This window comes from Jeotgalibacillus sp. 10bf12, assembly GCF_055597105.1.
On sequence record NZ_CP200276.1, the window covers coordinates 1,898,014 to 2,012,352 of the forward strand.

The 114,339-nt window shown below is 42.7% G+C and carries 109 protein-coding genes, 16 tRNA genes and 2 rRNA genes (2 of these 127 cut by a window edge); 82 read left to right on the top strand and 45 right to left on the bottom strand.

The genetic code is table 11. The features are described from left to right. The 18 genes from DH10bf12_RS09850 to DH10bf12_RS09935 form a co-directional block, all read left to right on the top strand. Positions 1-270: ribosomal RNA gene (locus DH10bf12_RS09850) — 23S ribosomal RNA — on the top strand; it begins 2,653 nt to the left of the window's first position. A gap of 244 nt (positions 271-514) precedes the next feature. Then, a 5S ribosomal RNA gene (gene rrf / locus DH10bf12_RS09855) occupies positions 515-630 on the top strand. Between the two features lie 5 nt (positions 631-635). Next, a tRNA-Asn gene (locus DH10bf12_RS09860) sits at positions 636-710 on the top strand. Position 711: 1 nt separating this feature from the next. Beyond that, positions 712-803, top strand: a tRNA-Ser gene (locus tag DH10bf12_RS09865). 9 nt (positions 804-812) lie between these two features. Continuing rightward, positions 813-887: transfer RNA gene (locus tag DH10bf12_RS09870), tRNA-Glu, on the top strand. 18 nt (positions 888-905) lie between these two features. Next, positions 906-981 (top strand) — tRNA-Val (locus tag DH10bf12_RS09875). Between the two features lie 21 nt (positions 982-1,002). Beyond that, positions 1,003-1,076: transfer RNA gene (locus DH10bf12_RS09880), tRNA-Met, on the top strand. Positions 1,077-1,084: 8 nt separating this feature from the next. Next, a tRNA-Asp gene (locus DH10bf12_RS09885) sits at positions 1,085-1,160 on the top strand. 62 nt (positions 1,161-1,222) lie between these two features. Continuing rightward, positions 1,223-1,298, top strand: a tRNA-Phe gene (locus DH10bf12_RS09890). Positions 1,299-1,304: 6 nt separating this feature from the next. Beyond that, positions 1,305-1,380, top strand: a tRNA-Thr gene (locus DH10bf12_RS09895). Positions 1,381-1,395: 15 nt separating this feature from the next. After that, positions 1,396-1,479: transfer RNA gene (locus DH10bf12_RS09900), tRNA-Tyr, on the top strand. Between the two features lie 5 nt (positions 1,480-1,484). Further along, positions 1,485-1,558 (top strand) — tRNA-Trp (locus DH10bf12_RS09905). Positions 1,559-1,578: 20 nt separating this feature from the next. Further along, a tRNA-His gene (locus DH10bf12_RS09910) sits at positions 1,579-1,654 on the top strand. Positions 1,655-1,659: 5 nt separating this feature from the next. Continuing rightward, positions 1,660-1,734 (top strand) — tRNA-Gln (locus DH10bf12_RS09915). 6 nt (positions 1,735-1,740) lie between these two features. Next, a tRNA-Gly gene (locus DH10bf12_RS09920) sits at positions 1,741-1,815 on the top strand. A gap of 11 nt (positions 1,816-1,826) precedes the next feature. Further along, a tRNA-Cys gene (locus DH10bf12_RS09925) sits at positions 1,827-1,900 on the top strand. A 62-nt stretch (positions 1,901-1,962) separates the two neighbouring features. Further along, positions 1,963-2,047: transfer RNA gene (locus tag DH10bf12_RS09930), tRNA-Leu, on the top strand. Between the two features lie 6 nt (positions 2,048-2,053). Then, positions 2,054-2,127, top strand: a tRNA-Gly gene (locus DH10bf12_RS09935). A 271-nt stretch (positions 2,128-2,398) separates the two neighbouring features. Here DH10bf12_RS09935 and DH10bf12_RS09940 read toward each other — a convergent pair. Next, positions 2,399-3,049 carry a B3/B4 domain-containing protein gene (locus DH10bf12_RS09940; protein WP_471735150.1) on the bottom strand — a complete coding sequence of 217 codons (651 nt, stop codon included), beginning with the start codon at positions 3,047-3,049 and terminating at the stop codon, positions 2,399-2,401. Positions 3,050-3,112: 63 nt separating this feature from the next. Here DH10bf12_RS09940 and queG point away from each other — a divergent pair, with 63 nt between their 5' ends. The 9 genes from queG to yhbH all read left to right on the top strand — a co-directional run bounded on the left by queG (position 3,113) and on the right by yhbH (position 10,828). Beyond that, complete coding sequence (gene queG / locus DH10bf12_RS09945; protein ID WP_471735151.1) at positions 3,113-4,243, top strand: tRNA epoxyqueuosine(34) reductase QueG; 1,131 nt, start codon at positions 3,113-3,115, stop codon at positions 4,241-4,243. Between the two features lie 13 nt (positions 4,244-4,256). Continuing rightward, positions 4,257-4,715 (top strand): amidase domain-containing protein, encoded by a 459-nt coding sequence (locus DH10bf12_RS09950; RefSeq protein WP_471735152.1) that lies wholly within the window; start codon positions 4,257-4,259, stop codon positions 4,713-4,715. Between the two features lie 46 nt (positions 4,716-4,761). Further along, entirely contained in the window at positions 4,762-5,235 is a 474-nt protein-coding gene (gene trmL / locus DH10bf12_RS09955) for a tRNA (uridine(34)/cytosine(34)/5-carboxymethylaminomethyluridine(34)-2'-O)-methyltransferase TrmL (RefSeq protein ID WP_471735153.1), read from the top strand. Positions 5,236-5,420: 185 nt separating this feature from the next. After that, the gene (nfsA, locus tag DH10bf12_RS09960) at positions 5,421-6,170 is read left to right on the top strand and encodes an oxygen-insensitive NADPH nitroreductase (RefSeq protein WP_471735154.1); all 750 of its coding nucleotides are present in this window, start codon (positions 5,421-5,423) and stop codon (positions 6,168-6,170) included. 304 nt (positions 6,171-6,474) lie between these two features. After that, positions 6,475-8,370: a PrkA family serine protein kinase gene (locus DH10bf12_RS09965; protein WP_471735155.1), complete on the top strand. Its 1,896-nt coding sequence runs from the start codon at positions 6,475-6,477 to the stop codon at positions 8,368-8,370. A 50-nt stretch (positions 8,371-8,420) separates the two neighbouring features. After that, positions 8,421-8,591 carry a hypothetical protein gene (locus tag DH10bf12_RS09970; RefSeq protein ID WP_471735156.1) on the top strand — a complete coding sequence of 57 codons (171 nt, stop codon included), beginning with the start codon at positions 8,421-8,423 and terminating at the stop codon, positions 8,589-8,591. Positions 8,592-8,982: 391 nt separating this feature from the next. Then, positions 8,983-9,153 (top strand): hypothetical protein, encoded by a 171-nt coding sequence (locus DH10bf12_RS09975; protein ID WP_156129535.1) that lies wholly within the window; start codon positions 8,983-8,985, stop codon positions 9,151-9,153. Between the two features lie 130 nt (positions 9,154-9,283). Further along, positions 9,284-9,589: a hypothetical protein gene (locus DH10bf12_RS09980; protein WP_471735157.1), complete on the top strand. Its 306-nt coding sequence runs from the start codon at positions 9,284-9,286 to the stop codon at positions 9,587-9,589. 81 nt (positions 9,590-9,670) lie between these two features. Further along, positions 9,671-10,828: a sporulation protein YhbH gene (yhbH, locus tag DH10bf12_RS09985; protein ID WP_471735158.1), complete on the top strand. Its 1,158-nt coding sequence runs from the start codon at positions 9,671-9,673 to the stop codon at positions 10,826-10,828. A gap of 49 nt (positions 10,829-10,877) precedes the next feature. On the opposite strand, the gene DH10bf12_RS09990 is transcribed toward yhbH, so the two are convergent. Then, positions 10,878-12,182, bottom strand: coding sequence for an NCS2 family permease (locus tag DH10bf12_RS09990; protein ID WP_471735159.1), 1,305 nt, complete (start codon positions 12,180-12,182; stop codon positions 10,878-10,880). 204 nt (positions 12,183-12,386) lie between these two features. On the opposite strand from DH10bf12_RS09990, the gene DH10bf12_RS09995 reads away from it, so the two are divergent. Further along, the gene (locus tag DH10bf12_RS09995) at positions 12,387-14,027 is read left to right on the top strand and encodes a M20/M25/M40 family metallo-hydrolase (protein WP_471735160.1); all 1,641 of its coding nucleotides are present in this window, start codon (positions 12,387-12,389) and stop codon (positions 14,025-14,027) included. A gap of 303 nt (positions 14,028-14,330) precedes the next feature. Here the strand turns inward: DH10bf12_RS09995 and DH10bf12_RS10000 are convergent, their stop codons facing one another. Beyond that, positions 14,331-14,957 carry a nitroreductase family protein gene (locus DH10bf12_RS10000; RefSeq protein ID WP_471735161.1) on the bottom strand — a complete coding sequence of 209 codons (627 nt, stop codon included), beginning with the start codon at positions 14,955-14,957 and terminating at the stop codon, positions 14,331-14,333. A gap of 158 nt (positions 14,958-15,115) precedes the next feature. Beyond that, positions 15,116-15,646, bottom strand: coding sequence for a flavodoxin family protein (locus DH10bf12_RS10005; RefSeq protein WP_471735162.1), 531 nt, complete (start codon positions 15,644-15,646; stop codon positions 15,116-15,118). A gap of 180 nt (positions 15,647-15,826) precedes the next feature. On the opposite strand from DH10bf12_RS10005, the gene wrbA reads away from it, so the two are divergent. Continuing rightward, positions 15,827-16,438, top strand: a complete 612-nt coding sequence (gene wrbA / locus DH10bf12_RS10010) for an NAD(P)H:quinone oxidoreductase type IV (protein WP_471735163.1) — start codon at positions 15,827-15,829, stop codon at positions 16,436-16,438. Between the two features lie 43 nt (positions 16,439-16,481). Here the strand turns inward: wrbA and DH10bf12_RS10015 are convergent, their stop codons facing one another. The 3 genes from DH10bf12_RS10015 to DH10bf12_RS10025 form a co-directional block, all read right to left on the bottom strand. After that, a complete protein-coding gene (locus DH10bf12_RS10015; protein WP_471735164.1) occupies positions 16,482-17,348 on the bottom strand; it encodes an RluA family pseudouridine synthase in 867 nt (288 codons plus the stop codon). Positions 17,349-17,427: 79 nt separating this feature from the next. After that, the gene (locus tag DH10bf12_RS10020; RefSeq protein ID WP_471735165.1) at positions 17,428-17,901 is read right to left on the bottom strand and encodes a thioredoxin family protein; all 474 of its coding nucleotides are present in this window, start codon (positions 17,899-17,901) and stop codon (positions 17,428-17,430) included. Continuing rightward, entirely contained in the window at positions 17,898-18,329 is a 432-nt protein-coding gene (locus tag DH10bf12_RS10025) for a disulfide oxidoreductase (RefSeq protein ID WP_471735166.1), read from the bottom strand. Before DH10bf12_RS10025 ends, DH10bf12_RS10020 begins: the two co-directional genes overlap by 4 nt. A gap of 200 nt (positions 18,330-18,529) precedes the next feature. Here DH10bf12_RS10025 and DH10bf12_RS10030 point away from each other — a divergent pair, with 200 nt between their 5' ends. The 5 genes from DH10bf12_RS10030 (at position 18,530) to DH10bf12_RS10050 (ending at position 25,196) form a co-directional block, all read left to right on the top strand. Next, entirely contained in the window at positions 18,530-20,071 is a 1,542-nt protein-coding gene (locus DH10bf12_RS10030; RefSeq protein ID WP_471735167.1) for a GNAT family N-acetyltransferase, read from the top strand. Between the two features lie 209 nt (positions 20,072-20,280). Further along, positions 20,281-22,011: a phospho-sugar mutase gene (locus DH10bf12_RS10035; protein ID WP_471735168.1), complete on the top strand. Its 1,731-nt coding sequence runs from the start codon at positions 20,281-20,283 to the stop codon at positions 22,009-22,011. A 321-nt stretch (positions 22,012-22,332) separates the two neighbouring features. Continuing rightward, positions 22,333-23,442, top strand: a complete 1,110-nt coding sequence (locus DH10bf12_RS10040; protein ID WP_471735169.1) for a GAF domain-containing sensor histidine kinase — start codon at positions 22,333-22,335, stop codon at positions 23,440-23,442. Between the two features lie 11 nt (positions 23,443-23,453). Beyond that, on the top strand, positions 23,454-24,107 hold the full coding sequence (locus DH10bf12_RS10045; RefSeq protein ID WP_471735170.1) for a response regulator: 654 nt from the start codon (positions 23,454-23,456) through the stop codon (positions 24,105-24,107). A 108-nt stretch (positions 24,108-24,215) separates the two neighbouring features. Beyond that, on the top strand, positions 24,216-25,196 hold the full coding sequence (locus DH10bf12_RS10050; protein ID WP_471735171.1) for a zinc-binding dehydrogenase: 981 nt from the start codon (positions 24,216-24,218) through the stop codon (positions 25,194-25,196). A gap of 40 nt (positions 25,197-25,236) precedes the next feature. Here DH10bf12_RS10050 and DH10bf12_RS10055 read toward each other — a convergent pair whose 3' ends face one another. Then, entirely contained in the window at positions 25,237-25,845 is a 609-nt protein-coding gene (locus tag DH10bf12_RS10055; RefSeq protein ID WP_471735172.1) for a PepSY domain-containing protein, read from the bottom strand. 134 nt (positions 25,846-25,979) lie between these two features. On the opposite strand from DH10bf12_RS10055, the gene DH10bf12_RS10060 reads away from it, so the two are divergent. The 3 genes from DH10bf12_RS10060 to DH10bf12_RS10070 all read left to right on the top strand — a co-directional run bounded on the left by DH10bf12_RS10060 (position 25,980) and on the right by DH10bf12_RS10070 (position 28,648). Beyond that, positions 25,980-27,335 carry a SpoVR family protein gene (locus tag DH10bf12_RS10060; RefSeq protein WP_471735173.1) on the top strand — a complete coding sequence of 452 codons (1,356 nt, stop codon included), beginning with the start codon at positions 25,980-25,982 and terminating at the stop codon, positions 27,333-27,335. 112 nt (positions 27,336-27,447) lie between these two features. Next, the gene (locus DH10bf12_RS10065; protein ID WP_471738219.1) at positions 27,448-28,089 is read left to right on the top strand and encodes an FMN-dependent NADH-azoreductase; all 642 of its coding nucleotides are present in this window, start codon (positions 27,448-27,450) and stop codon (positions 28,087-28,089) included. 88 nt (positions 28,090-28,177) lie between these two features. Further along, positions 28,178-28,648: an NUDIX hydrolase gene (locus DH10bf12_RS10070; RefSeq protein ID WP_471735174.1), complete on the top strand. Its 471-nt coding sequence runs from the start codon at positions 28,178-28,180 to the stop codon at positions 28,646-28,648. Positions 28,649-28,681: 33 nt separating this feature from the next. On the opposite strand, the gene DH10bf12_RS10075 is transcribed toward DH10bf12_RS10070, so the two are convergent. The 6 genes from DH10bf12_RS10075 to DH10bf12_RS10100 form a co-directional block, all read right to left on the bottom strand. Continuing rightward, entirely contained in the window at positions 28,682-28,810 is a 129-nt protein-coding gene (locus DH10bf12_RS10075) for a hypothetical protein (RefSeq protein ID WP_471735175.1), read from the bottom strand. Between the two features lie 123 nt (positions 28,811-28,933). Continuing rightward, positions 28,934-30,355, bottom strand: a complete 1,422-nt coding sequence (locus DH10bf12_RS10080; protein ID WP_471738220.1) for a SulP family inorganic anion transporter — start codon at positions 30,353-30,355, stop codon at positions 28,934-28,936. Positions 30,356-30,659: 304 nt separating this feature from the next. Next, a complete protein-coding gene (locus tag DH10bf12_RS10085; RefSeq protein WP_471735176.1) occupies positions 30,660-32,342 on the bottom strand; it encodes a glycoside hydrolase family 13 protein in 1,683 nt (560 codons plus the stop codon). A 375-nt stretch (positions 32,343-32,717) separates the two neighbouring features. Further along, a complete protein-coding gene (locus tag DH10bf12_RS10090; RefSeq protein ID WP_471735177.1) occupies positions 32,718-34,073 on the bottom strand; it encodes a hemolysin family protein in 1,356 nt (451 codons plus the stop codon). Between the two features lie 245 nt (positions 34,074-34,318). Continuing rightward, a complete protein-coding gene (locus DH10bf12_RS10095; protein ID WP_471735178.1) occupies positions 34,319-35,221 on the bottom strand; it encodes an aldo/keto reductase in 903 nt (300 codons plus the stop codon). Position 35,222: 1 nt separating this feature from the next. Further along, complete coding sequence (locus tag DH10bf12_RS10100) at positions 35,223-35,504, bottom strand: hypothetical protein (protein ID WP_471735179.1); 282 nt, start codon at positions 35,502-35,504, stop codon at positions 35,223-35,225. A 95-nt stretch (positions 35,505-35,599) separates the two neighbouring features. On the opposite strand from DH10bf12_RS10100, the gene kynU reads away from it, so the two are divergent. Together kynU and kynB are read left to right on the top strand one after the other, a co-directional pair. Continuing rightward, the gene (gene kynU, locus DH10bf12_RS10105) at positions 35,600-36,877 is read left to right on the top strand and encodes a kynureninase (RefSeq protein WP_471735180.1); all 1,278 of its coding nucleotides are present in this window, start codon (positions 35,600-35,602) and stop codon (positions 36,875-36,877) included. Positions 36,878-36,892: 15 nt separating this feature from the next. Further along, a complete protein-coding gene (gene kynB, locus DH10bf12_RS10110; protein ID WP_471735181.1) occupies positions 36,893-37,510 on the top strand; it encodes an arylformamidase in 618 nt (205 codons plus the stop codon). Positions 37,511-37,540: 30 nt separating this feature from the next. Here the strand turns inward: kynB and DH10bf12_RS10115 are convergent, their stop codons facing one another. Beyond that, positions 37,541-37,975, bottom strand: a complete 435-nt coding sequence (locus DH10bf12_RS10115) for an arsenate reductase/protein-tyrosine-phosphatase family protein (protein ID WP_471735182.1) — start codon at positions 37,973-37,975, stop codon at positions 37,541-37,543. A gap of 177 nt (positions 37,976-38,152) precedes the next feature. Here DH10bf12_RS10115 and DH10bf12_RS10120 point away from each other — a divergent pair, with 177 nt between their 5' ends. Then, the gene (locus tag DH10bf12_RS10120) at positions 38,153-39,403 is read left to right on the top strand and encodes a dicarboxylate/amino acid:cation symporter (RefSeq protein WP_471735183.1); all 1,251 of its coding nucleotides are present in this window, start codon (positions 38,153-38,155) and stop codon (positions 39,401-39,403) included. 76 nt (positions 39,404-39,479) lie between these two features. Next, entirely contained in the window at positions 39,480-39,653 is a 174-nt protein-coding gene (locus DH10bf12_RS10125; protein WP_082029009.1) for a twin-arginine translocase TatA/TatE family subunit, read from the top strand. 58 nt (positions 39,654-39,711) lie between these two features. Here the strand turns inward: DH10bf12_RS10125 and DH10bf12_RS10130 are convergent, their stop codons facing one another. Beyond that, complete coding sequence (locus tag DH10bf12_RS10130; protein WP_471735184.1) at positions 39,712-41,109, bottom strand: cryptochrome/photolyase family protein; 1,398 nt, start codon at positions 41,107-41,109, stop codon at positions 39,712-39,714. Positions 41,110-41,121: 12 nt separating this feature from the next. Further along, positions 41,122-41,694 carry a TetR/AcrR family transcriptional regulator gene (locus tag DH10bf12_RS10135; protein ID WP_471735185.1) on the bottom strand — a complete coding sequence of 191 codons (573 nt, stop codon included), beginning with the start codon at positions 41,692-41,694 and terminating at the stop codon, positions 41,122-41,124. 1,116 nt (positions 41,695-42,810) lie between these two features. On the opposite strand from DH10bf12_RS10135, the gene DH10bf12_RS10140 reads away from it, so the two are divergent. Both DH10bf12_RS10140 and DH10bf12_RS10145 read left to right on the top strand, forming a co-directional pair. Beyond that, positions 42,811-44,568: an ABC transporter ATP-binding protein gene (locus DH10bf12_RS10140; protein WP_471735186.1), complete on the top strand. Its 1,758-nt coding sequence runs from the start codon at positions 42,811-42,813 to the stop codon at positions 44,566-44,568. Beyond that, complete coding sequence (locus DH10bf12_RS10145) at positions 44,565-46,577, top strand: ABC transporter ATP-binding protein (RefSeq protein WP_471735187.1); 2,013 nt, start codon at positions 44,565-44,567, stop codon at positions 46,575-46,577. The genes DH10bf12_RS10140 and DH10bf12_RS10145 overlap by 4 nt, the downstream gene beginning before the upstream one ends. Before the next feature lie 456 nt (positions 46,578-47,033). Here DH10bf12_RS10145 and DH10bf12_RS10150 read toward each other — a convergent pair whose 3' ends face one another. After that, positions 47,034-47,651: an NAD(P)-dependent oxidoreductase gene (locus DH10bf12_RS10150; protein ID WP_471735188.1), complete on the bottom strand. Its 618-nt coding sequence runs from the start codon at positions 47,649-47,651 to the stop codon at positions 47,034-47,036. A 146-nt stretch (positions 47,652-47,797) separates the two neighbouring features. On the opposite strand from DH10bf12_RS10150, the gene fumC reads away from it, so the two are divergent. Beyond that, positions 47,798-49,186 carry a class II fumarate hydratase gene (gene fumC, locus DH10bf12_RS10155; protein WP_471735189.1) on the top strand — a complete coding sequence of 463 codons (1,389 nt, stop codon included), beginning with the start codon at positions 47,798-47,800 and terminating at the stop codon, positions 49,184-49,186. Between the two features lie 67 nt (positions 49,187-49,253). Here the strand turns inward: fumC and DH10bf12_RS10160 are convergent, their stop codons facing one another. The 4 genes from DH10bf12_RS10160 to DH10bf12_RS10175 all read right to left on the bottom strand — a co-directional run bounded on the left by DH10bf12_RS10160 (position 49,254) and on the right by DH10bf12_RS10175 (position 51,917). Next, positions 49,254-50,351, bottom strand: a complete 1,098-nt coding sequence (locus DH10bf12_RS10160) for an ABC transporter ATP-binding protein (protein WP_471735190.1) — start codon at positions 50,349-50,351, stop codon at positions 49,254-49,256. A gap of 109 nt (positions 50,352-50,460) precedes the next feature. Then, positions 50,461-51,378: a helix-turn-helix domain-containing protein gene (locus DH10bf12_RS10165; RefSeq protein WP_471735191.1), complete on the bottom strand. Its 918-nt coding sequence runs from the start codon at positions 51,376-51,378 to the stop codon at positions 50,461-50,463. Positions 51,379-51,476: 98 nt separating this feature from the next. Then, complete coding sequence (locus DH10bf12_RS10170) at positions 51,477-51,656, bottom strand: hypothetical protein (RefSeq protein WP_471735192.1); 180 nt, start codon at positions 51,654-51,656, stop codon at positions 51,477-51,479. A gap of 54 nt (positions 51,657-51,710) precedes the next feature. Then, positions 51,711-51,917 (bottom strand): DUF5342 family protein, encoded by a 207-nt coding sequence (locus tag DH10bf12_RS10175; RefSeq protein ID WP_471735193.1) that lies wholly within the window; start codon positions 51,915-51,917, stop codon positions 51,711-51,713. A 174-nt stretch (positions 51,918-52,091) separates the two neighbouring features. Here DH10bf12_RS10175 and DH10bf12_RS10180 point away from each other — a divergent pair, with 174 nt between their 5' ends. Both DH10bf12_RS10180 and DH10bf12_RS10185 read left to right on the top strand, forming a co-directional pair. After that, entirely contained in the window at positions 52,092-53,231 is a 1,140-nt protein-coding gene (locus DH10bf12_RS10180) for a DUF445 domain-containing protein (RefSeq protein WP_471735194.1), read from the top strand. A gap of 69 nt (positions 53,232-53,300) precedes the next feature. After that, positions 53,301-53,663 carry a YlbF/YmcA family competence regulator gene (locus DH10bf12_RS10185; RefSeq protein WP_471735195.1) on the top strand — a complete coding sequence of 121 codons (363 nt, stop codon included), beginning with the start codon at positions 53,301-53,303 and terminating at the stop codon, positions 53,661-53,663. A gap of 44 nt (positions 53,664-53,707) precedes the next feature. Here the strand turns inward: DH10bf12_RS10185 and DH10bf12_RS10190 are convergent, their stop codons facing one another. Continuing rightward, a complete protein-coding gene (locus tag DH10bf12_RS10190; RefSeq protein ID WP_471735196.1) occupies positions 53,708-55,000 on the bottom strand; it encodes a protoglobin domain-containing protein in 1,293 nt (430 codons plus the stop codon). Between the two features lie 256 nt (positions 55,001-55,256). On the opposite strand from DH10bf12_RS10190, the gene DH10bf12_RS10195 reads away from it, so the two are divergent. Continuing rightward, positions 55,257-56,045, top strand: coding sequence for an enoyl-CoA hydratase (locus DH10bf12_RS10195; RefSeq protein ID WP_471735197.1), 789 nt, complete (start codon positions 55,257-55,259; stop codon positions 56,043-56,045). Between the two features lie 34 nt (positions 56,046-56,079). On the opposite strand, the gene DH10bf12_RS10200 is transcribed toward DH10bf12_RS10195, so the two are convergent. Then, positions 56,080-56,265, bottom strand: a complete 186-nt coding sequence (locus tag DH10bf12_RS10200; protein WP_471735198.1) for a YhzD family protein — start codon at positions 56,263-56,265, stop codon at positions 56,080-56,082. A 140-nt stretch (positions 56,266-56,405) separates the two neighbouring features. Here DH10bf12_RS10200 and DH10bf12_RS10205 point away from each other — a divergent pair, with 140 nt between their 5' ends. From DH10bf12_RS10205 to DH10bf12_RS10220, 4 genes are all read left to right on the top strand, one after another. Continuing rightward, positions 56,406-57,302, top strand: coding sequence for an ABC transporter ATP-binding protein (locus DH10bf12_RS10205; protein ID WP_471735199.1), 897 nt, complete (start codon positions 56,406-56,408; stop codon positions 57,300-57,302). Then, entirely contained in the window at positions 57,295-58,560 is a 1,266-nt protein-coding gene (locus DH10bf12_RS10210) for an ABC transporter permease (RefSeq protein ID WP_471735200.1), read from the top strand. The genes DH10bf12_RS10205 and DH10bf12_RS10210 overlap by 8 nt, the downstream gene beginning before the upstream one ends. A 206-nt stretch (positions 58,561-58,766) precedes the next feature. Then, positions 58,767-59,714 (top strand): 3'-5' exoribonuclease YhaM, encoded by a 948-nt coding sequence (gene yhaM / locus DH10bf12_RS10215; protein ID WP_471735201.1) that lies wholly within the window; start codon positions 58,767-58,769, stop codon positions 59,712-59,714. Positions 59,715-59,774: 60 nt separating this feature from the next. Then, the gene (locus DH10bf12_RS10220; RefSeq protein ID WP_471735202.1) at positions 59,775-59,957 is read left to right on the top strand and encodes a sporulation YhaL family protein; all 183 of its coding nucleotides are present in this window, start codon (positions 59,775-59,777) and stop codon (positions 59,955-59,957) included. Positions 59,958-60,367: 410 nt separating this feature from the next. Here DH10bf12_RS10220 and DH10bf12_RS10225 read toward each other — a convergent pair whose 3' ends face one another. Continuing rightward, positions 60,368-61,294, bottom strand: coding sequence for a peptidylprolyl isomerase (locus DH10bf12_RS10225; protein ID WP_471735203.1), 927 nt, complete (start codon positions 61,292-61,294; stop codon positions 60,368-60,370). 178 nt (positions 61,295-61,472) lie between these two features. Here DH10bf12_RS10225 and DH10bf12_RS10230 point away from each other — a divergent pair, with 178 nt between their 5' ends. Then, positions 61,473-61,559, top strand: a complete 87-nt coding sequence (locus tag DH10bf12_RS10230) for a YjcZ family sporulation protein (RefSeq protein ID WP_039808298.1) — start codon at positions 61,473-61,475, stop codon at positions 61,557-61,559. A 30-nt stretch (positions 61,560-61,589) separates the two neighbouring features. Then, complete coding sequence (locus DH10bf12_RS10235; RefSeq protein ID WP_404408562.1) at positions 61,590-61,688, top strand: YjcZ family sporulation protein; 99 nt, start codon at positions 61,590-61,592, stop codon at positions 61,686-61,688. A gap of 573 nt (positions 61,689-62,261) precedes the next feature. Here the strand turns inward: DH10bf12_RS10235 and DH10bf12_RS10240 are convergent. From DH10bf12_RS10240 to DH10bf12_RS10265, 6 genes are all read right to left on the bottom strand, one after another. Then, the gene (locus tag DH10bf12_RS10240; protein WP_471735204.1) at positions 62,262-62,450 is read right to left on the bottom strand and encodes a hypothetical protein; all 189 of its coding nucleotides are present in this window, start codon (positions 62,448-62,450) and stop codon (positions 62,262-62,264) included. Between the two features lie 91 nt (positions 62,451-62,541). Further along, positions 62,542-63,105 (bottom strand): DUF3267 domain-containing protein, encoded by a 564-nt coding sequence (locus DH10bf12_RS10245; protein WP_471735205.1) that lies wholly within the window; start codon positions 63,103-63,105, stop codon positions 62,542-62,544. A 166-nt stretch (positions 63,106-63,271) separates the two neighbouring features. Beyond that, a complete protein-coding gene (locus DH10bf12_RS10250; protein WP_471735206.1) occupies positions 63,272-63,859 on the bottom strand; it encodes an HTH-type transcriptional regulator Hpr in 588 nt (195 codons plus the stop codon). Between the two features lie 211 nt (positions 63,860-64,070). After that, positions 64,071-64,451 carry a YtxH domain-containing protein gene (locus tag DH10bf12_RS10255; RefSeq protein WP_471735207.1) on the bottom strand — a complete coding sequence of 127 codons (381 nt, stop codon included), beginning with the start codon at positions 64,449-64,451 and terminating at the stop codon, positions 64,071-64,073. Between the two features lie 365 nt (positions 64,452-64,816). Further along, positions 64,817-65,335: a tryptophan transporter gene (locus DH10bf12_RS10260; protein ID WP_471735208.1), complete on the bottom strand. Its 519-nt coding sequence runs from the start codon at positions 65,333-65,335 to the stop codon at positions 64,817-64,819. Between the two features lie 101 nt (positions 65,336-65,436). Then, entirely contained in the window at positions 65,437-65,859 is a 423-nt protein-coding gene (locus DH10bf12_RS10265; protein WP_471735209.1) for an HIT family protein, read from the bottom strand. A gap of 318 nt (positions 65,860-66,177) precedes the next feature. On the opposite strand from DH10bf12_RS10265, the gene DH10bf12_RS10270 reads away from it, so the two are divergent. Continuing rightward, a complete protein-coding gene (locus DH10bf12_RS10270) occupies positions 66,178-66,927 on the top strand; it encodes an ABC transporter ATP-binding protein (protein ID WP_471735210.1) in 750 nt (249 codons plus the stop codon). Next, complete coding sequence (locus tag DH10bf12_RS10275) at positions 66,911-68,134, top strand: ABC transporter permease (protein ID WP_471735211.1); 1,224 nt, start codon at positions 66,911-66,913, stop codon at positions 68,132-68,134. The genes DH10bf12_RS10270 and DH10bf12_RS10275 overlap by 17 nt, the downstream gene beginning before the upstream one ends. Before the next feature lie 40 nt (positions 68,135-68,174). On the opposite strand, the gene DH10bf12_RS10280 is transcribed toward DH10bf12_RS10275, so the two are convergent. Further along, positions 68,175-69,350 carry a M20 family metallopeptidase gene (locus tag DH10bf12_RS10280; RefSeq protein WP_471735212.1) on the bottom strand — a complete coding sequence of 392 codons (1,176 nt, stop codon included), beginning with the start codon at positions 69,348-69,350 and terminating at the stop codon, positions 68,175-68,177. Between the two features lie 129 nt (positions 69,351-69,479). Between DH10bf12_RS10280 and DH10bf12_RS10285 the strand changes: the two genes are divergently transcribed. Further along, positions 69,480-70,088 carry a phosphatase PAP2 family protein gene (locus DH10bf12_RS10285; RefSeq protein ID WP_471735213.1) on the top strand — a complete coding sequence of 203 codons (609 nt, stop codon included), beginning with the start codon at positions 69,480-69,482 and terminating at the stop codon, positions 70,086-70,088. Positions 70,089-70,135: 47 nt separating this feature from the next. On the opposite strand, the gene DH10bf12_RS10290 is transcribed toward DH10bf12_RS10285, so the two are convergent. Next, positions 70,136-70,648 carry an antibiotic biosynthesis monooxygenase family protein gene (locus tag DH10bf12_RS10290; RefSeq protein WP_471735214.1) on the bottom strand — a complete coding sequence of 171 codons (513 nt, stop codon included), beginning with the start codon at positions 70,646-70,648 and terminating at the stop codon, positions 70,136-70,138. Between the two features lie 271 nt (positions 70,649-70,919). Here DH10bf12_RS10290 and hemE point away from each other — a divergent pair, with 271 nt between their 5' ends. The 3 genes from hemE (at position 70,920) to hemY (ending at position 74,420) form a co-directional block, all read left to right on the top strand. Then, positions 70,920-71,951: a uroporphyrinogen decarboxylase gene (gene hemE / locus DH10bf12_RS10295; protein WP_471735215.1), complete on the top strand. Its 1,032-nt coding sequence runs from the start codon at positions 70,920-70,922 to the stop codon at positions 71,949-71,951. A 91-nt stretch (positions 71,952-72,042) separates the two neighbouring features. Continuing rightward, positions 72,043-72,972 (top strand): ferrochelatase, encoded by a 930-nt coding sequence (gene hemH / locus DH10bf12_RS10300; protein WP_471735216.1) that lies wholly within the window; start codon positions 72,043-72,045, stop codon positions 72,970-72,972. Between the two features lie 41 nt (positions 72,973-73,013). Next, positions 73,014-74,420 carry a protoporphyrinogen oxidase gene (hemY, locus tag DH10bf12_RS10305; RefSeq protein WP_471735217.1) on the top strand — a complete coding sequence of 469 codons (1,407 nt, stop codon included), beginning with the start codon at positions 73,014-73,016 and terminating at the stop codon, positions 74,418-74,420. A 27-nt stretch (positions 74,421-74,447) separates the two neighbouring features. On the opposite strand, the gene yhfH is transcribed toward hemY, so the two are convergent. Continuing rightward, positions 74,448-74,576 (bottom strand): protein YhfH, encoded by a 129-nt coding sequence (gene yhfH / locus DH10bf12_RS10310; protein WP_082029158.1) that lies wholly within the window; start codon positions 74,574-74,576, stop codon positions 74,448-74,450. Positions 74,577-74,750: 174 nt separating this feature from the next. Between yhfH and DH10bf12_RS10315 the strand changes: the two genes are divergently transcribed. The 3 genes from DH10bf12_RS10315 (at position 74,751) to DH10bf12_RS10325 (ending at position 78,235) form a co-directional block, all read left to right on the top strand. Further along, a complete protein-coding gene (locus DH10bf12_RS10315; RefSeq protein WP_471735218.1) occupies positions 74,751-75,515 on the top strand; it encodes an MBL fold metallo-hydrolase in 765 nt (254 codons plus the stop codon). Further along, the gene (locus DH10bf12_RS10320) at positions 75,499-76,491 is read left to right on the top strand and encodes a lipoate--protein ligase (protein ID WP_471735219.1); all 993 of its coding nucleotides are present in this window, start codon (positions 75,499-75,501) and stop codon (positions 76,489-76,491) included. Before DH10bf12_RS10315 ends, DH10bf12_RS10320 begins: the two co-directional genes overlap by 17 nt. Before the next feature lie 190 nt (positions 76,492-76,681). Next, positions 76,682-78,235 carry a fatty acid--CoA ligase family protein gene (locus DH10bf12_RS10325; protein WP_471735220.1) on the top strand — a complete coding sequence of 518 codons (1,554 nt, stop codon included), beginning with the start codon at positions 76,682-76,684 and terminating at the stop codon, positions 78,233-78,235. Positions 78,236-78,553: 318 nt separating this feature from the next. Here DH10bf12_RS10325 and DH10bf12_RS10330 read toward each other — a convergent pair whose 3' ends face one another. Then, positions 78,554-78,805 (bottom strand): hypothetical protein, encoded by a 252-nt coding sequence (locus DH10bf12_RS10330; protein WP_471735221.1) that lies wholly within the window; start codon positions 78,803-78,805, stop codon positions 78,554-78,556. A 5-nt stretch (positions 78,806-78,810) separates the two neighbouring features. Beyond that, positions 78,811-80,439 carry an ABC1 kinase family protein gene (locus DH10bf12_RS10335; RefSeq protein WP_471735222.1) on the bottom strand — a complete coding sequence of 543 codons (1,629 nt, stop codon included), beginning with the start codon at positions 80,437-80,439 and terminating at the stop codon, positions 78,811-78,813. Between the two features lie 145 nt (positions 80,440-80,584). Here DH10bf12_RS10335 and DH10bf12_RS10340 point away from each other — a divergent pair, with 145 nt between their 5' ends. From DH10bf12_RS10340 to DH10bf12_RS10360, 5 genes are all read left to right on the top strand, one after another. Then, complete coding sequence (locus tag DH10bf12_RS10340; protein WP_471735223.1) at positions 80,585-81,361, top strand: enoyl-CoA hydratase-related protein; 777 nt, start codon at positions 80,585-80,587, stop codon at positions 81,359-81,361. A gap of 144 nt (positions 81,362-81,505) precedes the next feature. After that, entirely contained in the window at positions 81,506-82,225 is a 720-nt protein-coding gene (locus DH10bf12_RS10345) for an AzlC family ABC transporter permease (protein WP_471735224.1), read from the top strand. After that, on the top strand, positions 82,222-82,524 hold the full coding sequence (locus tag DH10bf12_RS10350) for an AzlD domain-containing protein (protein ID WP_471735225.1): 303 nt from the start codon (positions 82,222-82,224) through the stop codon (positions 82,522-82,524). The genes DH10bf12_RS10345 and DH10bf12_RS10350 overlap by 4 nt, the downstream gene beginning before the upstream one ends. A gap of 76 nt (positions 82,525-82,600) precedes the next feature. Next, positions 82,601-83,419 carry a YihY/virulence factor BrkB family protein gene (locus tag DH10bf12_RS10355; protein WP_471735226.1) on the top strand — a complete coding sequence of 273 codons (819 nt, stop codon included), beginning with the start codon at positions 82,601-82,603 and terminating at the stop codon, positions 83,417-83,419. Further along, the gene (locus DH10bf12_RS10360) at positions 83,419-83,811 is read left to right on the top strand and encodes a thiol-disulfide oxidoreductase DCC family protein (protein WP_471735227.1); all 393 of its coding nucleotides are present in this window, start codon (positions 83,419-83,421) and stop codon (positions 83,809-83,811) included. Before DH10bf12_RS10355 ends, DH10bf12_RS10360 begins: the two co-directional genes overlap by 1 nt. Before the next feature lie 170 nt (positions 83,812-83,981). On the opposite strand, the gene DH10bf12_RS10365 is transcribed toward DH10bf12_RS10360, so the two are convergent. From DH10bf12_RS10365 to DH10bf12_RS10375, 3 genes are all read right to left on the bottom strand, one after another. Next, positions 83,982-84,485: a hypothetical protein gene (locus DH10bf12_RS10365; RefSeq protein WP_471735228.1), complete on the bottom strand. Its 504-nt coding sequence runs from the start codon at positions 84,483-84,485 to the stop codon at positions 83,982-83,984. 76 nt (positions 84,486-84,561) lie between these two features. After that, entirely contained in the window at positions 84,562-84,936 is a 375-nt protein-coding gene (locus DH10bf12_RS10370) for a hypothetical protein (RefSeq protein WP_404408624.1), read from the bottom strand. Positions 84,937-85,078: 142 nt separating this feature from the next. Beyond that, positions 85,079-85,318 (bottom strand): IDEAL domain-containing protein, encoded by a 240-nt coding sequence (locus DH10bf12_RS10375; protein WP_039808385.1) that lies wholly within the window; start codon positions 85,316-85,318, stop codon positions 85,079-85,081. A gap of 208 nt (positions 85,319-85,526) precedes the next feature. Between DH10bf12_RS10375 and DH10bf12_RS10380 the strand changes: the two genes are divergently transcribed. After that, complete coding sequence (locus DH10bf12_RS10380) at positions 85,527-86,165, top strand: competence protein ComK (RefSeq protein ID WP_471735229.1); 639 nt, start codon at positions 85,527-85,529, stop codon at positions 86,163-86,165. Here the strand turns inward: DH10bf12_RS10380 and DH10bf12_RS10385 are convergent. Then, entirely contained in the window at positions 86,105-86,500 is a 396-nt protein-coding gene (locus tag DH10bf12_RS10385; RefSeq protein WP_471735230.1) for a YhjD family protein, read from the bottom strand. The two genes, DH10bf12_RS10380 and DH10bf12_RS10385, sit on opposite strands and share 61 nt — an antisense overlap. Positions 86,501-86,662: 162 nt before the next feature. On the opposite strand from DH10bf12_RS10385, the gene DH10bf12_RS10390 reads away from it, so the two are divergent. Beyond that, positions 86,663-88,642, top strand: coding sequence for a S9 family peptidase (locus tag DH10bf12_RS10390; protein ID WP_471735231.1), 1,980 nt, complete (start codon positions 86,663-86,665; stop codon positions 88,640-88,642). A 241-nt stretch (positions 88,643-88,883) separates the two neighbouring features. Here the strand turns inward: DH10bf12_RS10390 and DH10bf12_RS10395 are convergent, their stop codons facing one another. Further along, positions 88,884-89,198 carry a hypothetical protein gene (locus DH10bf12_RS10395; protein ID WP_471735232.1) on the bottom strand — a complete coding sequence of 105 codons (315 nt, stop codon included), beginning with the start codon at positions 89,196-89,198 and terminating at the stop codon, positions 88,884-88,886. 527 nt (positions 89,199-89,725) lie between these two features. On the opposite strand from DH10bf12_RS10395, the gene DH10bf12_RS10400 reads away from it, so the two are divergent. The 10 genes from DH10bf12_RS10400 (at position 89,726) to DH10bf12_RS10445 (ending at position 105,216) form a co-directional block, all read left to right on the top strand. Then, positions 89,726-90,430, top strand: coding sequence for a TVP38/TMEM64 family protein (locus DH10bf12_RS10400; RefSeq protein WP_471735233.1), 705 nt, complete (start codon positions 89,726-89,728; stop codon positions 90,428-90,430). Next, positions 90,385-90,936, top strand: coding sequence for a signal peptidase I (gene lepB, locus DH10bf12_RS10405; protein WP_404408634.1), 552 nt, complete (start codon positions 90,385-90,387; stop codon positions 90,934-90,936). Before DH10bf12_RS10400 ends, lepB begins: the two co-directional genes overlap by 46 nt. A gap of 283 nt (positions 90,937-91,219) precedes the next feature. Next, positions 91,220-94,663, top strand: coding sequence for a helicase-exonuclease AddAB subunit AddB (gene addB / locus DH10bf12_RS10410; RefSeq protein ID WP_471735234.1), 3,444 nt, complete (start codon positions 91,220-91,222; stop codon positions 94,661-94,663). Then, complete coding sequence (addA, locus tag DH10bf12_RS10415) at positions 94,660-98,331, top strand: helicase-exonuclease AddAB subunit AddA (protein ID WP_471735235.1); 3,672 nt, start codon at positions 94,660-94,662, stop codon at positions 98,329-98,331. The genes addB and addA overlap by 4 nt, the downstream gene beginning before the upstream one ends. Before the next feature lie 31 nt (positions 98,332-98,362). Next, on the top strand, positions 98,363-99,523 hold the full coding sequence (locus DH10bf12_RS10420; protein ID WP_471735236.1) for a DUF418 domain-containing protein: 1,161 nt from the start codon (positions 98,363-98,365) through the stop codon (positions 99,521-99,523). 67 nt (positions 99,524-99,590) lie between these two features. Continuing rightward, on the top strand, positions 99,591-100,499 hold the full coding sequence (locus DH10bf12_RS10425; protein ID WP_471735237.1) for a fumarylacetoacetate hydrolase family protein: 909 nt from the start codon (positions 99,591-99,593) through the stop codon (positions 100,497-100,499). A 391-nt stretch (positions 100,500-100,890) separates the two neighbouring features. Then, a complete protein-coding gene (locus tag DH10bf12_RS10430; RefSeq protein WP_471735238.1) occupies positions 100,891-101,262 on the top strand; it encodes a YisL family protein in 372 nt (123 codons plus the stop codon). A 156-nt stretch (positions 101,263-101,418) separates the two neighbouring features. Then, a complete protein-coding gene (locus tag DH10bf12_RS10435) occupies positions 101,419-102,933 on the top strand; it encodes a phytoene desaturase family protein (RefSeq protein WP_471735239.1) in 1,515 nt (504 codons plus the stop codon). Continuing rightward, a complete protein-coding gene (locus tag DH10bf12_RS10440; protein WP_471735240.1) occupies positions 102,930-104,408 on the top strand; it encodes a phytoene desaturase family protein in 1,479 nt (492 codons plus the stop codon). Before DH10bf12_RS10435 ends, DH10bf12_RS10440 begins: the two co-directional genes overlap by 4 nt. Then, positions 104,386-105,216 (top strand): phytoene/squalene synthase family protein, encoded by an 831-nt coding sequence (locus DH10bf12_RS10445; protein ID WP_471735241.1) that lies wholly within the window; start codon positions 104,386-104,388, stop codon positions 105,214-105,216. The genes DH10bf12_RS10440 and DH10bf12_RS10445 overlap by 23 nt, the downstream gene beginning before the upstream one ends. Before the next feature lie 293 nt (positions 105,217-105,509). On the opposite strand, the gene DH10bf12_RS10450 is transcribed toward DH10bf12_RS10445, so the two are convergent. The 4 genes from DH10bf12_RS10450 to DH10bf12_RS10465 all read right to left on the bottom strand — a co-directional run bounded on the left by DH10bf12_RS10450 (position 105,510) and on the right by DH10bf12_RS10465 (position 110,606). Continuing rightward, positions 105,510-106,892, bottom strand: a complete 1,383-nt coding sequence (locus tag DH10bf12_RS10450) for an ammonium transporter (protein ID WP_471735242.1) — start codon at positions 106,890-106,892, stop codon at positions 105,510-105,512. Positions 106,893-106,914: 22 nt separating this feature from the next. Next, the gene (locus tag DH10bf12_RS10455) at positions 106,915-107,256 is read right to left on the bottom strand and encodes a P-II family nitrogen regulator (RefSeq protein WP_471735243.1); all 342 of its coding nucleotides are present in this window, start codon (positions 107,254-107,256) and stop codon (positions 106,915-106,917) included. A gap of 200 nt (positions 107,257-107,456) precedes the next feature. Beyond that, the gene (locus DH10bf12_RS10460; RefSeq protein WP_471735244.1) at positions 107,457-108,797 is read right to left on the bottom strand and encodes an MATE family efflux transporter; all 1,341 of its coding nucleotides are present in this window, start codon (positions 108,795-108,797) and stop codon (positions 107,457-107,459) included. A 60-nt stretch (positions 108,798-108,857) separates the two neighbouring features. Further along, complete coding sequence (locus DH10bf12_RS10465) at positions 108,858-110,606, bottom strand: glycoside hydrolase family 13 protein (protein WP_471735245.1); 1,749 nt, start codon at positions 110,604-110,606, stop codon at positions 108,858-108,860. A 266-nt stretch (positions 110,607-110,872) separates the two neighbouring features. Between DH10bf12_RS10465 and DH10bf12_RS10470 the strand changes: the two genes are divergently transcribed. The 3 genes from DH10bf12_RS10470 to DH10bf12_RS10480 form a co-directional block, all read left to right on the top strand. Beyond that, positions 110,873-112,147: a sugar ABC transporter substrate-binding protein gene (locus DH10bf12_RS10470; RefSeq protein ID WP_471735246.1), complete on the top strand. Its 1,275-nt coding sequence runs from the start codon at positions 110,873-110,875 to the stop codon at positions 112,145-112,147. Positions 112,148-112,240: 93 nt separating this feature from the next. Then, positions 112,241-113,551, top strand: a complete 1,311-nt coding sequence (locus DH10bf12_RS10475) for a carbohydrate ABC transporter permease (protein WP_471735247.1) — start codon at positions 112,241-112,243, stop codon at positions 113,549-113,551. Then, positions 113,551-114,339, top strand: partial view of a sugar ABC transporter permease gene (locus DH10bf12_RS10480; RefSeq protein ID WP_471735248.1) — the 5' portion only. It continues 54 nt past the right edge of the window; only the first 789 of its 843 coding nucleotides appear in the window; it begins with the start codon at positions 113,551-113,553; the stop codon falls past the right edge of the window. Before DH10bf12_RS10475 ends, DH10bf12_RS10480 begins: the two co-directional genes overlap by 1 nt.

Consider the following 114,339-nt stretch of genomic DNA (forward strand, 5'->3'; position numbering starts at 1 on the left):
CAGGAAATTTGAGAGGAGCTGTCCTTAGTACGAGAGGACCGGGATGGACGCACCGCTGGTGTACCAGTTGTCATGCCAATGGCATCGCTGGGTAGCTATGTGCGGACGGGATAAGTGCTGAAAGCATCTAAGCATGAAGCCCCCCTCAAGATGAGATTTCCCACACGCAAGTGGTAAGATCCCTGAAAGATGATCAGGTAGATAGGTTCGAGGTGGAAGCATGGTGACATGTGCAGCTGACGAATACTAATCGATCGAGGACTTAACCAAATATAAGAAAGTGGAAGCGACTGGTCAGCTTTGAGAGCTGGTGGAAGCCTGAATGGGTGAGACGTTAGTCTCAAACAGGCAGGGTGAAGCAGCCGAAAAGCTAGGAGCTGAAACTGGACTAAGGTTGATTCTCGGAAAATCTCTTACTTTGATGAACGTATCCAGTTTTGAAGGCGCGAAAAAAAGTGTTGCATTTGCCTTCGAAAAGTGTTATGATAGTACTTGTCGCCGAGTTGCGATATAGTCTAGTGATGATAGCGAAGAGGTCACACCCGTTCCCATGCCGAACACGGAAGTTAAGCTCTTCAGCGCCGATGGTAGTTGGGGGTTTCCCCCTGTGAGAGTAGGACGTCGCTAGGCAATATTCCACAGTAGCTCAGTGGTAGAGCAATCGGCTGTTAACCGATCGGTCGTAGGTTCGAGTCCTACCTGTGGAGCCATGGAGAGCTGTCCGAGAGGTCGAAGGAGCACGATTGGAAATCGTGTAGGCGGCTACCGCTGTCTCAAGGGTTCGAATCCCTTGCTCTCCGCCATTGCATACTGGCCCGTTGGTCAAGCGGTTAAGACACCGCCCTTTCACGGCGGTAACACGGGTTCGAATCCCGTACGGGTCACCATTTAAAATTTATTCCCATGGAGAATTAGCTCAGCTGGGAGAGCATCTGCCTTACAAGCAGAGGGTCGGCGGTTCGAGCCCGTCATTCTCCACCATTCTTTCTAACTTTATATCGTCGCGGGGTGGAGCAGTTCGGTAGCTCGTCGGGCTCATAACCCGAAGGTCGCAGGTTCAAATCCTGCCCCCGCAATTACCTTTGGTCCCGTGGTGTAGCGGTTAACATGCCTGCCTGTCACGCAGGAGATCGCCGGTTCGATCCCGGTCGGGACCGCCATTTTCAACTGATGGTTGAAAAATAATTATTTACATAGTAAGATAGAAAATGCTTAAATATTTGGCTTTGTAGCTCAGTTGGTAGAGCAATGGACTGAAAATCCATGTGTCGGCGGTTCGATTCCGTCCAAAGCCACCATGTATTGCCGGTGTAGCTCAACTGGTAGAGCAACTGACTTGTAATCAGTAGGTTGGGGGTTCAAGTCCTCTTGCCGGCACCAGTTTTAATTTTATATGGAGGGGTAGCGAAGTGGCTAAACGCGGCGGACTGTAAATCCGCTCCTTCGGGTTCGGCAGTTCGAATCTGCCCCCCTCCACCATTCATAGGGGCATAGTTTAAAGGTAGAACAGAGGTCTCCAAAACCTCCGGTGTGGGTTCGATTCCTACTGCCCCTGCCAATTTTAAAAATTTCATTACGGCGATTGTGGCGAAGTGGTTAACGCACCGGATTGTGGTTCCGGCATTCGTGGGTTCGATTCCCATCAGTCGCCCCATATATTGGGCTATAGCCAAGCGGTAAGGCAACGGACTTTGACTCCGTCATGCGTTGGTTCGAATCCAGCTAGCCCAGCCATTTTTTGCGGGAGTAGTTCAGTGGTAGAACACCACCTTGCCAAGGTGGGGGTCGCGAGTTCGAATCTCGTCTTCCGCTCCATTTTTATTTTCGGCGGTATAGCCAAGTGGTAAGGCACGGGTCTGCAAAACCCTTATCACCGGTTCGAGTCCGGTTACCGCCTCCAAATATTTTAAATAATTGTGATTTGTAATACGTACATGCGTATGATAAGATTCATACTATCATGCCGATGTGGCGGAATTGGCAGACGCGCACGACTCAAAATCGTGTTCCTTCGGGAGTGCCGGTTCGATCCCGGCCATCGGTACCAGCATACGCGGGTGTAGTTTAGTGGTAAAACCTCAGCCTTCCAAGCTGATGTCGTGAGTTCGATTCTCATCACCCGCTCCAACATACATAACCAACGCAGTGTTTCGTTTAACTAAAACGAAGCGGTGCGTTTTTTTGTGTCTTTAACTATGTTAAAGAGACTGTTTAGGAAGGCAGTGTCTCCAGTGGCTGGGAGGGATGAAGCCTCTTGGCTCACCGCCGGGCCACTTGGAGTATACTTCGGACCGTAAATCAGCGGTCTGCTTTAACAGGTCTATGTATTTAAATAAATATAAAAGCCTCATATATGATGAGGCTTTTTGATCGATCGTGTCCGGATGATATAATATATTTAAATAATTTGTGATGTTGCAGTACCTCCATTTACCTGGATAAACATATGCTTTAACGAATCAAGCAGCTTTTCCTGATCCTCAGTTGGCAGTGAGGGTCTGAAGTAGACAATGTGTAATGCTTCAGTTGTATCCCTGCTTACTGCAGTTCTGATTGAATCAACGCTTGGACTGCCGAATGGCCCATGATCATCAGCAGCGATAACCAGGTTTTCAGCAGAGTTTTCTCTGCCGTTTAAGCCTTCAAATTGCTGATGTTTGCTGCCGACCCTGATCTCAACTGGTCCGCTGATCTTTTCAGCATCGTATATGCCTAGCGGCGTTTCGTACTGCAGGGAAAAGAAGTTATTCAGATCAACTGCTGAATTAGCACTCGGCAGATAATTTTGTTTTGAAATTCTTCTGAGAAGAGCTTCGGTACTTGGTCTGTATCGGTTAGGATCTTTACCGAAATGCTTAAACAATTGTCTCCATTCAGCTATGCCTTCAAAGTCTGCCGGCTTCTTATCCTTCAGGTCAAAAAATAGTGATTCCTGAAACAGTTGGAGCCGCCCTTTTAGCATCTGAGGTGATTCACTGACGGTGACGTTTCGATAATGAATAATGCCAAATGAATAAGATGATAGTGATGAATGAACTGAAACTTCCATACGGTGGTCAACTCCTTTTGTATGCATTCAGTTTAACATTTCCATATAGAAAGGGGGATTAGAATGAATTATGATACGCTGAAACAGGAAATTATTGATCACATTGATGAACTGGGCATTGATAAAATCGGCTTTACAAGCGCAGGTTTCTTTTCTGATCTGAAAGGACGGCTGATGAGACAGGAAGCACTCAATTATCAGTCAGGTTTTGAGGAAAAGGATATCGAAAAGCGTGTAACCCCTTCATTATTAATGCATGAACCTAAATCAATTATATCGATTGCACTTGCTTATCCTTCTAAAATGAAGGATGCTCCGAGAAGTAAAAAAGGAGAGCGCAGAGGGGTTTTCGCAAGAGCATCGTGGGGAGAGGATTATCACACGGTTTTAAGAAAAGCGCTTGAGCGCCTTGAGCAGTTTATACAGGAGAGAGTGCCTGATGCGAGAATGAAGTCGATGGTTGATACGGGAGAGCTTGTGGACCGTGCCGTTGCTGAGAGGGCAGGCATCGGCTGGAGCGCTAAAAACTGTTCCATTATCACGCCGGAGTTTGGTTCTTATGTTTATTTAGGTGAAATGATTACAAATATCCCTTTCAGCCCGGATGAACCGATGGAGGATCAGTGCGGCGATTGTAATTTATGCGTGGATGTGTGTCCGACCGGTGCACTGGTGCAGGGAGGACAGCTTGATGCAAAAAAGTGTATCGCATTCTTGACGCAGACGAAGGACTTTCTCCCTGACGAATATCGCTCTAAAATTGGGAATAGACTTTATGGATGTGATACGTGTCAGACAGTATGTCCTAAAAATAAAGGGATTGATATGCATATTCATCCAGAGTTTGAGCCTGATCCGGAGATTGCTAAGCCACTTCTTGAGCCGCTATTGTCAATCAGCAACAGGGAATTTAAAGAGCAGTATGGTCATGTGTCGGGTTCATGGAGAGGTAAAAAGCCGATACAGCGTAATGCGCTGATTGGACTTGCTCATTTTAAGGAAGCTTCAGCACTCCCTTCTATTTTTGAAGTGATGCAGCATGATGTGCGCCCGGTTATGAGAGGGACAGCAGCATGGGCAGCAGGTAAGATCGGCGGGGAAGAAGCTGAACAGATGCTGTTGAAGCAAAAAGAAGTTGAACAGGATGAAGAGGTGTTAAAAGAGATCGAAAAAGGCTTATCACTTTGTAAATGAAAGGTGTGAAGGGATGTATAATGGCGCACTTGCCGCTGCCTACGCTGAAGAATGGTGGGATAGGAGAAATCCTGCATTTCCTGCTTTCCCGGTAGACTGTACGAACTTTGTATCTCAATGTCTGCTTGCCGGGGGTCTTGTGATGAGAGGGTACCCTGACCGATATAATGGGTGGTGGCTTCAGGGAGGACAATGGAGTCTCAGTTGGGCCGTTGCACATTCAATGCGCTGGTTTTTGGAAGAAGCAGCTGAGAGAGTGCCAGATGCTTCGATGCTTCAGATTGGTGATGTCATTTGTTATGATTTTGCAGGTGACGGACGAATTGATCATACGGCCATTGTGACATATTTAGACCAGGGTGTACCTTATGTTAATGCACATACAAACGATAGCCGGAGAAGGCTTTGGACATATAGTGATTCAGCAGCTTATTCTCCATCGATCAGGTATTATTTTTTTCACCTTTCATGATAGAATAGATAATGGCTCAGCCGAAATACATGATGAGGTGAAGACATTGGGATTACACGTTGTACTATTCCAGCCGGAGATTCCTGCTAATACAGGTAACATTGCACGTACATGTGCAGCGACTGGTACATCATTACATTTAATTAAGCCGCTTGGCTTTTCTACAGACGATAAAATGCTGAAACGTGCAGGTCTTGATTATTGGCAGCATGTTGATATTCATTACCATGAGTCACTAGAAGACTTTTATCAGGCAAGTGAAGGCGGGGATTACTTCTATCTGACGAAGTATGGAAAACAGCCGCATTCAACTTTTGATTACAGTGATATGGAGAAGGATTTTTATTTTATTTTCGGACGTGAAACGTCAGGCCTGCCTGATGACGTGATTGAAAATAATAAAGACCGTGCCCTGCGTATTCCGATGAATGAACATGTGCGTTCATTGAATCTGTCGAATACAGCAGCCATTCTTGTATACGAAGCGTTAAGACAGCAGAACTATCCTTCACTTGGGTAAAGTAACCTTGTAATATATGTTTGGAAAAAACTTCTGAGTATTAAAAGCACATATAGTGCAGCGAAACGGTTATAAAGAAAGGATGAGATCTCACTCTCATCCTTTTTTAATGCTTAAAATTTGAAGGTCTGACTAATAAAACGCTACACTTAAAAACAGTTAGACATAGAAAGGTGGATAAAAGTATGAATCAGACAATTGAAACATTGTTGAATCACCGGTCAGTCAGAAAATTTAAAGACGAAAAGCTGTCACCTGAACAAATTCAGATGATCGTTGAAGCTGCTCAGATGGCTTCTACATCAAGCTTTATCCAGGCATATTCAATTATTGGTGTAACGGACCCGGAGAAAAAGAAAAAGCTCGCTGAACTTGCAGGCGGTCAGGATTATGTAGCTGACAGCGGGCACTTTTTTGTATTCTGTGCGGATTTATACAGACATTCATTAATCGGCAAGTGGGAAAATGCAGATGTAGATGATTCAATTACTTCCATGGAAAAGTTTATGGTCTCTGTTATTGATGCATCTCTAGCTGCACAAAATGCAGCAGTTGCGGCTGAATCAATGGGGCTTGGCATTTGTTATATCGGAGGACTTCGAAATAACCTGCCGGAAGTATCAGAACTGCTTGAAACACCGGAACATGTGATTCCGCTGTTTGGTCTGACAGTCGGTGTACCGGATCAGGAGACAGCTGTTAAACCAAGAATGCCGTTTCAGTCTATTTATCATGAAAACAGCTATAGACATCAGGAAGATACAGTAAAGCAGGAAATGGATGAATATAATGAGGCGATCTCAGCCTATTACCATGAGCGTACTTCAGGAAAAAGAAGTGATAAATGGACAGAACAGATGGCACAAATGCTTCAAAAAAAGAACCGGATGTATATGAAAGAATTTGTAGAAGAGAAAAACTTTGCAAAGAAGTAACTAAAAAAAGCTGCATCGGCAGCTTTTTTTAGTTTTTTTTAGTTTTGCCCGGCTTATCGTTATAACCAGCTGCAAAGATCGCTGCAAGGAATGCTACACAAATACCTAAAATCAGTACTGTACCCATTTCAAATACCTCCCGGAGAAAAAGTGTGAATCAATTTCATATACTTTTAATTATACATGAATCCCCACAATAAAGAAATGACTGACATGTGAATTAGCAGATTTCATTTAGCATTGTTCATGAATACAGGGTGTGCTGCATACCGTTTTATATGAAGGCGAAGAGGGGGAGAATCAGATGGATATGTTAAAACGGGTGGCAGACTATCAGCTTGAAGAATCGATGCTTAAATGGGAAGGGACCTTCTCTGATTATTTAATGATGCTAAAAGATAAACCCTGGGTTGCGCAGTCTGCACATTCGCGCATTTATAATATGATCAAAGATGCAGGTACAGAGAACATTAACGGCAGGAAAAGCTACCGTTTTTTTAATCGTCATTTATTTGGACTTGAAGAAGCACTTGAGCGGCTTGTGGAGGAATATTTTCATCCGGCAGCCAGAAGACTTGATGTGAAAAAGAGGATTCTATTATTAATGGGACCTGTAAGCGGTGGAAAATCAACTCTTGTCACGCTTTTAAAAAGAGGGCTTGAACAATATACGCGAACGGATCGCGGGGCTGTATATGCAATTAAAGGTTGTCCAATGCACGAAGATCCACTGCATTTGATTCCGGAAGCACTGCGTGATGATTTCTTTAAGGAATATGGTGTACGGATAGAGGGGCATTTATCACCGTTAAATATGATGAGACTTGAAAAGGAATTTGGGAATAGAATTGAAGATGTTCCGGTTGAGCGGGTGTTTTTCTCAGAAGATAAGCGGACCGGTATCGGCACATTCAGTCCATCTGATCCGAAGTCGCAGGACATTGCTGATCTGACAGGCAGTCTGGACTTTTCTACAATCGCTGAGTATGGCTCTGAATCAGACCCGCGGGCATACCGGTTTGACGGGGAGTTAAATAAGGCAAATAGAGGGCTGATGGAATTTCAGGAAATGCTGAAATGCGATGAAAAGTTTCTGTGGCATTTGCTTTCTCTGACGCAGGAAGGAAATTTTAAAGCGGGACGGTTTGCATTGATCTCAGCTGATGAAATGATTGTTGCACATACCAATGAAACTGAATACCGCTCATTTATTGCAAATAAGAAGAATGAGGCGCTTCACTCCAGAATGATTGTAATGCCGATGCCTTATAATCTCAGGGTGTCTGAAGAGGAGAAAATTTATGAGAAACTGATCTCGCAAAGTGATGTGGCAGATGTTCATATTGCACCGCACACGCTGCGCACAGCAGCTGTATTTACCGTTTTAACACGATTGAAGGAACCAAAGCGCAAAGACATCAATCTGATCAATAAAATGAAAATGTATGACGGGGAGTCAGTTGAAGGGTTTGGAGAATCAGATGTCGAAGAGCTGAAGCGGGAGCACTCAGGTGAAGGGATGGAAGGGATTGATCCCCGCTATGTCCTGAACCGGATCTCTTCAACGATTATCAAAAAAGAACTCAGTTCGATTAATGCGCTAGATGTACTAAGATCCTTAAAAGAAGGATTTGACCAGCATGCGTCTATTTCAAAAGAGAGCCGGGAACATTATTTAACATGTATTTCACTCGCAAGAAAAGAGTTTGATGATCTGGCTAAAAAAGAAGTGCAGAAAGCATTTGTTTATTCCTATGAAGAATCCGCTAAGACACTGATGGATAACTACCTGGATAATGTTGAGTCCTATTGTCATAAATCAAAATTAAAAGATCCTTTAACCGGGGAAGAGATGCATCCTGATGAAAGGCTGATGCGTTCAATTGAAGAGCAGATCGGCGTGTCTGAGAATGCGAAAAAAGCATTCCGGGAAGAGATCCTGATCAGAATTTCAGCCTTTGCAAGGAAAGGCAAGCGGTTCGATTATCAATCGCACAGCCGGTTAAAAGAAGCGATTCAGAAAAAGCTGTTTTCTGATCTGAAGGATGTTGTGAAGATTACAACGTCTTCCAAAACACCTGATGAACTTCAGTTGAAAAAGATGAATGAAGTCATTGCAAGGCTGATAGATGAATACGGTTATAACTCTGTCAGTGCTAATGACCTGCTGCGTTACGTCGGTTCTCTCCTGAACAGGTAACGTTTTTCAGCTGTGAATGCAGGGTATATTCACAGTAGAGGTGAATTGACATGACAAAGAAACATGAACATGATAAAAATGATGTACCCGATAACAGCTCCATGGCAAATGATCTTGAAGAGATGGATCAGCTTGGCCGCCAGATGGAAAAAATGCGCACAAATGAACAATTGAAAAAGCACCGGGAGCCCGGTACTGAGCAATATGAAGAAGAGGAGTAAGTTGCCTCTTCTTTTTTTATGGCTGAGAGCGGGTTTAAGAGTCGAAGCAGGATAGGATGATTTAGAGCTGTCGGCAAGCGGCTGGGACGGTTATGGCGGATACTGGAGTTTTCGATCGGCTTTTGGGGTTTATCTATGACCTTTTGCTATGATTAGATCAGCAATCCGGTTTATTCAACTTCTGCAGCGCAGCTGCCAGATATATAAATGAGCTTTTGACTTTTATCTATCACCTCTCAAATTATATCGATGACCTTTTTAATGATTCGAACGCTAAAGCGCAGACACTATGTCCAACGTGTACACGCTCAAATGCTCATCTCTGTTTTTCTTAATTTGACCGAATTTTCAAACAATGATACAATTGAAAAAAATTCGGAGGGGATTTTTCATGCCAGGCAGAGAGTATTTTAAAGAGCTTGAGCCGGTAAATGGGAGTATGGCGAGCACAATGGAAGAGCTTGTGATGCTTGGAAAGCAGATGGAGAAAATCCGGTCAGGCGGGGAGTTGAAGTCGAGTAAGAAGCTTTCGGATCCAATTCAATATGAAGAAAAGTCTTAAAATAACCAGTCATAAAAAACTGGTTATTTTTTTTGAAACTTTTTCTGATGATATACGTATAAGAGGTATGAATTGAAAACAGCCATTATGCCATATATGATAAGTAAATGAAGAAAGGACTGGATGTTAAATGAGAATTTCCACAACGATGAAATGGATCACAGGTGGACTTGAAGCGTTTTTTGCGATTCCGATCTTAGGCGGAATCATTATATTCGGTACTTCATGGGCACCGCTCGGAATCATGCTTGCTCTTCACATTGTCACGCTTGTATTTGCAGCACGCGAGTACACCTCCAAAACAGGAAGCATTTTTGGGATTGTGACTTCAGTTGTCGGTGTTATACCGTTCCTCGGGTTTGTGATGCACGTTGTAACAGCTGTGATTCTGCTGCTGGACGCATCACGTTCTACAGCCGAAGAAAAAAGCATTTAAAAGACCTGAATTGCCAGGTCTTTTTCTTTTCGACTCTTTTTCTTGAAATCTGATGAAATAATCTGAGGGTTCTTTCATACAATGAAGAAAAGGAAAAGGGTGGAGGCAGTTATGCAGGGTTCTATCGTATCGAAAGAAGACTGGTCCCTGCATCAGCAGGGCCAGGAGGATCAGGTGAGGCACAGCCGGAAGATTCAGCAGGCCATTAAAGACAGGCTGCCTGAGCTGATCACTGAAGAAAATGTCATTATGTCAGACGGGAAAAAAGTTGTGAAGATTCCGGTCCGTTCACTGGATGAATATAAAATTCGTTATGATCATTCAAAAAAGAAGCACATTGGACAGGGCGATGGCGATAGTGAAGCAGGGGATGTTATCGCAAGGTCCGGTAAGGAAAGCGGCAAACAGGCGGGGTCTGATCCGGGAGAAGATTATGTAGAAGCAGAAGTATCGATTGAAGATATTGAAACAGCTTTATTCAGCCAGCTCGAGCTTCCTGATTTTAAACAAAAAGAAGAAGTTGACGCTGCAAAAGAAGGCATTCAGTTCACCGATATCAGAACAAAAGGTCTGACAGGTAATATTGATAAAAAGAAGACCATGATGACTGCATTCAAGCGAAATGCAATGAACGGGGAAGCAGGATTTCACCCGATTCTGCCTGAAGACATCCGTTACAAAACTTGGACTGAAACAAAAGAAAAGGAATCAAAAGCAGCTGTAATCGCGATGATGGATACAAGTGGATCGATGGGCATGTTTGAAAAGTATATTGCAAGAAGCTTCTTTTTCTGGCTGGTCAAATTTTTAAAGCTGCATTATTCACACGTGGAAATCAGATTTGTATCGCACCATACAGAGGCAAAAGAAGTGGAAGAAGATACCTTTTTTACAAAAGGTGAAAGTGGCGGTACAATCTGCTCCTCTGCTTATCGGAAAGCGATTGAGATCATTGAAAATGATTATCCTGTTGAAAGATATAATATTTACGCTTTTCATATTTCAGATGGTGATAATCTGACGTCAGATAATGAAAGATGTCTGCCACTGATCAAGCAGCTCGCAGAACACTGCAACATGCTTGGCTACGGTGAAGTCAGCCAGTATCACCGCCAGTCTTCCCTTATGTCGGTCTTTGCAAAATCTGAACAGGAAGATATCAGAACCTTTATCGTCAGAAGAAAAACCGAAGTACTGGATGCACTGAAGTACTTTTTAAGCAAGAAGCTGAATGTGTAGTTAAACAGAAAGGAAGGTAGCACTAAATTTAGCGCTACCTTCCTTTCTGTTAATGCGGTAAAAACACCAGCTGATAAGCAAATAAAATAGCAAACAGATACACAAGAAAATGAACCTCTCTCCATTTCCCCTTCACAACCTTTAAAATCGGGTAGGAAATAAATCCAAGCGCAATCCCTGTTGCGATACTGGATGTCAGCGGCATACTTAAAATAATCAGGAATGCAGGGAAAGCTTCATCAATCTCTCCCCATTTTATATGTGAGATACTGCTCATCATCAGGCTTCCGACAATAATCAGTGCAGGAGCTGTAATCGCTGCGACCCCGGAAACCGCACCAACTAAAGGTCCGAAAAAAGCAGCAACAATAAATAATCCTGCCACGGTAACGGTTGTCAGTCCCGTACGTCCACCTGCTGCGACACCTGAAGACGATTCAATATAAGCAGATGTCGGACTTGTCCCGACCATCGCGCCTGCTGTAGCAGCAATCGAATCAGCCAGCAGTGCCTGTCTTGCGCGCGGCATTGTTTTCCCCTTCATCAGCCCGGCCTGTTGTGCAACACCGATCATTGTGCCGGTTGTATCAAAAATCGTAACAAGCAGGAATGAAAAGACCACAGCGAATAGTCCATACTGAATGACATCGCCAAATGCTGCAATCGGATTTGAAATGATGATTCCTTCAGGAAGGCTCGGAATCGCTAAAACTCCATCAAACTGAAGCTGACCCGTGAAGTAAGCAACTGCTCCGGTGAAAATCATACCAATAAACAGTGCGCCGTTTACATTCAGCGCCATTAGAATCAACGTGACAGCAAGGCCCGCAAACGCTAATATCACCGGGGCCGAATGAAGGTCACCCAATGCAACAAGATTATCCGGGTGAGCAACAATAATACCGGTCATTCTCATCCCGATAAAAGCGATAAACAATCCGATTCCGGCAGTGATTCCGTGCTTCAGGTTGTCGGGAATCGCTTCAATCAGTTTTTTTCTGAATGACGTCAATGAAAGAACGGTGAAGAGTACACCTGCAACAAATACCGCTGCAAAAGCTACTTCATAGGTGATGTTTGTATTGGTGCCTACTACTGAAAAGGCAAAATATGCATTTAACCCCATGCCGGGTGCGATTGCAATCGGATAATTGGCCATCAGTGCCATCCAGAGTGTTCCGATGACAGTTGCAATAATCGTAGCGAGGAATACCTGGTCAAATGGTACACCTGCACTTGATAAGATAATCGGATTGACAACAACAATATAAACCATTGTCATAAATGTTGTGAAACCTGCCAGCAACTCCGTTTTGACAGTGGTGTTATTTTCTTTTAAATGAAAGCGAAACATCAAATCAGTCCTTTGTTAAAAATACGAACGTTTTTATGCACAAGTTATATAATATTCGTTTATATTGGTTGTTACAACCCCTTTTAAAGAATTCTTTGTAGAAAATTTTTGTGTTGGGATTTTGCACATGATTTTACAGTCATCTGCTTTCAATCATAGCGCCGATCCATTAAGATGAATGAAAAGACAGCAGGGGGTTATGAGATGTATCACGAAATCCAGCATTTATCTGCTCCTGAGCAGGCTGAATTGATCACAAGAAAGCTCATTGAAATGAAAAGCTATACAGGAACACCCGGAGAAGTACATAAAGTCGAAAAAATATATGAATGGATTCGTTCATTTCCATATTTTAAAGATCATCCGGAGCACGTCTGGATTCAGCAGATTAAAGATGACCCTTTTCAAAGGAAAAACGTCTGGGCCATGCTGCCGGGAAAATCTGATAAAACCGTTTTATTTCATAGCCACATTGATACAGTAGGGACAGAGGATTTTGGTTCACTGCAGAACATGGCACATGATCCTGACAAGCTTGAGGGGTTTTTTAAGGATTTCCCTGGAGACTATCGTGTACGGCAGGAGGCAACATCAGGAGAATGGCTCTTTGGCAGAGGATCGCTTGATATGCAAAGCGGAGCGGCAGTGCATCTTGTCAATCTGCTTCAGTTTTCTGAAGAGGAACGTGATGGCAATTTACTGTTTCTATTTAACCCGGATGAAGAAAGCGAACATGCAGGCATGCTTGGAGCGCTTCAAGAGCTTGCAAAAATGAAGAAAGAAAAGCAATTTGACTATGTAGCAGCGATCAATAATGACTTTATCGCACCGATGTATGATGGTGACCGAACGAAATATATTTATACTGGTGCAGCAGGTAAAGTGCTTCCATGCTTTTATATTTACGGACGGGAGGCGCACGTTGGGGATGTTCTCACTTCAATAGATCCAACACGTATTGGTGCTGAGCTGAACAGAAGGATCAATCAGAATATTGATCTGGCAGAAGATCTGGATGGTGAATATGTGCTGCCACCGGCATGTCTTCATTTTAAAGACGATAAAAAAGATTACAATGTGCAGACAGCGATCAGTGCGCATTTATACTTTAACTATTTTGTATTCGAACAGACAGCTCAGGATGTAATGGAGAAGCTCCGGAAAATTGCGATTGAAGCGGTTTATGAAATCAGCCGAGAAAGTACGCGGAAGTACAGCGACTTCAGAAAGAAGCATGGCTTCCCGCCAAGTGACTGGAATTTTCAGATGGATGTCAGTACATTCAGTGAGCTTGAATCATCTTTGAGGGCCCAGGGGATCGATGTAGAAGGTCCTTTAAATGAAGTGGTGAAAAAATTTAAGGGGAAAGATAAGCGTGAAGCTGCATTTGCACTTGCTGAGAAGCTGCAGCAGCTTGACCCTGAAAAGACACCGCGTGTGTTAATGTTCTTTGCGCCGCCGTTCCTGCCGCACAATTATTTAAGTAATAAAAATGAGCACGGAACAGACATTATGCAAAAGCTTGAGAAACACTTAAAGGAAACAGCTGAAGCTGAAGGGGAGGAGTTTGTCACTAAACGATTTTTTCCGTATTTAGCTGATGGGAGCTTTCTCTCTCTTCACGAATCAGAAGAAGCCATTGAGATGCTGAAGAGAAATATTCCAAGAATGCAGGATCTTTATCCGGTACCGATTCATCTGATCAGGGAGCTGAATATTCCTTCTATTAATATCGGTGTCTACGGACGTGATGGTCATAAATGGACGGAGCGGGTGTATAAGCCTTATACGTTCGGTATCCTGCCGGGGTTGATTAAGCGGTTTGCAGAGGATCTGGTTAAATAAGCCTTGTTCCAGGGACTGGGCTCAGTCTGGTGCGGACGTTCGAATAAATAGAAAGATGATGGAATTCATTTGAAAGGTATTGGAATTAATCTGATAGATGATGGAATTCCGCTGCTGCCCAAGATCCGGTAACGAATCAGCGTAAAAGGTGACGGAATACATCCATAGCTGATAGATATATTTAAAAAGGTGACGCAATGAAGTGTTCCGAGCACCGGCCCGCCAATCGTCCGGCATACAATCAAATCCATGCAACAAGGAAACAAAAAGGGTGAGACACCAGCGTCTCACCCTTTTCATGCATTATACATATTCAACTAACTCATCAATATCAATTCTCTCAGACTTACGAGCTTCTTTAGCCGCTTTACCAACTGTAATCAGCATGACAGGCACGTAACGGTCTGAAATTTCGAATTCCTCAATCAGCTGCGCATCACTGAAACCGCCGATTGGACAAGTGTCCCAGCCTTTTGCTTTAGCAGCGATCATGAATTGCATGGCTGCAAGTGACGCATTGGAGAAAGCTGCGTCGCGTGCAAACTGCCCGTTTTCATAAGCGCCCTGAATCTGTCCATTCAGCGCCTGTTTGATTTCCTCAGACATTGCGCCTTTTTCAACAGCAGGGTCGAATGCAGCATCGACATTTTCATTTGCTCTCAGATCACCAAGAACGGCGATTACTGCTGATGCGTCTGTGATCTGCTGCTGGTTATAAGCGATCGGCAGCAGGCGTTCCTGGGATTCAGGGTTATGAAACGCGAGAAACTTCCAGTGCTGAAGATTCCAGGCTGAAGGTGCCTGTCCCATTGCTCCAAGCAGTTCATTCAGCTCTTCACGGCTGATTTCTGCTTCAGGATCATATTGTTTAGTCGCTCTTCTCTCAAAAAGAACATCAAATACATTTTTTTCTAAAGTCGTTGTTGACATGTTAAAATCCTCCTGGCATTCACTTTCTCTATTAAAATCAGTTACTTTTAGTTATTAGTAAACAGTGATTACTATAGTATAAGCAAATGGTTATTGTCAAGTATTCAGGTGCTAAAAAAGCTTCTGCAGTCTTTGAATAGACTGCAGAAGCTTATATGCTAGCTGAAGAAATGTTCAAGCTGATTCAGCCTGTCACTCTTTCTGGCGTCACCGGGTTTTCTTGCTTCTCCGATAAAGTATTTTTTGAAGTCCATATTTGTAAACTCAAATATATGCTTAAACTGAAGAATCAGTGGCAGGCCTTTCAGGTCTACCTGATCTCCGCCGCACGTGATCAGATAACCATGTTTCCCGGAGATACGTTCTTTAAAGTTCAAGTCAGGATCACGCATTGCCTGAGACCACCTGTCAATAAATGTTTTCATATAGCCGCTCATCCCGTACCAGTATAATGGTGTGGCAAAAAGAATGTCATCTGCTTCAAGCATCGCTTCAACGACTTGTGTATGGTCATCATAAACAGAATCAAATCCATTTTCATCATGGCGCTGATCATGAATCTGCCGGATATTCTTTTCCCTCAAACGAATCCATTTTACATCTCCTGTATATGAATCAGCAGCTTTTTCAGCAAAAAACTCTGAATTACTGTTTTCGCGGGAGCTTCCGCTAATAATTAATAAAGTCACAAATATCATCCTTCCTTTTAAACAGATTCTATATCTTACTCATTCTATGATAAAGCGATCCGTCTGATACTTTGAAACTGAGATTTTCGAAACTATGTTTATAAAAGAAACTAAAAGGTAATAATATAAAACGTGAATTAATTTTCAGAAAATGATACTGATGAAAAGGGAGAGTGTCCAATGTCTAACGTAAAATTAGCAATTATTTATTACAGTTCAACAGGTACTAACTACAAGCTGGCGAAATGGGCAGAGGAATCTGCAAAGGAAACTGGCGCAGAGGTTAAAGTGCTTAAAGTGGAAGAAACAGCACCACAGCAGGCAATTGCTTCAAACCCTGCATGGAAGGAACATTATGAAGAAACCAAGGAGGTCCCGGTTGTTACGTTGAATGACCTTGAGTGGGCGGATGCATTTATTTTCAGTATTCCAACACGTTACGGTAGCATGCCTGCTCAAATGAAGAATTTCATTGATACAACAGGTGGCTTATGGTTTAACGGGAAGCTTGTTAATAAAGTAGTAAGTGGTATGAGTTCAGCTCAGAACCCGCACGGTGGACAGGAAGCAACGATCCTGAACCTTTACACAACAATGATGCACTGGGGTGCGATTATTGCAGCGCCTGGTTATTCAGATCCTGTGACATTCGCTTCAGGCGGTAACCCTTATGGCACAAGCGTAACGGTTGATGGGGATGGAAACATGCAGGAAAATGTGGCTGATGGTGTGAAATATCAGGCCAAGCGTACAATTGAAGTAGCGAAATGGGTTAAAGCAGGAAAAGAATAATCACAACAAAAGCAAAGGCCAGTGTGCCTTTGCTTTTTTTATGTCATTTAAAATAACCCGGAGCAGGTGCACTTGCACTGATCTGCTCTAGTGTAAAAGGATGTGTAAATGTCAGCTTCTTCGCATGCAATGCCTGATAGATGAACTGTTTAGAGATTGAACCATAAAGCGTATCTCCTGCGATCGGATGACCAATGGATGAGAGGTGTACCCTGATTTGATGGGTACGGCCTGTTTCAAGGTTCAATTCAACGAAAGACAGGTTTTTGTCTCCATCATAAGATACCAGCTGATAATGCGTAACAGCCTTCTGACCGCCAGGGGACACGCGCCTTCTGACAGGGTGGTGCCGGTCTTTACCGATTGGCTGACTGATTGTTCCATGCGGCTTCATTTTACCTTCTGCCAGCGCAATGTATGTCCTTTTAATCAATCTTTTTTCAAGAAGTTGATCCAGTAATGGTTTAACTGCCGGATGCTTGGCAAAAAGAATGGCACCTGTTGTGTCACGGTCAAGTCTGTGAATTGGCTGTGCGTAACCTGAATGATCTGCTGAAAGTAAATAATGTACGACTGCATTTTGCAGCGTCTTTTTATCTGACTCATCGTTTGGATGTGTATCTAGGCCTGCAAATTTATTGACCACTAACAGATGTTCATCCTCATACAGCACTTCAATCTCATGATTCCATGCCGGAGCGGATTGTGAAGCATCATATTCAAACGAAATCACATCGCCTTCAGCCAGTGGATCTTTCCACGGCTTGAGCTCTCCGTTAATTAATATACTTTTCTCCATCCGCCACTGATGAATCGTTTTCTTGCTGAAAGCGAGATGATCTTTTAATAAAGCATCTAACGTGTATCCGTCCCAATTTGTGTGAATCTTTATTGAAAAACGTTCTTTCATCTTTACTGCTCCTTTCTCTCATCTGTATGAAAAAAACTGCCGGGAAATCAGCAGCTGTGATCCCCCGGCAGTTAATGGTTTATTCTCCTGTTACATTGCGCTCAAAGAATGCTCTGTAATCCTCTTCAGTTGCAGCTCCGACAATACCGTCTACAGCTTCGCCATCTTCATAGTGAATCAGCGTTGGTGTTGACTGAATGCCGTATTGGTTCCATGAATTATCAAACTCAAGTAAATTATGCTGAAGCATATCAACGTTCATTTCTTCTGCAAGTGGAGCCAGTATAGGTGTTGTCTCCTGACAGAATTGACAGGTAGGACTGAAAAAGTAAACGGTCGTAGCTTCACCGCTTGTAATACGTTCTTCCAGCTCATCAGGTACGATCTGATTCTGATAATTTTCATCATCAAGCAGATCAATTGTTGCCTGATTCAAATCGTCTTTACCGTATGGATTATCCTCAGTAGCAGAAGAGTTCTGCATATTTGTTATCAGGGCGATTGCTGCAAAAATCAGCACAATGACACCGCCGAAAATTAAAACTTTTTTCATGATTGTGTTGCTCCTTTCGATTGCTTAAGAATCATCAGACTCAAAACAAAAATAATGGTAAAGGCAGTCAGTGCCAATAATGGAATCGTGATAAATCCTGCCCAGTTAATATATTCTCCTGTACATGGGACTCTGCCGCATGCAGGAGCAGAAGCTGACAGGGTATCAATCTTCTGAATGCTGTAATGATAAATCGATATACATCCGCCAATCCCGGAGAGAATTGCAGAATAAAGGGCAGCTTTTGCATCTTTTCTAATGATCGCAATGAGTAAAATGATTACAATCGGGTACATAAAAATGCGCTGGTACCAGCACAGCTCACATGGCTCAAATCCTCTTATTTCTGAGAAATATAATGATCCCATTGTAGCAGTAAAAGCGGCAGCCCATGCAGCAAAAAGCATATTTTCAATCTTTTTGGTCATCATGACGCCTCATTTCGCTTGAAAATCTCTTGTCATTGAAGATTGTAAAATTAAAATGACAATAATACAAGCGGAGAAAATACATAACCCTTAAAAACAGATTGAATATGTCTAAAATTTGGCACGATAAGACTTACAGCTGTTATTATTATATATTGGGTTTATAATTAACAGTAACTATGTGCTTGAGGAGTGAAAGTATGTCTGAAAAACTTGATTTATCTCAATTTGAGAAGAAAATGATCATTCGTAAAATGATTCATGCGGATATAGATAAAATTATTCATATGCAAAAACTCTGCTTCCCCGGCATGCAGCCATGGAAAACAGAGCATCTGGAAAGCCACCTGGAAATGTTCGCTGACGGCCAGCTTGTCGCTGAACTTGATGGGGATATCATCGGCTCATGCTCAAGTCTGATCATTAACTTTGATGAATATGATGATCGTCATACGTGGGACGATGTAACAGATGAAGGATATATCACGAACCATAATCCTGACGGATACAACCTTTACGGCATTGAGGTCATGGTACACCCTGACTTCCGCCGGATGAAGGTGGGTCACAGATTATATGAAGCAAGAAGAGAGTTAGCGAGAGAGTTCAACCTGAAGAGTATTATTATCGGTGGAAGAATTCCGAACTACCATAAATACTCAGGTGAAATGTCACCACGTGAATATGTTGATTCTGTTCAGATGCATAAAATCTATGATCCGGTATTGTCATTCCAGCTGATCAACGGGTTTACACTGATGCGGATTAATCCGAACTATCTGCCGGATGATAAGCAGTCAAATAAATATGCAACACTGATGGAATGGAACAATGTAGACTACCGTCCAAAAACAAAGAGACACTTCAAGACGAGCCACCCTGTGAGAATCTGTGTTGTACAGTACATGATGCGTCAGATCGATTCATTTACTGATTTTGCAAACCAGGTTGAATACTTTACAGATGTGGCTTCAGATGCACAGTCAGACTTTGTCGTGTTCCCTGAAATTTTCACCACACAGCTGATGTCGTTCCTGAATGAAAAGTCTCCAAGTATGGCTGTTAGAAAGCTGACGGATTATACGGAAGAGTATATTGAACTCTTTACTGATCTTGCAGTACGGTACAACGTCAATATCATCGGTGGCTCCCACTTTGTAAAAGAAGAAGATGACGAGATTTATAACATCGCTTATCTATTCAGAAGAGACGGGACGATAGAAAAGCAGTACAAGCTTCATATCACACCGAATGAACGTAAATGGTGGGGAATCAGCCCTGGAGACACAGTCAGAGTATTTGATACAGACTGCGGTAAAATTGCAATCCAGATCTGTTATGACATTGAATTTCCTGAGCTTGCACGTATTGCGACAGATATGGGTGCGAAAATTATCTTCACACCATTCTGTACAGAGGATCGTCAGGGTTACCTGCGTGTTAGATACTGTTCGCAGGCACGTGCTGTTGAAAATCAGATCTATACTGTCATTTCAGGTACAGTCGGCAATCTGCCTGAAACTGAAAATATGGATATCCAGTATGCACAATCAGCAATCTTTGCGCCATCAGACTTTGAATTTGCACGTGATGGGATTGTCGGTGAAACAGACCCGAACCTTGAAATGGTGATGATCGGGGATGTCGACCTTGAAATTCTGCGACGTCAGCGTCAGGGCGGAACCGTGCGCCAGCTGAAGGACCGGAGACATGATATTTATGGGATTAACTACAAAAAATAAAGAATGATCAAGGGGAGAGATGGTATAAGGCTCCTGTGGAAAACGTGCAGTGGTAATGCCCGGAAAGTAAATACCCGGGCCACAGCGTTCATCCACAGAAAGCGAATACCGTCTCTTCTTGTTTCATTTAAAGATTCTTTTCAGACTTTTCAATATTCAACAGTCTGAGGGCATGCTACAATAGTAAAAAGTCAATCGGAGGGGATTTTATGAGCGTACAAAGCACTTATGACAAATGGGTTAATTTCAAAGGGCTGGATCAGGAGCTGCATGCAGAACTCGCAGCAATGAAAGGCAATGACAAAGCAATTGAAGATGCATTTTACAAAAACCTTGAATTCGGTACAGGTGGCATGCGTGGTGAAATCGGTGCCGGAACAAATAAAATGAACACTTACACAGTCCGCAAAGCAGCAGAAGGATTGGCGAAATACATAGAAAAAAATGGAGAAGAAGCGAAAAATAAAGGCGTTGTGCTCGCGTATGACTGCCGCAGAAAATCGCCTGAGTTCTCTATGGAAATTGCGCGTACTCTTGCTTCACATGGTATTAAGACATACGTATTCGAATCACTCAGATCAACACCTGAGCTTTCTTTTGCCGTGCGTCACCTTGGTACGTTTATGGGCGGAATGACTACAGCAAGTCACAACCCTCCTGAGTATAACGGGTTTAAAGTATACGGTGCTGATGGTGCCCAGCTGAATCTGAAGGATGCAGATGATGTGATTGATGAAATCAATCTGATTGAAAATGAACTCGATATTCAGGTTAAGCCTGTTGAGGAACTGAAGTCTGCTGGTCTGATTGAGATCGTCGGCGCAGAGGTGGATGATGCGTATGCAGAGCATTTGATTACTGTATCTGAAAAGCCTCAAATGGCAAATGAATCAGATCTTAAAGTTGTATTTTCTCCGCTGCATGGTGCATCTAATGTAATGGTGCAGCGCGGACTGAAAGCGCTTGGTTATGACTTACATGTTGTAGCAGAGCAGGAACAGCCTGATTCTGAATTCCCGACGCTTAAATCTCCAAACCCTGAAGAGCCTGGCGCATTCGAGCTTGCGATCAGAGACGGGAAGAAAGTCAATGCAGATCTTTTGATTACAGCGGATCCCGATGGCGACAGACTCGGGCTGGCAGTGCAGGGACCAAATGGAGAATATACGCTGTTAACAGGAAATCAGACAGGCGCGATCCTGCTTGACTATCTTTTAGCACGTAAGAAAGAAAAAGGACATCTGCCGGAGAATGGTCGTGTCTTTAAAACGATTGTAACGTCTGAAATCGGCAGGAAAGTAGCTGAGCATTACGGTGCTTCTGCAGAAGACGTACTTACTGGATTTAAATTTATCGGAGAAAAAATTAAAAACTACCAGGCAACAGGAGAATACGAGTTCCTGTTTGGTTATGAAGAAAGCTACGGCTATCTTGTAAAAGACTTTGCACGCGACAAAGATGCCATTCAGGCAGCACTTTTAGCAACTGAAGCGGCAGCTTATCATAAAGCTGATGGTAAAACCCTGTATGAAGTACTTCTCGCAATTTATGAACAGCATGGCTATTACAAAGAAGACCTTGAGTCAATTACGATGAAGGGGAAGGATGGAGCTGAAAAGATCCAGTCGCTCTTAACCTCTCTCAGAAAAACGCCGCTTGAAGAAGTAGCAGGCCTGTCAGTTGAAGCCCAGGAAGATTACTTGACTTCATTACGCCGCCATTCTAAAGAAAGGGCAGAGTATAAAATTAACCTGCCGGCTTCTAACGTATTAAAATATTTTCTTGAAGACGGCTCATGGGTATGTGTCAGACCGAGCGGCACAGAGCCAAAGATCAAATTTTACTTCAGCGTAGTCGGCTCATCACTTGAGGACAGCGAGGAGAAACTTGAAAGCATTAAGCAATCCTTTATGGAGAAAATTAAAGCTGAATTGAACTGAATTGAATCTATATTTCATTAAAAAAGCTGACACATTTTATTTTGTGTCAGCTTTTTTAATTGTTCCGCTGCACTTCAGTCAGACGCTTTCCGGATTGTTGTTGTTAAGTTCAGGATTCGCCTTGTGGGGTCTCAGCTTCCAACTGATCGTCCCGGAGTCGCCGCCTTCCGCTACGCTGCACTTAAGTGTTAATTTGAAATGATTTTCATAATTAATCATTATCTGTCTTCATGTATTTCAGCCTTTTGACCGAACAGGAATCATTAGTACCCTTACAGTCTATGACTTATAATAAAAGCAATAGAAACAGGCGGTGATTGAATGAACGATCCTTCACATGTAACCATCCTTAAAGAAATTGCTGAGCTTCTTAACGAAGAAACAGAACTTGAACCGATGCTTCAGGGATCTCTTGAGAAGTTCCTTGAAGGTACAGATTTTCATACAGGATGGGTTTTTTTTATAGAAGAAAACGGAGATCATGCATTAATTGCCCATGAAAATCTTCCTGACATACTGACTGAAGAGGACTGCTTGTATATGAAAACGGGAGGCTGCTGGTGTGTGAACCGCTTCAGGCAGGGGCGGCTGAGAAAGGCCTCAAATATCATTGAGTGCAAGCGGATCACTGAAGGCATTGACCGCAGTAAGGAAAATCCTGAAGGCATTACGCATCATGCCACAGTTCCGCTGCAGTCAGGGAATGAGCGTTTTGGTTTATTAAATGTTGCCACACCTGGCAGACGTGAGTTTGAGGCACATGAACTTGCGCTTCTCGAATCTGTTGCTTTTCAAATCGGATCTGCAATCAAGCGGATTCAGCTGACAAAAAAAGAGCAAGAGGTTGCACTGATGCAGGAGCGTAACCGGCTTGCGCGTGATCTGCATGATTCCGTGAATCAGCTGTTGTTTTCCATGACGCTCACTGCAAGAGGCGGAGCTGAAATGTCTGAGGATCCGGATATAAAAGAAACTTTTCATGGACTCCAGTCTCTGGCCCAGGAAGCATTAACTGAAATGAGAGCCCTGATCTGGCAGCTCCGGCCAAAGGGAGTGGAAGGCGGACTGACTGAAGCGCTGAATGGATTTGCTGAGATGCTGGGTCTGAAAGCAACTATAAAAATTGAAGGCGTGTTGAATCTGCCCGCTAAAGTGGAAGAAACCATTTTCAGAATCGGGCAGGAAGCGATCACAAATTGCAAACGGCATGCCGGCGCAGATGAGCTCTATATCTGGATTGACGCAGCGTCTGATGAGATTGAAATGACAATCCGAGATTTTGGACGGGGTTTTTACCCGGATCACGTAGAAAAGCTCCCGTCAGTGGGAATATCAAGTATGAAAGAAAGAACCAGATTATTAAACGGTAAATTTTCACTAAAAAGTCACCCGGCTGAGGGAACGCAAATTAAGATCACATTGCCTTATTAGGAGGTCCATTTATGTCTATAAAATTGTTAATCGCTGATGATCACCATGTGGTCAGAAGAGGACTTGTGTTCTTTTTAAAAACGCAAAAAGATATTGAAATTGTCGGAGAGGCTAAAAATGGTGTGGAAGCAGTAGCGATGGTAAAGAAGTTCCAGCCTGATGTTGTATTAATGGACCTTGTTATGCCCGAGATGGATGGTATTGAAGCCACAAGAGAAATCAAACGGGCACTACCTTCAACAGAAATTATGATGCTGACAAGCTTTTCAGATCAGGATCATGTCGTACCGGCAATCGAAGCGGGAGCTGCCGGGTATCAGTTAAAAGACATTGAGCCTGATGAATTGGCAGACTCAATCCGGAAGCTAGTGAACGGTGAGAATACATTGCATCCTAAAGCAACGAGTCACCTGATGACACGCGTTAATTATGATGAACCATCTCCTCATGAGGTTCACCAGCTCACGAGAAGAGAAAAAGATGTGCTGCTTGAGCTTGCAAAGGGGAAAAGCAACAAGGAAATTGCATCCTCATTATTTATCACTGAAAAAACAGTTAAAACTCATATTTCGAATCTTTTTTCTAAGCTTGAAGTATCAGACCGTACTCAGGCCGCGCTCTATGCAGTCAGACACGGACTCGCTTCACCTGAGAGGAAATTTTAAAACTGTGCAGCTGCACAGTTTTTTCTTTTGAAAAGTCGTCACAGTCGACTGACAGATTATGACCAATATATAATGGGTAGCATCAAATAAAGACAGGAGGAATGTGAAGTGAAAGCACTACTGTTAAAGGATAAAGGTCAATGGCGTAACATGAAGGTTGAAGAGATTGAAATACCTGTGCCTGCGGAAGATGAGGTTTTGGTAAGAGTGAAAGCTGCAGGACTGAACCCGGTTGATTATAAAACCGGAGAAAATGGTTCTCCAGCCTGGAGCTATCCACACATTCTCGGGCTTGATGCAGCTGGAGATGTGGTAAAGACGGGTGCTTCAGTGAAAAATCTAAATGAAGGTGACCGGGTTGTTCTTCTGGCTGATATGACTAAAAAAGGTGCATTTGCTGAATATACAGTTGCAAAGGCTCATACTGTTTCAATACTGCCAGAAGGAGTATCCTATACGGATGCTGCAGCGTTGCCGGTTGCCGCTTATACTGCTTATCAGGCACTGTTTTACAAGCTTCATATTCAAAAGAACAAGTCGATTCTGATCCATGCCGGTGCAGGTGGTGTTGGAGGCTTTGCGATTCAGCTTGCAAAATATGCCGGGCTCACAGTCATCACTACGGCATCAGAAGAAAATCATGAGTATGTAAAGCAGCTCGGTGCAGACTTGGCAATTGATTATAATAAAGAGGATTTTGTCGGGAAAACAAAAGAATTTACAAATGATCTTGGTGTAAATTATGTGCTAGATACAGTTGGACAGGATAATGCGACAAAATCACTTAAGGCACTTGCATATAATGGTCAGATAGCATTTATTGCAGGACAGCCTGAAATGAATGATTCCATTTCATTTGCCCATCCGATCTCATTCCACCATGTAGCGCTTGGCAGTGTATTTCAGTCGGGAAATCATGCTGAAGAAGCTACACTCAAATCAATAGGAGATCATTTGGTTGAGCTGCTGGCTAAAGATGAAATAAAAAGCCTGGTCGAGCAGGTAATATCACTTGAAGAAATACCAGCTGGACTTGAACAACTCGAAACAAGAAAAGTAAAAGGGAAAATTGTAGCGGAAATCAACTAAGCAGGACCGGGAGCTTATTAAGCTTCCGGCCCTGTTTTTTTTAGTCATCAAGTTCCATTTCAAGAATGTCACCTGTCTCTGCATCAATATCAAATTCAGCTTCCTGGTCCCCATTTTTTAATTCAATTTCATAAATCATTCTTCCGTTATCATCATCGAGTTCGATTTCTTTAAGCTTGCCATTAAATTCAGCTGTCGCAATATCAAGCGCTTCCTGCTGGGTCAGGAGATCATCTGAATTGCGATAAACATTTCTGTCATCGTCATCCCAGTCAGTTTTGCTTCTCAGCACTTCTCCTGTCACGGCGTCCATATCAAGATCAACATCTTCACGTCCGTTGTCAATATCAATATCATAAACCATTTTGCCATTTTCACGTTCAAGCTCAATGCTCTCTACAACACCACCAAATGCTGTCAGCGCTTTTTCCTTTGCTTCCTCAAGAGATAGAAGTGTTTCTTCTGACTGACTTCCTGCAGGATTTGACTGTGCGGTTTCTGTCCGGTCATCGTCCGTTGTTCTTTCAGCAACTTCAAAGTTCTCTTCCGGAATACCGACTGTTTTAAATTGATCAGCTACTGCATTTGCACCAAATACGCCTCCGAGAATGACTACTCCTGCGAGGGTCCCAATTAACTTTTTGTTCATGTGTAATGCCTCCTTATGTTGTTCTTAATTTTATCTTACCCGTGCATCCTTAGAAGAAATGGGGAGAAAGATTAGAAATTAATGAGAATGAGATGTTTTGAAAAAGAATAGAGTATAGGAAGGAGGCGACCTGAGTGGAATCAAACGAATTAGCCAGAACAATTGGAGAAGTAACAGAGATTGCGAAGGGATTTGGTCTCGACTTTTATCCAATGCGCTATGAGATCTGCCCCGCATCAGTGATCTATACATTCGGTGCATATGGGATGCCATCGCGCTTTTCACACTGGAGTTTTGGAAAGCAGTATCACAAAATGAAAATGCAATATGATCTTGGACTGAGCAAAATTTACGAGCTCGTTGTGAATACAAATCCATGCTATGCATTTCTCCTGGATACAAATACACTGATTCAGAATAAATTAATCATCGCCCACGTACTTGCGCATAGTGACTTTTTCAAAAACAATGTACGCTTCAGTAAAACGAATAGAGATATGATTCAGCAGATGAGTTCAACCTCAGAGCGGATTAAAGCCTATGAAAAACAATATGGTGTTGAAAAAGTAGAGGATTTTTTAAATGCTGTGTTAGCCATTGAAGAGCATATTGATCCGCTGCTTTTTAAAACTGAGAAGCCGGCTGACGAAAAACCTCATGTGAAGTATAAAGAGCCGTACAGTGATTTATGGGATAAAACAGCTGAAGATGATGAGGTGCCAAAGAAGAAAAAGTTCCCTGAGCAACCTGAAAAAGATCTGATGTTGTTTATTCAGTCTCATAGCAAGGAGCTTGAAGAATGGCAGCGGGATATTATGACGATGGTAAGAGAAGAAATGCTGTACTTTTGGCCGCAGCTGGAGACGAAAATTTTGAATGAAGGATGGGCCACTTACTGGCACCAGAAAATCATGAGGGAGCTTCCATTATCTGAAGAGGAAACGATTGAGTATGCAAAATTAAATGCCAGTGTGATTCAGCCGTCGAAAACCTCAATTAACCCGTATTATCTTGGATTAAAATTGCTTCAGGATATAGAAAAGAAGGAAGATAATCCGAAAAATGCATTGAAAAAGCTGTTTGAGATACGTGAGCTTGAATCGGATCAATCATTCATCAGAAACTACTTCACTAAAGAATTCTCCAGACAGGAGGACCTGTACTTATTTCAGCAGTTTGGCAAGGATTATAAAATAACAGATAAGGATTTTGAAGCGGTTAGAGATGAGCTGATTCAGTCAAGAGTGAATGGAGGTTTTCCTTGCCTTTATGTTGAAGATGGGGATTATTTAAAGAATGGTGAGCTTTATATCCGTCATTCGTATGAAGGCACAGAGCTTGATGTTCAGTATCTTGAGAAAGTACTGCATTATGTTTATCAGTTGTGGGGCAGAACGGTCCATTTTGAAACGATGTTGAATCAAAAAGCTTTCCTGTTTACGTGCAGTGGCCGTGGGGTATATAAAAAACAGATTGAATATACAACTTGAGCAGATCAGTTGAATTGATCTGTTTTTTCATTTAATATTACTTTGTATTCGAGATAATTGAGAATATGACTTTCGTAAGTGGTAATAATTTTTTAAGAAAAGGAGTTTTTACATCATGAAGGTACTAGTCGTAAAAGCAAACAATCGTCCATCGGACCAATCAGTTTCTGCAAAAATGCACGATCTTTTCCTTGAGGAAATTAAAAATAAAGAAGAGATTACAATCGATCAGGTAGACCTGTATAATGAAGAACTGCCGTATATCGGTCAGGATTTCCTGGCAGCACAATTTAAGTCAGCAGAAAGTGCACCGTTATCAGAAGCGGAAAGCAATGTTTTAACAATCGCAAACAGCCACCTTGACCGATTCAAGCAGGCAGATGTTGTTGTATTTGCATTCCCGCTGTGGAACTTCACAGTACCTGCAGTACTTCACACGTATATGGATTATCTGTTCCGCGCAGGGGAAACGTTCCGCTATACTGCTGAAGGTCCTCAGGGCTTAATGGGAGACAAGCGTGCGATCCTGCTGAACGCAAGAGGTGGAGACTACTCAGCGCCAGCAATGCAGGGAGCAGAAATGAGTGTAAACTTTATTAAAAACGCACTTGGATTCTTCGGTATCCAGCAGCAGACTGATGTCATCATTGAAGGGCATAATCAGTATGTTGATCGTTCTGAAGAAATCAAAGAAGAAGGCTTTAAGCGCGTAGTTAAAGCTGCAAAAGATTTAAGCGCAGTTGCTGCACGATAAAAAATGACAGTTCCGCACCTTTGCGGAACTGTTTTTTTATTTATTTAACTACGTTATGATCAATTTATTGAAAGGGAGTGAGAAACAAATGAACTATGTTCGAAACTTAAGAGAAAAAATTGGTCATGATCCGGTTAATCTGGTCGGAGTGACGGTCCTCGCTTTTAATAAGTCGGGTAACATTCTGCTTCAAAAAAGGCCGGATGATATATGGGGTTTGCCGGGAGGGTTAATTGAACTTGGAGAAGCAACAGAGCAGGCTGCAAGAAGAGAGGTAAAGGAAGAGACGGGCATTGAAGTAGGAGTGCTCCAACTCGTGACTGTATTATCAGGAGAAGACTACCATGTGAAACTGCCAAATGGTGATGAATTCTATGCAGTGACAATTGTGTATTATACAAAAGACGTTACTGGAGTACCTGAAGCTGACGGCATTGAAACAATTGAAACAGACTTTTTCCCACCGAATGAATTACCTGAAGGTGTCAGTCCGAGAATTAAAAAGATGCTGAGAGATTCGGCAGATCAGTTATCAGATTTCGGTAAAAAAGAACATTAAAAAACCTTCCGGAATTGCTCCGGAAGGTTTGTGTTATAAAAGCATATGTAGCATCACTGCGCCAATACCAATTCCTAAAATAAAGTAATTCTGAATACCGCCGGGCTTTTCCTCACGTGACGAAACCTCTTCCAAACGCTGAAGCAAATGATCCATTTTCATTAAGATCCACTCCATTCAGTTAACGGTATCATCATTATATACAATTAAGAAAGCGCTTTCAATTCAATTTAAAAATGTAAATGAATTAGAAAATCCCGGACGGCTAAGCATCCGGGATGAACATTAATGTCCTGACATTTTTGCGTCAGGCTGATCGTACACAGAGAGCTGATCAACCAGCTCGTTACTTTCTTTATTTAATCCAGTCAGCTTCACCTTAGCGCCATTTTGCTGAATCTTAATGGCAACCTTGTCAACAGCATTAATCGCTGAATCATCCCAGAGATGAGCTTTAGTAAAATCGAGCACAACTGTATCCATACCCTGAGGATCATAATCAATTTCTGATACAAAATCAGTAACAGAAGCAAAGAAGATTTGTCCTTCAACACGGTACGTAATACGTGATGCCGCTTCATTAATTTCTTTTTCGATGTGTACTTTAGAGATTTTCGCTGCGAAGAATATGGCACTTAACAGCACACCGGCCAGCACACCGATTGAAAGGTCGTGTGTGATGACAACCGTAGCGACTGTTACGATCATGACAGCAGCATCTGATCTTGGTACTTTATGAAGACGCGTAAGTGATCCCCAGTCAAAAGTACCGATCGATACCATAATCATGACACCGACTAATACAGCCATCGGGATCTGAACAACGACATCTGTTAAAATCATGATTAATCCAAGTAATACAGCACCTGCAGTGAACGAAGAAAGTCTGCCGCGTCCGCCCGATTTCACGTTAATGACGGCCTGTCCAATCATCGCACAACCGGCCATACCGCCGAAGCAGCCTGTAATCATATTGGCAATTCCCTGACCACGTGCTTCTTTATTTTTATCACTTGGTGTATCCGTCATATCGTCTACAATTTGAGCCGTCAATAATGACTCAAGTAAACCGACAATGGCAAGCGAGATAGAATAAGGAAGAATAATCATCAGCGTTTCAAATGTAAATGGGACATTTGGAATTAAGAATGAAGGGAGGGTCTGAGAAATCGTTCCCATGTCTCCAACTGTCTTTGTTCCAACGCCTGTCAGCATGACAAAAGCCGTTACGACAATAATGGCAATCAGCGGTGAAGGGATCGCTTTAAAGAATCTTGGAACGATATATATAATCGCAAGTGATACAGCTACCAGCGCATACATCATCCATCCTGCACCCTCAAACTGATCCAGCTGCGCCATGAAAATCAAAATGGCAAGTGCGTTCACAAAGCCGATCATGACTGAATTCGGAATAAAACGCATCAATTTCCCGAGCTTTAATACACCCATAATCAGCTGAATTAAACCCGTCAGAATTGTTGCAGCAAATAAATACTGTAATCCATGATCCGCTACAAGTGTCACCATAAGGAGTGCCATCGCTCCGGTAGCACCTGAAATCATTCCAGGTCGTCCACCAATAAAAGCAATGACAACAGCGATACAAAAGGCAGCATAAAGTCCAACCATCGGGTCAACACCTGCGATGATTGAAAAGGCAATGGCTTCCGGAATTAATGCAAGGGCCACAAGTGTACCGGACATTAAGTCCCCGCGCACGTTACCGAACCATTCCTGTTTATATTTAGTTAAATCCAATTCAAAAATCTCTCCTTTAAATGTATTTTGCGACTTTTCACTCTCAGAAAAGTCAGGTCCGTTTATAACGAGAAGAATTATAGCACGTTTATGCCCTGTGAAAAAATAGAATGTAAGCGTATAAATGAATGAAAAACTATTAAATGCTCTGATTATCAGAAGAATGCTATGGTAGTAATTAAATTTGTCATAAAATCATTTAAACAAATGTACTTAAAAAAGACTGCCCCTAAAGGACAGCCTTTTGACATCAAGATAATTTATACACACGTGCTTCATATGGCTTTAATACAATCGTTGACGTATCATCATGTGTTGTCACAGGAAGGTTATTCAGCATCAGATTGTCAAAATTTAATGTGAAATCAAGATCATCACAAATAGCATCCTTTGTAGAAAGGTTTGTGAAAACCACAACCTGCTCATCTTCAAGTGTTCTTGTATACGCATAAATCTGGTGATGCTCATCGAGGATCAGATCATACACACCATAAGTGAATAATTCATTATTTTTCTTCATTTCAATCATCCGCTTGTAGAATGAGAGAACTGAATCTTTATCTTTCAGCTGATCTTCAACGTTAATCTCTTTATAATTAGGATTCACTTTCATCCATGGTGAACCGGATGTAAAGCCAGCCTGATCATCGTTTGACCACTGCATCGGTGTTCTGCTGTTATCACGTGAAGAGGCCCACAGTATCCGCATAATATCATCGTGCGGCACGCCATCTTCACGGCGAATGCGGTAAAGGTTCTTTGCAGATACATCATCATAATCATCAATTGAATCAAATTGCACGTTAGTCATACCGATTTCCTGACCCTGATAAATAAAAGGGGTACCCTGCATCAGGAAGTACATTGCAGCCATGGATGTTGCACTTTCATACCAAAATTCTTTATCGTTACCCCATGTTGATACGACACGCGGCTTGTCATGGTTTTCAATAAATAATGCATTCCATCCATTGTTTTCAAGACCTTTTTGCCATCTTGTCAATACTTTTTTAAGCTCAACGATATCAAGCTGAAGATTTGTTTCTGCATCCCACAGTCCAAGGTGTTCGAACTGGAAAATCATATCCATTTTACCTTTTTTCTCGCCAACCCACAGGTCCGCTTCATCAATTGATACCCCGTTTGCCTCACCGACAGTCATTACATCATACTGACCGTAAGTTTTCTCTTTAAATTCTTTTAAAAGAGGCTGAATACCTTTTTGATTCATATGCATATCAAAAGAAGAAACGTATTTTTTCTTTTTAGGATTCGGCATATTAGGAAACTTCTTACGCTTTTTAATATGGCTGACTGCATCAATTCTGAAGCCGTCAATTCCTTTATCAAGCCAGTAATTTACCTGGTCATAAATGGCCTGGCGTGCATCGGGATTTTCCCAGTTTACATCAGGCTGCTTTGTAGAGAAGACGTGGAGATAGTATTGATCAGTTTTTTCATCATATTCCCATGCAGATCCGCCGAAGATACTTTCCCAGTTGTTTGGTTCAGCAATTGTTTTTCCTGACTTATCTTTTTTGCCATCACGCCAGATATACCAGTCGCGCTTCGGGCTGTCTATCGATTCACGTGATTCAATAAACCACTGATGCTCATCACTTGTATGGTTAGGAACAAAGTCAATGATCAGCTTCATATTCCGTTTATGCACTTCGCTGAGTAACGTATCAAAGTCTTCCATCGTTCCGAAATCATCCATTATTGCCTGATAATCTGAAATGTCATAACCGTTATCATCATTTGGAGACTGATACATTGGACAGATCCAGATCACATCAATTCCAAGTTCTTTTACATAATCAAGTCTTTGTACAATTCCCTGTAAATCGCCGATTCCATCACCATTTGAATCCTGAAAGCTTCGAGGGTAAATCTGATAACCGACAGCTTCTTTCCACCATATTTTTTTCATTCAAAGGCACCTCCATATTTTATGCAATCGCTTGCACTAGCGTTTAAATAAAATGCTTTGACTGCAATGCGCTGGATAGGCTGCAAGACAAAGCGTTAAAAAAATCTGTTTTTTTATACCCGTTTATTTTACCCTCTCCCGGACGTTTAAGCAATGATTATTTAAATAAGTATATTAAAAAAGTAAAGTGAAGAGGGAGGGATTTGAGTTAAAAGTATATTAGTTTTATCGGCTACCTGAGTTTAGCGAAGCTTAAGACGGCGGCACCTTCGACAGTAAGGGACCGGTGAGACAGCGCACGGGGAAGCCTGCTCTTTTACTTACCGCCCCGAAACGAGAAAAAAGCCTGACACAATCATGTGCCAGGCTCAATTCTTACAGTGCTTCAGTTGTTCTGATTGATGGGGCAGGAGTGGTTTCAACTTCTGAGACCTCTTCCTCAGACAGTTTCCAGACTTCGAGGTAGAGAATATGATATCCTTCTACATCATTCACTCTGAACACATGCCCCTGTTCGTAAATCTCATCCCCTACTTCAGCGTTGAAGTTTCGCGTCATAAACCATCCGCCAATCGTATCAACATCTTCTTCATCAATGTCGATATCCAGGAGATCATTGACGCTTTGAACGAGCACTTTGGAATCAAGGATATAGTGGTGTTCATTAATCTGCTGAACATCAGGGATTTCATCCGCATCGAACTCATCCTGGATTTCTCCAACAATCTCTTCAATAATATCTTCCATTGTGACAAGACCTGATGTACCGCCGTATTCATCAAGCAGAATGCCCATGTGCATCCTGTCTCTCTGGAATTTATGAAGCAGTTCATGTATCGGAATGCTGTCAATGACCTGAATAATCGGGTGTGTGAATTCAGATACAGTACGCTTTCCATTGTCCTGATTTTCAATAAATGCAGTCATCAGTTCTTTCATATTAATCATGCCGATAATGTTATCTCTGTCACCGTCTTCAGTAACAGGGTAACGGGTATACTGCTCTTCTTTCATGACTTCAAATACGTCAAGCAGTGTAAGGCCGCTGTCCACACTTGCAATTTCTGTTCTTGGGACCATGATTTCTTTTGCAACCCGCTCATCAAATTCGAAAATTTTATTTACGAATTTATATTCTGATTGATTAATTTCACCACTTTTTAAGCTTTCAGAAAGAATCATGCGTAACTCTTCTTCTGAATGAGCAGCATCACTTGAAGATGCGTGCTTTAAGCCAAGCATTCTTGTCAAAAGACGCGCAGATCCATTTAAAAATCTGATGAAAGGATAAAGGATGCGATAAAACCAGATTAATGGCGATGCAACCATCAGTGTAATTTTCTCAGCCTGCTGAATGGCAATAATCTTTGGTGACAGTTCACCTATGACAACATGTAGGAATGTAATAAGTGAAAAAGCCAGGACAAAAGATAAAGCCGGTGTCCATGAAAGGTTAAACCCTGAAAATAAAGGTGCCAACATTGCTGCGATGACCGGCCCGCCGATCCAGCCGAGTGCTAATGCAGAAACTGTAATACCAAGCTGGCATGCGGATAAATATTCATCGAGGTTATCCATTACTTTTTTGGCATTAGCAGCTTTTGGATGTCCTTCCTCAAGCAGCTGGTCAATGCGCGTTGATCGGACCTTTACAATCGAGAATTCAGAAACTACAAAGAATGCAGTACATGCAAGTAAAACAACGACCAAAATTAAATTGTCTATCTCCAATGATGCGAGAGCATTCCCTTAAGCGGAAAGCTCTCTTCCACCTCCTGTGAATGTTAATGTAAAGGCATCAGAGATCATTCCGTCAGAATGGAGGGCCAATGAGAGCCGGACTCTGAGCCTTATTGCCTTTGACTAATTGAACAAGTATACAGTTCAGGTTCATAACCCCATCGGATTTCCTCCATTCTCATCTTAATTGCCTATATTCTACCACAGTCAGCAATTTTTTTACTACCTCATTTCACTTAAGGTACATCGTGTCCGAGTACAGCCTGATAAATCGTGAACCACTGATGTGCATCCATGCGGTATTTTTGTGCATTTACAGCTGACTGGATCCGCTCAATCTTACCTGAACCTGCAATAACAGAAATATTAGCAGGATGATTATATAACCACGCATAGATCACTTCATCAAGCTGATCTGTTCCGATTTCAGCACCGATTTTCTTAAGTGAAGCACGGATTCTGACAGCTTTTTCATCTTCACCTGTCAGGATTTTCCCTCCTGCAAGAGGAGACCATGCCATCGGTGGTGTTTTCTTTTCAAGTGATAAATCGAGGGTGCCATCTTCAAAGTTTTCTAAATGATAGGGGCTCAGCTCAATTTGATTTGTACACAGCGGCTGATCCACATAAGACTGAAGCATATTGAACTGGCTTCTTTTGAAGTTCGACACACCAAAGTTCTTTACTTTACCTGAGCGATGAAGTTCATCAAAAGCTGCAGCCGTTTCTTCAGGGTTCATAAGCGGATCAGGTCTGTGAATCAATAACAGATCAATCGTATCGACTGAAAGGTTTTTAAGGGACTGTTCAACTGAAGATAGTATATGTGCCTTGCTTGTATCATAATGATGGCTTTTGTGAGCCGGACGATTAGGGGATTCAAGGACAATCCCGCACTTTGTGACAATCTCCATTTTGGGGCGAAGGGATGGTTCAAGCGCCAGTGCCTCACCAAATAGCTCCTCACACTGATAACCTCCATAAATATCTGCGTGATCAAACGTTGTAATGCCTGTTTCCAATACGTCTTTAATCAGTGTCAAACGTTCTTCCTTCGATAGGTTCCATCCGGACAGGTGCATCATACCGTGGACTGTTTTTGAAATAGATAAATCTGATGTCAGCTTGATTCTCTGCATATTAATAACCTCCATTTTGATAAGTGATGTAGCGCATGGTGAATAAAATAAAAATAATGGCAATCAGCCTGATAAGATAGGCTTCAGCGGTAATGCCAACCAGGTATAACAGTGAGATTAAAATTGACATATTCAGCATTTGAATGCGGTTTTCTGACATGGCTGCATTCATTGATAGCAAAATAAGCAGTGGGAGTATGTATAAAACGGCTGCTGATATGGCCGGTTCAAGAACCAGAACAGGGATAAAGATCATCATGAATCCAATTCTTATTTTATGCACCTGATCTCGTCCTCCTGACTTCGCAAACCAATGTGCTTTCCTGTATGATAATATCATACAAATTCAATCAGTATGTACAATAGGGGGCTTACATAATGAGTTTTACATTTGATCTGAATGAAGCGGAAAGATTTGATCAGCAGGATGAATTAGCAGCGTTCCGGGATGAGTTTTATCTGAAGGAAGGACAGTATTACCTCGATGGAAATTCACTCGGACTATTGTCAAAAAAAGCCGAACAGGCTGTCATGGACCTGCTTTCAAGCTGGAAGAATTACGGGATTGAGGGCTGGATGGAAGGAGAGCATCCATGGTTCACGCTATCAGAATCTCTTGGTGAGAAAACTGCGCCGCTTATCGGAGCGAAATCTTCTGAAGTGATTGTGACTGGGTCAATTACTGTCAATTTACATCAAATGCTCTCAACCTTTTACCAGCCGGAAGGAAAACGGTCAAAAATTGCAGCTGATGAACTGAACTTCCCGTCTGATATCTACGCGCTTCAAAGTCAGATTGAACAAAAAGGGTTGAATCCTGAAGAAGAGCTTATAAAAGCCGAATCTGCAGATGGTGTTACATTATCACTTGAAGACATTGACCGCGTATTCACAGAAGAGACAGCGGTCTTATTACTGCCATCTGTTTTATACCGCAGTGGCCAGCTTCTTCCTATTAAAGAGATCACAAAACGCGCACATGAAAAAGGAATACTCGTCGGATTTGATCTCGCTCATTCAATTGGTGCCGTGCCACATCAGCTTCATGACTGGGGCGTTGATTTCGCTGTATGGTGTAATTATAAATATATGAATAATGGCCCCGGTGGTACAGGAGGACTGTTCATTCATGAAAGACATCATGATCGTATGCCGGGTTTAAAAGGATGGTTCGGTTCAGATAAAGACAAACAGTTTGATATGGCGCACACATTCACAAAAGCTGAAGGGGCGGGAGCTTATCAGATCGGCACGCCAAATATTTTATCCGTAGCGCCGCTGATTGGCAGTCTTACGTTATTTGAAGAGGCGGGGATTGAAAGATTGCGCAGAAAATCACTCCATCAGACAACCTATATCGCACAATTTGTTGATAAAGAGCTGAAGCAATTCGGGATGAAACAGGTGACTCCTTTAACGGATGCAGACAGAGGTGGTCATATTGCCCTCAGACACCCGTATGCTGCAGGCATTTGTAAAGCCATGAAAGCAGAAGGGATTATTCCTGACTTCAGGTCTCCTGATATCATCAGGCTTGCACCGGCGGCATTTTATACGAGTTACAAAGATCTTTATCAAGCAATGCAGCTGATTAAAAAGATCATGAAAGAAGAAACATATAAATCCTATTCTAATGAACGAAATGTCATTGCATAAGGAGGAGTTGTTCAGATGAAATTAATCGATATTACGATGAACCTGAGTGACAGTACACCGAGCTGGCCCGGGGACACACCATTCAGTTATGAAATAGCATGGCCCATGGAGAAAAGCGGTTCAGTCAACGTAGGCAAGATCGAAGCAAGTACACATATCGGCACTCATATTGATGCACCATTCCATTACGATAACAATGGAATGAAAACCGATGAGCTCGAGCTGAGCCGCTATTTTGCAAATGCAGTTGTAGTGGATTGTACAGGTGTCAGTGAGATTACACCAGATCATATTGATTTTGACGAAGAGGGAGTCACAGCTGTTTTATTTAAAACTGGCGGATGGACGGACCGTGCTGTATTTCCTGCGAAGATTCCGGTGATGAATGAATCGGTACCGGCATATTTAAAAGGTAAAGGGATCAATTTAATCGGAGTGGACCTGCCATCGGTTGATCACCTGGAGAGTAAAACGCTGCCAGTTCACCATGCGCTCTATGAACAGGACATCAACATTTTAGAAGGCATTGTACTTGATGGAGTGAGAGAAGGAAGTTATCAGCTGATTGCCATGCCGCTTAAAATTAAAGGCGGGGATGGCAGTCCTGTCCGCGCCGTACTTGTTTCAGCATAAAAAAATATCCTCTGCTTCTGAAGCAGAGGATTACACAGCTGACGCTGAGAGATCTTTTTCAAGTTCGCGGATCTTAAGTGCGATTTCGTCGCAAATTTCCTGGAACATTGCCCATTTAGCTAAAGGGTCTGCTGCACGCTTAGCAGGATTCACAATGTTCCAGTTGATCACTTTATCCGAAAATGATGGGTGAATGCTGATCGCTTCATCCTTTTCCGGATCCTGTATGATGACAATCACATCCGCTTTCCTGAGGTCGCTTTCACTTATGCGATACGGAGTAATCGATGCTATATCTATACTGATTTCTTGCATTGCCTGTAAAGTGAAAGGGTTCTTTCTGGCACCTGCCCAGCCTGCACTTTTAAATACAGTGCCCGGGATATACAGACGGGAAGCCCATCCTTCAGCGATTGAGCTGCGTTCATGGTTTGCTGATATAAAATAAATGTATCGATCGGCCATACGAACAGCTCCTTTCATTTCTGCTTACTTAATTCACTATACCCATCTTTTAAAAAATATATGCACATAGACCTGTTTTCTGGCGCATTATTTGATTTCTGACTGGTTAGCAGGTAAATTATTGGGGGTATACAATAAAAAGCAGAATGCTTAAAATATAAAGATGGAGGACGCGATATGAAGCTCAATTTGACCGCTAAAATACTCATCGGCTTAGTGTTAGGTATTATTGTCGGCCTGGTATTAAATATATTCGCACCTGACTTATTTAGTACATTAAATACATACGTGTTTAATCCACTGGGGGAAATTTTCCTTGGGTTAATCAATATGCTCGTTGTGCCAATTGTTTTCTTCTCACTGGTACTCGGTGTAGCCGGGCTTGGTGATACGAAAAAACTTGGCAGAATGGGTGTAAAAACGATCCTCACCTTCATGACTACTACAGCGATTGCGATCACAATTGGACTAACACTTGCTTCAGTTATCCAGCCGGGGAATGATTCACTCTTTTCTCAGGAGGAAAGAGATGCGGCAGAATTTGAAGAAAGTGAAACGCCATCTGTAGGACAGACATTGCTGGACATTATCCCCGAAAACCCGGTTATGGCAATGGCTGAGGGTAATATGCTCCAGATCATTGCATTTGCCATTTTCATCGGTTTTGCAATCACTGTACTTGGTGATAAAACGAAAGGTGTATACCAATTGTTCGAGCAGGGGAATGACATTATGATGTTCCTGGTCGGTATTGTCATGAAGTTTGCGCCATACGGAACTTTTGGTCTGATTGCTTCAGCATTGGGAGAAGCAGGACTGGACTCATTACAAAGCATTTTAATGTACGTCCTGGTTGTATTACTTGCACTCGTCATTCATGCGGTCATTACCTACGGATCGATTATTATGTTCCTGGCGAAAAAGAGCCCGATCTGGTTCTATAAAAACTTTTTCCCTGCTATGACAGTCGGCTTTAGTACATCATCAAGTAATGCAACACTGCCGATCTCAATGGAAACTGCTCAAAAGGAATTAAATGTATCTAAACCTGCAAGTTCATTTGTCCAGCCACTTGGCGCAACGATTAATATGGACGGAACTGCTATTATGCAGGGTGTTGCTACGATTTTTATCGCCCAGGTCTATGCAGTTGATCTGACATTTGTAGAGTTGCTGACAGTTGTTCTAACGGCCGTGCTCGCGAGTATCGGAACTGCGGGAGTGCCGGGAGTTGGGATGATTCTTCTTGCAATGGTTTTAACGTCAGTCGGACTTCCTGTAGCCGGTATCGGATTAATTATCGGGATAGACAGAATACTCGACATGACCAGAACAGCCATCAACATTTCAGGTGATGCAGCAGTAGCGCTTTTTGTCTCAGAATCTGAGAAGAAAAGAAAAATTAAAGAGCAGCGTGGAGAAGCGTAATTCACAATATCTCCACTCGCATTTCATCAAAAAAGATGTATACTGAGAGCAAGAAGAAAAGAAGGGGTAGTGTACAATGAACCTCGGATTTGGTGAAATATTAATAATTTTATTTGTTGCTCTCATTGTGTTTGGCCCGTCAAAACTGCCGGAGCTCGGCAAAACAGCCGGCAAAACACTTTATGAATTTAAAAAAGGCATGAACTCAGTTATGAAAGACGAGGAGCCAAAAAAACCGTCCCAAAAGTAATTTTGGGACGGTTTTTTTATGTTCCAGTCTGCTCAGTAGCAGGCGTGATTACTAAATATTATTTCTTCACATCATCATAACGGTCAAGCGCACGCTGCCTGGCAGCCTTATGATCGACAACTGGTTCAGGATAATCTTCACCAATCGTCACACCTGCTTCTTCGAGTACATCATCCGGTGCATTAGACGGATCATGGATGTGTTTGATCGGCATTTTTTTAAGTTCAGGGATCCATGCTTTAATGTATTCACCGTCAGGGTCAAACTTTTTTGATTGGGTAGTCGGATTAAAAATTCTAAAGAAAGGGGAGGCGTCTGCACCTGAACCGGCAACCCACTGCCAGCCCATGACGTTATTTGCGGTGTCAGCATCAACGAGCGTGTCATCAAACCAGTCAGCACCCTCTCTCCAGTGAATCAGTAAATCTTTCGTTAAAAACGATCCGACAATCATTCTGACCCGGTTATGCATATAACCTGTAGCCCATAGCTCTCTCATACCGGCATCTACAATCGGGAATCCGGTTTTACCTTTTTTCCATAGATCAAATGAATCCATTTCATCCATCCACTTGAACTTTTTAAATTGATCATTCATCGGATCCGTTTCGGTTTCAGGGAAATGAGTGATTAAAGAGTAGGCGAAGTCCCGCCATACCAGCTGTCTGAGAAACGGCTCACCGGCTGCTTCAGCATTCTTTTTGATTGAATGGTAGACACTTCTGACTGAGAGTAGCCCCAGTGCGAAGTAAGGAGACAGTGCAGAACTTGCCTCTTCAGCAGGGAAATCACGCTTATTTTTGTATACTTTCAGCTTTTTGTCTAAAAAGGTATGAAACCGTCTGACTGCTGCTTCTTCAGAAGGTGTCCATCTTTTTTCCATGCCGTTTGTCCAGTTGATTTCAGGCAGTAAATCCAAATCATCAATAGACAGAGAATCCTTTTCATTAAATGACACGGGATCCGCCTTTTTTACAGATGGCAGTGCCTGAGGGACTTCATGCTGTTGCAGCGCTTTATAAAAGGGGGTGAATACTTTGTAAGGTTCTCCGTCCTTCTTTTTTACATCCCAGGGTGGGAGAAGCAGTCTGCCTTCATAAGTATTTACATTCAAACCCTGATCATGAAGTGCCTCACCAATTTCACGATCCCGGTTGAAAACTGCAGGCTCATACTGACGGTTCCAGTGGATCGCAGAAATATCATATTTACTGATCAGATCCTTCAGAATATCTTCAGGTTTTCCTTTTGCAATATACATTTTCCCCCCGGCTGACTCGAGCCTTTTCTGGAAAGATGTAAGTGCATGGTGAAGAAACCATTTTTGAGCTGAGCCAATCTTTTCATCTTCATCAAAAATATAAACCGGCAGTATTTTGCCGGCTTCCGCTGCGTGATATAAACCCGGATTGTCATGAAGACGCAGGTCTTTTCTAATCCATACGATAGAAGTCATCATACCGCTCCTTTATCGGGGAGTAATCCCGTTTTCGATCATATCAAATAACATTTCCGCCCATTCTTCCTTAGGTATTCCCTCTGAATTATGGATTAAAACGGATTGAAAGAATACACCGGCGATCAATGAAGATGGAAGGTTTGCCCTGATTGAGCCTTCTATTTTAGCTTTCTCAATCAGCGTCATCAGCAGTTGAAACAACCTTCCTGATTGTGCATCAAGCTGTTCAAGCTGTTTTTTAACTGCAGGAGATGCACTTTTATCAAGGGAAGGTCTCATCTTAATCATGTCATACACCTGGGAGTATTCCATGAATAAATAAAGCAGGTCCTTCAGTGTCAAAAAAGCGTCAGTCTGCCGGCTGAGGCGGTCAATTTTCCTCATCACCTGATCCATTAAATCGGTCATATAATCAACGATCAATTCATCTTTATTTTTGTAGTATTCATAAATTGTACTCCTCGCTACATCAAGGCGCTCTGAAAGGGCCTTGAAGTGAAATCCTTCATAGCCTTTTTCGAGTAACAGCTTTTCTGTTGCTTCCATCAATTCTGTGATGTTCATTTTTCTTTGTCGCGCCATATGCACTCATCCTTTAAGATCGTTCTGTATTCAGTATATCGGAAAATAGGGTAGACGTGGGAATTGAAGCGGTTTGCGGGGGAGGACCAAGAAAAAGAACCCTGATTGCTCAGGGTTCAGTTACGTACTGCTTAAAACATCGGGAGAATATAATTAATTAAGAACCATAAGATACCGATTAAAATAAGGATGTAAGCAGTCTATTTGATAAATGTTGCACCAACAAGCCCTCTGTCGGTTTTTTGTGTTTTTGTATTTCAAATTTGCGCTTGTCTGTCAGTATAAATGTTTTTTCTGATTATCCAATTAGATTAATTAAGAAGAAAATAACGACGATTGCACCAATGATCATTAGAATTGTACGTAACACAGTAACGCCTCCTTAAAATAATAAATTCTTTATAACCGCTGATGATTTTCGTCAAGGACTGCGCATTCTACGTCCGGGCGATAGTAAGCCTTTTCGACGCTCTGCGTTCTACATGGTGTCACCTGTCGTTTCTATGACGCAGGAATCTGCGTCCTCCACTGCAATCTTCAGCTGGATGGTTCTTTGAAACATGTCATAACTTAATAGTTATTGTTACTAGTAAGATACCCATAGGAGGACCCTGCAAACCTGGATTGATTGATTTTGCAAATAAAAAGTTTAGGGAATATGCTGTATAACAAATATTCAGTGATTTCTGAAATATATATTGACATTGTTCAGATGGTAGTTTATTCTAATGATGTTCAAAGAATGGACAAAAAATCGTACAGAAAGGAGCTGTGTGTCATGATCATCATTAAACGCAAAAAATATTCTGCAAAACTGAATATCACGCAGCGAACTTTTTTCTGACGATCTGAATGATTGATTGACTGGTAAAGGTGTTGTCTGCGTATGCAGTCAGCGCCTTTTTTTAAAGCATACCCTGCTTTTTTACAGGCGGGGTATGTTTTTTTATTGCCAATTTTTAGTTGATAACAGTTTGCCTGTTTTCATAAAAAACTTATTTCAGGGGGAATGATGAAGATGAATAGAATTTACACAGACATGATTAAGGCAGGTTACAAGATGGCTTTGGATAGTGGGTAGCCTGTCTGTTGACGGAATAAAGGAGGTGTCCACAGATGTTTGATATTTTTATGAAGTTAGGCTGGTTTTTTAAAGAGCATTGGAAACGTTATACAGTGGCAATCGGATTACTCTTGATTGCGAATTTATTTGAAGTTGTGCCGCCTTTTCTTGTGGGGATGGCCATTGATGATATCTTCATGGGTGAGTTAACACAGGACCTTTTGGTACAGTACCTGTTAATACTGACTGGAATCGGTGTAGTGACGTACATCCTGAATTATATCTGGCAGTATTTACTTTTTGGCGGTGCACACCAGATAGAGCGAAGACTGAGATCGATGTTTATGGGGAAGCTGCTTCAGATGACACCGGGGTTTTATGAAAGGAACCGGACAGGTGATCTGATGGCAAGAGCAACAAATGATCTAAAGGCAGTGTCAGTTACGGCCGGGTTTGGTGTATTAACATTGATTGACTCCACTGCCTACATGCTGACGATCCTTCTGACGATGGGGTTTCTCATTTCCTGGGAGCTGACGCTTGCTGCGGTGCTGCCACTGCCGATCCTTGCTTTTGTGATGAAGATTCTTGGCAAGAAAATTCATGAGCGTTATATGATCGCACAGGATGCGTTTGGGGATTTGAATGACCGCGTACTTGAATCAATAGCAGGGGTTCGGGTCATCAGAGCATATGTTCAGGAGAGAAGGGATGAAGAGCTGTTTCATCAGCATACAGAGGATGTTTATCAGAAGAATATCCGCGTGTCATTTATTGATTCGCTTTTTAACCCGCTGACAAAAGTGCTGACCGGAATCAGTTATATGATTGGTCTTGGATATGGTGCGTATCTCGTATTTAATCAGGCAATCACGCTCGGTCAGCTTGTGTCCTTCAACGTATATCTCGGCATGCTGATCTGGCCGATGTTCGCGATCGGTGAGCTGATTAATATTATGCAGCGCGGGAACGCCTCAATGGACCGTGTGAACGAAACCTTGAGCAGTTCACCTGAAGTAATAGAGCCGGCTCATGCAGCAGCTGTCACTGCAATGGACGGTATTGAATTTCGTGAAACAGCCTTTCAATATCCATCTTCAAATGTTCAGAACCTGAAAAACCTGAATATCAGGCTGATGCAGGGTCAGACGTTAGGGATCGTTGGAAGAACGGGAAGTGGAAAAACAACCATTGTTAAGCAGCTGTTAAAAGAATATCCGGCTGGAGCCGGTGAGATCTCAGTGAGCGGTACCGGTTTGCAGCATCTGCAAAAAAATCAATTATTATCATGGATTGGCTACGTGCCACAGGAGCATGTCCTGTTTTCAAAATCAGTCCGTGACAATATCTTATTCGGTGCAGAAGATGCGTCAGAGGAAGAATTGTTAAAAGCGATTAAAATGGCTCATTTTGAAAAAGATCTTGAAATGCTGCCTGATGGGCTTGATACGATGGTTGGAGAAAAGGGCGTTGCCTTATCAGGTGGACAGAAGCAGAGGATTTCAATCGCACGTGCCTTGATAAAAGATCCGCCCCTGCTGATCCTTGATGATTCATTATCTGCTGTTGATGCAAAAACAGAAGCAGCGATCTTAGAAAATATTAAAAATGAAAGAAATGGAAAGACAACGATGATTACGACACACAGACTGTCTGCCGTTGAACACGCAGACTGGATTGTTGTCATGGATAACGGTGAGGTCATTGAAGAAGGTGTCCACACAGATCTGCTTAAGAAAAAAGGCTGGTACTTCGAGCAATATGAGCGCCAGCAAGTAGAAGAGTCACTGTTAGAGGAGGTACAGTCATGAGTGTAGGAAAACGCCTCTGGCATTACGGACTGTTGTATAAAAAGACGATACTGATTGCACTTGTCATGCTGACGATCTCAGTAGCAGCTGAGCTTGCAGGTCCTTTTATTGCAAAGAAAATGATTGATGATCATATTCTCGGGATCGAAGAGACATGGGTAGAAACAGATGATTCACAGGACGCAGTATCATATAACGGCACATTTTATAAAAGAGAAGCGTATTTAAACGAAGGTGAGCAGGGTGGAAGTGAGGCTCATATTTTTCAGATCGGACTGAATTTTTACTTTGTGAATGAGCCGGTTGAAGCAGAAGGTGAGCGTAATTATGCAGATGGCCAGCTGACTTTCGGCTCCGGTGAGGATGCAAAAGTATATCCTGCTGAAGAGCTGACAAGTTCTCAGGTATTTGCTTTTTACACACCTGAGATCCCAAGAATGATCTGGCTTGTCGCGTTTTATTTCGGTCTGACAGTTGTTGCTGCAATCTTTCATTTTGGACAGGAGTTTCAGCTCCAGCGTTCGGCAAACAGGATTATTCAAAAGATGCGTACGCAGGTATTCAATCATATACAGCGTCTGCCAATCAATTACTTTGATGATCTCCCTGCCGGAAAAGTTGTTGCGAGGATTACCAATGATACTGAAGCAATCAGGGAACTGTATGTGCAGGTGCTTGGTCAGTTTTTTCATAGCGGTGTCTATATTACCGGTATCTATATTGCACTCTTTATCCTAGATCCAAACCTGGCTGCGATCTGTCTTGTACTGCTGCCGATCTTATATATCTGGATGCTGTTGTACCGTAAATATGCATCTGTGTATAATCAGACAGTCAGATCCAAGGTGAGTGAGATTAATGCGTCCATTAATGAAGCGATTCAGGGCATGAGCATTATTCAGGCTTTCAGAAGAGAAAGCCGTATCCAGGAAGAATTTGAAGAAAAAAATACAACGCATTTTCAGTTTCAGAACAAATTATTAAACCTGAATGCGCTGATGTCATATAACCTGGTTAACATTCTGCGTAACCTGACATTCGTCGCATTTATCTGGTATTTCGGCGGTGCAGCGCTGAACGCCGAATCTGTCGTAACAGTTGGTGTGCTTTATGCGTTTGTGGATTATCTGACAAGGTTATTCCAGCCTGTCACAGGAATCGTGAATCAGCTTGCAAACCTTGAGCTTGCGCTTGTAGCGGGTAAACGGGTCTTTGAGCTGATGGATGAGGACGGTGAAGAGGTCAGAGATGAAAGAATTGACCGTTTAAAAGGGCATGTCGTATTTAATGATGTGTCATTTGCGTATAAAAAAGAGGATTACGTACTAAAAAATCTGTCATTTGAAGCGAAGGCGGGTCAGACAATCGGACTTGTGGGGCATACTGGTTCCGGCAAGTCGTCGATTATGAACCTGCTGTTCCGCTTCTATGATTGTCAAAAAGGGGAGATTCTTATTGATGGACAAAACATCAGAGAATTACCTCGACAAACCATTCGCGATCACATGGGCATTGTACTCCAGGATCCATATCTCTTTACAGGTACAATTGCATCCAATGTCAGCCTCAATGATCCTCGAATATCACGGGAAAAAATAGAGGCGGCATTAAAGGCTGTTGGAGCTGACCAGGTACTGACTAACCTGGAACAGGGCATTGATGAGCCTGTAATCGAAAAGGGAAGTACGTTATCTTCAGGTCAGAGGCAGCTAATTTCTTTTGCAAGAGCGCTCGCATTTGATCCTGCGGTACTTGTACTTGATGAAGCAACATCAAGTGTGGACACTGAAACAGAATCAGTGATTCAGCAGGCGATGGATACACTGAAGACGGGGAGAACGACATTTATTATTGCTCACCGTCTGTCAACGATCCGCAATGCAGATCAGATTCTCGTATTAGACCGCGGACATATCGTTGAACGCGGCACACATGATGAGCTCATGGCAAATAGGGGTAAATATTATCAAATGTACGAACTTCAGCAGGGAAAACAGCAGGCGGGATAATGCTTGTGGATGCTGTAATTAGAAAAGCCTGAGACACTTATATAGCGTTTCAGGCTTTTTAATCGTTTCGCTGCGCTTCAGGCGGACGCTTTCCGGACGGTTGTTGCTGAGCCTCCTCGCCTTCGGCTGTGGGGTCTCAGCTTCCAACTAATCGTCCCGGAGTCGCCGCCTTCCGCTCCGCTACACTTAGTTTTTACCTTTCGAAATTGAAATGGGGATTGCTTCGTAAAAATATAATTCATATTTCGATTCAACTTTTAGAGGTTCGAGTGCTTACATAATTTTTTGGTGCAATTTTAGCAGCGCATTGGAGGGCAGGACGAAGACTCCTGCGGAAAAACGATCGTGAAAGACCCCGGAAGGCAGTGGTTTTCTGCCTGAGGAGGCTTGAGCGTTCGTCCGCGGAAAGCGAAGTCCTGGCCGTAAATGCGCTGCGATTATAAAGCACAATTAATCTTAATAAGTAATCCCAACGCGCTCCTGCACATGCTCCTTATTTAATAGAAGAGAATAAGCAAAATCACCCGTATCATACATCGAAATACTCGACGGCTCATCCGGAAGTGTATTGACTTCAGTCCGGTAAGTGCCAATCCGCTCGCCATCCGGCAGGTAAGTCGGACAGACAACTGTCCAGTCAAGTCCCGCTTCTTTTAACATCAGATAAGCCCTGCAATGATCTTCAGCAGCTGTACTCAGGCGTCTGTTTGATTCAGATGAATGAAAACGGAATTTACCGGGCTCTCTTTTTGAATCAAGTATACCTGCCGTTCCGATGGTAATAATCCGTCTGATCCCATGTTTTCTCATCGCAGGAAGGATATGAATCATTGATTTGGTCAGTGCATCATTTTTATCCGTTCCGAGTGCGCTCATGACGGCATCTGATCCTGCGATTGTTTTTTCGACATCTTCTTTTACAGATGCATCACCCTGTATGTAAGTCAGGTTTGAATGTGTGCTTTTGAGTTCAGGGTCACGAACCAGTGCCCGGACCTGGTGCCCGTCTTCTAAAGCACGCTCAAGAATGACACTCCCGACTCTTCCTGTTGCGCCAAATAATGCAAGTTTCATCATAAAACCTCCTGTCTATACTCGTTTACATTAGTGTAGCTTACTTCTCATTTTTGGGAAAGATAATTGATTAAGGGAGTGTAAGTGAGTTAAGTTAAGGGAAATGTTACAATATTCATACAATCATTTGGAAAGGGGATTTTAAGATGGATTTTCGTACTGAGAGAGATACATTAGGTGAGGTGCAGGTACCTGCAGATAAACACTGGGGAGCACAAACGCAGCGCAGTCTTGAAAACTTCCCAATCGGAATTGAGAAAATGCCGCTTGAAGTCACTTACGGGTTTGCTGAACTCAAAAAGGCGGCAGCTGTTGCAAACTTTGACCTTGAAAAACTGTCACTACATAAGAAAAATGCAATTGTGAAAGCATGTGATGAAATTTTAAATGGAGACCTTGATGATCATTTTCCTTTGTCAGTCTGGCAGACAGGAAGCGGTACACAGTCTAATATGAACGCCAATGAAGTCATTGCATTCAGAGCGAACCAACTGCTTGCGGATCAGAAATCAGATGAAAAAGTTCATCCGAATGACGACGTCAATATGTCTCAGAGCTCTAACGATACATTTCCGACAGCAATGCATATTGCTGCTTACCGTGCTGTCTGCAGTAAGCTGATTCCAGCTTTGAATAACCTGACTGATACATTCTATCAGAAGGAAAAAGAATTTTATGAAGTCATTAAAATTGGACGGACACACCTGCAGGATGCCACGCCTTTAACACTCGGTCAGGAAATCAGCGGATGGCGTGCCATGCTTGAGCGTTCTAATACGATGATTCAGGAAGCAAATAAGCATATCCTTTCACTTGCAATTGGAGGAACAGCAGTCGGCACCGGGATCAATGCCCACGCGGAATTTGGGGAGCGTGTAGCAAAGCAGCTTGTATTGCAGACAGGTTTTCCTTTCTATTCCTCAGACAATAAATTTCATGCGCTGACAAGCCATGATGAAATTGTTTATCTTCACGGTGCATTAAAAGGTCTTTCAGCTGATCTGATGAAAATTGCCAATGATATCAGATGGCTTGCGAGCGGACCGAGAAGTGGAATTGGTGAAATTACAATCCCCGCAAATGAGCCGGGAAGCTCCATTATGCCTGGTAAAGTAAATCCGACGCAGAGTGAAGCACTCACGATGATTACAACTCAAATCATGGGGAATGATGCAACAATCGGATTTGCAGCGAGTCAGGGTAACTTTGAATTAAATGTCTTTAAGCCTGTCATTATCTATAATTTCCTTCAATCGATTACACTGCTTGCTGATGGAATGAATACATTTAATGATAAGTGTGCAGTCGGGATTGAGGCGAACCTTGATATTATTGCAAAGCACGTGGAGAATTCACTTATGCTTGTCACAGCGTTAAATCCTCATATCGGCTATGAGAAGGCTGCTGAAATTGCCAAGCTTGCTTTTAACGATGAATCTACTTTAAAAGAAGCTGCAGTTAAGACAGGGTACCTGAATGAAGAGCAGTACGATGAATGGATTCAGCCGCTCAACATGGTCAATATCGACCGTTGATCAATAGAAAAGGCCCGCTCAACAGTAGAGCGGGCCTTTTACTATATGGTTAAAGGGGGTAACCAACTTATCGGATGCGCTGCTCAGTTTCCACATCAAAGAAGTGGCACTTGTTCAGGTTGAAAGCAAGCTCGACTTTTTGTCCTGCTTTAATATCTGAACGAGAATCAACGCGTGCTACAAAGTCCTGATCGCCAAGCTTAGAATAAAGCATCAGTTCAGCACCTGTAAGCTCAGAAACTTCAATGTCAGCGAGGAATTTAGATCCTGCAGCTGATTCGATGAAAACTGGCTCATCGTGAATATCTTCAGGGCGTACACCCAGGATGATATCTTTTCCAACATAGTTCTGATTACGAAGTGTCTTCATTTTACCTTCAGGAACCTGAAGCGTCTGGCCTTTTACTTCAAATCCTGCATCTGTCAGCTTACCGCTGAAGAAGTTCATTGCCGGTGAACCGATGAATCCACCAACGAATACGTTTTCAGGATTATCATACACTTCTTTAGGAGATCCAACCTGCTGGATCACGCCATCCTTCATAACAACGATACGTGTTGCCATTGTCATCGCTTCAGTCTGATCGTGCGTTACATAGATCGTTGTTGTCTGAAGACGCTGGTGAAGCTTAGCGATTTCAGCACGCATCTGGACACGAAGTTTTGCATCAAGGTTTGAAAGCGGCTCATCCATTAAGAATACTTTAGCATCTCGAACGATTGCACGACCAAGTGCAACACGCTGACGCTGACCACCTGAAAGTGCTTTAGGCTTACGGTCAAGAAGTGCTTCAAGACCAAGGATCTTAGCAGCATTTTTTACACGCTTGTCAATTTCAGCTTTATCGAATTTACGAAGCTTCAGTCCGAATGCCATGTTGTCATATACGCTCATGTGAGGATATAGTGCGTAGTTCTGGAATACCATCGCGATATCGCGGTCTTTTGGCGCTTTATCATTTACACGCTCGTCGCCGATATAAAAGTCGCCTTTAGAAATTTCCTCAAGACCTGCAACCATACGAAGTGTAGTTGATTTACCGCAACCAGATGGACCAACGAATACGATAAATTCTTTATCTTTAATGTGTAAGTTGAAGTCAGATACTGCTGTTACATCTTTATCATAAATTTTATAGATATTCTGCATTTTTAACTCTGCCATGTTAATTCCTCCATTATGTACGCGATGTACGTTTGATGTAATGTCATTGTATCGCTCAATGTAAGCCTTTCCAATGGACAGATTGCACAAAAAAAGAACCGGTCATTCGTCACAATGACCAGTCCTCATTATTTGAGATTCTCTGATTCCACTCAAGACAGGCAAAATAAGCGATTAAGCCACCGTTAAATGTCTTAATATCAATGCCTGCTTTTTCACTGAATTTATCCAGTCTGTATTGAAGACTGTTACGGTGCATATATAAGAGCTTGGCAGTAGAGCTGACATTGGAGAGGTTCTCAACAAAGCTTTGAATAATCTTTGGCAGATCACGCTCCTGGTCAAAAAGCTCAAAAATCGCTGCAAACAGCGTATCTTTTTCGAAATCTGAAAAGCGGTTCATCAGGTTGATTGGCATGACATCAAATAATGAAAGCACGGTTCTCTTTGATTCGAAAGGAATATGGCGCTCAAACCAGGCTCTTTCCATTTCGAGCATTGTCTTTGTATTGGCACCTGAGCTGTGAAAGGATCCGGCAAAAAATGTTACTTTCATCTCCAGGTCATTTTCAATGGCCTGGGCAGCTGAGGCCAGTTCATCAAGCGAAAGTGTATCCTCTGTTTGCGGCTCGATCACAAAACCACTGTATTCATCCGTTTGTATGACGATCGCTTTATCCGAAAATACATAATGCAGAGCCTGCTCACCTTCTGTCTGAAAAGGGGAATCACTGATATACTGGACCATCCTGAAAACTTTACCCGCTTCATAAGGGCATTTTGCATGTTCTTCTGAAAGAAACCTGAGCCATTCTCCTGCAGGGCCTGAAGGGGGGACAGCAGATGGCGTTAATATAATAGAAAGTAATTCTTTCTCTCTGTCTGAAAGAGCGCTTTTGGAAAATCCAATGAACTGGTCGGCAGCCGGATCACGGTACCAGGTAAAATAGTCATATTCTTCCGGTTTAACCTGGTCGGGCTTTTTCGCCTCAGGAAACATTTGAAAAATCGAACGAAATGCTGACAAAAGATCACCCTGTTTCTATGTATGAATGGATTTAAAATATCACGTTTTTTTTTATTACACAACAAAACGGCCAATATGGCCGTTTTGTCAGCCGGCGGTTAATCTGCCGGCGGGGCTTCAGGTTCTAACTCTCTTGCTTCCTCGATGTTTGTCCTGTGACCATAGCGGAACACACTTCCTCCCGCCATTCCTTCATTAATAAAACGGTCCACATCCATTGCAGCTTCATCCCGGCCTTCATAGGAAGTATCGGGAAGAAAAGACAAATGACGCTTCATCGAAAGCACCCCCTGATTCATAATATATGTGAATCAGGTCATTCATATACAAAGCTAATCACCATAAACATGGAAAAGCATCAGGTCATGGATTTGCTGAATGACTTTGTCCTGATTTTTTTCAGGTGCTGCAGAGGTCCATTCAATTTTTCCGTTCTTATGATAAACCCCCTGTACCTGCTCTCCCATATATGTAAATGAAAAACGCCAGCCGGGTAAATCCTTTGAATATAATTTCTGATATTGAAAATGCTGTATCATGATTTCTTCCCCTTTAATCCGTTTTCATCAAGTATAGCATGAATGAATTGGAAATCTGAACATAAGCTGAATGGAAGAAAGGGCAGATATTTCAGCATGTTTAAAGGGTCATTCAAACCATTGGAACCGGATTCTGCTATACTGTACAGGAATAGTATAGTGGAAGGTGAGATTATGGATATTGTCATTTTATTATTAATCATGATGACGGTCGGAGCGGTGATTGGTGGCTTTACAAACAGCCTTGCAATTAAAATGCTTTTCAGGCCGTATAAGCCGGTATATATAGGGAAGTGGCGTGTCCCATTTACCCCGGGGCTCATTCCGAAAAGAAGAGAAGAGCTTGCCCGCCAACTTGGTCTGATGGTTGTGAATCACCTGTTAACGGCTGAAAGTCTGAAGGCGAAATTTCTGAATACAGAAAAGGAAAAAGCGCTGACAGCCTGGCTTCAAAAAGAAGGAAGTAAGGTCTTTCAGATCGATGATTCAGTGGAAACTGTACTGAACCGCTTTGATCTTGAATCCCCCGTTCCATACCTTGAGAGAACAATGGACAGCTGGATTGAAGGCCAGTATGAACAATTAAAAGAAAAGTATATGTTTTTAACACTGCGTGAGACATTGCCAGTTCAGTGGCAGGACCGTCTGGATCGCAAAGTGACAACAGTCAGCACGTACATCCTTGAAAAAGGTGAAGACTATTTTTCTTCTGAAGAAGGAAAAGAAAAAGTACAAACCATGATTGATGATTTCCTGAAAACACGCGGTACGCTTGGCAGTATGGTACAGATGGTGATGGGGAATACGTCACTTGGTGATAAAGTTCAGCCTGAGATCATTAAATTTTTGAAACATCCAGGAACACATGATATACTCGAACAGGTTTTGCACAAAGAGTGGGAAAAAGTGAAGGATTGGCAGTGGGAACGGGCATTCTCGATTGTCACTGACCGTGATCTCGTTATCCGGCTCCAAGGCTTATTAAAAGAACGTATGAACCTGAATGAATGGATGGACAAACCGTTTGGCAGTGTCATTCAGCCGCTTGAGAGCAGGCTGATAGAAGACTTAATCCCAAAAGCCTCATCAAAAGCGAAAGATATGCTCATCGAACGGATCGAGGATATCCTTGCAAAAATGAAGCTGCAGGAAATTGTCAGGGAACAGGTGGATTCCTTTGAGGTATCACGCCTCGAGGAACTTGTACTCGGCATTTCAAGAAGGGAATTTAAAATGATCACCTATCTTGGTGCGCTGCTAGGCGGATTAATTGGACTTGTTCAAGGGGTTTTTGTGTACCTAACCGCTCTCTAAAAAAATTATGTTTAAGACTGATTTTAGAGGGCAAACATGGAAGAGTGATTAATTTAGGAGGTTTTACAAATGGCAGTAAATCTGTATGATCAGGCAAACGAACTCGAAAGTGCAATTCGTCAGAGCGAGGAATTCACTGAACTAAAAGAAATGTATGACGCTGTGAACAGCGATGAGTCAGCGAAAGGGATCTTTGAAAACTTCCGCAACATCCAGCTTTCACTTCAGCAAAAGCAAATGAACGGTGAAGAGATTTCACAGGAAGAAATTGAGCAGGCGCAACAAACTGCTCAGCTTGTACAGCAGCATGAACTGATTGCGAAGCTGATGGAAGCTGAACAGCGTATGAGCATGACAATTCAGGAACTGAACAAAGTGATCATGAAGCCGCTTGAAGAGCTTTATGGCGCAATGGAAAATACTGAACAGTAATGTTCAAAGCCGCTTACAGGTTAATACCTGTAAGCGGCTTTTTTTTAAGATCTTTCCTCAAGTGAGGCAGCAGCTTCTGCAACGCCTGCTGCTTTATCTGAAATCTCATTCAGTGTAATCACAAGACTGCTTACATCAGCATCAACCTGAGAGTTTTGGCTTTTAAGGTCATTCATAACAGCCATAATCTCTTCAAAAGACTCACTCGTCGAAATAATGCTGTCGCGCTCAGACTTGAAAAGATTTTTCAGTTCAAGAATTGAACCTTCGATTGTTTTTGTCTTGACATTTGTATCCTTCAGAAGATCATAAACCTGTGATACGGATTCCTTTGTATTTTCAGCGAGCTTTCTTACTTCGTCAGCTACTACTGCAAACCCTTTTCCATGCTCACCAGCGCGGGCTGCCTCAATTGAAGCATTTAATGCAAGCAGGTTTGTCTGATCAGCAATAGAAGTAACCATGTTGGCAACCTCAGAAATCTGGCTGTTTAAATTGTTCAGCTCTTTGATGTTTTGTTCTGTGGATAGCATTTTATTAGAAATTTGTTCACTTTCTTTTTTCGTCTGATTAAGACGTGACTGTTCTTCACCTGTTTTATTCTGAAGCTCTGTTGCTACGTGTGAACCGTTTTGTGCACGGTTTGAAAGCTGACCAAGCGCTTCTTTCATCTGGCGGACATTTTCACTCGTAGCATTGCTGTTATCAGACAGAGTAGCTGCACTTGTTCTCAGCGTATGAAGCAGCTCTTCCAGATGATTTTGTTCGGCCATCAGCTTCGCCTGAAATTGATTTTCATATGCTTCAAGTACGATTTGCATTTCAAGGTTTAAGATCTTTGAGATGGCACGTACCAGACTGAATTTATCTTTTTCATTAAAAGGAAGCGTCTCCGTCATATCGATAAATGAATTCAGCAGATCCTGAAAAGCGGCAATATACCACTTAGGGTCAAGCCCGATATGCAGATGAACTTCAGCGATCCGGTTTCTTTTCAGCATAAACTGCTGATCAATTTTTCCGCTGAACATTTCCTGAATATGAATCTTCAGCGTTTTTTTCAGGCGCTCAATCGTGCTGTGCTCGTTGATAATCGACAAAAGCCTTGGCTCGTGACCGATTGTTTTATAAAAGTGAGAGACAATCTGCTCTATATTTTCAGTGACATACGGCTTGTAAGCCAACAGGATTTGCAGATCATACGTTGAAAGTGAGATCATACTCAGCTGTTTTGGTGTTGTAACTTCTTTCGGCAGCTCAATTTTCACCTGATCCTTAAAGCTGTCTGCAACGACAGACAAATCAATTTTTTTCTCTTTTGTTCGTGCCCACATCATTTAAATCGTTCCTCCTTAAATATCCTCTGTAAGTAATATCGTCTGAACCCATTCAGAATTTATATGTAAATAAAATAAAACACATAGATCTATTATACTGTTGAAATTATATTTTTAGGTATAAGTACACTCTTCTTAAGATGGTAATTTTATTTCACCTGAGAATTTTAAACCAATTTCCAAAAAATAAAGGATATTCAGTGCTTGATAGGGAATAAGTGAATGGAGATTCATTTTAGGGGATGGAGTGATTTTAATGAATAAACAATATGAAACATTAAAGGTTGAAGTGCAGGGGAATACAGTCTGGCTGACATTCAACAGACCGGAAAGTCTAAATGCACTGAACCTGCAGTTAATGACTGACCTGCAGGATGCGCTGAACGAAATTAAACGGGATGCAGATCTGCAGGTGCTCGTATTAACCGGGGAAGGAAAAGGTTTCTGTTCCGGAGGAGACATTAAAGGGATGCTTAAGATGAATGGCGAAGAAGATTTTCAACATTTCATGCAAATCATTAATGATCTATCAGTAACGTTATATACGATGCCTAAAATTACAGTCAGTGCGATTCACGGTGCAGCAGCTGGCCTTGGGCTGAGTCTGGCGCTTTCGACGGACGTGATTATTGCTGAAGAGCAAAGTAAGCTTGCCATGAACTTTATTGGAATTGGCCTTGTGCCGGATGGCGGGGGACACTTCTTCATGCAGGAACGTCTTGGAACGCAAAAAGCGCTGCATACTATCTGGCGCGGAGATATTTTAAACGGTCATGAAGCCTACTCTCTGGGACTGATTGATAAAGTGACTGCTGAAGGGCGCGTGAAGGAAGAAGCTGCAGGTTTTGTACAGACGATTAATCACAGTCCGGTTAAAGCCATGATGGAATCAAAGTCGATCTTAAGAGCCAGCAGAAAAGCACAGCTTGAAGAGATACTTGGAATGGAAAAAGAAGCACAGTGGAGAATGAGACAGACAAACGACCATATGGAAGGCATCCAGGCGTTTGCTGAAAAGAGAAAGCCTGAATTTAAAGGAAATTAAAAACAGCGGGGCGCTATAAGCGTCCCGCTGTTTCTTATGTATGGAATACGACTAACTTACCACGTGGTGATACAACACGATGGGTGTGATCAAGCATACCTTCCTCTTCAAGACGCTTTTCTCCGATCGTTTTGGCTTCTTTGTCATTTTCTGCTTCAAAAGAATCCTCAAAAAGCAGTTCCCCTTTTTTATCAAAAGCTGTGATTTTGTAAATATCCATTCCATTCATCTCCTTTTTGTCCGTATGTTTATTATTACATAGCAGCTTCATCACGTGAAGTGGAGAAATTCTGAAAAAAATGAACCTTTTCATCGGCAATTCCGTATAAAATAGAGGAGCAGTCAAAAGGGGGAAATGTAATGTTAAAAATTGACAGCGTCACAAAAAAATTTGGCACACATACAGCCGTTAACAACCTTTCGCTCACGATACCCAAGGGCGAAATGTTCGGTTTCCTTGGTGCAAATGGAGCGGGTAAAACCACAACCTTCCGTATGATTCTCGGGTTAATAGACAGCACTGAAGGGTCAATCAGCTGGAACGGGGAATCAATAGGCTATCATACGAGTCAGCATATCGGGTATCTGCCGGAAGAAAGAGGCCTTTATCCAAAAATGAAAGTAAAAGAGCAGGTCGTCTATCTGGCAAGGTTAAGAGGGATGGATAAAAAAGCCGCTGAAAAAGAACTGACAGGCTGGCTTGAAAAATTCAATGTTCCTGAATATGAAAATAAAAGAGTAGAGGAACTGTCAAAAGGAAATCAGCAGAAAATACAGTTTATCACTTCAGTTATACATAAACCGGATCTGCTCATTCTTGATGAGCCATTCAGCGGCCTTGACCCTGTGAACGTTGAGCTATTAAAAAAAGCGGTTGATGATTTGAAAACCCGGGGTACGACAATCGTATTTTCAAGTCACAGAATGGAGCATGTTGAAGAGTTGTGTGAAAGCCTGTGCATTATCCATAAAGGTGCGCCAATCGTTCAGGGTAAATTAAATGAGATCAAAAGAGACTTTGGCAAGAAGAACCTACTCATTAAAGCCGATTTTGACCTCGCCGGAATTGAAGCACTGCCTGGCGTTGTGAAAGTGAAGAAACTGATTGGCGGTGCTGAGCTTCAGATCGAAAATGAAGAAGTATCACAGGACATTCTGACTTTTTTACAGCCAAAAGGATTTATCCGTCAGTTTTCACTTGAAGAGCCTTCACTGAACGATATCTTTATTGAAAAGGCGGGTGCTTCTTATGAATAGATTCGGATTAATTCTTGCAAAATCCTATATGAATAAAATCAAATCCAGATCCTTTATTATCACAACAATTATTTTTACATTGGTTATTATTGGCGCAACCAACTTTCAGTCGATCACTTCGCTTTTTGACGGAAATGGAGATGGCGGGGAAGAGCAGTGGCAGGTGGTCGTCTATGAGGAAGAAACCGATATTGCTGATAACCTGTCTGCTCAGATGGCGATTTTGAACCAGTCAATTGAGATCACAAGAGGGGAAGCAGCCCTTGAAGAACTTGAAGGTCAGCTTGAAAATGGAGAATATGATGCGCTGCTCACGGTGAATGCTACAGAAGTGGGCAGATTGCAGGCTGAATATTTATCAGCTTCACTCACAGCGAATTCTTACTCAGGCGATCTTCAGGCAGCACTCCAGACGATTCAGTCGAATATGGCTGCAAACCGTTTATCTTTAAGTGCTGATGAGTTGGCAACACTCAATATGCCAGTTTCATTTTCCCAGTCAGCATACGTGGAATCTGCAAAATCAGCTGAAGAGCTCGATCAGGCGAGAGGGCTGGTATATGTACTGATTTTCGTCATTTATATGTCGGTACTGATCTATTCTATGATGATTGCGACAGAAGTAGCGACTGAAAAATCATCAAGAGTCATGGAGATTCTGATTTCCAGTGTACCTCCGATTCAACAGATTTTTGCGAAAATCCTTGGGATCGGGCTTGTCGGACTCACACAAATATTAATCTGGGCAATCGTCGGAACGCTCTCAGTTAATTTAAGTGGAGATACGCTTGAGGGAGGCATTTATTCACTATTTGACTTCTCATCAGGTTCGATCAGCACCATTATCTATGGCATTGTATTTTTCATACTCGGGTATTTCCTGTATGCGACCCTGGCAGCTTTCCTTGGATCATTAGTCAGCAGAACAGAGGATCTTCAGCAGGTGCTGATGCCTGTCAATATTCTGATTGTGGGAGGTGCTCTCTTAGCATTTTACGGGCTTGCATCACCGGAAGCAGGATTTATCACTGTGACATCCTACATTCCATTTTTCACGCCGCTTGTGATGTTTACAAGAGTCGGGATGCTGAATATCCCATTCTGGGAGCCAGCCATTGCCATATTACTAACGCTTCTGACGATTTTAGTGTTAGGATGGTTTGGGGCAAAGGTATACAGAGGAGGCGTACTCATGTACGGAAATTCCTCATCACTTAAAGATATAAAACAAGCAGTCAAACTTTCTAAAAAAGAATAATCATACAAAATCATTGAGATAGCCGGTGCAGGTACCGGTTATTTCTATTTATGTTCAGGTGAGATCTGATATAATATAAGAACAAGTGTTCCTGTGTGTACGCAGGATCCATCTACCGATTTACACAGCTGAAGCGGAAAGCATCAGCCGAAGAACCGAAGCCAAATATCAAAAAAATATATAACAGATAAAAGGAGAGATTGCAGATGAAAGGCATTACTTTTTTAAATCCGGGAGACCCAGTCGACCAGTATCTGCTGATTAAACAAATGACAAAAGGTGTAACCACTGCAGGAAAACCTTTTTTGACACTGATCTTTCAAGACAGAAGCGGTGACATCGAAGCAAAGCTGTGGGATGCAGGGGATGAGGAAGAGCGCAAATACCAGCCTCAGACAATTGTAAAAATAGCGGGAGAAATTCATAATTACCGTGGGAAAAATCAACTGAGATTAAGACAGATCAGGCCCGCTTCCGCGCAGGATAATGTGAAAATGGGCGACTTCCTGGAAACTGCACCACTATCAATCGAGTCAATGAGTGAAGAATTAACGCAATATATTTTTGAAATGAAAAATCCGGTGATCCAGAGAATTACACGTCACCTGCTAAAAAAATATCAGAAGTCATTTATGGAGTACCCGGCAGCAACAAAAAACCATCATGAATTTGTTTCTGGTCTCGCTTTTCACGTTGTGTCGATGCTGAGACTTGGAAAGTTCCTGGCTGGGCAATACCCTTCTTTAAACAAAGATTTACTCTATGCAGGAATCATACTGCATGATATGGGGAAAGTGAAGGAGTTATCAGGAGCCGTATCAGCAACCTATACACTTGAAGGAAATCTGCTTGGACATATTTCAATCATGGTAAATGAAATAGCTGAAGCTGCAAAGGAACTTGAGATCGAAGCTGAAGAAGTACTGTTATTACAGCATATGATTCTTTCACATCATGGTAAAGCAGAATGGGGTTCACCAAAACCACCGATGCTCATGGAAGCGGAAATCCTTCATTATATTGATAATATTGACGCGAAAATGGTCATGATGGACAGGGTGATCAGCAGAACGACTTCAGGAGAATATACTGAAAGAGTATTTGCGCTTGAGAACAGATCATTTTATCGTCCGCATATGTACGATCAGGACTAGTCATAAGCTTGTACGCGCCTGCATAGAGTAAAGTAAGAATGCAGTGCAGGAGGCGTGAAGATGTTTCCAATATGGATTGACCTTGCAATTGGAGGAGCCATGCTCAGTCTTGTGATGTTTGTAAAAACCGCTTATCAGGATAAGAAGCAGGAAAAAGACTTTATTGAAGAGCACGGGAAAACTTATATTCAACGCATGCTGAAAGAAAAGAAAAAGCGTGTGTCAGCTGAATATAAAGATTAAAAAAAGCGGGAGGCTGATGCCTTCCGCTTTTTTGTGTGTCCAGCTCCAGCAGGCAGTCCCTCGAGTCATAAGCCACCTCGAGAAAACGGGAAAGTACACCCGTTTCTCTCAAGTCGTCTTATGCTTGTCGGGCCTAAACGACCTGCTTCCGCTTTTCTCTGTGTCCAGCTCCAGACGCTAGCTCTTCGGGTCATAAGCCACGTATCGATAAACGGGAAGACCACCCGTTTTCCGCTACGCGTCTTATGCCTGTCAGAGCTGAACAAGCGCCTTCCGCTTTTCTTTAGGTCCAGCTCCAGCAGGCAGTCCCTCGAGTCATAAGCCACCTTGAGAAAACGGGAAAGTACACCCGTTTCTCTCAAGTCGTCTTATGCTTGTCGGGCCTAAACGCCTGCCATCGCTTTTCTTCATTATTCTTCTGTATCTTCTGTTTCTTCAGCAGGCTCTTCCTCAGCAGCTGGTGCTTCAGGCTGCGAAAGGAATGCTTCAAATGTCGCTTCAAGATCTTCATCTTTAATATCGATGTCAGCTTCTCTCATCAGTTCCTGGATCATTGCACTTGCCTGTGTCTGATCTGCCTTTGCAAGCTTCAGATCATGTTCAATTTCTGCTTTCATATCTTCAAAGCTGCCGATATCCGCTTCACGTGTTTCAGTTACTTCAATGATGTGCCAGCCAAAGCTTGACTCGACAGGCTCACTGATAACATTTGGCTCAAGGCTGAATGCAGCGTCTTCAAATGCCGGATCCATAGCCCCAGCGCTGAAGAATCCAAGTTCGCCACCAGTTTCCTGTGCAGCCGGTTCAGTTGATACTTCACGTGCAAGCTCAGCAAAGTCAGCTCCATCTTCTAGCTGCTGCTTCACATCAAGTGCAGTTTCTTCGTCCTGTACCAGAATATGTCTGGCATTTACTTCTTTTTGCAACTGCTCATATTTTTCCTGAACTTCTTCTTCAGTTACTTCAACATCTTCAATTAAAGCCTTCTCCTGAAGGCGATTCAGCTTAATTGTGTCGCGGAACGTTTCTTCAGTGTAACCCTGCTGTGACAGGACCATCTCAAACTGTTCCTGACCGCCATATTGTTCTTTCATTGTTTCTAGTTCAGCGTCAACTTCTTCATCAGATACTTCATATTTATCCTGAAGAATCTGCTCTAATACCATCATTTGAAGCGCCTGCTCCCCAACAGTTGTCTTCATCTCCTGGTAAAATTCCTCTTTCGTAATATCCCCGGCGTTCGTTGATACGACTACTTCACTTGATTCTTCATCACTGCATGCTGCAAGAGCTGCCACACTCAGTGTTAATGAAGCTGCTGCAATCCACTTTTTCATGTATTTCCTCTCCTCACGATCTCTCTATGGTGTAAAAAATCTACAAGGCATACTATAACATATTTCCCCAAACCTTAGTATTGTTTTCACAATCATTCCATTTTTACAAAAGATAAGCGTCCAGCCCATCCATTTTAAAAACGATTTGAATACCATACATAAGAAAGGAGGGGTCTCCATGTCATGTGGTAAAGGCGGAGGGTTTGCGTTAATCGTCGTCCTGTTTATCCTCCTTGTGATTGTTGGCGCAGCCTGGCTGTATTAAAAATCCTAAAAAAGAAAGGGGGACATAAACATGTCACACGGACACGACAAAGGTTACAACGGCGGAGGATTCGCTCTACTAGTCGTACTATTCATCCTCCTCATCATCATCGGCAGCGCATGGTTCTAAGAAAAGCGTAGGTGAGCGTTTAGGGGCGTACATGTTGGACTGAAGCGTCGGAGATAAAGGAAACACGGTGAACGGAGTGAGCCGATGTTGACTTATCGGACAGAGCTGAAGGAAACATGCTAGCCCCTGCGAACCGAAGCTGGACAGAGAAGAAAAGCGTAAGGCGCTTGTTCAGCTTCGACGGGCATAAGACGCGCAGCGAAAAACGGGTGAACTTTCCCGTTTATCGATGGGTGGCTTATGACCCTAGAAGCTAGCGCCCGAAGCTGGACAAGGAGAAAAGCGTAGGTGAGCGTTTAGGGGCGTACATGTTGGACTGAAGCGTCGGAGATAAAGGAAACACAGTGAACGAAGTGAACTGATGTTGACTTATCTTAAGGAGCTGAGGGAACCGCACTAGTCCCTGCCAGCCGAAGCTGGACAGAGAAGAAAAGCGTAAGCTGGCGTTTAAGGGCGTATGACGCACAGTGAAATGATTAAAGAGGCTGAAAATAAGTTTCAGCCTCTTTTTTATCTAAACAAAAAAGATGCCATCGCAGGCACCTTTGTCAGCTTACATATCAGTTTTCATCATTACGTATACAAAATCTCTACGTATGAAGACAGAAGTAAAATCAGGATCAGAATATTGATCGTACGAAAGACTTTTGGCTGCCGTTCGTTCGGAATTTCCTTCTGCTCACATAGTCTATTAGTCATTCGATTAATGGCATAAATAATAAATACGGTAAATGCGATAAATAATCCAATTACGGTAAGCATGTTCGCCCTCCTCGTCTCTATGTACTAGGATAACAAAAATCAGACATAAATAACAGAGTGAGCTGTTAAATATGTCTGATGCATCACCTTTTTAGATGCCTGGGTACTGCGTTTCCTTTACCGGAACAAGTATTTCATACCCGTCATCGTCTTCTTCAATAAAAGCACCTTTAGGAGATTTCAATAAAGATCTCGCGTAAAGGAAGTCCACCAGACAAATTCCCGTATGATAAGCAATCAAAATTGTAAAGTAGTGTGCGTATCCAGGGAAAAGAGTAGTTGCGTACAATAATACACCATTAATAAGAAGAAATGGTGAGACGAGCGCCATGATAAAAAACACCTTTGGTATCGGCTTATTCACTCTCACAGACATAATTGGTACACAAAAAAACTGAAATCTGGTCTTCAATTGGATCAGGCTCATAAATCCCGCTAGCGGAAGTGTATGAAACACTTTATGAAGCGGATATATCAGGAAAAATCCGATTGCAAACCATAAAAAATACTGATCATACATTGGTTGGTCGGAAATTAATTGGATCGATACGTGTAAAAATGAAAAAACAGTCAGGACTAAAATCGCAGATAGAAAAAAGATGCGGTAAAATCCATACTGTTTCTTTACATTGATTGATTTCCAGCAATGCAACATGATCGCCTCCGTTCATGACGATTTTTATTAAAGCTACGAGAGCTACTTTACTCTCATATGCAGAAAGTTGCAATAGGAAAATGAAAAATTTAATATTTAATTGTCCAAAACAAAATCCTGTCATGAAAAAGGGAGGAAGAGCCCTTTTCATGACAGGATTGAGTTGTCAGGGTGATGCGATCTGTTTGACCGGATCAGCCGTTCTGCTTTTTTTAATTTTTCCTTCAACCTCTGAAAATTCAGTTTCAATATTGTTAAAAGAAGTCTCAAAGATTTTCATGAAATCATCACCGTAAATATTCTTTACGATGGCCATAACATCCATCATTTCGGGGAACTTTCCGTAAATCTCGCGAAGAGGGGCAGCACCTTCAAAGACTGAATGGGTCTCAGGGGAGTAGTTCTCCATTAATTCAAGGAGAAGGTTGTCGCCTTCTTCAGTCAGTTTGATATAGGTGTTGCGCTTATCGTTCTCACGCTTTGAGAATTCCAGAAATCCTCTTTCTTCAAGCTTCTTTGAAAAGTTAAAGGCTGTGGATACATGCATGACGCCAAACTTGGCAACGTCCGAAATGGATGCACCTTTTAAATGATAAGCGATCCAGAGAATGTGGTGTTCATTGATATTCAGATCATATGGCTTAATCCAGTTTTGCCAGTCTTTTTCGATTGCTTTCCACAAGGCTTTGCTCAGCTGGGCCATCCGCTGACTGAAAATCATTGCCTCTTTCATAGAGTATAATTTATCATCCATTGCTACACCTTCTTTCATAAAAGATTTTAGAGTAATAGGAATATTAGTTCAGTTTCAAACATTATAGCAATAAAGTAAAACGATTGAAAGGTAAGAATAAATTAAATTTTCTAATAAAATTGCTTCTTCCTTATTAGATAAGGTGAAAGGGGAGAGGTTTTTAATAAAGATAATTTTTTAAAAAAGAAAAAACAGCCCGGGGGCTGTTTTGTTAAGAGCTAGGTTGTGGCTCTTTGCTATCCTGATTAATTGTTTTTTCAAGTTCTTCCATTGTTGATTGAATCGCAGCAAGTTCTTCCTGAAGATTGTTGATGGCAGGGTCAGCCTCACGTTTCCATGCCTGGATTGAATCCTTGAGTTCTGCTGCTACAACACGAAGAGATTCTTTGCTTTCTTTAGAAGCGTCTGCGATTGATTCTTTCACAATTTGAAGATTCATCTGCAGTTCGAGCATATGCTCACGCCAGTTATCTTTAGTATTTTTAATCGTACCGCGCAGTTCTTCACCTGATTGAGGAGCCGATATAAGTGATGCTGCTGCTCCTGCCGCTATTCCGACAACTAAGCCAAGTGAAAATTGTTTGAAATTCATCCCAACCACATCCCTTTTTGTATTTGTATTCTTATTGTATATAGTAATTCATAAACTGTCCAAAGTATTCATGGACAGGAGGAATCATTTCGTGGTGTTTGTGAAGGTCATCCTAACCATATGTATGGTGATCTCCTCGGTGTTATTGATCATATGTGCAGCAGACCTGTTGAAAAGAACGTTATATCCACCAAGAAGAAAAAAGCTTCAAAGAGTGCTGATTACAGTGATTAGCACGCTTCTATTATGTATTTTAACCTATTTAGTTTGGAGATAAACCTGCTGAATCAAAGCGCTGTATTTATTTCACCCTCAAAAACAAAAAAAGCTGCCCCCTTTTTTAAAAAGGGAGCAGTTCAGCAGGTTCAGGCAGCAGATTCGACCAGATTGGACCGTCTCATGATTGCCTGTGCAACAGGATACATAACAGCCATTAGCAGACCATTCACAACGATTGCAGGAACGACTGCAGAAAGTGCAAGTGCCATAATCGGACCAGGAAGACCAACAAGAAGTGCGGCAGATCCAAGGAAGATTGTTCCTGAGATCAATGTGCCGACTGCTGCAAGTACACCGGCGCCTGCAGGCTTACTTGCTAGCTTTCCAGCGAGCAGAATGATTCCGTAAAAAGCAAATGCTGTGATCGGTTTATCAATTACATTCGGCAGGAATCCTCCCGGGAATGTTGTTGTAAGACCTGATAAAATACCTGTTGCCAGACCGATCAGCAATACATTTTTAACGCCTGGGAATAATAGAATACCAAGAAACATCATCAGTAATGACATATCCGGCTTCATTGTCAGTGTCCCTGGAATTAACAGGTGCAATGCTGTACCCATCCCTGCAAAAAGTGCTAGTGCTACGAGTGTTCTCGTGTTCATAACTCATCTCTCCTAAGCTAAACTGATTTTTTTCCTGACATGTCCTCGTGACTGCCAGCGAAAAGTAGCATTATTATACCACGGCTGAATTTTATTTCCTACTAATTAATTTTTGCAGCAATGGCGGCTGCCATCTCACTGCGGTCGTCATTTGAATAATCGTCCGTATGTACTTCCCATACCGGCTTGAAGCCATCTTGCTCACCGTGGCGCGGAAGAATATGAAGGTGATAATGGAAGACACTCTGTCCTGCAAACTCACCATTATTGTTCAGCAGATTTACACCCTTCAGCTCATAAGTATCGCTGATCGCGTTCGCAATTTTAGGGACTACTGAAAACAGATTTGCAGCGATTTCAGGTGTCAGCTCATGCAGATCTTTTTTATGTGTTTTCGGAATCACAAGCGTATGACCTTTAGTCACCTGGCTGATATCAAGAAAAGCATAGACATGCTCGTCCTCATATACCTTGGCTGATGGAATCTCACCGTCAATAATTTTGCAGAAAATGCAGTCGCTCATATTCTTCATCCTTTCATCAGTAAATTAAGTTTATTCTACCATAGTAAGCTCAGTTGTATGCTACAATGCTGTCATTATATAGAATATGACTTCCAAGAAATTTGCTGATCATTTCCGCGGACGGGCGGTGAGCCCCTCCGGCTGCGCCGTATGGTCTCACCTGTCCCTTTCCGCCGCTGGAGTCCCCGCCTTCCGCGGAAATGATCGCCTGTGAAAAGACATTCATAGTCTAAATCAGCAATTGTTCATTTATACTCTGAAAATATGATCAATAACAGTATAATAAATATACCTATTTGAATAGAAAGGAAGAAATTCATGTCACTATTAGAAATTAAAGATCTGACCGGTGGGTATACGAGACGGCCGGTGTTAAAAGAGATCAGCCTAGAAATGGAGCACGGCAAAATTGTCGGCTTAATCGGTTTAAACGGAGCCGGTAAAAGTACGACCATTAAGCATATTATCGGTCTGATGGAACCGCACAAAGGTACTGTGGCAATTAATGGACTGCAGCTTAAGCAGAATGCTGATGAATACAGAAAGCAATTTTCCTATATACCTGAGGCGCCGATTTTATATGATGAATTGACGCTTGAAGAACACTTAAGAATGACCGCTATGGCATATGGCATTTCAGAAAAAGAGTATGAACAGAGAGTGCCTGATCTGCTTAAAAAATTCCGGATGGAAGGGAAGCTGAAATGGTTTCCGGCTCACTTTTCAAAAGGGATGAAACAGAAAGTGATGATTATGTGTGCGTTTCTAATCAACCCGAGTCTCTACATCATTGATGAACCTTTTGTCGGGCTGGATCCACTTGCCATTCAGTCGCTTCTTGATCTGATGGAGGAAATGAAGGCAGGTGGAGCAGGAATTTTAATGTCTACGCATATTCTTGCGACTGCGGAGCGGTACTGTGATTCATTTATTATCCTGCATGATGGAGAAATCCGGGCGCGCGGGTCGCTAGAAACACTAAGACAGGAGTTCAGCATGCCTGAAGCAACACTTGATGATATTTATATTCAGCTGACAAAGGAAGAGTCCAATGAAACACGTTCATGATCTCTGGTCATCGAGACTGTCTGACTACCAAAAAGAACTACAGAAATATATGCGCTACATCTTTAACGGGCACCTGATGTTTGTCCTGATTTTCGCAGTTGGTGGCGGGGGCTATGTATACAGCAACTGGGTCAGCACCCTTGATGAGACATTTCCTTCAGGGATCTTAATTGCCGCTGTCATTGGGCTTGCTGTGACGATGAGTCCTGTTTATACGTACCTGCAGGAGCCTGATAAAGTGTATCTGACACCGCTTGAAGGGCGGATGAAGCGGTATTTTGTGAATGCGCTTGTATCAAGCTTCTTTTTTCAGTCATATATCGTGCTCGTCCTGCTGGCTGCTGCCATGCCATTATATGTGCAGACAACAGGCGCAGCGTTTTCAGATTTCGTATGGCTGCTCGGCATGATTCTTGTCCTTAAAGGTTGGAATCTGATCATGAGATGGATCATGTTAAGGTATCAGGAACCTTCCAATCATTATATAGATCTTGGCATCAGAGCCATTCTGAATATTGCTTTTCTGTGGTCAGTATTTGCAGACGTACCTGCATTTCTTTCGATTCTCATTGCTGTCCTGATGATCGGCTATCTGATGGCATTCATGATGCTGACAAAAGAGAAGTCGTTAAAATGGGAATTACTGATTGACCTTGAAAATGCGAGGCTGCACCGTTTTTACCGCTTTGCGAATCTGTTCACTGATGTTCCGCATCTGAAAGGACAGGCTAAGCGCAGAAAATGGATGGATCCTTTCCTGAAGACACCGGACCTGAATCCTGTGGCTACATACAGTTACCTGTATACAAGGACGTTCCTGCGCTCTGACGAATATTTCGGCCTGTGGGTAAGGCTGACGATTATTGCAGGTATCATTATCGGAGGTGCGGATAACCTCTGGCTTAAGGTAATGACAGCACTGTTATTCATTTATCTGACAGGATTCCAGCTGATTCCGCTGCTGAAAAAGCATGAATTGAAGATCTGGCCGGATCTGTATCCAGTAAGTGGAAGTCTCCGTCATGATTCTTTTAAAAAGCTGCTGATGAGAATTCTGATCGTACAGGCAACCGTGTTTACAATCATCAATCTTGTAAAGCTTGATCTTTACGGCGCTGGTATTACAGCTGCTGCTTCAGTTGCATTCGTGATTGTCTTTGTGTCTATGTATGTACCTGCTCAAATCAAGAAGCATCATATAAAGTAGAAAAAGCTGCTCCTCATCGGGAGCAGCTTTTTCTTATGGATTAATCTTCGTTATGATACTGAATGGCCGCATTGCCAAGCGTTTTCGCTGCAATGAGCATTGCTTTTTCATTGATATCAAATTTTGGATGGTGGTGTGGATACGGAACGTCTATTCCTTCAGGCTTGGCACCGGTAAAGAAGAAAGTGCCTGGTCTGTGTTCAAGATAGTAGGCAAAATCCTCCCCGCCCATCTGCATTTCACTTTCAACTGCTGTAACACCAGGCATTTCATTAACCACCCGTACAAGGTAGTCTGTTTCTTTTTCATGGTTTACAACTGCAGGGTATCCTCTGACGTAATCATATTCATATGTGCAGTCTGTTGAAATACATGTACCTTCTATAATCCGCCCGATTTCTTTTTCAACCAGATCACGGACTTCAGGGGCAAATGTTCTTGCTGTACCAATCAGCTTTGCAGAATCTGCAATGACATTGAATGCATTTTCAGCAACAAATGAGCCGACAGATACTACCGCTGATTCAACTGGATTTACACGTCTTGACGCGATCTGCTGAAGGGATGTAACAAGCTGTGAACCGGCTACGACCGCGTCCTTTGTTTTATGCGGCTGTGCACCGTGGCCGCCTGCACCCTGGATCTTGATTTCAAACCGGTCAGCTGCTGCCATGATCGGGCCGGTGCGGTATTCAATATGACCAAGCTCACCGGTTACCCAGAGGTGTGTACCGAATACAGCGTCCACGCCATCGAGACAGCCGTCTTTGATCATGCTGATTGCCCCGCCCGGCGCATATTCTTCCGCATGCTGATGAATCATCAGATAAGTACCCGGCAATTCTTCTTTTATCATATAAAGTGCTTTTGCCAGGTGAAGAAGCGTTGCTGTATGCCCGTCATGTCCGCATGCGTGCATCTTTCCGGAAATTTTAGATTTATAAGGAACATCTTTTTCATCCTCGATTGGAAGCGCATCGAAATCAGCCCGTAAAGCGACAGTTTTACCAGGCTTTCCGCCTTTGATTACAGCTGTTACCCCATTTCCTCCGACACCGGTTTTTACCTCAACACCAAGTTCTTTGTAAAAAGCCTCTATTAAAGCAGGTGTCTCTTTTTCCTCAAAAGAAAGCTCAGGGTGCTGGTGAAGGTGACGGCGAAGTGTAACCATATCATCGTAGTAGGAATCTAACAGTGAAAAAAGTTTTTCATTCATATGTATGCTCCTTTCGTAATCAAACGGTTTAATGATGACTCAGTATATCACGGTGCCCGAATTTTTTCACTCTTTTGACGACTCACCCGATACTATATAATGGTAGTAAGCAGGGAGGAGGGGAATCACGTGAAAAAATGGTTTTATCCACTTGCAGCTGTGACATTTGCTGCAGCTGTTTTATTGGTGATTAATTTGGATGACGGATTAAGCGGTATTGATCAATTCGGTGCTGAATTCTTCAGTGAACTGGACTTTTTATTATTTTTTGGCTTTCTTGGCGGGGAATGGTTTTTAGCTATTGTCAGTATTGCAGCAGTACTTTACTTATGGTTCAGACGGAATCATTATCTTGGAATGATGATTGTCCTGCTTGCAGTAGGCGGAGGCAATTATCTGAATAGACTGATCAAAACGCTGACTGAAAGGCCACGGCCTGATGGGCTTGAAGAAGGTTTCAGTTTTCCAAGTGGTCATGCAATGGTCAGTATGATCGCAGCCATTGTCATTATTTATCTGATTACTGAAAAGTCAGGGGACGCAGCAGGGCAGGCGCTCATGTTTGCAGTTGGAATATTCATTTCTATTCTTGCAGGAGTGAGCAGACTGCCTGAAGAGTCACACCATTTTACAGATGTCATCGGCGGGTGGCTGCTCGGCTATACGTACGCCATTCTTTGTCTGGTTGTGTATGAACACCTGATGAAAAGGCGTGCCGCAGCCTTCTCGCGCGACTGAATATAAAAAGAGGATGAGACGCCGTCTCATCCTCTTTTTTACTGATTTTATTGCTCAGTCTGTCCTACATATTTCGTCACAAACGACGAGCGCGGGAAGATCGTTTTCTGATGATCAATACCTTCTGACGTCCCGCGTTTAGCGTGCGCTTTGTTATATGACTGAGACGTTTGCCAGTCATTAAATGACTTTTCGTCATCCCATTGCGTCAGGATAACATACGTATCTGAATCTACAGGTCTCAAAACCCGTATCGCAATAAAACCAGGCTCTTCTTCAATCAGGCCTGCACGGTTTTTAAAGCGGTGTTCAAAAACAGGACGCCCCTCATCTGAAACAGGAATATTATTAAAGACAAAAAAGCCGTTTTCAGTCAGTTGTCCTGACTCGTCAAACACTTCATATTTTCTCGGCTCATTGAAAAGAGTATCTCCTTCTGTTTCGTGTACTAACAGCGCGGTATCTTCACCTAGCATCTGAACCATTGTTTCGTTTGGGTTTTCCTCCTGAAACTTATGTAAAAAATCAGGCGTCCCAAAAGTCATATACACTTTCTTCATCACAATTCCTCCCCGTGTCATTTATGTTGCTTACAAGTTTAATTTCAATTTTACGCTGACTACAATTCTATTTATACCCTTTTTCAATCCTGTTAACCATTACAAAAGCTATTCCTGAAGGAGAAAAGAGGAGATTTTATGACATTTACCGGTGTCTGGTATACACTGATATAGAAAAGGGCTATAGTTAAAAACGGATATCAGGAGCGTAGAAAAATTAGTAGAATTCTGTTAAAAAACCAGCACATTTGAAAGGTGGATTACACTCGTTATGAGTTCATTCAATGATACATTTTTAAAGGCAGCAAGAGGAGAGGCAGTCTCGCACACACCTGTCTGGTATATGAGGCAGGCGGGCCGCTCCCAGCCTGAATACCGCGCAATTAAAGAGAAATACTCTTTATTTGAAATCACCCACCAGCCGGAGCTTTGCGCGTACGTAACAAGACTGCCGGTCGAAAACTACGGGGTGGATGCAGCGGTACTTTATAAAGACATTATGACGCCGCTCCCTGCACTCGGCGTGGATGTTGAGATCAAGTCAGGCATTGGTCCTGTTATTCATAATCCGATCAAATCCGTTCAGGATATTGAAAAGCTTGGCATGATCGAGCCTGAAGAGGATATACCTTATGTGCTTGATACAATTAAACTACTGACGACTGAACAGTTAAACGTGCCATTGATCGGCTTTGGCGGGGCACCATTTACACTGGCTAGCTATATGATCGAAGGCGGTCCATCAAGAAATTATCATAAGACAAAGGCATTTATGTATCAGGAAACAACTGCCTGGCATGCATTGATGGATAAGCTTGCTGAAATGACGATCCGGTACACAACTGCACAGGTTAAAGCGGGAGCGGGTACAATTCAGATGTTTGATTCATGGGTAGGTACGTTAAACGTTCAGGACTACCGCACATATATTAAGCCGCATATGGAAAAAATCTTTGCAGCACTAAAAGAGCTCAATATACCATTAATTATGCACGGCGTTGGTGCAGCGCATCTTGCAAAAGACTGGAATGATCTTCCGCTCGATGTGGTTGGCCTTGACTGGAGACTGTCGATTGAAGAAGCGCGTGAAAAAGGCGTAACGAAAACCGTTCAGGGTAACCTTGATCCGTCACTTTTACTTTGTGACTGGGATATCATTGAAAAGCATGTAAAACCAATTTTAGATGCAGGGATGAAGCATCCTGGACACATCTTTAACCTTGGTCACGGTGTGTTCCCTGAAGTACAGCCTGACACACTGAAAAAGCTGACGGCATTTGTACAGGAATATACTGCCCGCTAACACATTTAAAAAGCAAATCAATGGAAAGCTTAAGGGTTTGTTTGCTACAACAGTATAGAAGCACAAATTTTGCTAATGAGGTGGAATAGACATGTCAAAGAAAAAAATGGGACTTTTAGTAATGGCTTACGGTACACCCTATACAGAAAGTGATCTTGAGCCTTTTTACACACATATCAGGAGAGGCAGAAAACCATCTGAAGAACTGCTTGAGGATTTAAGAGACCGTTATAATGCGATTGGTGGTATCTCACCACTTGCACGTATTACAGAAGAACAGGCGCATGCGCTGACTGCACGACTAAACGAAGTACAGGATGATATAGAATTCGTTATGTATCTCGGATTGAAGCATATTGAACCATTTGTAGAAGATGCAGTGGATGAAATGAAAAAGGACGGGATTGAAGAAGCAGTATCAATCGTACTGGCACCACACTTTTCATCGTACAGCGTAAAATCTTATAATAAGCGTGCAAAAGACCGTGCTGAAGAAATCGGCGGACCATCCATTACTTCTATTGAAAGCTGGTATGATGAGCCGAAATTCATCCAGTACTGGACTGAAAAAGTTAAAGACACATTTGACAGTATGACAGATGAACAGCGTGAAAAAGCTGTGCTGATCGTATCAGCGCACAGCTTACCTGAAAAAATCCTTGCAGGGGGTGATCCATACCCTGACCAGCTAAAGGAAACAGCCGACATGATTGCAAAGCATGCAGGCGTTAAAAATTATGAAATCGGCTGGCAGAGTGAAGGGAACACACCTGACCCATGGATCGGACCTGACGTTCAGGACCTGACGAAGGATCTGCATGAACAGCACGGCTATACTACATTCGTTTATACACCGGTAGGATTCGTATCTGATCACCTTGAAGTACTTTATGATAACGACTATGAGTGTAAAGTCGTCACTGACGAAATCGGCGCTGACTATTTCCGTCCTGAAATGCCGAACACACAGCCGTTATTTATCGACGCAATGACAGATAAAGTGATGAAAACATTAGGTTAATTTTATATTGAAAATCCAGTTTACAGAAAGTGATGATTACTGTGACACAGTCAAAGCGGAAAATTGTTATTGTTGGCGGCGGGATTACAGGTCTTGCCGCAGCATACAGAGCGCAGGAAAAAATAAATAACGAACAACTGGACGCAAGCATTACAATCATTGAAGCCAACCATCGTCTGGGCGGGAAAATTCAGACAGTAGTACAGGATGGATTTGTCATTGAGCGCGGTCCGGATTCATTTCTTGAGCGCAAGAAAAGCATGGGGCGGCTGATTACAGATGTTGGTCTTGATCACAAGCTTGTACCTAATGCGACAGGCCAGGCATTTATTTTAGTGAATGATAAGCTTCATCCGATGCCTGGCGGCGCGATCATGGGTATACCAACTCAAATCAAGCCTTTTCTGATCACAGATCTGATCTCACTGACTGGTAAGCTGAGAGCTGCCGGAGACTTTGTGCTGCCTAAATCAGATCATCAGCAGGATCAGTCTCTCGGCACGTTTTTCAGAAGAAGACTTGGAAATGAAGTGGTTGAAAACCTGATTGAACCTTTATTATCCGGCATTTATGCAGGGGATATTGACCAGATCAGCCTTCAATCCACTTTTCCACAGTACGGGAAGCTTGAACAGGATCATAGAAGTCTGATTGCAGGTATGAAAAAAACCTCTCCTGCAGCGAAAAGAAAGCCCGGTGATAAAAAGCAAAGTATGTTCCTGACGTTGTCGACAGGTCTTGAATCACTTGTTGAGAAACTGGAGTCACTGCTTACAGACTGTGAGATTCTGAAGGGTACCAGGGTTGAATCAATCAGGCGTGGGGAGAAATATACGTTATCATTAAACAGCGGGACTGAAATTGAAGCAGATTCAGTGATATTCACTGTGCCTCACTATACTGCAGGAGCGGTTTTCGGAGAATCAGGACTATTAAGTCAGATCGAAGAAATTCCGGCTACATCTGTTGCAACAGTTGCCATGGCTTTTGATAAGGGTGAAGTAGAGGATATTCTTGATGGTACAGGGTTTGTTGTATCACGGAATAGCGATTATACAATTACAGCATGTACCTGGACTCACAGGAAGTGGCCCCATACAATCCCTGATGGTAAAGTGCTGCTCAGGTGCTATGTAGGCCGCGCAGGGGATGAAACGGTTGTAGATCTGTCTGATGACCAGATTGAGAAAATCGTGATTGATGATTTAAACAAAATTATTAAGGTGAAAAGTAAGCCTGATTTCACCATCGTCACCCGCTGGAAAAAAGCAATGCCACAATACACAGTCGGTCACAGAGAACGAATGGCTGATGTAAGAGCTAAGCTTGAACAAAGCTATCCTGGTGTTTATCTCGCTGGTGCTTCCTATGATGGAATCGGCCTGCCTGATTGTATTGACCAGGGGGAAGCCGCAGCTTTTAAAGCACTTACTTTTATAGAACAATAAAAAAAGCGCCAATTGGCGCTTTTTTTATTATTGTGTCCCTGCACACTTGCTGCAGACAGTTGTATAAGCTTCAGCCTGCTCTTCCATATGTTCTCCACAAGATGCACATTTCTTTGGTGGCAGGTTTCTGAAGAATTCCATTACGTTTTCAAGCATAATCATCAGCCTCTCTTTTATGTTTTGTACTAGTACTAATTTGTTGTTAAATGTATTGTATTATAACAGAAGGTTAAAAGTCAAGGAATATTCTGAAAAAAAGAAGATGAGTGAAAAGAAATTTTTTTTGAAGTATAGTAAGAGGTAGAAAACGCATAAGAGGAGGCTTTTGACATGCAGGTAACTGTTGTGGGATTTTGGGGAGGCTACCCGGCTGCAGGTGAGGCGAGTACCGGTTATTTGATTGAAGAAGATGATTTTAAGCTGTTACTCGATTGTGGAAGTGGTGTACTAGCACAGCTCCAGCGCTACATTGCACCTGAAGAGCTTGATGCAATGCTGATCACTCACTACCATGCTGATCACACAGCTGATATCGGTGTGCTGCACCATGCACTGCTGATTCAGCACTTTCTGCAAAATAAAGATTTTCACGTGAAAGCATACGGGCACACAGAGGATCAACAGGGCTTTGACATGCTCGAGTATAAAGATCAGATGAGCAGTGAAGCATATCATCCTGAGCAGGCACTAGAAACGGGTCCTTTTACAATCACCTTTTTAAAAACAACGCATCCTGTGCCGTGTTATGCTGTACGTATCGAGAGCAAGTCAGGTACGATGGTATTTACAGCAGACTCCGCTTATCAGGAGTCATTTATTCCTTTTGCAAAGAATGCTGATCTGCTGATTGCAGAGTCAAATTTTTATAAAGGAATGGATGCATCAGGGGCAGGGCACATGACCAGTACTGAAGCTGCAGAAATCGCGCGTCAGGCCGGAGTGAAAACACTGATGTTGAGTCATCTTCCGCATTTTGGTGATCTGACTCAGCTGCTTAATGAAGCTCAGGAAGTATACAGTGGTGAAACACTGCTCGCATCATCAGGACTGACCATTACATATCAGGGAGGAAAATCACATGTTATTCATCGATAATAAAGGAATTACAGATCCAAAAATTAACCTTGCAATTGAAGAGTATGCATTAAAAAATTTAAATGTAGAAGAAGAATCTTATCTGTTGTTCTATATTAATAAACCATCAATTATCATTGGTAAGAACCAGAATACAATAGAAGAAATTAATACAGATTACGTTGAAAAAAATAATATCCAGGTTGTTCGCAGACTTTCAGGCGGAGGAGCAGTGTATCACGATCTTGGAAACCTGAACTTCAGCTTTATTACAAAGGATGACGGCGAGAGCTTTCACAATTTTAAGAAGTTCACTGAGCCGGTTGTCGATGCACTGAAACAGATTGGTGTGCCTGCAGAATTGAAAGGAAGAAATGACCTGCTGGTCGGAGAAAGAAAGATCTCAGGTAACGCTCAGTTCTCTACAAAAGGAAGAATGTTCAGCCATGGGACGCTTATGTTTGATTCAGAAATCGATAACGTTGTTTCGTCACTTAAAGTCAGAAAAGACAAGATCGAATCAAAAGGAATCAAATCAATCAGAAGCCGTGTAGCTAATATTTCTGAATTTCTTGAAGAAAAAGTAACGATTGAAGAGTTTAAACAGCTCATTCTGCGTCACATATTCGGCAGTGAAGAAGAAATTAAAGAATATGTACTGACTGAAGAAGACTGGAAGAAGATCCATGAACTGTCTGAACAGCGCTATCAGCAGTGGGAGTGGAACTTCGGAAAATCACCAAAATTCAACCTGCAGCATTCGCACAGATTCCCAGTCGGCAGCATTGATGTACGCCTTGATGTAGAAAAAGGCAGTATTGAAAACTGCAAAATCTACGGCGACTTCTTTGGAGTGGGCGATGTAAGCGAAGTGGAACAAAAACTGATCGGTACACGCTATGAGCGCGCAGAAATTGATAAAGCGCTTGAAGGTGTGGACCTGAAACATTACTTTGGAAATGTAGATCGTGAAGAGTTTATTGATTTACTGTATTAAGTTCGCTTTAAAAGACTGAGACATACATTGTCCAGTCTTTTTATTTATTCACAATGAAAGCGTTATCTTGATTACCTATCGTCACTCCGTTATAATTAGTGTGAATATTCGCTTCTTTGTGATCTTAAATGAATGACTGTTCATTCACAAATGGCGGACATATAACCAAACGTAAAAGGGGATGGATTGGTTGAATTTATCAGATCGTTTACAGGAGGCTGCTGAGCAGTTTGCCGGCAAAACCGCCTATCATTTTCTGGATCAGTCAGCTACATATGCTGAATTGAATGGCGCTGTGAATAAAATGGCAAATTACTTTGACAGTATCGGCATCAAAAAAGGGGATCATGTTGGACTGTTACTCGGAAACTCACCACATTTTATCATTGCGATGTATGCTGCACTCAGAACGGGTGCAACAGTAATCCCGATTAATCCAATTTATACGCCAGACGAAATTGCCTACATCATCCGTGATGGCGATGTTAAAGCAATTGTCGCACTTGATCTGCTGCTGCCGCTGATTGAAAAAGCACATGCGGCACTGCCTTCAGTTTCTGATTATGTCGTTTGCGAAACAGAACAGGGAACAGCTGAAAAGCTTGAAGCACTTCCTGAAGAAGTTAGAGGGAAAGTCATTACTTTTACACAGGCAATCGGTACACAGCAGCCTGTATTTAAAGGACCTGAATTAAATGAAGATGATACTGCTATCATTCTTTACACTTCAGGTACAACAGGGAAGCCAAAAGGCGCTATGCTTTCGCATAAGAACGTCTACTCAAATGCGAAGGATGTTGCTGAATACCTTAATATCACCATGGATGACCGCGTCGTTACAACCCTTCCGATGTTCCATGTATTTGCGTTAACAGTTGTGTTAAATGCACCGCTGATCAACGGCGGAACAATGTTGATTGTACCAAGATTCAGCCCGAAAGATGTATTTGATGTTGTTGAAAAACATAAAGCAACCGTATTTGCAGGTGTGCCTACAATGTATAATTTCCTGCTTCAATATCCTGAAGCGGACAGTAACAGTTTTGAAAGTGTACGTCTCTGCATTTCAGGGGGAGCATCACTGCCTGTTGCGCTGCTTGAAAACTTTGAAAATAAATTCAATGTCAGAGTTTCAGAGGGTTACGGCCTGTCTGAAGCTGCCCCTGTTACATGTTTTAACCCGCTTGACAGTGACCGTAAAGCCGGATCCATCGGTACATCGATTACAAATGTTGAGAATAAAATCGTCAACGAACTGGGCGAAGAAGTCCCAGTTGGTGAAGTGGGCGAACTGATCGTAAAAGGCCCTAATGTTATGAAGGGCTATTACAAAATGCCTGAAGAAACAGAAGTGACAATCCGTGGCGGCTGGCTATATACAGGCGACCTTGCCAAGCAGGATGAAGAAGGCTATTTCTATATCGTTGACCGTAAAAAAGATATGGTCATTGTCGGCGGCTACAACGTGTATCCGCGTGAAGTGGAAGAAGTCCTTTACACGCATCAGGCTGTAGTTGAAGCAGCAGTCGTTGGTGTCCCGGATCCAAACTTCGGTGAAGCCGTGCATGCATATGTTGTACTAAAAGACGAGTCTGTCACAAAGGATGACCTGCTGGCATTTTGTTCTGAGAAGCTTGCGAAGTACAAGGTGCCTACAGTGGTTGAATTTATTGAAGAGTTACCAAAGAATACAACAGGTAAAATTTTGAGAAGAGCATTGCGTGATCAGGTGAAGCAGTCTTAGAGCTGGTCGTGCATAATGGGAGACAGGGGAGCCTGTCTCTTTTTTGTGTTTTAGCTTGAGGTTTTTTTGCTGCAGAAAAAATTAATTAGTGAGGGGAATAACCCGAAAGGTGATTGAAAAATGTAAAGGTGATGGAATCCCGCGAGACGAAAGTGATCTGGAACGAATCAATCCAAAACGTGATAGATTAATCCGTATTGCTGAGCGAAAAACATAAAAGAGGCCCAAATAATTGCTCTATGCCAGCCGCTCACCACCCACCGCAGCCCAAACAAAAACACTCCGCCGATCCCGGACGGAGTGATTTCATCAACTACCCTACATATTCGGCTTTTTATACCCTGCGAAAAATCTCAGAATCAAATTAAAAGGAAACAGAATCGGATAACCTGCAACATCCGCTTTTCTTAAAAACTCAATAAATGAAAGCTTTACCTGGCGCTGCTGCTGAATTTTTTCTTTATTTCCGCGTAAGGTCACTCTGTAGCCATCTTCAAGTCCTTCAAGCTTTGCCTCAAAAGGTCCCTTTGAGCTTTTGCGTTCGCGTTCTACTTTTGGTTCTTCCATCATGTTATTCACTCCTCATAGTCAGTCTGGATTTTTTTAGATAATGCTGCTACCCGCAGCAGACCGAATAAGGCAATCACTCCGGCACCGCCGGCAATCAGCCATTCTTCGAGAAAAATTGCGCCGTGAAGGGCAGTAAATGGAACCAGTGTGAAGTACACTGTTTCTCTTCTTCTGCCTGCAAGGTCTTTCATACGGCTGTCTTTTTTGCGGTATGCTTCCATTGATCGTCTGTAGCGTTTCGGTTCTTCAAGCGCATCCAGTATTTTTGAAGGGACTGACAGGTAAGGCTGAATGGTTCTCAGCACAGTCTGTCCGATATTACCTTCACCGCCGCGGTCAGATGCCCATCGGACAATAGTTGGACGGGCCATTTCGATAAAGTCCGCCTCTGGATAAATCGAATAAATAACGCCTGTAAACGTGGACAGTGCTCTGCCGAAGAATGCAAATTCAGTTGGCAGCTGGATCGGCTGGGTTCTGACAATGTCCTGAACATCTTCAAGTAGCTTTTCCATCATCAGGCTTTCCCCATCCTGCCAGTCACCACTTTTATACACTGCAACAACTCTTTCCACTAATTCTTCTAAAATGTCCTTATCTGCTGAAGGAAGAAGAAACTTCATATCTTCAAGCGCTCCGACTACTTCACCATAACGCTCAAAAATGACCCCCTCAACCGCACGTTGTACAGCTTCTGCATCATTTTTGCGGATGACGCCAACCATACCAAAGTCAATCAGTACAATTGTGCCGTCCGATTTAATTAGAATATTGCCGCCATGCGGGTCTGCATGAAACATTCCTTCATTTAACAGCTGATCTACAAATAACAGAAGTAATCTTTCTGCAAGATCCTTGCGATTCAAACGGTTTTTATCAAGGAAGGAGAGATCCGTTATTTTTGAACCTTCTATCCACTCCATGACGAGTACTCGGCGGGTTGTATACTCTTCATAGTATCTCGGAACAATAACGCCTTCAGTGTCCTTAAAGCGTTCTCCAAAAGCCACACCATTTTGCAGCTCTTTTTTAAAATTGAGTTCATCACCAATGACATTAACCATTTCGCTGTACAATGCATTAAGGTCAGCCTGCTTCCCGAACTTCGTAAATTTCTTAGCGAGCCAGATGACGATCTTCATTGCTTTAAAATCGGTCCGGATAATATAGTCAATCCCCGGCCGCTGAACTTTTATTGCAACAGAATCACCGTTATGTAGCCATGCGTGATAGACATCTCCAATAGAGGCGGAAGCTACGGGCTTTTCTGAAATTTTGTGGACCATTTCCCCATAATCTGTATTCCATTCGTCTTCAATGACTTCTTTTGCTTTTTCCCATGGAACTGGGGGAACACGGTCAGTTAAACCTTCAAGCTCAATAATAAAAGAGCGTGGCATAATATCAGCCCTGGTAGATAGAAATTGGCCGACTTTAATCATGAGCCCTTCAAGCTTTAATGCAGTCTGTTTATATTCCCTGGCCTGTTTGCCGGCAAGGTCTGACCATTTCTTTTCAACAGTCGGATCCCATCTTCCGCGGTATCTGCGGTTGAAAAAATACACCTGCAGAAAAAACTTAACAGCCATTGTTACAATTTTATAAATGCGGTAAGCAGCTACTTTTTTCGTCACAAACACCTTCTCTCATGCCTTCAATCAGCTAATTACAGTTTACCACGCGGGCTTAAAATTAAACGGCTATGAATGTGCAGGAAGCGTGAACGAGTGCTACAATATGTAAATGAAAGTGCTTACATCATTTGAGGAGGATTCAGTCATGGAAACGATCAAACTTGAACAGAAAAGTGGCATTGCAACGATCACGCTAAACCGTCCGGAATCAATGAATGCATTTAACTATCAGATGTTGTCAGAGCTTGGGCAGACAGCAGAAGCCCTGAGAATTAATCCTGATGTCAGGGTCGTTGTGATTAGGGGAGCGGGGGATAAAGCATTCAGTGTCGGGGCTGATCTTAAGGAAAGAAAAACCCTTACTGAACAGCAGGTAAAGCGGAACATTTATAAAATTGGAGAGGTTTTCAGTACGATTGAAGCACTGCCGCAGCCAGTGATTGCCGAGATTAACGGACACGCTTTTGGAGGCGGAATGGAGCTTGCACTGGCGTGTGATTTCAGAGTAGCCGACAGCGCAGCGAAAATGGGACTGACAGAGACAAGTCTGGCGATTATTCCAGGGGCAGGAGGCACACAACGGCTTCCAAGAATCGTTGGGGAAGCGAAAGCGCTGGAACTGATTCTGACGGCCAAACGGTTTACAGGGGAAGAAGCATATGAATATGGTCTGCTGACAAAATCTGTTGACCATGTCACACTGCATGATGAGGTAATGGCGCTCGCTGAAGCCATGCTTGCAAATGGACCAATCGCACTTCAGCAGGCAAAGTACGCAATTAAAGCCGGTATGAATGCGGATCTTCAGACAGGATTAAAGATTGAAAGAAAAGCTTATGAGATTACGATCCCGACAGAGGACAGAGTGGAAGCGCTGATTGCATTTTCTGAGAAGAGAAAGCCTCAGTTTAAAGGGAAATAAGGTGAAAAAGCAGGGGAACCTGCTTTTTTATTTTTTATTTCGTGAATGGAATTTTTCCACTGTGCTTGTGAGTCAAATATAGTAAAATGATTTTATTGTCATCGTGACTGATAAATTGGTTTGTAAGGAATAGGAGGTACATAGATGCAAATGGCTGCAGTCAGTGAACAGAAATCAGGTTTCAGAGCAGGGATGAAAGCAGGTACCAGTATCGCAGTCGGCTATTTGCCTGTCGCACTTACATTTGGCCTGCTGGCAAAAACGACCGGGCTTACTTTATTTGAATCAGTATTAATGAGTCTGCTTGTTTTTGCGGGGGCTGCACAATATATTTCACTATCACTGATCGCAGCAGGTGCAGGAGCTGCTGTGATTATCTTTAATACATTCATCGTTAACATCCGGCACTTTTTAATGTCGGCTTCTTTAAATGAAAAGATGGAGCCTGAAACGCGTGCGAAGAAATCGATCTATGCGTTCGGTCTGACTGATGAAACCTTTACTGTTATTGCGACCAGGGAAGGGAAAACCACTACAGGCTTTGCATTCGGTGTTATGCTGGTTGCGTATGGGAGCTGGGTTGTAAATACCGGGATCGGTCATGTCATCGGTGCGAGTCTTCCTGAATTTCTCCAGCAGTCCATGTCCATTGCCCTTTATGCAATGTTTGTCGGTCTATTAGTTCCTTCTCTGAAAAAAGAAATGAAGGTTGTCTACCTTGCTGGACTCGCTGCAGTATTAAACAGTGCATTTACATTAAGCGGTCTGCTTGATACAGGGTGGGCGATTGCTGCATCAACGCTGATTTCTGCTATCGCAGTAGAAGTGATGATGGGTCTCAGGAAAGGGGCTGAGCTGGAATGAATATGATTTGGATTATCATTGGGATGGCGGTTGTTACGTATATCCCGCGGGTACTGCCACTGACTGTACTTGAAGGGAAAGAACTCAATCCGTTTTTTCAGGGTGTATTGAAAAATATTCCTTATGCAGTGTTAGGCGCACTCATTTTCCCTGGTATTTTATTTATACAGGACGATATCTGGTTTGGTATTGCCGGCGCAGCCGCTGCATTTACACTGGCATTTCTCGGTGCGGATGTGATGTTTGTCGTTCTTGGTTCTATTGTGTTCCTATCTGTCTATATGCTGATAGGCGGCTAGCGGATTAATTTTTCTTCAATCAGGGAAAACATAAGGGCAGTCAACGGATCCTATGTGTCTTTTGGAGGAGAAAGAGATGTTTAAAAACAGAATAAAATATGCAGGAAGCCGCTTTTTTAAAGAAGGCTATTATGATCATGCTGCACAGACAGCTTATTATTTTATGCTGTCATTATTTCCTTTTTTAATCATGGTTGTTTCAAGCACCAGCTTTTTACCGTTTACATCGAATGACCTGATTGAAGTGATCAGACCGTATGCCCCTCAGGAAACGTATGGACTGATTGAATCAAACTTAACAGCGATTCTTGATTCAGGACAGGGAACGATTATTTCAATCAGTTTTCTGTCAACGATGTGGCTTGCTTCAATGGCCATTCAATCACTGGTCCGGTCATTAACGGATATTTATAAAATTAAGAAGAGAGAGAGCTACTTGAAGGGTCTGGTCAGCGACTTCTTCTTAACCATTGGCTTTGCACTGATTTTACCACTGACGATCTTGATTCCTTTAGTGGAAAATGTGGTTCAGCGAATCGCAGAAGAAACCTTTTTATTTGAGGCCGGCTGGCTTGTACTATGGACGCCAATCAGATGGGGAATTGGAACTGTTATATTATTTATCTTCTTCTGGGTGCTCTACAGGCATTTACCTAAGCACGGATTGTCGTGGAAGGACGTACTTCCCGGTGCAATATTCGCAGTGATTTTCTGGCAGCTGATCTCTGAAGGGTTTTCTTTATTTGTCGGGTACGGTAATTACAGTCAGCTTTACGGTCAGCTGGCATCTGTCGTGATTATGATGATCTGGTTCTATCTGACAGCTGCTGTATTGCTGTTTGGTGCTTTATTAAATGTGTATGGTAAGGAAGGTAAGGAAAGGGGAAATGAGTAATGTCAGCTGTTGTATTGTTTGATGGTGACTGTAATGTGTGTGATTGGAGCGTGCAATTTATTATGAAGCACGACCGCGCCGGCTACTTTCACTTTGCTTCACTGCAAGGGGAAGTCGGACACAAAATGCGGACGACATTTGATGTTCCGCCTATGATTGATTCTGTCCTGCTGGTTGAACAGGACAGGCTATATACGAAATCTGACGCTGCGCTGAGAATCTGCCGGTCACTTGATGGTCCGGTGAAGTTTTTATCACTGCTGCTGATTGTGCCGCGGCCGATCCGTAACCTGGCGTATGATTCCTTTGCAAGAAACAGATTTCACTGGTTCGGGAAAAAGCAGGCCTGTAAACTGCCGACACCTGAAGAAAGACGCAGACTGCTTGATTAGTCTGCGTTTTTTAAATGAATTTCAAAAACCGTGCCGGACCATTCCTTCGCTTTCCGCGGACGAACGTTCGAGCCTCCTCAGGCAGAAAAACACTGCCTACCGGGGTCTCTCTCGATCGTTTTTCTGCAGGAGTCTTCGGAATGATCCGGCACTTTTATGATTATTATCATTCAGATATTTCTTTGTTCCTTGTCATACATATCCTCAAGAAACAGATAGCCTTTTGATTTTTTAAGTGGGACTCTGTATTCATAGCAGTAGTCTTCTAAACGGTGGAAGAGGTCTTTGTCGTTATATCTATAGAGTTTTGGGGAGCGGCCTTTATAAGTTTTGATGATTGCGGCTTTTGCTGACCAATTCTCATGTGTGAACTGTATCTGACTGACGTCTGAATGGTTCAGTGTTCTGGTGCGGATGCGCCATCTCAACAGATATGTACTGTGAATCAGTTTGCTGCTCTGGATTGAAAAGGTATAGTAGGTAAACAAAAGTAGAAAATAATATAGAAAGATACCCATAAACAAAAAGCGCCAAAAAAGTTCGTCCCATGAGAAATAAAGAAAAATACCCATGAAGAACATAAAGAGTAATGCTAGGGAGCGGGGTTCTTTTGCTTTAAATATTTTTGGGTTTTCCTGAATGTCTGCGGCTTCTGATACATTATTGCTGTACATAACGGCCTCCTGCGAATCAGTCATACTTCAATTCTAACATAACTGGAAACTGGTGGAATGAAAAAAAGAAGGCATCTCAGCCTTCTTTTTTGTCGCTTTGTATAGGCGTGTAGTTCTTAGCACGGAACTGATCCTTCAGCAATTGGATGCTTAGGATCAGGCACAGCATACCAGTCAGCCAGATCAGCCCTGCAACGCCAAGCAGAAAATGAATTTCATCTGATACATTTTCAACTGTAGGGTCATTGAAACCACCGCTAAGACCCATAAAGAAAACAATGTAGGCAATCATCGTCAGGCCAAGGTGGGCAGCCAGCCATAAAAAAGCGGTTTTCATACGCGGAGCGCGTCGGATTGAATAAAGTACAAAAATAATTGCGGCAATCACGGCTGCAACGAATCCCCATTCGATGATGAGCAGGAATGTGCTGTTTAATTCTTCAGTCAGCATGAGCGGGCTCCTTATCATGAATTGTTTTAGATATATCTATTATTCATGATTTTTGCCTGAAATGCCACTATGGAGAGGGCGATTTTATGACAAAAGTTGAACCCCCTGCATGCATGTTACGTGTTTGCAGGGGGCTCAAGTACTACACACCGTGTGTGTCCTCTAATGTATTTAATTCTGCTGAGTACTTCATAAAAGCGTCTTGATCTTTGTTGTCTAACGCTTCATTAATAGCTGTTACAAGCTGTTCCTTGCGATGACGGACAAGAATTTCATTTAATACCATGTCCACGTAAATCTCCATCATCGTCATTTCACTGGATTGTTTCTGAGGGACGGTTGACTCATTCATAAACTCTGCGAACGATTTGTTGTTTTCCATCTTCATCACCTCTGCTACTTTTTTTCATTATAGAGAATATCCGTGAGAATATCAACAGAAAGTTTTAAATTTTTAGATAATATGAATTTCAGGCCGGATTTATGACAGGATGTCCATTACGTCACGAACATATTTGGAAAAAATTATGTATACTTCTGAGTGGCATTTGGTATATGATAATCCCATAAAAATATAAAGGAGTGATAAAATGGAATTTTTGACAGCCCAGGAAACATACACTGTCAGTGCAAGTACGATGATTTTAGAACCAAGGATTGAAGGTGGCGGCTTAACAGGAACGATCATTCATGAAAAAGGAAGATCACCTTTTTCAGTAGATATGAAGCCAATGGAGATTATGGAGCACTCGTGTTTGTATTACTTTTCATCCTACGAAGGGCGTAAAACCTCATCAAGATTCCTCACAAGCTTCAGTCATAAGCCTCCCATCGTTGTTGATCCAATATCAGATATTTATTTCTTCTCAACGCATTCCGACTCCAATAAAAAAAATTATTGGATTGCGCTCAATCACGTTGTCAGTATGGAAAAAAATGATGACCTAAGTAACGAAACGACGCTTACCTTGTCAGGGGACAGAACGATCACACTTCCGATCTCAAGGCGCGCAACGCATCTGCAGTATTTGAAAGCCTCGGTGCTCTCCTTAAAGCTGCATCAAAATATCAATGAAATCCGTGAAAAGTCAGAAGACACCTACAAGTCAAGGCTGAACAAGAAGCGCTTCGGGTTTGCTGAATACCTCGACAGAATTGAACACGCAGATCATGACCGGATCAATCCTGATGACGGTGGCGACATTGACTTCAACCGCCCGATCAGATAATACCTCATCAGGTTCTCAACGTGATTTCTAAGCCGTGGATTAAAATAATTATGCTGTTCTTCATAGCCCTGATACACAAAAAGATACATGGTAAAAGCTTCATCAGATTTTAATTTCACAACTTTCATGTCGTGATCTCTCATATACTTTTTCAAAGTCGCAAGCTCACGCTGAACGGCAATCATCGTTTCTTCGATTAATTCAATATAAGGTCTCGGGAGCTTTACACCACTCTTTTCAATCACAATCTGATCTCGTTCAAGGATCTTCAGTACCATTGGCAGGTAAAAAGCATTCTCCAGCCGGTCCCGATCCTCACCTGGAATCTGTGTCATTGAAATCTCCTCCTGTATTACGAACGTGTGTTCTATATTATTTTACACAGATTTTCTAAAGTTACAACTGTTATTTGTTTGCATTATTCACAAATAAATCTGATAATAGAACAAGCGGTTTATCTCGAAAGCCGAAATATCTGTTTTACCGGAGGAGATTTCATGACACAAAAGCGTAAAATCACAGCAGAAGATCTGTATAAAATCGAATCACTGACTGATCCGAGATGGTCACCGGACGGCAAACAAATTTTATTTGTCAAAACTCATATCAATAAAGAACATACATATGCATCAAACTTAATTTTATATGATCAGGAAAGTGAAGAACTGAACCAGTGGACGTACGGGGACAATAGAGTATCCTCTCCAAGGTGGTCACCGGACGGCAAAAAAGTGGTATTTGTCTCAAACCGCTCCGGCAAAAATCAGCTCTACGTTTTACCTGTGAGCGGCGGAGAAGCGAGACAGGTAACTGATATCGAAAACGGCGCAGGGAATCCGGTCTGGTCACCGTGCAGCGGAAAACTTGCTTTTACAGTGTCCCTTGAACTGGAAGATGTATTAAATGAAGAAAAGAAAAAAGAAGATGAAGACAAAAAGCTGAAGCCATTTGTCACAGACTCAATGAAATATAAAGCAGATGGTGCGGGCCTGCTTGATGATAAGAAGCAGCAGATCGCCATCATTGATCTGAAAACAGAAGAACTGCGCCAGCTGACAAAAGGGAAAGACAGCTATTCACTATTTGCATGGTCACCTGACGGAAAGCAGCTTGCATATGCGACAGATGCTGATGCGGAGGATAAAGACTTTTCATTTAACAATGAGCTATATCTTTATAACCTTCAAGATGACAGTAAAGCGCATATTAAAACGGCTGAGGGCTACGTCGGATTTGCTGCGTGGTCTCCTGAAGGCGATCAGCTGGCATTTACCGCTTCAGGCAGAACCTATGAAAATGCTACGCACAGTGAACTCTGGGTATGGAACCAGTCATCCGGTCGTGCTGAGTGTTTGACTGAAGGAATTGATGCACCGGTCGGAGATTTTGCCATTGGTGATATTCAACAGGGAGCAAGTGTACAGGGTGCTGTCTGGGCTGATAATAACAGCCTTTATTTCGTTATAACAGACCAGGGCAACGTAAACCTGTATTACGCTTCAACAGAAGGGGAAATATACCCGGCTTACGAAGGTAACCATCACGTATACGGACTTGACGTACACGGCGAGTCACAAAAAATAGCTGCTGCGATTAGTACAGTGGAAAATCCGGGAGATCTCCATGTGATTCATGTTCCGACAGGAGAAGCGAAACAGGTGACGCATGTGAATCAGCAGCTGCTTGAAGAGGTTGAAGTAGTAGCGCCTGTAGCCGTCTCATATGAAAGCACAGACGGCTATACAGTTCACGGCTGGTTCATGAAGCCGTCAGGATATAAAGATGGGGAAGAGGCACCGTTGATATTAAATATTCATGGCGGACCTCATGCCATGTATGCCAACACGTTTTTCCATGAAATGCAGCTGCTTGCATCTGAGGGTTATGCCGTACTCTATACAAACCCGCGCGGAAGCCACGGCTACGGTCAGACCTTTGTTAATGCAGTCAGAGGCGATTACGGCGGAGGAGACTACCGTGACCTGATGGCAGCAGTGGACGGGGCACTTGAGCAGTTTGACTTTATCGATCGTGACCGTCTTGGTGTAACAGGCGGAAGCTACGGCGGATTTATGACAAACTGGATCACAGGCCATACAGACCGATTTAAAGCAGCAGTCACACAGCGCTGCATCAGTAACTGGATCAGCTTCTATGGTGTCAGTGATATCGGCTACTACTTCAGTGAGTGGCAAATCCAGGCAGACCTTGGAGATATTGATACACTATGGAAGCACTCACCGCTTGCGTATGCCGACCAGATCAAAACACCGCTATTAATCATGCACAGTGAAAACGACTACCGCTGCCCAATCGAACAGGCAGAACAGCTTTACATTGCACTGAAAAGAAAAGAGAAAAAGACACGCCTTGTCAGATTCCCTGAATCAGACCATAACCTCTCAAGAACAGGGAAGCCTGAACTCAGACTTGAAAGACTGAATCACCTGACAGGCTGGATGAATGAGTATATTTAAATAATTAACAACAATAAAAATGACCTGCAAATCGTATGCTGTTTTGTAGGTCTCTTTTTATTGATATATTGTTTTCCAATGGTTTTATAAGCATATTGGTAATATAATTTGTATTTAGAATTGTAAAGGAACAATAGCCATTGTGAACCTACAATTGGGTGTACATTTTGTATGACAATTTACACTACAATTATTTGCTATTTATTAGCCTTTTCAACTAACTCACTCGTTTGTTGAAGAGTTAAAAAGGAATTTCCCCTATAAAAAATGGAACAAAAACCCCAACTGTAGATGCAACCACAATTACCCAAAATGTTTTTGAGGTTAACCTTTCCTTCCATAATCGCCTTTCTTTTAACACAAAGGAAAATATGATTGTATATAACCCAAAAAGCATAAAAGAGAAACCAAACCACACAACCCAAACATTGCCTATAAATCTTATTTCAGCACCTTCATAAACATTTTTTAGAACATTATCAGTTATTAAAAACCCAACCACTAAGAATAGAATAATTTCAATTATAGTAACTAAATACATTTTCCGTATAGCCATCTCTCCATTTCCCCTCCATAAATAACAAAATAAACTCATAATTATTTTCTGTTCAATTTAACGCAAATATTTCCATTGCCGTACAAATTTATATTAATAAACCTATTACAAAAAGCAACTCGAATTGAGGTGCTTTTTTCATTCAATTTAATACACAATTTTATTGCGATTTCACAAAAAGTACTCGTCAACAAAACCGGTTAACAGATTTGTCTGGATTTTCATTTTAGCTTTGTTAAAAATCATTGTTGTTTCTGCACAGCTGATGATTGCAGCGTAAGGGGGCGGCTCGCAGGAAGGGACGTGTGAGGCTTATGGCGAAGCCTGCGGGCTTACCGCCCGGCCGCGGAAAGCGTCCCCCTGAAGCGGAAATCAACAGCCAACTTTAACAAAGCCTTATTTTTGAGTTGTCATAGTTTGTACAAAACAAAATAAGGGAAAAATATAGCCGTAATAGGCGGTTTTTTCCGGATTATGCTATACTGATAAAAAATAGCCGTCAGTCTATAGATCAGAGGAGCGTTTGAATGACGTTGGAAACTCTAGAAGCATGGTTTACACTTGAAAATCTCCGTGAATTAATTGCAGAGTATCGGGCATTCGGACCGCTGATCGGCTTCCTGCTGCCAGTGATCGAAGCATTTTTACCATTCCTGCCGCTCGTTGCTTTTGTTGTGGCAAATGCGAATGCATACGGTGTGCTATTCGGTATACTGCTCTCATGGGCAGGCGCTTCAGTAGGCGCATTAATGGTCTTTTGGCTGCTCAGACGCTTTGGCCATCTGAGGCTGTTTTACTTCTTAAGTAATCAAAAGCAGATCAGAAGGCTGACAACCTGGGTGGAACAGCATGGATTCGGTCCATTGTTTCTGCTCCTGTGTTTTCCTTTCACACCGTCAGCGCTGGTTAACGTGGTAGCTGGATTATCACGTATCAGCTTCATGCAGTACATGCTGGCTGTTGTAACAGGAAAACTCGTCATGATTTCTACGATTTCATTTATCGGTGCAGATATCGTTTCACTGATTCGCGAGCCGATCAAAACAGCGATCGTGCTTGGCGTGATTGTTGTGTTATGGCTGGTAGGAAAAAGAGTAGAGAAAATGATCAATAAAAAAATGGAACGTGACATATTGATGCACGAGCGTCATAGAAAGTCTGCCGGGAATGAAAGGTTGGAGAATAGATGGAATCGTGGAAAAAGGAAAGCTTCGAATGGCTCAAAGCATTAGCAGTAGGAGTCGTCATTGTACTTGTAGTCCGCATTTTTCTTTTTTCAAATTATGTTGTAGAAGGTGTATCCATGCAGCCGACACTGCAGGATGGCAACAAGCTGGTCATTAATAAAATCGGTTATCAGATCGGGGAATTCGACAGATTTGATGTGATCGTTTTTCATGCAAGTGAAACAGAAGATTATGTAAAAAGAGTGATCGGGCTTCCTGGAGATGAAATCTCTTATGAAGACGATCAGTTATATATTAACGGAGAATATTATGAAGAGCCGTACCTTGAGGAATTCCGTACAGGGGAAGGCCGTCTGACAGGTGATTTCACCCTCGAAGAATTAACAGGTGAATCAGAGGTGCCTGAAGGTCAGCTGTTTGTACTTGGAGATAACCGTCAGGAAAGTCTCGACAGCCGTATCTTCGGCTTCATCGACCAGGACTCAGTCGTCGGCAAAGTCAACCTCAGATACTGGCCGCTGAACGAACTTGATGTAAGATTCTACGAGTAATTAAAAGAGTAGATTAAGTAATAAAGAAACCTCAGGTGAACGTAGCGTAAGGCGGCGATTCCGGGACGATAAGTTGGAAGCTGAGACCCCGCAAGGCGAATCCTGAGGAGGCTCAGCAACAACCGTCCGGAAAGCGCCCGCCTGAAGCGCAGTGAACCGGTTATAAGGCCGGACTTTACACAACCAAGTGTAAAGTCCGGCCTCTTTTCATTTCCCCATCACTTTTCATTAACCGCCAGTTGTAAGATAATAGCTATATGCAAATGACAAAGGAGGCACAATCATGCCGCTTGTGATCAAAACAGGACGTTCCGGAACCGGTAAAACAGATCGAATCATGAGTGAAATCACCGAAAAGGTCAAAAAAGATCCGTCAGGTGATCCGATTCTCCTGATTGTACCTGAACAAATGACCTTCCAGTCAGAATACCGCCTTGCGGTTGAAACCGGTGGGATGGTCAGGGTACAGGTGCTCAGCTTTACGCGGCTGGCCTGGAGAATTCTTCAGGAGACAGGAGGAGCTGCACGAATACATATTAATCATACAGGCGCCAGTATGCTTGTCAGAAAGCTGATCAATGAACAGAAGGATCAGATGGTCATGTTTGGCCGTGCTGCAGGGAAACATGGCTTTGTCGGTCACGTTGAAAAAATGCTGACAGAGTTCAGAAGGTACTGCATTCAGCCTGAGGATCTGCTTGAGAAAACAGCTGAAATGAGTGAAACTGCACCAAAAGCACTCCTCGATAAGCTGAAGGATATTGAACGGATTTACGCAGGATTTGATGAGCAGCTGAAAGACAAATACATAGATTCAGAGGATTATTTAAGACTACTTGCTGAAAAAATAAAAGATTCGGATCTGCTCAGCCGCACCGATATTTATCTCGATGGCTTCCACAGCTTTACACCACAGGAATATCTGGTGATTGAAAAGCTGTTCGCTCAGTCGAAATCAATGACAGCAGCTGTAACAGCCGATCTGCATTCTCCCGACCCGCTTCTGTTCAGACAGACAACGGATACAGTCAACAGATTAAAGGAAATCGCAGCAGCAGCCGGGGAAAAAGCAGATGTGATCCAGTCAGAAGAGAACGCTAAATATAAAGGAAAAGGTCTGTCACATTTAGAGCAGACATTTGAAAAGTACGGTTCTGCTTACGAAGGGCAGGCTGATATGACGATTATAGAAGCAGCGAACAGAAGAGCTGAAGCTGAAGCGGTTGCGCGCGAGATCAGAAAGCTTGCGAGAAACGAGGGCTACCGTTATAAGGACATTGCCGTACTGATCCGCAATGGTGATGCGTATCATGAAATCATTGAGCCGGTATTTAAAGATTATGAAATTCCTTATTTTATAGATAAAAAAAGAACGATGCTTAACCACCCGCTGATTGAATTTATCCGCTCTGCAATTGAAACCGTGACAAAGCACTGGCGTTATGAAGCAGTCTTCAGAGCAGTAAAAACAGAGCTTCTGTTCCCGGCAGCAGCTGATCATGAGCTGCTGCGCGGTCAGATGGACAGACTTGAGAACTATGTGCTGGCCCAGGGAATTCACGGTGACCGCTGGGAAAATGAGTTTTATTATAAGCAGTTCAGGGGGCTTGATTTTGTCAGGGTACCCCAAAATGATGAGGAAAAGCTGATTCAGGATGACCTGAATGCAGCAAGGGAAATGATTACAGCACCACTTAACCGGTTTGAAGATCGCCTGAAAACATCAGAAACCGTTCATGATTATTGTGAGGCTGTGTTTATTCTGCTTGAAGAGCTTGAAGTGCCACTCAAGCTTGAAGAAATGGCACAATCAGCTGAGGAAAAAGGTGACGTGGAAGCTGCAAGAGAGCACGATCAGGCATGGGATGCAGTTGTAGAACTGCTTGATCAGTTTGTTGAAATCACCGGAGTGGATAAAATGCCGCTCCAGGAGTTCAGTGAAATTCTCGACTCCGGAATGGAAACACTTGAATTTTCACTTGTACCCCCTTCGATTGACCAGGTCATTATTGCTGACCTTGAGCTTTCAAGACTGCCTGCTGTTCGTGCGTCATTTGTGCTTGGTGTGAATGACGGTGTGATGCCCGCGAGAATGCAGGATGATGGGATATTAGCTGAAGATGACCGGATCTTTATGGAGCGTGCGGGTATGCAGCTTGCACCTGGTACAAGGGAAAAGCTGCAGGATGAGGATTTTGTTGCTTACCGTGCGTTTACATCTCCTTCAGACAAGCTTTATATTTCTTATCCGCTTGCAGATGAAGAAGGGAAATCACTGATTGTTTCGCCTTATATTAAAAAAGTTGCAGGCATTTTACCGGAGCACCGTTTGATGTTAGCTGTGAACGATCCGCTCGAAGTGCCGGGGGATCAGCAGCTTGATTATATCTGTCATCCGCTTCCGACAGCGTCATTCATGACGTCACAGCTTCAGCAGCTGAGAAAAGATTATCCTGTTGAAGACATCTGGCGTGATGTGTATAACTTTTACGTCACAGATCCTTTCTGGAAGCAGGAAAGTAAGCGGATATTATCCGGACTGTTTTTTGAAAATGTGGCAAATCCGCTCTCTAGAGATACAGCAGAGAGTATGTATGGCAGTTCATTGATGACCAGTGTATCGCGTATTGAACGGATGAACAGCTGTGCGTTCCAGCACTTTTCAAGTCATGGGCTGAGACTGCATGAGCGGAGTATTTTCAGACTGGATGCGCCGAATATTGGTGAGCTGTTCCATGCAGCCCTCAGATGGATTTCTGAAGAGTTGCTGCAAAAGGGGATCAGCTGGAAGAGTCTGAACAAAAAGCAGTGTGCAGAGCTAGCGTATCAGGCAGTCAGCCAAATCGGTCCGCAGCTGCAATATGATATTTTAAACAGCTCAAATAAATACCGCTATATTGCGAAAAAACTGCAGGCGGTCATTCGTCAGGCTTCCTATATTTTAAGTGAACATGCAAGAGCAGGGGATTTTGAACCGCTGAGAGTGGAGCTTGGATTTGGTCCTGGTCAGGAGTTACCGCCGCATAGGATTCTCTTAAGTGACGGGGATACGATGTCATTGCAGGGGAGAATTGACCGTGTGGATCAGGCGAGAAGTGACGGCAAGGTTTATTTGAGGGTCATCGATTACAAATCAAGCGTCAGAGACCTTGATTTTACCGAAATGTATTATGGTCTTTCGCTTCAGATGATGACGTATCTTGATGTGGCAATGTCAAATGCACCAAAGCTGGTTCAGACTGAAGCGGAACCTGCCGGGGTGCTGTATTTTCATCTGCATAATCCGGTTGTCAAAACGAAAAAGCCGATGAGTAACGATGAAATGCAGGAAGAGATGCTCAAAAAATATAAGATGAAGGGTCTTGTTCTGGGTGATCAGGAAGTCGTCAGGCTGATGGATATGACGCTTGAAGAAGGAAACTCTTCTATTATATCTGCCGGACTGAAAAAAGACGGAACGCTCCGTTCGAATTCAAAAACGGCAAGCAGAGACCAGTTTGATCAAATGAGAACCCATACACGTTCCATGTTCCGATCGGCAGGTGACAGAATTAAAGCGGGGGACGTTTCGATTGATCCTTACGAATATAAAAAAAGAACGCCCTGTCAGTTCTGTGCATACCGTTCTGTATGCCAGTTCGACCCGGCGCTCGAAAAGAATAAATATCGTTCACTGAAGGCTAAAAAGGCTGAGGACTTAATCCGGGAAGGAGGGGACAGCGAATGATACCAGAAAAACCTTTACACGTTACCTGGACCGACGAGCAGTGGCGTGCCATTTTTGAAAAAGGCAGTGATATTCTAGTCGCTGCCGCTGCCGGATCGGGAAAAACAGCAGTGCTTGTAGAAAGGCTGATTCAAAAAGTACTTGATACCGATCACCCGACTGACATTGATGAACTGCTGGTTGTGACATTTACCAACGCATCAGCTGCTGAAATGAAGCACCGAGTCGGAGAAGCGCTTGAAAAAGCACTCGCTGAAGATCCTGAATCGAGACACTTGAGAAAACAGCTGACGCTGATAAATAAAGCTGCAATTTCAACTCTTCACTCATTTTGTCTGGAGGTTATCAGGAAATACTACTACATGATCGATATTGATCCGGGTTTCAGAATTGCCGATGCTACGGAAGCTGAGCTTCTAAAGGATGAAGTGGTTGAAGAGATCCTTGAGCAGGAGTACGGCATAGAAGATAATCATTCTTTTGTTGAACTCGTGGAGGCAGTGACAAACGACAGAAGTGATGATGCGCTTCATCAGATGATCAGAAAGCTTCATACGTTTTCGCGCTCACATGCAGATCCGGACACCTGGCTGGATGGAATTGTCTCGCTGCATGAGACCGAACAAGTTCAGATTGATGACCATCCACTTGCGAACTATGTACTGTTTCACGTTCAGCTTGAAGCTGAAGGTGCAATTGAACTGATTAACCTTGCACTTGATGCTGCGCGGAAGCCGGGCGGACCTTTTCCGAGAGCAGTGAACTTTGAAGATGACCTCAGACAGCTAAACGAGATTCGCCATGCTGCCGGATGGAAAGAAGCAGAATCGGCTGTCTCCGACTTTTCAATGGGGAGACTGAAGCCGTGTAAAGGCGATGACTTTGATGAAGAGCTTGTAGAGCAGGCAAAAAAGTGGCGTGATCAGGCGAAGAAAATGATCAATGATTTGAAGGACGGATTTTTCGTCAGAAGCCCTGAGCAGCTGCTTGAGGATATGAATGAGATGACTGACAGACTCTCAACACTTGTAGACCTTGTGAGAAAGTTTGAGAAAGCATTTAAAGCTGCCAAAGAAGAGCGCGGACTTGTAGACTTTAATGACCTGGAGCATTTCTGTCTGGAAATTCTCCGTGATCCTGACACAGGTGAACCTTCACAGGCGGCCTATCACTACCGGAATCAATTCAAAGAGGTGCTGGTTGATGAATACCAGGATACCAATATGGTACAGGAGACGATTTTGCAACTTGTAAAATCCGGTGGTGAAAAAGATGGTAATCTCTTTATGGTTGGAGATGTAAAACAGTCCATTTACCGTTTCAGGCTGGCAGAACCGAATTTATTTTTAGGGAAGTACCGGACATTCCAGCAGGATGGAAGCGGTCAGAAGATCGATCTTGCTAAAAACTTCAGAAGCCGTCCGGAAGTGCTTGACGGAGTTAACTTTATTTTCCGTCAGATTATGGGTGAAATGGTCGGAGAGATTGACTACGACAAGGATGCAGAACTGATTCCAGGCGCGCCTTATCCTACAGACCTTACAGTACCGGTCAGATTTGCAGTCATTGACCAGGCTGATGAGGATGCGCCTCAGGAAGAGATGTCTGAAGATGTGATGGATGAACTGGAGCTTGAGCGGTCAACACTTGAAGCGCGCTATATGATTAAAGAAATCCGCACGATGATTGATGGCGGCAGACAGATCTATGATGTGAAAAAGAAGCTGTACCGACCGCTTGAATACAGGGATATTGTTATTTTGACAAGGTCCATGACATGGACACCTGATATGATGGATGAATTCAGACAGGCGGGAATTCCGCTTTATGCAGATCTTTCAACCGGTTACTTTGATGCGACGGAGGTTGCGATTATGATCTCCTTGTTAAAAGTCATAGATAATCCGATTCAGGATATCCCGCTCGCATCTGTTCTCAGGTCTCCAATTGTCAGATGTACAGAAGAGCAGCTGGCAAAGATTCGAAAAGCGGATCCGAAAGGCACATTCTGGGACGCTCTTCAGGCTTATATCTCCTCAACTGATGATGATACAGAGCTGAAGGAAAAGTGTTCGTGGTTTTTGATATCACTCAGAAACTGGCGCGCATATGCAAGAACAGGTGCCGTGTCAGATCTTGTCTGGCAGCTGTTCAGAGATACACAGTTTTATGACTTTGTCGGGGGACTACCGGGTGGTAAGCAGCGTCAGGCAAACTTAAGAGCACTGTATGACCGGGCGAGGCAGTATGAATCCACCTCATTCCGCGGGTTGTTCAGATTCCTTAGATTTGTCGAGCGGATGAGAGACAGAGGCGACGATCTTGGGGCTGCGAGAGCACTTAGCGAACAGGAAGATGTCGTGCGCCTGATGACGATTCATAAAAGTAAAGGGCTTGAGTTTCCTGTGGTCTTCATTTCAGGAATGGCAAGGCAATTCAATGAAATGGACTTAAGAGGCAGCTATCTGCTGGATAAAGATTTTGGTCTGGCGCTTTCATATGTAGATATTGAGAACAGAATCAGCAGTACAACACTCCCACAGATGGCTTTCAAAGAAAAGAAGCGGCTTGAGAACCTTGCTGAAGAGATGCGTGTACTTTATGTAGCAATGACGCGTGCGAAAGAAGAGCTGATCCTGATTGCGACAGTTCCGGATGCAGAAAAGCTAAAAGAAAAGTGGTCACTGTCAGGTTCGTACAAGTCCTGGCTGCTGCCTGACTTTACAAGAAAAGGCGCAAGGTCTTATGCAGACTGGGTGGGACCTGCACTTGCCAGGCATCCGCACGCAATTCATTCCGTTTCACCGGGTACAATTGAAGACCCGTCAGTATGGGATATGCAGCAGCATCATAAGCATCTTTTCAGTGAAGAACAACGCAAAGAGGAGTCTGCTGCAGAGTGGCTTACGCATGTCAGAAACCATGATCCGGTTCCGGGTGAGAGTGAGCATCATGAAGATATTCTGCATCGCCTGAAATGGCATTATCCATATGAGGAAGCTGCAATGGTCAGATCAAAGCAGTCGGTTTCTACTATTAAACGTCAGCATGAAACGCTTGATGAAAACAGTGCAGATACAATTATAAAGCCCACAAAGAAACTTTACGGCCGCCCGGCATTTCTTCAGCAGGAGAAAATGACGGCAGCTGAAAAAGGGACAATCATGCACACTGTCATGCAGCAGGTACCGCTGAGTAAAGTGCCTGAACACGAAGAGATTAAATCACTCGTTGCAAGCCTAATTGTGCGGGAAATTTTAACGGAAGAACAGGCAGAAACTGTGAGAGTCAGCCATGTTGCTGCATTCTTTCAGTCAAGCCTTGGAAAAAGGATGATTCATGCAAAAAAAATCAGGCGTGAAGTGCCGTTTACGTATGCTGCAACACCTGCAGAAGCAGGGATTCAGCTGAATGTGGATGACCCGGTATTAATCCAGGGTATTGCAGACTGTCTGTTTGAAGATGATGAGGGTCTTGTCCTGCTTGATTATAAAACAGATTATGTTGACCGGTCAGACCCTGATGTGCGTTCTATGCTTGCAGAGCGCTACAGACTGCAGCTGTCGCTTTATCAGCAGGCGCTTGAAAAAAGCTTAAACAGAAAAATTGATGAAGTGTATTTATACTTCTTCAATGCTGATTTAACAATCAAACTAGAAGAGAACTGATCTGAAAGAGGGTCAGGCGGAGGGATATGCTTTGAGTTTACAGCCAATTGATTCACAGCAAAGAATGCATAACCTTGATGTTATCAGGGGTTTTTCACTGCTTGGGATTTTTATTGTGAATATGATTTCATTTCATTCACCATTTTATTATTACGATCCATACTCATGGTGGGGGGATTCTATTAACAGACCTACCTACTGGTGGATCGATGTGTTCGTCCAGGCAAGCTTTTACCCGATATTTGCGATGATGTTTGGAGCAGGGCTTGCCATTCAATTTATGAGAGCTTCTGAAAAAGACACGAACTTCACTTCATTTGCAATGAAAAGGCTGATTATTCTGCTTGGTATTGGAATGATTCATGCATTTTTAGTCTGGTCAGGAGACATTCTGATCACCTATGCAGTAACCGGGTTTATCCTGATCTGGATGCTGAAATTGAGCGGGAAAATGTTGCTGATACTGGGGTTCGTTGTATATCTTTTACCGCAGGGTTTACTCACGGGAATAATGTTTTTAGCTGCGATGGTGGACCCGACTTCTATCACGTATTTCAGTTCCGTGCAGGGTATTGAATCATCAGTCGCCAACTACGGGAACGGAACATTTACACAAATCTTCAGCCAGCGTCTTGATGACTGGCAGTATGCAAACAGCCCTGAAGGATTTGTGTCAATTATCATTGTAATTCTGCCGCTTATGATGATTGGGGCAGGTGCAGCCAAACTGAGATTGTTCGAGCGCGCGTCTGAAAAGAAAGTGATGCTCGGGATTTTAACGGTTCTTTTCTTAGGCGCGGGGCTCACATTGAAAACTGCTCCTTACTGGGGCGAGCAAAACCTGGCATATGTCTTTATGCAGGACTACGTAGGCGGACCGCTTGTGGGAATGGGGTATATAACCCTTTTATTACTTGTAATGACAGCATCCATATCAGTGAAACTGCTTCAGCCACTGGCGAAAACAGGCCGTATGGCGCTGACAACCTATTTGACACAGTCCGTCATTGGAACGCTGATTTTCTATAATTATGGATTCGGACTTTACGGGGAAGTCACGCTCGCGACCGGAACACTGATCGCACTAGGGGTATTTGTCATGCAGGTGATCTTCGCAGAACTCTGGTTATCGAAATTCAATCAGGGACCTGTTGAAAGATTATGGAGAAAACTGTCGTATTCCAGAAAATAAAACTGTTAGAATAGCAGAAAAAATGTATAATAGAAGGACAATTCAGATTTTAAGGAGTGTACATTCAATGAAATTTCTATCTTTCCGTTTTGAAGACAAACTACTTTACGGTGTCAAAGTAAAGCGAGAGGAAGCAGCATGGAACATTGTCAGAATCCACAAAGAGCTGATTCCAAATGAAAGCGTACCTGCAACACTGCTAGAAGGTATTCAAAGCGGAATGGAATTACAGGAGACGGTAAGAAAATGCATTCGTGCCGCTGAAGAAAGTGATCACGTCTCACGCTATAAAGTGAAGTTTGATGACCTGGTATGGGAAGCACCGGTACCGCGTACTCCTAAAAACGTAATGTGCATCGGAAAAAATTATCGTGACCACGTACTTGAGATGGGTTCTGAAAAAGATCTTCCGAAAGAACTGGTTGTCTTTACGAAAGCATCAACTTCAATCACTGGTGATAATGCGCTTGTTCCTTCATACGAAGAACTGACTGACCAGCTTGATTACGAAGGTGAGCTTGCGATTGTTATTGGAAAAAGAGGAAAGAACATTCCTGAAAAACAGGCGATTGATTACGTATTCGGCTATACGATCGTGAATGATATTACAGCAAGAGACCTGCAAAGCAGACACAAGCAATTTTTCATCGGTAAAAGCCTGGATGAAACGTGCCCAATGGGTCCATTCCTTGTATCAAAGGATGAAATCCCGCACCCTCACAAGCTGAGCATTGTAACAAAAGTTAACGACGAAATCAGACAGGATGGCAACACTGCTGATATGATCTTTTCAATCGAAGAAATCATTTCAACCCTGTCAAAAGGCATGACACTCGAGCCGGGTGACGTCATCGCAACCGGTACACCAGCCGGGGTAGGAAAAGGCTTCAACCCGCCGAAATTCCTTAAAAAAGGCGATAAGATCAAAGTCTCTGTTCAAGGGATCGGAACGCTGACGAATGAGATTGGTGAATAAATAAATTATTAACCGTTCATTACTCCATTAAACGTACATTAAGAGCAGTCCTATCTGTTCTTAATGTGCGTTTTTTCATGCCGAAGCATATATATTAGTTGAAAGAGTGCCGAGAATTAGAGTGTTTATATATTAACAGATAGACAAAGTGTTGACCGAAGCGAAAGACGGTGACTTCAGCTCCGGAAAAAGAGACAGGTGAGACCTTACGGCGCAGCTTTAGCGGCTCACCGCCCGGCCGCGGAAAACTTCGACTGGAGCGGAGGCTATAAGCGATTTTAATGAGTTCACAACATAAAATTCATCACTCCGACAATGTTTTCAGCGACCGCTATAAGGGAATATGGTAGCATATAGATAGTACGGTATTTAGTTTCAGGGAGGTTAGGGAATGTTAGATAACACACACTTGCACATTACAACATGGGTACTCGGAATCGTGCTTTTCTTTATTGCGCTTGCGCTTATGAAGGGAGCAAATGCAAAGGGTGCTAAAATTGTACATATGATTCTGCGTCTGATGTATGTGCTCATCACCTTCACTGGCGGCTGGTTATTTTTCCAGTTCTCAGCAAATGATGCTGCGCTATACGGCGTGAAGTTTCTGCTTGGAATTCTTGTGATTGGATTCATGGAGATGATCCTCGTTCGCACGAAAAAACAGAAGTCAGTTAAAGTTATGTGGATATTATTGGTCATTGCGCTGCTGGGCACACTTTACCTCGGGTTCAGTCTGCCGGTCGGTTTCAATTTCCTCGGTTAAAAGTCGCTTATTCAGCGGCTTTTTTCTGTATTTATTCAACACCATATTCAAAATTGTTTTCAAACCGACACCTGTGTATACTATAAACATCAATTATCTGTATAATATTTGAACAATCTATGTACAATGTAAACGATTGAGGATGGAGGCTGTTTTATGACCCGTTCAATTGCAATTATAGGGGCTGGACCAGGCGGGCTTGCAGCGGCAATGCTGCTCGCTTCAAAAGGTTATGAAGTAAACGTATACGAAAAACATCCGTTTGTCGGAGGAAGAAACAGTTCTTTTACAATGAACGGTTATACATTTGATGTTGGACCGACATTTTTGAGTATGCCTGAAATTGCTGAAGAGATCTTTCAGGAAACAGGTAAGAACCTTCATGATTACGTGGATTTGATAGAACTGCCGATGATGTACGAGCTTGTATTCAAAGATAAAAATGTAAAAATGTATAGAGACCCTGACAAAATGAAAGAGCAGATACAAACTTATTTCCCGGGTGATGAGAAGGGCTATGACCGTTTCATGGATGATACCCGCAGAAAAATGGATGCGCTTCGTCCAATTCTGCAAAACAAAATGGACCGTTATACTGACTACTTATCCCTTAGAGTCCTGAAGGCGCTTCCTCAGCTGTCGCTTGGAAAAAGCCTTTACGACGTATTAAGCAACTACTTTAAGCATGAAGAGCTGAAGCTGGGCTTTACATTTCAGGCGAAATACCTGGGAATGTCGCCGTGGGAATGCCCGGGGGCATTCTCAATCCTGTCCTTTATGGAACATGAATACGGCATTTTCCACCCTAAGGGAGGCGTCAATCAGCTCTCAAAAGCAATGGCGAAAGCGGCAGAAGAGCTTGGGGCAAAAATTCACCTGGGAGATGGTGTGAAGCAGCTTCACATTAACAATCAAAAGGTTGTAACAGGCTTTGAACTTGAATCGGGTGCGCAGATTGAAGCGGATGAAGTGGTCATCAATGGTGACGTTGCCCATGTAATGACGAACCTGGTTAAAGGGAATCATCTTAAAAAGTTCAGTGAGCCGCAGTTGACTAAAAAGAAATATTCCTGCTCCACTTTTATGATTTATCTTGGTATTGATAAGAAATATGATCTGCCTCATCACACTATTTCATTTGCTGAGGATTATAAAAAGAATGTAGAAGAGATTATGCAGACACAGCTACTGTCAGAGGATCCATCGATTTATATTCAAAATGCTTCAGTGACTGATCCGACGCTTGCGCCTGAAGGGAAATCTGCATTATATATTCTGGCACCTGTTCCAAATAACCTGAGTGGACTTGACTGGGATCATCAGGAAAAGACATTCAGAGATCTGGTGCTTGATTCAATTGAAGCAAAAACTGGTTTTAAAAACCTGAGAGACCATGTTGAAGTTGAGCGCATCATCAGTCCGAAGCACTGGGAAGTTGATTTTAATGTATTTAAAGGTGCAACATTCAGTATGGGGCACCAGCTCAGTCAGATGATGGCACTTCGACCACATAATAAATTTGAAGAACTTGAACATACCTGGCTCGTGGGCGGGGGGACGCACCCTGGAAGTGGGTTGCCGACGATTCTGGAATCGGCGCGTATTACATCAAATCTGTTAATGAATGAAAAAAGAAATCACGTTGGAAATGAAAGCGGTGAGGCGGGATGAGAGTTTCTATCATAGGCGGTGGAGTCGGCGGTATGATGTCCGCGCTGCTGTTGAAAAGAAAAGGCTTTGAAGTGACGCTTTTTGAAAAAGAAGAGCAGCTTGGAGGCCGTCTTGCATATCACACACACGGTGAATACAAAATTGACAAGGGCCCTACAATCGTACTGTTACCTGAGATGCTGCAGTCTCTGCTGGACGAGGCAGGGGTGCCAAGAGAAGATTATGAATTGATTTCATGTGATCCGCTATATGATCTTCATTTTGCTGATGGCACTACTTATACAAAGTATCGGGACAAGGAAGATCAACTGGCTGAAATTAATCGGGTGTTTCCGGGGGAAGAAGCTGGTTACCAGAGGTTTATGAAAGATATGCAGATGCGGTTTAATGAAGGCAAGCCAAGGTTTTTAGAACAGTCATTTCTAAAACGCTGGGATGCACTTCAACCGTCAACGATCAACTCCCTGCGTAAATTAAACGCATTCAGGTCAGTATCAAAACAGCTTCATACCTATTTTAATGATGACCGTCTGAAAACGGCTTATGCATTGCAGACACTATATATTGGCGGCAACCCGTTTCAGACCCCGGCCATTTATTCACTCGTTTCCTACAGTGAGCATGAGCATGGGATTCATTATTTAAAGGGAGGATATGCCAGACTTGCAGAAGTCCTTGAGAAGAATATGATCGATGCAGGTATCCGGATTATCAAGGGTGCGAATGTTGAGAAAATTTCAATCAATTCTGGAAGAGCTGACGGCATCCTGTATAATAGTAAGTACGAACCATCAGATGCAGTTGTATTAAACGGGGACTTTCCGATTGCTGAAAAACTTGTTAATAAACAGGGAAGGCAGTACCAGTCTTCATCAGGATGTCTTCTGATCTACATGGGACTCGATGGCACCTATCAGGATAAAAAGATGCATCAGTTCTATTTAAGTAAGAACTTCGAAAAAACGATGAGTGAAATTTTTAAAGAGAAAAAAATTCCTGGAGATCCTTCTTATTATGTATTTAATCCTTCACCAGCAGATCCGAGTCTGGCGCCTGATGGGAAAAGCGTTTTATATGTGCTGGTTCCGGTACCTTCAGAAATTGAAGAAAATTGGCAGGAAGTCAAAGATGCATTATCTGAACAAATTCTGGATTCTATGGAACAGTCAGGATTTGATTCGCTGAAGAAGCGGATTGAGTGGATGGATATCAGAACGCCTGATGAAGCGAAGCGGGAAGGGTTATACGCGGGCGGCAGCTTCGGGATAGCACCTGCATTATTCCAGTCAGGGCCATTCAGACCACAGTTTCAACCTTATCCGGATCTCGTGAATGTATTTGCAACTGGTGCTTCCACTCACCCGGGTGGTGGTGTGCCGATTGTGATGCAGGGGGCTAAACTATTAGCTGATGGAATGGACAGGAAGTTTAATAGAAGGGAGAGATCAGCAGATGGAACTGGCAAAAGCCTATAAGGAATGTGAAAAAGTTATTAAACTCCATTCAAAAACGTTTTATCGTGCCTTTTCAATGCTCCCCGCTAAAGAAAGAAAAGCAGTGTGGGCGATTTATAACTTTTGCAGGACAGTCGACGATATTGTGGATGAAAGTGAAACGCCTGAAACAGAGCTTGCAGCTTTTGAAGCAGAGTTCGAACGTTTTTTAGCAGGGGACAAACTTGAAGATGCGTGCTGGATTGCACTGGCTGACGTTTTTAAACGCTACGATATGAATGTACAGGCCTTTAAGGATATGGTGAAGGGACAGAAGATGGACCTTTCTCACAGAACCTATCATACATCAGATGAGGTGCTTGACTATTCCTATCATGTAGCAAGTACTGTTGGGTTGATGCTGCTTCCGGTACTTGCGCCTGAAAACGAAAAGACCCTGAGGGACAGTGCCGTAAAACTTGGTTATGCGATGCAGATTACCAATATTCTGCGGGATGTGGGTGAGGATCTGGAACGCGAACGCGTTTATCTGCCTGCTGAAGTGATGACGCGCCACGGCTATAATGAGTCTCTACTGTATGAAAAGCAGGGCGGAGAGGCATTCATTAACACGTGGGAAGAGATGGCTGTCATGGCAGAAGGTTATTATGATGAGGCGATGGAAAATATTCATCTATATCCGCCTGCAAGCAGAGTACCTGTAAAGGGAGCTGCGGTTTTATATCGGGCGATACTTGATCAGGTCAGAAAGAATAATTATAATGTATTTTCAGAGAAAAACTATGTGCCAGTCAGTGAGAAAGATAAATTGCTATCATCCTACCAATAAAAAGAGCATCCGCGAGTGCAGCGGATGCTCTTTTGTTTTGTTGGTAATGGTTTAAAAAGGCATCACAGCGATCGGGTGTTTAATTGAGTCAGAAGTAAATGATTTGAAGGCTGATTCATTCTCTTTTAAATGATCCGAAGCATGTATGGGTAGAGTCGGAATAATCAATTCCTCACGCTGATGATTTGAATAACTTATTTCTGAAATAGAACGCTGGCCGCGGCAGCCGGCAAAACTGCAAAATCAAAAAGAGCATCTGCCAACACGGCAGATGCTCTTTTACTATGAACCTTTTAAACGCTCTCTTTTAATACCTTTTTCTTCTTACCTGTTTTTCCGAGCTCATCAAGACGTTCTACTAGACTGCCTGAAAGAGCTGCATTTCCTGTAGAGGTAGAAGAGACAAGAGACTCTTTTAATTCGTATGCATTTGATCCGTGCTCAGCATAATCAAGACCAGTGATTTCCTCTTCACGTGATACGCGGATGCCGCCCAGAGATTTCAAAGCGAATACAACTGCGCTTACCGCAAGACCAGTCCATAAGATGACTGCCCCTACACCAATTGCCTGAACACCAAGCAGTGCTGCGCCACCGCCGTAAAATAGTCCGTTAGCTGTGTCGAAAAGACCAACTGCAAGTGTACCCCAGATGCCGCAGATACCATGTACTGCAATCGCGCCAACCGGATCATCTTTCTTCAGAACCACATCAATAAAGCGGATACCTTCTACAAGAATCACACCTGCAACAAGTCCGATTACAACTGCACCAACTAATGAAACGTTCGCGGTACCAGCTGTGATCCCGACAAGTCCGCCGAGTGCACCGTTCAGTGTAATAGAAGGATCAATCTGTTTGAATCTGATTTTTGTATAAAGCGCTGAAGCGATAACTCCGCCCGATGCTGATAATAGCGTAGTAGAGATAACGATTGGTACAAGTGTCGGATCAGCTGCAAGTGAGCTTCCGCCATTAAAACCAAACCAGCCGAACCAAAGAATGAATACACCGAGTGCGCCAATTGGAATATTGTGACCCGGAATAGCATTGACTTTCTTGCCCTCATACTTACCAATACGTGCACCAAGGAATGCTACCGCTGCAAAAGCACCAACTGCTCCTGTTAAGTGAACGACTGTAGAGCCTGCAAAATCAACAAATCCAAGCTCAGAAATCCATCCGCCGCCCCATACCCAGTGACCAACTACCGGATAAATCGCACCAGTCATCAGCACAGTAAGAATTAAGTAGCTGCTTAATTTCATTCGTTCCGCTACAGCACCAGAGATAATCGTTGCACATGTAGCGGCAAAAACTGCCTGGAATAAGAAGAAACCAACATCTTCTACACCTGATAATGCAAAACCTGTTGTTCCAAAGAATCCATTAGAGCTTCCGAACATGATCCCGTAGCCTACCAGAAAATATAAGACCGAACCGATTGAAATTGTCAGGATATTTTTAAGAAGGATATTCAGTGTGTTCTTCGCTCGTGTAAAACCAGATTCGACCATCGCAAACCCTGCATGCATAAAGAATACTAAAATTGCTGCAATCATTACCCACATTGTATCTAAAGAAAACTGTACGCTTTCAGCTGTAACTGGTGCTGCATAAGCACTGGTTGTCACGAGACTTCCAAGTGCAGTAATAGATAAAATTTTCTTCTTCATGATTCTAACACCTCCGAATTTTTTAAAGGACAGCCTGTCTGCCGCGTTCACCACTTCTGATTCTGATGATTTCTTCTATGGGAGAGATAAAAATTTTACCGTCTCCGATTTCGCCGGTCGCACAAGCTTCGATAATTGCTTCAACAATTTCATCAGTACGGTGTTCTTCAGTCACCATCTCCACCTTGATTCGTGACACAAGAGGTAATTCGTAAGAGGTTCCTCTGAAAGCGCCTTTCTTTCCCTTTTGGTTTCCGCAGCCCGCAGCTTCGAATACTGTCAGACCGTTGATACCGAGATGGACCAGCTTTTCACGGAGTTCCTGGAAAACCTCTGGACGGACAATCGCTTCAATCTTTTTCATTTTTATCCTCCTTGTATTCAATGTCAGGTTACCTACCATCAATAATATGTCAGGTTTTCTAACACGAAAGTTATTATGTTTATAATAATATTCAGAAAATTAAACAAATGCAAGTGTTTTTTTAAAAAAACCTCTTTTCATGTGAGGTTTTATAACATATAAAAAGCCCTCACCTGAGTGAGAGCTTCAATGAAAGCGTTTTAGGTTTGGGTAAACTTTTTTTGCATCCAAATTCTTGATCGCCATCTTCTTAACATGAGAATACCTCTGAGCCATTCATCTAATATAAATGCAATCCATATACCTATCAGTCCGAGGCCGAACACAATCCCTAATAGATAAGCGAAAAATACTGCGACTCCCCACATGGATAAAATGCCAATATATACTGGAAACTTAACATCCCCCGCAGCTCTTAGAGAGTTGATCATCACGAGATTAAAGCTCCTGCCTGGTTCTAAAATAATTGTCAGGTAGATTAAAACTGAGCCTAAAAATAAAATATCTTCATTTGCTGTAAAGATCCCGAGCAGTGTTTCTGAGAAGATTGAAAATAATACAGCCATACCAAATGAAATATAAATGGCAATTTTTAAGCTTTTAATACCGCGTTTATAGGCTTCCTCAATTTTGCCGGCACCTACCATATGGCCGATCAGAATCTGACTACCCTGACCAATTGAAATGGCAAACAGAAAAATGAACATCATAATATTCAGCGTATAGACTCTCGTTGTGATCGCTTCTGTACCAAGAGAAGCGATAAAAGCTGTGATCACAAGCTGAGAGGCATTATAAGAAAGCTGTTCGCCTGCTGAAGGGATGCCGATTTTCAGCAAATTCTTCAAATGGGAGAAGGGAAGCTTAAATAAAGTAAAGAATGGCAGGCCGCCATCAATACGTTTAACCAGCAGGATAAATAAAACAATTAAACCTAAAAACCTGCTAATTGCAGTTGAATATGCAACGCCTTCAACGCCGAGTACGGGAAATCCGAACGCTCCGAAGATCACAACATAGTTTCCGAGTACATTGACAACATTCATTCCAAGCGTGACGTACATGGCATCCTTGGTGAAACTGTAACTTCTGAGTACTGCACCGAGTGTCATAATCACTGCCTGAATAAACGAGAGTCCGCCGACAATTTGAAGGTAGATCGTCGCCTCAGGAAGTAATTCAGGAGGCAGATCCATCAGAAGGAGAATTTTGTCATCAAAAATAAAGAGCAAAATACTCAAGATCAGACTGAATAACAAGTTAGCAGCAATCGACACAACGGCAATCTCGGCAGCACTTTTTTGTTTCCCGGCTCCGAGGTACTGGGCAACAAGAATAGAAGTACCGGTTGCAACAAACCCAAACATGACAATGATCAGTGCAAGAATCTGATTAGAGATCCCAACTGCTGCAACGCTGTCATCTGAATATTGACTGAGCATCAGTGTATCTGCGTTACCCATTAACATATGAAGTGAAATCTCAATAAAGATCGGCCAGGTCAGTGCAAAAAGTGTTAATTTTTTTGTGGAGCTTTTCAAGGTTAGACCTTCTTTCCGGTTTTACACAATCAAAGACTGAGGCAGTGCCCCAGTCTTTTATTAATGAACTTTAACCAATTTAATTTCCTGTGGTTTTAATATGAATTTTCCCTTTTTCCATTTATGAGCTTCTCCACTGATTAAGTCAGTGGTTTTTCGATTATTTAAAGAATAAGGTATTTTAACAGTGTCTTTTTTATCAGACAGATTGATCAGAATAAAGACTGCTGACTGTTCGTTTTCTCTTTTTAAAATCAGCGTATGCTCACTAATCTCATAAAATGAGAGATCACCGTCATTTGCCAGGAGCGGTTCGTTTTTGCGAAGTGAAATCAGTTTCTTTGTAAAATTCAGCAGATCCCGGTTTTGTTTATGCTCATCCCATTCCATGCATTTTCTGCATCCCGGATCCATTCCGCCGGATAGTCCTATCTCATCTCCGTAATAGATACATGGAGTACCATAGTAAGATAATAATAATGTCATAATCTGTTTTACCCGTTGATCGTCCCTATCACATTCTGTGAGGATTCTTGGTGTGTCATGACTTCCCACAAGGTTAAAAGCAGCATGGTTAACAGGTGAAGGATACATATATTGAACCTTTGTCATATTTTCAACGAATGTTTTCACTGAGATAGAACGCTTGGCGATCAATTGGAGCGCATTCGTTGTGAAGGGATAATTCATCACAGCGTCGAACTGATCTCCCTGCAGCCAGGGGATTGAATCGTGCCATACTTCACCCAGGATATAAAGGTCAGGGTTGATCTTTTTTACTTCTGCCCTGAATTCACGCCAGAATGCCTGATCCACTTCATTTGCAACATCAAGGCGCCAGCCATCGATGTCGAATTCGCGAGCCCAGTAGCGTGCGGCCTCAAGGAGATAATTTTTCACTTCCGGATGTTCTGTATTCAGCTTTGGCATCATATATGTAAATGCAAAGGTGTCATAATTCGGTTCCGGTGTTGTCTGGACAGGGAAGTCCCAGATGTGAAACCAGTCTTTATATCTTGATTTTTCACCTTTTTCAAGCACATCCTGAAATGGAGGGAAGAAAAAGCCGCTGTGATTAAACACAGCATCAAGCATGATTCTGATGCCACGTTTTTTACATTCAGCAATCAGTTCCTTCAGCTTTTCCTTATCACCGAAGTACTGGTCGATTTCAAAATAATCGATCGTATCATATTTATGATTGGATGATGCTTCAAACAACGGGGTGAAATAAATGCCGTTTATACCAAGGGTCTCGAGATAATCCAGATGATCAATTACGCCCTGCAGGTCTCCTCCAAAGAATGAATCTCTTTTCGGGTCTTCACTTGCCCAGGGAATTGTTGCCGGGGGATTTAATGAAGGATCACCGTTTGCAAAGCGTTCAGGAAAGATCTGATACCATACAGTGTTATGTACCCATTCAGGCGATTCAAATAAGTCTGCCTGATTCATATAAGGCATGCAGAAATATTCTCCGATGTCTTCAGGAGAGGCGGAATGAAAGTTCTTTTCTCCATAAAAGACACTTTTCTTCTTATTAGATAGAACAAATCCATAGCGGAGGCGATGAAATGGAGGAGTGAGGTTAACCTCCCAATAATCGTGCAATTCATCTGAGCCTGCAAGCTTCATCTCAAGTTGAATGAAATTCCACTTATCATTCGTCCAGTCATATGGATCTCCATGCACAAGCTTTACCTGTTGAATGTCATTTCTTGCTGTTTTCAGCCTGATTTGCATTTCGTCTTTATTAATTGAATAGGCCATCGAGCGATCGGCACGATGGTGGACAGCTGCTTTATTCATCTGGTGAGAGCCTCCTGTTAAGTTGAATTGATTACAACATTATGCCAAAGAGATTTTCTTGTCAATCTGCGGTTCCCGAAATATTTTCGTCACAATTTGCAAAAACTTTGAAAAAAGTATTGTAATCTTTTAAATTCTGATTATAATAAAAGTAGGTTGTGCAATCGTTTTCACAGAATAAATGAAAGCGTTTAAGTTTTATTTTTTATTCTGTTGTGCAAACGGTTGTACAGACAAATGATAAACACCTTTAGGAGGGGTCAATGTTGAAAAAGTATCTATCGTTTTTTGCAATGGTACTATTATTAATTGGTGTCCTTGCAGCTTGTGCACCGGATCGTGAAGAGTCTGGCGGTTCTACTGATGACAGCGGGGGCGGAGATTCAGAGGAAGCCGGCGATCAGCCTGAATCACTTAGCGTTTGGGTAAATGACAGCGAAGAACAAAAAGCTGTACTTGATACATTGTTTGAAAAGTACACTGAAGAAACTGGTATTGAAATTGACGTAACACCTATGAACATGCTTGATCAGGTGGAAGCGCTTAACCTTGATGGTCCTGCAGGTAACGGACCTGACCTGTTTTTCCAGCCGCATGACCGTATCGGTAACATCGTCCTTCAGGGACTTGCATCACCAATCGATCTTGGTGAAGCAGAAAGTACTTACTCAGAAACAGCGATCGATGCTGTAACATATGATGGTGAAATCTACGGAGCTCCACTTGTAGTTGAAACTTATGGTACGTTCTACAACAAAGATCTTGTTGAAGAAGCACCTGCTACAATGGATGAGCTTATGGCAATTGCTGAAGAGCAGACAGATGCTGCTTCAGATCAGTATGGTTTCCTGATGGAAGCTGCTAATTTCTATTTCTCATATCCTTTCTTCGGCGCTAATGGCGCATACGTTTTCAATAATGAAGGCGGTTCTTATGACGTAGAGGATATCGGTCTTAACAACGAAGGTGCTGTAGCTGGTGGAGAACTGATCCAGTCATGGTACGAAAATGGCTATATCCCGGTTGAAATCAACCCTGACATCATGAACGGTCTATTCACAGACGGTAAAGTCGGCGTTGCAATCACTGGACCTTGGAACATCCCGGCTTACGAAGAAGCACTTGGCGACAGCCTTGGATCTGCAATTCTTCCAACAGTTGACGGTACAAATGCTACATCTTTCGTAGGTGTTAAATCATGGATGGTTTCTGATTACTCAGAGAACAAAGATGCTGCAACAGATCTTGCATTATTCCTGACAAATGAAGAAAACTCTACAGCATACTATGAAGGTGCAGGCGAGCTTCCGGCTAACCAGGCAGCACTTGAAGGTGAAGCGGTAACATCTAACGAACTGATCGCACCATTTGCAGAACAGATTCAGTATGGTACACCAATGCCATCTACTCCTGAAATGCAGCAGGTTTGGGATCCAATTAACAATGCACTTCTATTCATCGCACAGGGTGATGATGTACAGGAAGTACTTGACGAAGCTGTACAGCAGATCCGCGACAATATCGCAACTGCACAGCAATAATATTCATGACGATGGTGGATAGAAGGATTCCCTCCTTCTATCCACTCACTTTATAGAGAAGATTTTCGAAACGCTCACTAGGGAGGCGATGACATGTCAACTGCTAATCCAACAGCTAAAAAGAACCATAACCCCAAATTAGCTGTCATTCTTTCAATCCTTCTTGCAGGTTTAGGTCAGTTGTACAACCGCAGATATGTAAAGGGTACTTTGTTTATTATTCTTGAAGTTTCCTTCATCCTGACGCTTGGACAGTTTATCAATTATGGTATCTGGGGCATTATGACGCTCGGTACACTTGCAGGAACAGATCATTCAGTATTTCTATTAATCTATGGACTTGTTGCACTTGTTTTGATTGCATTTGCAATTACACTCTACATAGCGAACGTGAAAGATGCTAAAAGAGATGCAATACGCCTGAGAGACGGCGAAAAAAAGCCGACATTCAAACAGGCATTGCGTAATATATGGGATACAGGTTTCCCTTATTTCTTCGTAACACCGGGCTTAATTATGCTTGTGTTTATCGTTGTATTACCACTTATGTTTACAATTGCTTTAGCATTTACAGATTACACGCAGTATAACCAGCCGCCGAGAAATCTGCTGAGCTGGATCGGATTTGAAAACTTTGGCCGTCTTTTCTTTGGAACAGGGGCAGGGGACAGTAATATCTGGCAGGATACATTCATTAGTGTTTTCACATGGACAGTTGTATGGACAGTAGTTGCTACTACGCTTCAGATTGCACTTGGACTTTTCCTTGCACTGCTTGTTAACGATCCGCGTATTAAATTCAAACGTTTAATCCGGACAATTCTTATTCTTCCATGGGCAGTACCTGCTTTCGTTACGATCCTTGTTTTTGCAGCAATGTTTAACGATCGTTTCGGCGCGATAAATACGGAAGTTCTCGCAATGTTTGACCTGGCCATTCCGTGGCTGCAGGATCCATTCTGGACACGCATTGCGTTAATTATGATACAGACATGGCTTGGATTCCCATTCGTTTTTGCTTTATTCACAGGTATCTTACAGAGTATTTCTAAAGACTGGTATGAAGCAGCAGACGTTGATGGAGCAAGCAGAATGCAGAAATTCAGAAACATTACACTTCCGCACGTACTTTATGCTACAGCACCACTCTTGATCATGCAGTACGCCGGAAACTTTAATAACTTCAATATCATTTATCTATTCAATGAAGGTGGACCGGCTGTCCGTGGTCAAAATGCGGGCGGTACAGACATTCTGATTTCATGGGTATTTGATCTGACGTTTGAATTGAACCAGTACAGTATGGCAGCTGCCATTACATTAATCCTTGGATTAATCGTTACAGGATTTGCCTTCTTCCAGTTCAGAAGAACAAGATCATTTAAAGAGGAGGGGAACCTTTAATGAGTAAAAAAATGAAATCCAATCTTGAAGTTGCGCTGATTTATCTATTCCTTGCGTTCATGGCTGTTATTATCGGCTATCCTCTTCTCTGGACTGTAGGTATGTCGCTTAACCCGGGAACAAGTCTTTATTCAGCACAGTTGATTCCGGATAACTGGTCACTCGTTCACTACAAATGGTTATTTACAGATCCATCAAGTGATTATCTGCTCTGGTATAAAAACAGTGTCATTGTTGCAATTGCGAATGCTTTCTTCTCAGTTGTGCTGACATCTTTTGTAGCCTATGCATTTTCACGTTATAAGTTCACAGGACGTAAATACGGGCTTTATGCATTCCTATTGCTTCAGATGTTCCCGGTCATCATGGGAATGGTCGCAATATACGTCATGCTGAACATGGTTGGACTGCTTGATTCACTAGTTGGACTTACTTTGATTTATATTGGCGGTCAAATACCGTTCAATGCTTGGCTCGTAAAAGGATATTTTGATACAATACCTAAGGAGCTTGATGAAGCTGCAAGAATTGATGGTGCCGGGCATTTAGGCGTATTCTTCAAAATTATGCTGCCGCTTGCAAAGCCGATCCTCGGCGTTGTAGCCTTATTTAATTTCATGGCACCATTTGTTGACTTCCTGCTGCCGCGTATTATTCTCAGAAATCCTGACAACTTTACGCTTGCACTCGGATTATTCAACTTTATCAGTAATCAGTTCGATAACAACTTCACGCGATTTGCTGCAGGATCTATTCTGATTGCTGTACCGATCGCACTTGTGTATCTT

What these genes read in the sequence shown, in the direction of transcription:
- DH10bf12_RS10475 (WP_471735247.1), top strand. Translation starts at nt 112,241, where the DNA reads ATGTCAACTGCTAATCCAACAGCTAAAAAGAACCATAACCCCAAATTA.
- addA (WP_471735235.1), top strand. Translation starts at nt 94,660, where the DNA reads ATGATACCAGAAAAACCTTTACACGTTACCTGGACCGACGAGCAGTGG.
- DH10bf12_RS10210 (WP_471735200.1), top strand. Translation starts at nt 57,295, where the DNA reads ATGAATAGATTCGGATTAATTCTTGCAAAATCCTATATGAATAAAATC.
- DH10bf12_RS10465 (WP_471735245.1), bottom strand. Translation starts at nt 110,606, where the DNA reads ATGAATAAAGCAGCTGTCCACCATCGTGCCGATCGCTCGATGGCCTAT.
- DH10bf12_RS10245 (WP_471735205.1), bottom strand. Translation starts at nt 63,105, where the DNA reads ATGTTGCATTGCTGGAAATCAATCAATGTAAAGAAACAGTATGGATTT.
- hemH (WP_471735216.1), top strand. Translation starts at nt 72,043, where the DNA reads ATGTCAAAGAAAAAAATGGGACTTTTAGTAATGGCTTACGGTACACCC.
- DH10bf12_RS10045 (WP_471735170.1), top strand. Translation starts at nt 23,454, where the DNA reads ATGTCTATAAAATTGTTAATCGCTGATGATCACCATGTGGTCAGAAGA.
- DH10bf12_RS09950 (WP_471735152.1), top strand. Translation starts at nt 4,257, where the DNA reads ATGTATAATGGCGCACTTGCCGCTGCCTACGCTGAAGAATGGTGGGAT.
- DH10bf12_RS10180 (WP_471735194.1), top strand. Translation starts at nt 52,092, where the DNA reads ATGGATATTGTCATTTTATTATTAATCATGATGACGGTCGGAGCGGTG.
- DH10bf12_RS10315 (WP_471735218.1), top strand. Translation starts at nt 74,751, where the DNA reads ATGCAGGTAACTGTTGTGGGATTTTGGGGAGGCTACCCGGCTGCAGGT.
- DH10bf12_RS09990 (WP_471735159.1), bottom strand. Translation starts at nt 12,182, where the DNA reads ATGTTTCGCTTTCATTTAAAAGAAAATAACACCACTGTCAAAACGGAG.
- DH10bf12_RS10380 (WP_471735229.1), top strand. Translation starts at nt 85,527, where the DNA reads ATGGAATTTTTGACAGCCCAGGAAACATACACTGTCAGTGCAAGTACG.
- DH10bf12_RS10440 (WP_471735240.1), top strand. Translation starts at nt 102,930, where the DNA reads ATGAGAGTTTCTATCATAGGCGGTGGAGTCGGCGGTATGATGTCCGCG.
- hemE (WP_471735215.1), top strand. Translation starts at nt 70,920, where the DNA reads ATGAGTTCATTCAATGATACATTTTTAAAGGCAGCAAGAGGAGAGGCA.
- DH10bf12_RS10395 (WP_471735232.1), bottom strand. Translation starts at nt 89,198, where the DNA reads ATGGCTATACGGAAAATGTATTTAGTTACTATAATTGAAATTATTCTA.
- DH10bf12_RS09970 (WP_471735156.1), top strand. Translation starts at nt 8,421, where the DNA reads ATGACAAAGAAACATGAACATGATAAAAATGATGTACCCGATAACAGC.
- DH10bf12_RS09940 (WP_471735150.1), bottom strand. Translation starts at nt 3,049, where the DNA reads ATGGAAGTTTCAGTTCATTCATCACTATCATCTTATTCATTTGGCATT.
- DH10bf12_RS10255 (WP_471735207.1), bottom strand. Translation starts at nt 64,451, where the DNA reads ATGAATTTCAAACAATTTTCACTTGGCTTAGTTGTCGGAATAGCGGCA.
- DH10bf12_RS10435 (WP_471735239.1), top strand. Translation starts at nt 101,419, where the DNA reads ATGACCCGTTCAATTGCAATTATAGGGGCTGGACCAGGCGGGCTTGCA.
- DH10bf12_RS10425 (WP_471735237.1), top strand. Translation starts at nt 99,591, where the DNA reads ATGAAATTTCTATCTTTCCGTTTTGAAGACAAACTACTTTACGGTGTC.
- DH10bf12_RS10135 (WP_471735185.1), bottom strand. Translation starts at nt 41,694, where the DNA reads ATGGCGCGACAAAGAAAAATGAACATCACAGAATTGATGGAAGCAACA.
- DH10bf12_RS10160 (WP_471735190.1), bottom strand. Translation starts at nt 50,351, where the DNA reads ATGGCAGAGTTAAAAATGCAGAATATCTATAAAATTTATGATAAAGAT.
- DH10bf12_RS10350 (WP_471735225.1), top strand. Translation starts at nt 82,222, where the DNA reads ATGAATATGATTTGGATTATCATTGGGATGGCGGTTGTTACGTATATC.
- wrbA (WP_471735163.1), top strand. Translation starts at nt 15,827, where the DNA reads ATGTCTAACGTAAAATTAGCAATTATTTATTACAGTTCAACAGGTACT.
- DH10bf12_RS10120 (WP_471735183.1), top strand. Translation starts at nt 38,153, where the DNA reads ATGAAGCTCAATTTGACCGCTAAAATACTCATCGGCTTAGTGTTAGGT.
- DH10bf12_RS10340 (WP_471735223.1), top strand. Translation starts at nt 80,585, where the DNA reads ATGGAAACGATCAAACTTGAACAGAAAAGTGGCATTGCAACGATCACG.
- DH10bf12_RS10115 (WP_471735182.1), bottom strand. Translation starts at nt 37,975, where the DNA reads ATGGCCGATCGATACATTTATTTTATATCAGCAAACCATGAACGCAGC.
- DH10bf12_RS10040 (WP_471735169.1), top strand. Translation starts at nt 22,333, where the DNA reads ATGAACGATCCTTCACATGTAACCATCCTTAAAGAAATTGCTGAGCTT.
- DH10bf12_RS10265 (WP_471735209.1), bottom strand. Translation starts at nt 65,859, where the DNA reads ATGAGCGACTGCATTTTCTGCAAAATTATTGACGGTGAGATTCCATCA.
- DH10bf12_RS10400 (WP_471735233.1), top strand. Translation starts at nt 89,726, where the DNA reads ATGACGTTGGAAACTCTAGAAGCATGGTTTACACTTGAAAATCTCCGT.
- DH10bf12_RS10450 (WP_471735242.1), bottom strand. Translation starts at nt 106,892, where the DNA reads ATGAAGAAGAAAATTTTATCTATTACTGCACTTGGAAGTCTCGTGACA.
- queG (WP_471735151.1), top strand. Translation starts at nt 3,113, where the DNA reads ATGAATTATGATACGCTGAAACAGGAAATTATTGATCACATTGATGAA.
- yhbH (WP_471735158.1), top strand. Translation starts at nt 9,671, where the DNA reads ATGAAGAAAAGGAAAAGGGTGGAGGCAGTTATGCAGGGTTCTATCGTA.
- DH10bf12_RS10220 (WP_471735202.1), top strand. Translation starts at nt 59,775, where the DNA reads ATGTTTCCAATATGGATTGACCTTGCAATTGGAGGAGCCATGCTCAGT.
- DH10bf12_RS10250 (WP_471735206.1), bottom strand. Translation starts at nt 63,859, where the DNA reads ATGGATGATAAATTATACTCTATGAAAGAGGCAATGATTTTCAGTCAG.
- kynB (WP_471735181.1), top strand. Translation starts at nt 36,893, where the DNA reads ATGAAATTAATCGATATTACGATGAACCTGAGTGACAGTACACCGAGC.
- DH10bf12_RS10260 (WP_471735208.1), bottom strand. Translation starts at nt 65,335, where the DNA reads ATGAACACGAGAACACTCGTAGCACTAGCACTTTTTGCAGGGATGGGT.
- DH10bf12_RS10085 (WP_471735176.1), bottom strand. Translation starts at nt 32,342, where the DNA reads ATGAAAAAAATATGGTGGAAAGAAGCTGTCGGTTATCAGATTTACCCT.
- DH10bf12_RS09965 (WP_471735155.1), top strand. Translation starts at nt 6,475, where the DNA reads ATGGATATGTTAAAACGGGTGGCAGACTATCAGCTTGAAGAATCGATG.
- DH10bf12_RS10140 (WP_471735186.1), top strand. Translation starts at nt 42,811, where the DNA reads ATGTTTGATATTTTTATGAAGTTAGGCTGGTTTTTTAAAGAGCATTGG.
- DH10bf12_RS10130 (WP_471735184.1), bottom strand. Translation starts at nt 41,109, where the DNA reads ATGACTTCTATCGTATGGATTAGAAAAGACCTGCGTCTTCATGACAAT.
- kynU (WP_471735180.1), top strand. Translation starts at nt 35,600, where the DNA reads ATGAGTTTTACATTTGATCTGAATGAAGCGGAAAGATTTGATCAGCAG.
- DH10bf12_RS10015 (WP_471735164.1), bottom strand. Translation starts at nt 17,348, where the DNA reads ATGAAAGAACGTTTTTCAATAAAGATTCACACAAATTGGGACGGATAC.
- DH10bf12_RS10320 (WP_471735219.1), top strand. Translation starts at nt 75,499, where the DNA reads ATGTTATTCATCGATAATAAAGGAATTACAGATCCAAAAATTAACCTT.
- DH10bf12_RS10080 (WP_471738220.1), bottom strand. Translation starts at nt 30,355, where the DNA reads ATGTCCGGTACACTTGTGGCCCTTGCATTAATTCCGGAAGCCATTGCC.
- DH10bf12_RS10030 (WP_471735167.1), top strand. Translation starts at nt 18,530, where the DNA reads ATGTCTGAAAAACTTGATTTATCTCAATTTGAGAAGAAAATGATCATT.
- DH10bf12_RS10235 (WP_404408562.1), top strand. Translation starts at nt 61,590, where the DNA reads ATGTCACACGGACACGACAAAGGTTACAACGGCGGAGGATTCGCTCTA.
- addB (WP_471735234.1), top strand. Translation starts at nt 91,220, where the DNA reads ATGCCGCTTGTGATCAAAACAGGACGTTCCGGAACCGGTAAAACAGAT.
- DH10bf12_RS10205 (WP_471735199.1), top strand. Translation starts at nt 56,406, where the DNA reads ATGTTAAAAATTGACAGCGTCACAAAAAAATTTGGCACACATACAGCC.
- DH10bf12_RS10095 (WP_471735178.1), bottom strand. Translation starts at nt 35,221, where the DNA reads ATGCAGAGAATCAAGCTGACATCAGATTTATCTATTTCAAAAACAGTC.
- fumC (WP_471735189.1), top strand. Translation starts at nt 47,798, where the DNA reads ATGGATTTTCGTACTGAGAGAGATACATTAGGTGAGGTGCAGGTACCT.
- DH10bf12_RS10390 (WP_471735231.1), top strand. Translation starts at nt 86,663, where the DNA reads ATGACACAAAAGCGTAAAATCACAGCAGAAGATCTGTATAAAATCGAA.
- DH10bf12_RS10360 (WP_471735227.1), top strand. Translation starts at nt 83,419, where the DNA reads ATGTCAGCTGTTGTATTGTTTGATGGTGACTGTAATGTGTGTGATTGG.
- DH10bf12_RS10430 (WP_471735238.1), top strand. Translation starts at nt 100,891, where the DNA reads ATGTTAGATAACACACACTTGCACATTACAACATGGGTACTCGGAATC.
- DH10bf12_RS10455 (WP_471735243.1), bottom strand. Translation starts at nt 107,256, where the DNA reads ATGAAAAAGATTGAAGCGATTGTCCGTCCAGAGGTTTTCCAGGAACTC.
- nfsA (WP_471735154.1), top strand. Translation starts at nt 5,421, where the DNA reads ATGAATCAGACAATTGAAACATTGTTGAATCACCGGTCAGTCAGAAAA.
- DH10bf12_RS10280 (WP_471735212.1), bottom strand. Translation starts at nt 69,350, where the DNA reads ATGAATGAAAAACTTTTTTCACTGTTAGATTCCTACTACGATGATATG.
- DH10bf12_RS10370 (WP_404408624.1), bottom strand. Translation starts at nt 84,936, where the DNA reads ATGCTGACTGAAGAATTAAACAGCACATTCCTGCTCATCATCGAATGG.
- DH10bf12_RS10070 (WP_471735174.1), top strand. Translation starts at nt 28,178, where the DNA reads ATGAACTATGTTCGAAACTTAAGAGAAAAAATTGGTCATGATCCGGTT.
- DH10bf12_RS10330 (WP_471735221.1), bottom strand. Translation starts at nt 78,805, where the DNA reads ATGATGGAAGAACCAAAAGTAGAACGCGAACGCAAAAGCTCAAAGGGA.
- DH10bf12_RS10125 (WP_082029009.1), top strand. Translation starts at nt 39,480, where the DNA reads ATGAACCTCGGATTTGGTGAAATATTAATAATTTTATTTGTTGCTCTC.
- DH10bf12_RS10230 (WP_039808298.1), top strand. Translation starts at nt 61,473, where the DNA reads ATGTCATGTGGTAAAGGCGGAGGGTTTGCGTTAATCGTCGTCCTGTTT.
- DH10bf12_RS10170 (WP_471735192.1), bottom strand. Translation starts at nt 51,656, where the DNA reads ATGAAGCGTCATTTGTCTTTTCTTCCCGATACTTCCTATGAAGGCCGG.
- DH10bf12_RS10355 (WP_471735226.1), top strand. Translation starts at nt 82,601, where the DNA reads ATGTTTAAAAACAGAATAAAATATGCAGGAAGCCGCTTTTTTAAAGAA.
- DH10bf12_RS10000 (WP_471735161.1), bottom strand. Translation starts at nt 14,957, where the DNA reads ATGTCAACAACGACTTTAGAAAAAAATGTATTTGATGTTCTTTTTGAG.
- DH10bf12_RS10185 (WP_471735195.1), top strand. Translation starts at nt 53,301, where the DNA reads ATGGCAGTAAATCTGTATGATCAGGCAAACGAACTCGAAAGTGCAATT.
- DH10bf12_RS10225 (WP_471735203.1), bottom strand. Translation starts at nt 61,294, where the DNA reads ATGAAAAAGTGGATTGCAGCAGCTTCATTAACACTGAGTGTGGCAGCT.
- DH10bf12_RS10195 (WP_471735197.1), top strand. Translation starts at nt 55,257, where the DNA reads ATGAATAAACAATATGAAACATTAAAGGTTGAAGTGCAGGGGAATACA.
- DH10bf12_RS10075 (WP_471735175.1), bottom strand. Translation starts at nt 28,810, where the DNA reads ATGAAAATGGATCATTTGCTTCAGCGTTTGGAAGAGGTTTCGTCACGT.
- DH10bf12_RS10375 (WP_039808385.1), bottom strand. Translation starts at nt 85,318, where the DNA reads ATGGAAAACAACAAATCGTTCGCAGAGTTTATGAATGAGTCAACCGTC.
- DH10bf12_RS10270 (WP_471735210.1), top strand. Translation starts at nt 66,178, where the DNA reads ATGTCACTATTAGAAATTAAAGATCTGACCGGTGGGTATACGAGACGG.
- DH10bf12_RS09975 (WP_156129535.1), top strand. Translation starts at nt 8,983, where the DNA reads ATGCCAGGCAGAGAGTATTTTAAAGAGCTTGAGCCGGTAAATGGGAGT.
- yhaM (WP_471735201.1), top strand. Translation starts at nt 58,767, where the DNA reads ATGAAAGGCATTACTTTTTTAAATCCGGGAGACCCAGTCGACCAGTAT.
- DH10bf12_RS10200 (WP_471735198.1), bottom strand. Translation starts at nt 56,265, where the DNA reads ATGGATATTTACAAAATCACAGCTTTTGATAAAAAAGGGGAACTGCTT.
- DH10bf12_RS10035 (WP_471735168.1), top strand. Translation starts at nt 20,281, where the DNA reads ATGAGCGTACAAAGCACTTATGACAAATGGGTTAATTTCAAAGGGCTG.
- DH10bf12_RS10345 (WP_471735224.1), top strand. Translation starts at nt 81,506, where the DNA reads ATGCAAATGGCTGCAGTCAGTGAACAGAAATCAGGTTTCAGAGCAGGG.
- DH10bf12_RS10150 (WP_471735188.1), bottom strand. Translation starts at nt 47,651, where the DNA reads ATGAAACTTGCATTATTTGGCGCAACAGGAAGAGTCGGGAGTGTCATT.
- DH10bf12_RS09980 (WP_471735157.1), top strand. Translation starts at nt 9,284, where the DNA reads ATGAGAATTTCCACAACGATGAAATGGATCACAGGTGGACTTGAAGCG.
- DH10bf12_RS10365 (WP_471735228.1), bottom strand. Translation starts at nt 84,485, where the DNA reads ATGTACAGCAATAATGTATCAGAAGCCGCAGACATTCAGGAAAACCCA.
- DH10bf12_RS10240 (WP_471735204.1), bottom strand. Translation starts at nt 62,450, where the DNA reads ATGCTTACCGTAATTGGATTATTTATCGCATTTACCGTATTTATTATT.
- DH10bf12_RS10055 (WP_471735172.1), bottom strand. Translation starts at nt 25,845, where the DNA reads ATGAACAAAAAGTTAATTGGGACCCTCGCAGGAGTAGTCATTCTCGGA.
- DH10bf12_RS10445 (WP_471735241.1), top strand. Translation starts at nt 104,386, where the DNA reads ATGGAACTGGCAAAAGCCTATAAGGAATGTGAAAAAGTTATTAAACTC.
- lepB (WP_404408634.1), top strand. Translation starts at nt 90,385, where the DNA reads ATGGAATCGTGGAAAAAGGAAAGCTTCGAATGGCTCAAAGCATTAGCA.
- DH10bf12_RS10145 (WP_471735187.1), top strand. Translation starts at nt 44,565, where the DNA reads ATGAGTGTAGGAAAACGCCTCTGGCATTACGGACTGTTGTATAAAAAG.
- DH10bf12_RS10275 (WP_471735211.1), top strand. Translation starts at nt 66,911, where the DNA reads ATGAAACACGTTCATGATCTCTGGTCATCGAGACTGTCTGACTACCAA.
- DH10bf12_RS10190 (WP_471735196.1), bottom strand. Translation starts at nt 55,000, where the DNA reads ATGATGTGGGCACGAACAAAAGAGAAAAAAATTGATTTGTCTGTCGTT.
- DH10bf12_RS09995 (WP_471735160.1), top strand. Translation starts at nt 12,387, where the DNA reads ATGTATCACGAAATCCAGCATTTATCTGCTCCTGAGCAGGCTGAATTG.
- DH10bf12_RS10290 (WP_471735214.1), bottom strand. Translation starts at nt 70,648, where the DNA reads ATGAAGAAAGTGTATATGACTTTTGGGACGCCTGATTTTTTACATAAG.
- yhfH (WP_082029158.1), bottom strand. Translation starts at nt 74,576, where the DNA reads ATGCTTGAAAACGTAATGGAATTCTTCAGAAACCTGCCACCAAAGAAA.
- DH10bf12_RS10175 (WP_471735193.1), bottom strand. Translation starts at nt 51,917, where the DNA reads ATGATACAGCATTTTCAATATCAGAAATTATATTCAAAGGATTTACCC.
- DH10bf12_RS10385 (WP_471735230.1), bottom strand. Translation starts at nt 86,500, where the DNA reads ATGACACAGATTCCAGGTGAGGATCGGGACCGGCTGGAGAATGCTTTT.
- DH10bf12_RS10020 (WP_471735165.1), bottom strand. Translation starts at nt 17,901, where the DNA reads ATGAAAAAAGTTTTAATTTTCGGCGGTGTCATTGTGCTGATTTTTGCA.
- DH10bf12_RS10025 (WP_471735166.1), bottom strand. Translation starts at nt 18,329, where the DNA reads ATGACCAAAAAGATTGAAAATATGCTTTTTGCTGCATGGGCTGCCGCT.